Origin of the sequence: Halomonas rhizosphaerae, assembly GCF_030012485.1 — a bacterium.
GTDB classification, from domain to species: domain Bacteria; phylum Pseudomonadota; class Gammaproteobacteria; order Pseudomonadales; family Halomonadaceae; genus Halomonas; species Halomonas rhizosphaerae.
In genome coordinates this window covers 55,484-165,929 of record NZ_JASCQQ010000032.1, presented here as the reverse complement: position 1 = coordinate 165,929, position 110,446 = coordinate 55,484, and the positions used below count along the sequence as shown (strand labels likewise).

The 110,446-nt window shown below is 68.0% G+C and carries 106 protein-coding genes, 7 tRNA genes and 1 riboswitch (2 of these 114 cut by a window edge); of the genes, 62 read left to right on the top strand and 51 right to left on the bottom strand.

What is annotated here, in order from left to right; genetic code table 11:
• Both QLQ86_RS15445 and QLQ86_RS15440 read left to right on the top strand, forming a co-directional pair.
• Positions 1-529: the end of a thymidine phosphorylase family protein gene (locus QLQ86_RS15445; RefSeq protein WP_282733656.1), read on the top strand. It extends 1,055 nt beyond the left edge of the window; the window shows 529 of its 1,584 coding nt (coding positions 1,056-1,584); its start codon lies beyond the left edge, outside the window; it ends in the stop codon at positions 527-529.
• A 13-nt stretch (positions 530-542) separates the two neighbouring features.
• Complete coding sequence (locus tag QLQ86_RS15440; protein WP_282817544.1) at positions 543-1,436, top strand: ribose-phosphate diphosphokinase; 894 nt, start codon at positions 543-545, stop codon at positions 1,434-1,436.
• 67 nt (positions 1,437-1,503) lie between these two features.
• On the opposite strand, the gene QLQ86_RS15435 is transcribed toward QLQ86_RS15440, so the two are convergent.
• The 6 genes from QLQ86_RS15435 to QLQ86_RS15410 all read right to left on the bottom strand — a co-directional run bounded on the left by QLQ86_RS15435 (position 1,504) and on the right by QLQ86_RS15410 (position 7,942).
• Entirely contained in the window at positions 1,504-2,754 is a 1,251-nt protein-coding gene (locus QLQ86_RS15435) for a M20/M25/M40 family metallo-hydrolase (RefSeq protein ID WP_282817543.1), read from the bottom strand.
• 47 nt (positions 2,755-2,801) lie between these two features.
• Complete coding sequence (locus QLQ86_RS15430; protein ID WP_282817542.1) at positions 2,802-3,764, bottom strand: zinc metalloprotease HtpX; 963 nt, start codon at positions 3,762-3,764, stop codon at positions 2,802-2,804.
• 94 nt (positions 3,765-3,858) lie between these two features.
• Positions 3,859-4,449 carry an NADPH-dependent FMN reductase gene (locus tag QLQ86_RS15425; protein WP_282817541.1) on the bottom strand — a complete coding sequence of 197 codons (591 nt, stop codon included), beginning with the start codon at positions 4,447-4,449 and terminating at the stop codon, positions 3,859-3,861.
• A 74-nt stretch (positions 4,450-4,523) separates the two neighbouring features.
• On the bottom strand, positions 4,524-5,594 hold the full coding sequence (locus QLQ86_RS15420) for an SO_0444 family Cu/Zn efflux transporter (protein WP_282817540.1): 1,071 nt from the start codon (positions 5,592-5,594) through the stop codon (positions 4,524-4,526).
• A gap of 93 nt (positions 5,595-5,687) precedes the next feature.
• Entirely contained in the window at positions 5,688-6,137 is a 450-nt protein-coding gene (locus QLQ86_RS15415) for a GNAT family N-acetyltransferase (RefSeq protein ID WP_282817539.1), read from the bottom strand.
• 59 nt (positions 6,138-6,196) lie between these two features.
• Complete coding sequence (locus tag QLQ86_RS15410; protein ID WP_282817538.1) at positions 6,197-7,942, bottom strand: M14 family metallopeptidase; 1,746 nt, start codon at positions 7,940-7,942, stop codon at positions 6,197-6,199.
• A gap of 139 nt (positions 7,943-8,081) precedes the next feature.
• Between QLQ86_RS15410 and QLQ86_RS15405 the strand changes: the two genes are divergently transcribed.
• The 5 genes from QLQ86_RS15405 to QLQ86_RS15385 all read left to right on the top strand — a co-directional run bounded on the left by QLQ86_RS15405 (position 8,082) and on the right by QLQ86_RS15385 (position 11,802).
• A complete protein-coding gene (locus QLQ86_RS15405) occupies positions 8,082-8,840 on the top strand; it encodes a VIT1/CCC1 transporter family protein (RefSeq protein WP_282817537.1) in 759 nt (252 codons plus the stop codon).
• A 156-nt stretch (positions 8,841-8,996) separates the two neighbouring features.
• Positions 8,997-9,434: a nucleoside deaminase gene (locus QLQ86_RS15400; RefSeq protein WP_282817536.1), complete on the top strand. Its 438-nt coding sequence runs from the start codon at positions 8,997-8,999 to the stop codon at positions 9,432-9,434.
• A gap of 183 nt (positions 9,435-9,617) precedes the next feature.
• Positions 9,618-10,130 (top strand): Hsp20/alpha crystallin family protein, encoded by a 513-nt coding sequence (locus QLQ86_RS15395; RefSeq protein WP_282817535.1) that lies wholly within the window; start codon positions 9,618-9,620, stop codon positions 10,128-10,130.
• A gap of 66 nt (positions 10,131-10,196) precedes the next feature.
• Positions 10,197-10,661, top strand: coding sequence for a host attachment protein (locus QLQ86_RS15390; RefSeq protein WP_282817534.1), 465 nt, complete (start codon positions 10,197-10,199; stop codon positions 10,659-10,661).
• Positions 10,662-10,689: 28 nt separating this feature from the next.
• Positions 10,690-11,802, top strand: coding sequence for a CapA family protein (locus tag QLQ86_RS15385; protein WP_282817533.1), 1,113 nt, complete (start codon positions 10,690-10,692; stop codon positions 11,800-11,802).
• 10 nt (positions 11,803-11,812) lie between these two features.
• Here the strand turns inward: QLQ86_RS15385 and QLQ86_RS15380 are convergent, their stop codons facing one another.
• The 3 genes from QLQ86_RS15380 to QLQ86_RS15370 all read right to left on the bottom strand — a co-directional run bounded on the left by QLQ86_RS15380 (position 11,813) and on the right by QLQ86_RS15370 (position 14,089).
• Positions 11,813-12,967 (bottom strand): histone deacetylase family protein, encoded by a 1,155-nt coding sequence (locus QLQ86_RS15380; RefSeq protein ID WP_282733669.1) that lies wholly within the window; start codon positions 12,965-12,967, stop codon positions 11,813-11,815.
• 104 nt (positions 12,968-13,071) lie between these two features.
• Positions 13,072-13,710, bottom strand: a complete 639-nt coding sequence (locus QLQ86_RS15375; RefSeq protein ID WP_282817532.1) for a DsbA family oxidoreductase — start codon at positions 13,708-13,710, stop codon at positions 13,072-13,074.
• 94 nt (positions 13,711-13,804) lie between these two features.
• On the bottom strand, positions 13,805-14,089 hold the full coding sequence (locus QLQ86_RS15370; RefSeq protein WP_282733671.1) for a ribbon-helix-helix domain-containing protein: 285 nt from the start codon (positions 14,087-14,089) through the stop codon (positions 13,805-13,807).
• Between the two features lie 240 nt (positions 14,090-14,329).
• Here QLQ86_RS15370 and QLQ86_RS15365 point away from each other — a divergent pair, with 240 nt between their 5' ends.
• From QLQ86_RS15365 to gloA, 3 genes are all read left to right on the top strand, one after another.
• A complete protein-coding gene (locus QLQ86_RS15365; RefSeq protein ID WP_282817531.1) occupies positions 14,330-14,899 on the top strand; it encodes a twin-arginine translocation signal domain-containing protein in 570 nt (189 codons plus the stop codon).
• Between the two features lie 54 nt (positions 14,900-14,953).
• On the top strand, positions 14,954-16,537 hold the full coding sequence (locus tag QLQ86_RS15360) for a GMC family oxidoreductase (RefSeq protein ID WP_282817530.1): 1,584 nt from the start codon (positions 14,954-14,956) through the stop codon (positions 16,535-16,537).
• Between the two features lie 75 nt (positions 16,538-16,612).
• Positions 16,613-17,146 carry a lactoylglutathione lyase gene (gloA, locus tag QLQ86_RS15355; protein ID WP_282817529.1) on the top strand — a complete coding sequence of 178 codons (534 nt, stop codon included), beginning with the start codon at positions 16,613-16,615 and terminating at the stop codon, positions 17,144-17,146.
• Positions 17,147-17,153: 7 nt separating this feature from the next.
• On the opposite strand, the gene QLQ86_RS15350 is transcribed toward gloA, so the two are convergent.
• Positions 17,154-18,095, bottom strand: a complete 942-nt coding sequence (locus tag QLQ86_RS15350) for a 2-dehydropantoate 2-reductase (RefSeq protein ID WP_282817528.1) — start codon at positions 18,093-18,095, stop codon at positions 17,154-17,156.
• 134 nt (positions 18,096-18,229) lie between these two features.
• Between QLQ86_RS15350 and QLQ86_RS15345 the strand changes: the two genes are divergently transcribed.
• On the top strand, positions 18,230-18,571 hold the full coding sequence (locus QLQ86_RS15345; protein WP_282817527.1) for a zinc ribbon domain-containing protein YjdM: 342 nt from the start codon (positions 18,230-18,232) through the stop codon (positions 18,569-18,571).
• Between the two features lie 32 nt (positions 18,572-18,603).
• Complete coding sequence (locus QLQ86_RS15340; RefSeq protein WP_282817526.1) at positions 18,604-19,650, top strand: hypothetical protein; 1,047 nt, start codon at positions 18,604-18,606, stop codon at positions 19,648-19,650.
• A gap of 50 nt (positions 19,651-19,700) precedes the next feature.
• Here the strand turns inward: QLQ86_RS15340 and QLQ86_RS15335 are convergent, their stop codons facing one another.
• From QLQ86_RS15335 to QLQ86_RS15305, 7 genes are all read right to left on the bottom strand, one after another.
• On the bottom strand, positions 19,701-20,678 hold the full coding sequence (locus QLQ86_RS15335) for a ribose-phosphate diphosphokinase (RefSeq protein ID WP_282817525.1): 978 nt from the start codon (positions 20,676-20,678) through the stop codon (positions 19,701-19,703).
• Between the two features lie 56 nt (positions 20,679-20,734).
• Positions 20,735-21,643, bottom strand: a complete 909-nt coding sequence (locus QLQ86_RS15330; RefSeq protein WP_282817524.1) for a complex I NDUFA9 subunit family protein — start codon at positions 21,641-21,643, stop codon at positions 20,735-20,737.
• Between the two features lie 22 nt (positions 21,644-21,665).
• Positions 21,666-22,508, bottom strand: a complete 843-nt coding sequence (locus QLQ86_RS15325) for a nitrilase-related carbon-nitrogen hydrolase (RefSeq protein ID WP_282817523.1) — start codon at positions 22,506-22,508, stop codon at positions 21,666-21,668.
• A gap of 90 nt (positions 22,509-22,598) precedes the next feature.
• Positions 22,599-23,480, bottom strand: coding sequence for a glycine betaine ABC transporter substrate-binding protein (locus QLQ86_RS15320; RefSeq protein ID WP_282817522.1), 882 nt, complete (start codon positions 23,478-23,480; stop codon positions 22,599-22,601).
• 49 nt (positions 23,481-23,529) lie between these two features.
• Positions 23,530-24,261, bottom strand: a complete 732-nt coding sequence (locus tag QLQ86_RS15315) for an ABC transporter permease (protein ID WP_282733682.1) — start codon at positions 24,259-24,261, stop codon at positions 23,530-23,532.
• Positions 24,262-24,265: 4 nt separating this feature from the next.
• Positions 24,266-25,426: an ABC transporter ATP-binding protein gene (locus QLQ86_RS15310; protein ID WP_282817521.1), complete on the bottom strand. Its 1,161-nt coding sequence runs from the start codon at positions 25,424-25,426 to the stop codon at positions 24,266-24,268.
• A 39-nt stretch (positions 25,427-25,465) separates the two neighbouring features.
• Positions 25,466-26,131: an ABC transporter permease gene (locus tag QLQ86_RS15305; protein WP_282817520.1), complete on the bottom strand. Its 666-nt coding sequence runs from the start codon at positions 26,129-26,131 to the stop codon at positions 25,466-25,468.
• A gap of 402 nt (positions 26,132-26,533) precedes the next feature.
• Here QLQ86_RS15305 and QLQ86_RS15300 point away from each other — a divergent pair, with 402 nt between their 5' ends.
• The 7 genes from QLQ86_RS15300 to QLQ86_RS15270 all read left to right on the top strand — a co-directional run bounded on the left by QLQ86_RS15300 (position 26,534) and on the right by QLQ86_RS15270 (position 33,451).
• Positions 26,534-26,995 (top strand): SUF system Fe-S cluster assembly regulator, encoded by a 462-nt coding sequence (locus tag QLQ86_RS15300; protein WP_152484299.1) that lies wholly within the window; start codon positions 26,534-26,536, stop codon positions 26,993-26,995.
• 71 nt (positions 26,996-27,066) lie between these two features.
• The gene (gene sufB, locus QLQ86_RS15295) at positions 27,067-28,509 is read left to right on the top strand and encodes a Fe-S cluster assembly protein SufB (protein WP_282733685.1); all 1,443 of its coding nucleotides are present in this window, start codon (positions 27,067-27,069) and stop codon (positions 28,507-28,509) included.
• Between the two features lie 192 nt (positions 28,510-28,701).
• Positions 28,702-29,454, top strand: coding sequence for a Fe-S cluster assembly ATPase SufC (gene sufC, locus QLQ86_RS15290; protein ID WP_106229035.1), 753 nt, complete (start codon positions 28,702-28,704; stop codon positions 29,452-29,454).
• Positions 29,451-30,812, top strand: coding sequence for a Fe-S cluster assembly protein SufD (gene sufD, locus QLQ86_RS15285; protein ID WP_282817519.1), 1,362 nt, complete (start codon positions 29,451-29,453; stop codon positions 30,810-30,812). The genes sufC and sufD overlap by 4 nt, the downstream gene beginning before the upstream one ends.
• A gap of 3 nt (positions 30,813-30,815) precedes the next feature.
• On the top strand, positions 30,816-32,057 hold the full coding sequence (locus QLQ86_RS15280) for an aminotransferase class V-fold PLP-dependent enzyme (protein ID WP_282817518.1): 1,242 nt from the start codon (positions 30,816-30,818) through the stop codon (positions 32,055-32,057).
• Between the two features lie 18 nt (positions 32,058-32,075).
• Positions 32,076-32,648 carry a putative Fe-S cluster assembly protein SufT gene (gene sufT, locus QLQ86_RS15275; protein WP_282733689.1) on the top strand — a complete coding sequence of 191 codons (573 nt, stop codon included), beginning with the start codon at positions 32,076-32,078 and terminating at the stop codon, positions 32,646-32,648.
• Between the two features lie 20 nt (positions 32,649-32,668).
• Entirely contained in the window at positions 32,669-33,451 is a 783-nt protein-coding gene (locus QLQ86_RS15270) for a SanA/YdcF family protein (RefSeq protein ID WP_282817517.1), read from the top strand.
• On the opposite strand, the gene QLQ86_RS15265 is transcribed toward QLQ86_RS15270, so the two are convergent.
• The 4 genes from QLQ86_RS15265 to QLQ86_RS15250 all read right to left on the bottom strand — a co-directional run bounded on the left by QLQ86_RS15265 (position 33,372) and on the right by QLQ86_RS15250 (position 36,354).
• Positions 33,372-33,818, bottom strand: coding sequence for a hypothetical protein (locus tag QLQ86_RS15265; protein WP_282733691.1), 447 nt, complete (start codon positions 33,816-33,818; stop codon positions 33,372-33,374). The two genes, QLQ86_RS15270 and QLQ86_RS15265, sit on opposite strands and share 80 nt — an antisense overlap.
• A 108-nt stretch (positions 33,819-33,926) precedes the next feature.
• A complete protein-coding gene (gene rimK, locus QLQ86_RS15260; RefSeq protein WP_282733692.1) occupies positions 33,927-34,835 on the bottom strand; it encodes a 30S ribosomal protein S6--L-glutamate ligase in 909 nt (302 codons plus the stop codon).
• Between the two features lie 31 nt (positions 34,836-34,866).
• A complete protein-coding gene (locus QLQ86_RS15255) occupies positions 34,867-35,304 on the bottom strand; it encodes an ATP-dependent zinc protease family protein (protein WP_282817516.1) in 438 nt (145 codons plus the stop codon).
• Positions 35,305-35,328: 24 nt separating this feature from the next.
• Positions 35,329-36,354 (bottom strand): DUF3549 family protein, encoded by a 1,026-nt coding sequence (locus QLQ86_RS15250; RefSeq protein WP_282817515.1) that lies wholly within the window; start codon positions 36,352-36,354, stop codon positions 35,329-35,331.
• A gap of 286 nt (positions 36,355-36,640) precedes the next feature.
• Between QLQ86_RS15250 and QLQ86_RS15245 the strand changes: the two genes are divergently transcribed.
• Together QLQ86_RS15245 and QLQ86_RS15240 are read left to right on the top strand one after the other, a co-directional pair.
• A complete protein-coding gene (locus tag QLQ86_RS15245; RefSeq protein WP_282733695.1) occupies positions 36,641-36,973 on the top strand; it encodes a YqcC family protein in 333 nt (110 codons plus the stop codon).
• A gap of 18 nt (positions 36,974-36,991) precedes the next feature.
• A complete protein-coding gene (locus QLQ86_RS15240) occupies positions 36,992-37,492 on the top strand; it encodes a gamma-glutamylcyclotransferase family protein (RefSeq protein ID WP_282817514.1) in 501 nt (166 codons plus the stop codon).
• A gap of 65 nt (positions 37,493-37,557) precedes the next feature.
• On the opposite strand, the gene QLQ86_RS15235 is transcribed toward QLQ86_RS15240, so the two are convergent.
• Entirely contained in the window at positions 37,558-38,217 is a 660-nt protein-coding gene (locus QLQ86_RS15235; RefSeq protein WP_282817513.1) for an OmpW/AlkL family protein, read from the bottom strand.
• A gap of 186 nt (positions 38,218-38,403) precedes the next feature.
• Positions 38,404-39,012 carry an OmpW/AlkL family protein gene (locus QLQ86_RS15230; RefSeq protein WP_282817512.1) on the bottom strand — a complete coding sequence of 203 codons (609 nt, stop codon included), beginning with the start codon at positions 39,010-39,012 and terminating at the stop codon, positions 38,404-38,406.
• Positions 39,013-39,309: 297 nt separating this feature from the next.
• Between QLQ86_RS15230 and QLQ86_RS15225 the strand changes: the two genes are divergently transcribed.
• Positions 39,310-39,603, top strand: a complete 294-nt coding sequence (locus QLQ86_RS15225) for a hypothetical protein (RefSeq protein ID WP_282817511.1) — start codon at positions 39,310-39,312, stop codon at positions 39,601-39,603.
• A gap of 191 nt (positions 39,604-39,794) precedes the next feature.
• Here the strand turns inward: QLQ86_RS15225 and putP are convergent, their stop codons facing one another.
• The 8 genes from putP to QLQ86_RS15185 all read right to left on the bottom strand — a co-directional run bounded on the left by putP (position 39,795) and on the right by QLQ86_RS15185 (position 47,588).
• Complete coding sequence (gene putP / locus QLQ86_RS15220) at positions 39,795-41,285, bottom strand: sodium/proline symporter PutP (RefSeq protein WP_282817510.1); 1,491 nt, start codon at positions 41,283-41,285, stop codon at positions 39,795-39,797.
• Positions 41,286-41,300: 15 nt separating this feature from the next.
• Entirely contained in the window at positions 41,301-41,423 is a 123-nt protein-coding gene (locus QLQ86_RS15215; protein ID WP_282817509.1) for a hypothetical protein, read from the bottom strand.
• A gap of 40 nt (positions 41,424-41,463) precedes the next feature.
• Complete coding sequence (gene putA / locus QLQ86_RS15210) at positions 41,464-44,655, bottom strand: bifunctional proline dehydrogenase/L-glutamate gamma-semialdehyde dehydrogenase PutA (protein ID WP_282817508.1); 3,192 nt, start codon at positions 44,653-44,655, stop codon at positions 41,464-41,466.
• Between the two features lie 187 nt (positions 44,656-44,842).
• Positions 44,843-45,643, bottom strand: a complete 801-nt coding sequence (locus tag QLQ86_RS15205) for an AraC family transcriptional regulator (RefSeq protein ID WP_282817507.1) — start codon at positions 45,641-45,643, stop codon at positions 44,843-44,845.
• Positions 45,644-45,713: 70 nt separating this feature from the next.
• Positions 45,714-46,079: a hypothetical protein gene (locus tag QLQ86_RS15200; RefSeq protein ID WP_282733704.1), complete on the bottom strand. Its 366-nt coding sequence runs from the start codon at positions 46,077-46,079 to the stop codon at positions 45,714-45,716.
• Between the two features lie 59 nt (positions 46,080-46,138).
• Positions 46,139-46,429, bottom strand: a complete 291-nt coding sequence (locus QLQ86_RS15195) for a 3-keto-5-aminohexanoate cleavage protein (protein WP_282817506.1) — start codon at positions 46,427-46,429, stop codon at positions 46,139-46,141.
• Between the two features lie 323 nt (positions 46,430-46,752).
• Positions 46,753-46,826, bottom strand: a tRNA-Gly gene (locus tag QLQ86_RS15190).
• A gap of 354 nt (positions 46,827-47,180) precedes the next feature.
• Entirely contained in the window at positions 47,181-47,588 is a 408-nt protein-coding gene (locus QLQ86_RS15185) for a CBS domain-containing protein (protein ID WP_282733706.1), read from the bottom strand.
• A 264-nt stretch (positions 47,589-47,852) separates the two neighbouring features.
• Here QLQ86_RS15185 and QLQ86_RS15180 point away from each other — a divergent pair, with 264 nt between their 5' ends.
• The 8 genes from QLQ86_RS15180 to QLQ86_RS15145 all read left to right on the top strand — a co-directional run bounded on the left by QLQ86_RS15180 (position 47,853) and on the right by QLQ86_RS15145 (position 54,500).
• Positions 47,853-48,368: a YqaE/Pmp3 family membrane protein gene (locus QLQ86_RS15180; RefSeq protein ID WP_282817505.1), complete on the top strand. Its 516-nt coding sequence runs from the start codon at positions 47,853-47,855 to the stop codon at positions 48,366-48,368.
• Between the two features lie 84 nt (positions 48,369-48,452).
• Positions 48,453-49,322 (top strand): DMT family transporter, encoded by an 870-nt coding sequence (locus QLQ86_RS15175; RefSeq protein ID WP_282817504.1) that lies wholly within the window; start codon positions 48,453-48,455, stop codon positions 49,320-49,322.
• A 63-nt stretch (positions 49,323-49,385) separates the two neighbouring features.
• Entirely contained in the window at positions 49,386-50,267 is an 882-nt protein-coding gene (locus QLQ86_RS15170) for an NAD(+) kinase (RefSeq protein ID WP_282817503.1), read from the top strand.
• A 21-nt stretch (positions 50,268-50,288) separates the two neighbouring features.
• Positions 50,289-51,287 (top strand): metallophosphoesterase, encoded by a 999-nt coding sequence (locus tag QLQ86_RS15165; protein WP_282733812.1) that lies wholly within the window; start codon positions 50,289-50,291, stop codon positions 51,285-51,287.
• Positions 51,288-51,465: 178 nt separating this feature from the next.
• Positions 51,466-52,317, top strand: a complete 852-nt coding sequence (locus QLQ86_RS15160; protein ID WP_282817502.1) for a rhomboid family intramembrane serine protease — start codon at positions 51,466-51,468, stop codon at positions 52,315-52,317.
• Between the two features lie 11 nt (positions 52,318-52,328).
• Positions 52,329-52,613 (top strand): YeaC family protein, encoded by a 285-nt coding sequence (locus tag QLQ86_RS15155; RefSeq protein WP_282817501.1) that lies wholly within the window; start codon positions 52,329-52,331, stop codon positions 52,611-52,613.
• Positions 52,597-53,448, top strand: a complete 852-nt coding sequence (locus QLQ86_RS15150) for a DUF2797 domain-containing protein (protein ID WP_282817500.1) — start codon at positions 52,597-52,599, stop codon at positions 53,446-53,448. Before QLQ86_RS15155 ends, QLQ86_RS15150 begins: the two co-directional genes overlap by 17 nt.
• Positions 53,449-53,501: 53 nt before the next feature.
• Positions 53,502-54,500: a zinc-dependent alcohol dehydrogenase family protein gene (locus tag QLQ86_RS15145; protein ID WP_282817499.1), complete on the top strand. Its 999-nt coding sequence runs from the start codon at positions 53,502-53,504 to the stop codon at positions 54,498-54,500.
• Between the two features lie 81 nt (positions 54,501-54,581).
• On the opposite strand, the gene QLQ86_RS15140 is transcribed toward QLQ86_RS15145, so the two are convergent.
• From QLQ86_RS15140 to QLQ86_RS15130, 3 genes are all read right to left on the bottom strand, one after another.
• Positions 54,582-54,962, bottom strand: a complete 381-nt coding sequence (locus QLQ86_RS15140) for a hypothetical protein (protein ID WP_282817498.1) — start codon at positions 54,960-54,962, stop codon at positions 54,582-54,584.
• A 9-nt stretch (positions 54,963-54,971) separates the two neighbouring features.
• Positions 54,972-56,303 (bottom strand): sulfite oxidase, encoded by a 1,332-nt coding sequence (locus QLQ86_RS15135; RefSeq protein WP_282817497.1) that lies wholly within the window; start codon positions 56,301-56,303, stop codon positions 54,972-54,974.
• Positions 56,304-56,458: 155 nt separating this feature from the next.
• Entirely contained in the window at positions 56,459-57,547 is a 1,089-nt protein-coding gene (locus QLQ86_RS15130; protein ID WP_282817496.1) for a PA0069 family radical SAM protein, read from the bottom strand.
• A gap of 131 nt (positions 57,548-57,678) precedes the next feature.
• A riboswitch (cobalamin riboswitch) is annotated at positions 57,679-57,898 on the top strand.
• Between the two features lie 131 nt (positions 57,899-58,029).
• On the opposite strand from QLQ86_RS15130, the gene QLQ86_RS15125 reads away from it, so the two are divergent.
• The 5 genes from QLQ86_RS15125 to QLQ86_RS15105 all read left to right on the top strand — a co-directional run bounded on the left by QLQ86_RS15125 (position 58,030) and on the right by QLQ86_RS15105 (position 64,350).
• Entirely contained in the window at positions 58,030-59,901 is a 1,872-nt protein-coding gene (locus tag QLQ86_RS15125) for a TonB-dependent receptor domain-containing protein (protein WP_282817495.1), read from the top strand.
• A 10-nt stretch (positions 59,902-59,911) separates the two neighbouring features.
• Positions 59,912-60,808, top strand: coding sequence for a cobalamin-binding protein (locus QLQ86_RS15120; protein WP_282817494.1), 897 nt, complete (start codon positions 59,912-59,914; stop codon positions 60,806-60,808).
• A gap of 46 nt (positions 60,809-60,854) precedes the next feature.
• On the top strand, positions 60,855-61,808 hold the full coding sequence (locus QLQ86_RS15115) for a FecCD family ABC transporter permease (protein ID WP_407650108.1): 954 nt from the start codon (positions 60,855-60,857) through the stop codon (positions 61,806-61,808).
• A complete protein-coding gene (locus QLQ86_RS15110) occupies positions 61,808-62,575 on the top strand; it encodes an ABC transporter ATP-binding protein (RefSeq protein ID WP_282817493.1) in 768 nt (255 codons plus the stop codon). The genes QLQ86_RS15115 and QLQ86_RS15110 overlap by 1 nt, the downstream gene beginning before the upstream one ends.
• 359 nt (positions 62,576-62,934) lie before the next feature.
• Positions 62,935-64,350 carry a xanthine/uracil/vitamin C permease gene (locus QLQ86_RS15105; RefSeq protein ID WP_282817492.1) on the top strand — a complete coding sequence of 472 codons (1,416 nt, stop codon included), beginning with the start codon at positions 62,935-62,937 and terminating at the stop codon, positions 64,348-64,350.
• A 69-nt stretch (positions 64,351-64,419) separates the two neighbouring features.
• Here QLQ86_RS15105 and QLQ86_RS15100 read toward each other — a convergent pair whose 3' ends face one another.
• On the bottom strand, positions 64,420-65,175 hold the full coding sequence (locus QLQ86_RS15100; RefSeq protein ID WP_282817491.1) for a glycerophosphodiester phosphodiesterase family protein: 756 nt from the start codon (positions 65,173-65,175) through the stop codon (positions 64,420-64,422).
• Between the two features lie 150 nt (positions 65,176-65,325).
• Between QLQ86_RS15100 and QLQ86_RS15095 the strand changes: the two genes are divergently transcribed.
• The 6 genes from QLQ86_RS15095 to QLQ86_RS15070 all read left to right on the top strand — a co-directional run bounded on the left by QLQ86_RS15095 (position 65,326) and on the right by QLQ86_RS15070 (position 71,049).
• The gene (locus tag QLQ86_RS15095; RefSeq protein WP_282817490.1) at positions 65,326-65,910 is read left to right on the top strand and encodes a hypothetical protein; all 585 of its coding nucleotides are present in this window, start codon (positions 65,326-65,328) and stop codon (positions 65,908-65,910) included.
• 81 nt (positions 65,911-65,991) lie between these two features.
• Positions 65,992-66,969 carry an NADPH:quinone reductase gene (locus tag QLQ86_RS15090; protein ID WP_282817489.1) on the top strand — a complete coding sequence of 326 codons (978 nt, stop codon included), beginning with the start codon at positions 65,992-65,994 and terminating at the stop codon, positions 66,967-66,969.
• 162 nt (positions 66,970-67,131) lie between these two features.
• Positions 67,132-68,118: a metal ABC transporter solute-binding protein, Zn/Mn family gene (locus QLQ86_RS15085; protein ID WP_282817488.1), complete on the top strand. Its 987-nt coding sequence runs from the start codon at positions 67,132-67,134 to the stop codon at positions 68,116-68,118.
• Complete coding sequence (locus QLQ86_RS15080) at positions 68,115-68,918, top strand: metal ABC transporter ATP-binding protein (protein ID WP_282733723.1); 804 nt, start codon at positions 68,115-68,117, stop codon at positions 68,916-68,918. Before QLQ86_RS15085 ends, QLQ86_RS15080 begins: the two co-directional genes overlap by 4 nt.
• 2 nt (positions 68,919-68,920) lie before the next feature.
• Positions 68,921-70,132 (top strand): metal ABC transporter permease, encoded by a 1,212-nt coding sequence (locus QLQ86_RS15075; protein WP_282817487.1) that lies wholly within the window; start codon positions 68,921-68,923, stop codon positions 70,130-70,132.
• Positions 70,129-71,049, top strand: coding sequence for a metal ABC transporter permease (locus QLQ86_RS15070; protein WP_282817486.1), 921 nt, complete (start codon positions 70,129-70,131; stop codon positions 71,047-71,049). The genes QLQ86_RS15075 and QLQ86_RS15070 overlap by 4 nt, the downstream gene beginning before the upstream one ends.
• On the opposite strand, the gene QLQ86_RS15065 is transcribed toward QLQ86_RS15070, so the two are convergent.
• Positions 71,046-71,963 carry a MurR/RpiR family transcriptional regulator gene (locus QLQ86_RS15065; RefSeq protein WP_282733726.1) on the bottom strand — a complete coding sequence of 306 codons (918 nt, stop codon included), beginning with the start codon at positions 71,961-71,963 and terminating at the stop codon, positions 71,046-71,048. The two genes, QLQ86_RS15070 and QLQ86_RS15065, sit on opposite strands and share 4 nt — an antisense overlap.
• 244 nt (positions 71,964-72,207) lie before the next feature.
• On the opposite strand from QLQ86_RS15065, the gene QLQ86_RS15060 reads away from it, so the two are divergent.
• From QLQ86_RS15060 to QLQ86_RS15045, 4 genes are all read left to right on the top strand, one after another.
• A complete protein-coding gene (locus QLQ86_RS15060) occupies positions 72,208-73,014 on the top strand; it encodes an enoyl-CoA hydratase/isomerase family protein (RefSeq protein ID WP_282733727.1) in 807 nt (268 codons plus the stop codon).
• 78 nt (positions 73,015-73,092) lie between these two features.
• Positions 73,093-75,285 (top strand): acetate--CoA ligase family protein, encoded by a 2,193-nt coding sequence (locus QLQ86_RS15055; protein WP_282817485.1) that lies wholly within the window; start codon positions 73,093-73,095, stop codon positions 75,283-75,285.
• The gene (locus QLQ86_RS15050) at positions 75,282-76,088 is read left to right on the top strand and encodes an enoyl-CoA hydratase-related protein (RefSeq protein ID WP_282817484.1); all 807 of its coding nucleotides are present in this window, start codon (positions 75,282-75,284) and stop codon (positions 76,086-76,088) included. Before QLQ86_RS15055 ends, QLQ86_RS15050 begins: the two co-directional genes overlap by 4 nt.
• A gap of 132 nt (positions 76,089-76,220) precedes the next feature.
• Positions 76,221-78,110 (top strand): SLC13 family permease, encoded by a 1,890-nt coding sequence (locus QLQ86_RS15045; protein WP_282733730.1) that lies wholly within the window; start codon positions 76,221-76,223, stop codon positions 78,108-78,110.
• 50 nt (positions 78,111-78,160) lie between these two features.
• Here QLQ86_RS15045 and QLQ86_RS15040 read toward each other — a convergent pair whose 3' ends face one another.
• The 4 genes from QLQ86_RS15040 to betI form a co-directional block, all read right to left on the bottom strand.
• On the bottom strand, positions 78,161-80,623 hold the full coding sequence (locus tag QLQ86_RS15040; RefSeq protein WP_282817483.1) for an acyl-CoA dehydrogenase: 2,463 nt from the start codon (positions 80,621-80,623) through the stop codon (positions 78,161-78,163).
• A 401-nt stretch (positions 80,624-81,024) separates the two neighbouring features.
• Positions 81,025-82,731 carry a choline dehydrogenase gene (gene betA / locus QLQ86_RS15035; protein ID WP_282817482.1) on the bottom strand — a complete coding sequence of 569 codons (1,707 nt, stop codon included), beginning with the start codon at positions 82,729-82,731 and terminating at the stop codon, positions 81,025-81,027.
• A 9-nt stretch (positions 82,732-82,740) separates the two neighbouring features.
• A complete protein-coding gene (betB, locus tag QLQ86_RS15030; protein ID WP_282817481.1) occupies positions 82,741-84,210 on the bottom strand; it encodes a betaine-aldehyde dehydrogenase in 1,470 nt (489 codons plus the stop codon).
• 12 nt (positions 84,211-84,222) lie between these two features.
• The gene (betI, locus tag QLQ86_RS15025; protein ID WP_282733734.1) at positions 84,223-84,828 is read right to left on the bottom strand and encodes a transcriptional regulator BetI; all 606 of its coding nucleotides are present in this window, start codon (positions 84,826-84,828) and stop codon (positions 84,223-84,225) included.
• A 183-nt stretch (positions 84,829-85,011) separates the two neighbouring features.
• On the opposite strand from betI, the gene QLQ86_RS15020 reads away from it, so the two are divergent.
• The 5 genes from QLQ86_RS15020 to QLQ86_RS15000 all read left to right on the top strand — a co-directional run bounded on the left by QLQ86_RS15020 (position 85,012) and on the right by QLQ86_RS15000 (position 86,619).
• The gene (locus QLQ86_RS15020; protein WP_282733735.1) at positions 85,012-85,977 is read left to right on the top strand and encodes a choline ABC transporter substrate-binding protein; all 966 of its coding nucleotides are present in this window, start codon (positions 85,012-85,014) and stop codon (positions 85,975-85,977) included.
• A gap of 85 nt (positions 85,978-86,062) precedes the next feature.
• Positions 86,063-86,139: transfer RNA gene (locus QLQ86_RS15015), tRNA-Met, on the top strand.
• Between the two features lie 144 nt (positions 86,140-86,283).
• Positions 86,284-86,359 (top strand) — tRNA-Asn (locus tag QLQ86_RS15010).
• A 61-nt stretch (positions 86,360-86,420) separates the two neighbouring features.
• Positions 86,421-86,496 (top strand) — tRNA-Asn (locus QLQ86_RS15005).
• A 47-nt stretch (positions 86,497-86,543) separates the two neighbouring features.
• Positions 86,544-86,619 (top strand) — tRNA-Asn (locus QLQ86_RS15000).
• Between the two features lie 282 nt (positions 86,620-86,901).
• On the opposite strand, the gene QLQ86_RS14995 is transcribed toward QLQ86_RS15000, so the two are convergent.
• A complete protein-coding gene (locus tag QLQ86_RS14995; RefSeq protein WP_282817480.1) occupies positions 86,902-88,953 on the bottom strand; it encodes a carboxy terminal-processing peptidase in 2,052 nt (683 codons plus the stop codon).
• Positions 88,954-89,096: 143 nt separating this feature from the next.
• Here QLQ86_RS14995 and QLQ86_RS14990 point away from each other — a divergent pair, with 143 nt between their 5' ends.
• A complete protein-coding gene (locus QLQ86_RS14990; RefSeq protein ID WP_282817479.1) occupies positions 89,097-90,395 on the top strand; it encodes a M18 family aminopeptidase in 1,299 nt (432 codons plus the stop codon).
• A 285-nt stretch (positions 90,396-90,680) separates the two neighbouring features.
• Here QLQ86_RS14990 and QLQ86_RS14985 read toward each other — a convergent pair.
• From QLQ86_RS14985 to QLQ86_RS14945, 9 genes are all read right to left on the bottom strand, one after another.
• Positions 90,681-90,757 (bottom strand) — tRNA-Met (locus QLQ86_RS14985).
• 55 nt (positions 90,758-90,812) lie between these two features.
• Complete coding sequence (gene ychF, locus QLQ86_RS14980) at positions 90,813-91,904, bottom strand: redox-regulated ATPase YchF (protein ID WP_282817478.1); 1,092 nt, start codon at positions 91,902-91,904, stop codon at positions 90,813-90,815.
• A gap of 194 nt (positions 91,905-92,098) precedes the next feature.
• A complete protein-coding gene (gene pth, locus QLQ86_RS14975; RefSeq protein WP_282817477.1) occupies positions 92,099-92,689 on the bottom strand; it encodes an aminoacyl-tRNA hydrolase in 591 nt (196 codons plus the stop codon).
• 159 nt (positions 92,690-92,848) lie between these two features.
• Positions 92,849-93,502, bottom strand: a complete 654-nt coding sequence (locus tag QLQ86_RS14970) for a 50S ribosomal protein L25/general stress protein Ctc (protein WP_282733740.1) — start codon at positions 93,500-93,502, stop codon at positions 92,849-92,851.
• A 126-nt stretch (positions 93,503-93,628) separates the two neighbouring features.
• Complete coding sequence (locus QLQ86_RS14965) at positions 93,629-94,570, bottom strand: ribose-phosphate pyrophosphokinase (protein WP_181243486.1); 942 nt, start codon at positions 94,568-94,570, stop codon at positions 93,629-93,631.
• Positions 94,571-94,634: 64 nt separating this feature from the next.
• Positions 94,635-94,709, bottom strand: a tRNA-Gln gene (locus tag QLQ86_RS14960).
• Positions 94,710-94,766: 57 nt separating this feature from the next.
• Complete coding sequence (ispE, locus tag QLQ86_RS14955; protein WP_282817476.1) at positions 94,767-95,636, bottom strand: 4-(cytidine 5'-diphospho)-2-C-methyl-D-erythritol kinase; 870 nt, start codon at positions 95,634-95,636, stop codon at positions 94,767-94,769.
• A gap of 1 nt (position 95,637) precedes the next feature.
• Positions 95,638-96,249 (bottom strand): lipoprotein insertase outer membrane protein LolB, encoded by a 612-nt coding sequence (gene lolB / locus QLQ86_RS14950; protein WP_282817475.1) that lies wholly within the window; start codon positions 96,247-96,249, stop codon positions 95,638-95,640.
• Between the two features lie 23 nt (positions 96,250-96,272).
• On the bottom strand, positions 96,273-98,039 hold the full coding sequence (locus tag QLQ86_RS14945; RefSeq protein WP_282733743.1) for a tetratricopeptide repeat protein: 1,767 nt from the start codon (positions 98,037-98,039) through the stop codon (positions 96,273-96,275).
• A 202-nt stretch (positions 98,040-98,241) separates the two neighbouring features.
• Here QLQ86_RS14945 and hemA point away from each other — a divergent pair, with 202 nt between their 5' ends.
• The 6 genes from hemA to QLQ86_RS14915 all read left to right on the top strand — a co-directional run bounded on the left by hemA (position 98,242) and on the right by QLQ86_RS14915 (position 103,822).
• The gene (gene hemA / locus QLQ86_RS14940) at positions 98,242-99,510 is read left to right on the top strand and encodes a glutamyl-tRNA reductase (RefSeq protein ID WP_282733744.1); all 1,269 of its coding nucleotides are present in this window, start codon (positions 98,242-98,244) and stop codon (positions 99,508-99,510) included.
• 9 nt (positions 99,511-99,519) lie between these two features.
• Positions 99,520-100,614, top strand: coding sequence for a peptide chain release factor 1 (prfA, locus tag QLQ86_RS14935; RefSeq protein WP_282817474.1), 1,095 nt, complete (start codon positions 99,520-99,522; stop codon positions 100,612-100,614).
• A complete protein-coding gene (prmC, locus tag QLQ86_RS14930) occupies positions 100,611-101,486 on the top strand; it encodes a peptide chain release factor N(5)-glutamine methyltransferase (RefSeq protein ID WP_282817473.1) in 876 nt (291 codons plus the stop codon). The genes prfA and prmC overlap by 4 nt, the downstream gene beginning before the upstream one ends.
• Positions 101,487-101,635: 149 nt before the next feature.
• The gene (locus tag QLQ86_RS14925) at positions 101,636-102,136 is read left to right on the top strand and encodes an Lrp/AsnC ligand binding domain-containing protein (protein WP_282817472.1); all 501 of its coding nucleotides are present in this window, start codon (positions 101,636-101,638) and stop codon (positions 102,134-102,136) included.
• An 8-nt stretch (positions 102,137-102,144) separates the two neighbouring features.
• Complete coding sequence (locus QLQ86_RS14920; RefSeq protein WP_282817550.1) at positions 102,145-102,906, top strand: HesA/MoeB/ThiF family protein; 762 nt, start codon at positions 102,145-102,147, stop codon at positions 102,904-102,906.
• A 25-nt stretch (positions 102,907-102,931) separates the two neighbouring features.
• Complete coding sequence (locus QLQ86_RS14915) at positions 102,932-103,822, top strand: LysR family transcriptional regulator (RefSeq protein ID WP_282817549.1); 891 nt, start codon at positions 102,932-102,934, stop codon at positions 103,820-103,822.
• A gap of 13 nt (positions 103,823-103,835) precedes the next feature.
• On the opposite strand, the gene QLQ86_RS14910 is transcribed toward QLQ86_RS14915, so the two are convergent.
• On the bottom strand, positions 103,836-105,194 hold the full coding sequence (locus tag QLQ86_RS14910; protein ID WP_282817471.1) for an aminotransferase class III-fold pyridoxal phosphate-dependent enzyme: 1,359 nt from the start codon (positions 105,192-105,194) through the stop codon (positions 103,836-103,838).
• Positions 105,195-105,613: 419 nt separating this feature from the next.
• Between QLQ86_RS14910 and QLQ86_RS14905 the strand changes: the two genes are divergently transcribed.
• The 5 genes in view from QLQ86_RS14905 to QLQ86_RS14885 are tightly spaced (at most 41 nt apart) and all read left to right on the top strand, a layout consistent with a single transcriptional unit that may run on beyond the window.
• Positions 105,614-106,906: an NAD(P)/FAD-dependent oxidoreductase gene (locus QLQ86_RS14905; RefSeq protein ID WP_282817470.1), complete on the top strand. Its 1,293-nt coding sequence runs from the start codon at positions 105,614-105,616 to the stop codon at positions 106,904-106,906.
• Between the two features lie 32 nt (positions 106,907-106,938).
• Positions 106,939-108,066, top strand: coding sequence for an ABC transporter ATP-binding protein (locus QLQ86_RS14900; protein WP_282817469.1), 1,128 nt, complete (start codon positions 106,939-106,941; stop codon positions 108,064-108,066).
• Between the two features lie 10 nt (positions 108,067-108,076).
• Positions 108,077-109,000, top strand: a complete 924-nt coding sequence (locus tag QLQ86_RS14895) for an ABC transporter permease (protein WP_282817468.1) — start codon at positions 108,077-108,079, stop codon at positions 108,998-109,000.
• Complete coding sequence (locus QLQ86_RS14890; RefSeq protein WP_282733753.1) at positions 108,997-109,794, top strand: ABC transporter permease; 798 nt, start codon at positions 108,997-108,999, stop codon at positions 109,792-109,794. Before QLQ86_RS14895 ends, QLQ86_RS14890 begins: the two co-directional genes overlap by 4 nt.
• Before the next feature lie 41 nt (positions 109,795-109,835).
• Positions 109,836-110,446: the 5' portion of an ABC transporter substrate-binding protein gene (locus tag QLQ86_RS14885; protein ID WP_282733754.1), read on the top strand. 454 nt of this gene lie beyond the right edge of the window; 611 of the gene's 1,065 nt are visible here — the first part of the coding sequence; its start codon is at positions 109,836-109,838; its stop codon lies beyond the right edge, outside the window.

Here is a 110,446-nt window from a genome sequence, read left to right as displayed (position 1 = left end):
GGTGCTGGAGGCCCGCGACGTGATGCGCGTGCTCACCAACCACCCCGAGGCGCCCATGGACCTGCGGCAGAAGGCGCTGCGCCTGGCCGGGCGGATGCTGGAGTTCGACCCGGACGTGCGCGGCGGCGCCGGCTTCGGCATCGCCCGGGACATCCTCGACGACGGCCGGGCAGCCGAGAAGATGCAGGCGATCATCGCGGCCCAGGGCGGCAGGCCCTTCGACCCGGACGCCCCCCCGCTGGCCCCCCACAGCTTCGAGGTGCTGGCCGCGGCGGACGGGGTGGTCACCGGCATCGACAACCTCAAGCTGGCGCGCATCGCTCGTCTGGCGGGTGCCCCCAAGGCGGCCGGTGCCGGGGTCGACCTGCTGATGCACATCGGCGACCCGGTGACCCGGGGCCAACCGCTCTATCGTGTCCATGCCGCCTATCGCAACGAGCTGAGCTTCGCCCACCAGTCCACCGAGCGGGATCCCGGCATCGCCATCGGCCGCGCCGAGGAGATCATCCGGCTCAACGTCGAGTTCTGAACAGGGAGGTCCGATGACTCGCGCACTGTTGCATTTCCAGGACGAGATGGCCCCCGCGCGGCGGCTCGCCCAGGCGGCGGGGCTGCCCGCCCACGCCGTCGAGTGCCACCGCTTTCCCGACGAGGAGCTCAAGCTGCGGCTTCCCTTCGCCGAGGCGGGCGCCTTTCCCGAGACCCTGGTGCTCTATCGCAGCCTCGACCGGCCCAACGACAAGCTCGTCGAACTGCTGCTGCTGGCGCGTCACGCCCGCCAGCACGGCGTGACACGCCTGGTGCTGGTGGCGCCCTATCTCGCCTACATGCGCCAGGACATCGCCTTCCACCCCGGCGAGATCGTCAGCCAGACCATCGTCGGCGGCTTCCTTGCCGAGCTGTTCGATGCCGTGATCACCGTGGACCCGCACCTGCACCGCATCGAGCGACTCGACCAGGCGATTCCCCTCGAGCACGCCGTCGCGCTCTCCGGCGCCCCGCGCCTGGCCGAGCTGGTCGCCGAGAAGCGCCACGACCCCCTGCTGCTGGGCCCGGACGAGGAGGCCCTGCAGTGGGTCCGGCAAGCCGCCGAGGTCTCCGGCTTCGATGTCGGCACCTGTCGCAAGACCCGCAACGGCGACCGTAACGTGCGGGTCGAGCTGCCGGACATCGAGGTTGCCGGCCGCCAGGTGGTGCTGATGGACGACGTGGCGAGTTCCGGTCACACCCTTGCCCGTGCCGCCGAGGCGCTGATCGATGCTGGCGCCGTCTCCGTGGACGTGGCGATCACCCATGCGCTGTTCGCCGGCGATGCCCTGGCGGTGATCCAGGCCGCCGGCGTGGGCGAGGTCTGGAGTACCGACTGCATCGCGCATCAGAGCAATGCCACCGCCATGGCCCCGGTGCTGGCCGAGGCGCTCGCCGCCCTCGGCTAGCGTTGCCCCTCAGCCGCAGGGCGGGCCCTGCCCGCCCTGCGGCATGCGTCTCACTCGCTGGGTACGGTCACGTGTCGGCAGGTTCTGGCTTGTCGGCGCCCTGGTGCACCAACGGCCCGGCCTGGTCCAGGCGCGGGTGGTTGTCGCGGAACTCGCGGTGCGGGTCCGACAGGGCGTCCAGGGCCTGCACGGTATGGGTGATGGCATGGATCGCTGCCAGCACGTCCCGGGTGTAGCCGGTCTCGGAGATGGTGTGCATGTTGCGAATCGGGAAGCCGATGGAGGTGGCCACGCAGTCCACGGCGGCGAGCACCCCGGCCATGCCGTCGGTGCCGGTGTCCGGTCCCACGATGTCCCGCTGCACGGGAATGCCCTGTTCCCGGGCGGTGGTCTCGATGATCCGGTTGAGCTGCTCGCTGGCGATGGCGCCCACCGACAGGGTGAACCCCTTGCCCATCTCCAGCGGTTGCATGCGCCGGTCGCCGATGCCGGGGGCGGCCGTATAGTCGTGGTTCACATCCACGGCGATGATGGCGTCGGGCCGCAGCTCACCGGCCAGCACCCGGCTGCCTAGACGGCCGATCTCCTCGTAGCTGGCGATGGCGAACAGCACGCGCACCTGCTCGGTGCCGCCTGCCTCGGCGATCAGCCTCGCCACCTCGGCGGTGACGAAGCAGCCCAGACCGTTGTCCAGGTAGGCGCCATAGAAGGTGTCCGGGCTGAAGCCGTGGCGGATAGCCCGGTCGAGGATGATCGAATCTCCGGGCCGAACGCCCAGGTTTTCCACCTGCTGCTTCTTGTTCTCGCCGTGGATCTGGAGGTCGAGATAGATCTGCTCCTTCTTGATGCCCTTCTCGCCCGAGCGCTGCGCCATGTCGGAGAAGTGGATGGCCCCCAGGGCCTCCACGGTGCCGCCCTCGATGCGCCGGTAGCTTCCGGGCGCCTCGGGGTCCTCGCTGAACAGCGTGACCTCGTGGCCGATCAGCACGCCGGGCAGGAAGGAGTCGGTATTGATCCAGATCTTGCCGTCCTCGCCGATGGAGCGGACCTGCATGCGTATCTTGTCGGCATGGCCGATGATCATCACCTTGAAGAGGTCGTCGCGGCCCGGGTGGGTATCCAGCACTACGCCCGCGTGTCCCATGAACTGCCGCAGCTGCCAGCCTGCGGGAGCGAAGCTCTCGAAGTGGGGCTTGAGGACGCCGTAGGTCATGGCGGCCTCGAGCCCTACCGGGCTGGGTGCGGACAGGATGCGCCGCATCAGGTCGAACTGCGGCGCGGGCATGGGGCTGTTCCAGGGCTTTCGCTTATCGCTCATGTCGTTCTTTCTCGCTCGTTCATGAAGTGGGGAATGGGGCGAGCGCCTCAGCGTCGGCGACGCATCCAGTAGCGCCGGCCCATGGGGCCCGGACGTTCGGTGATCACGGGAGGCACATGGGCGTGGTCCTCGTGGTGATCATGCAGGGGCGGTTGCGGCGGCTCGTCGACGGTCATCAATCGGCGGATGCGCTCCTCCGTCGGCGGGTGGGTGCGCAGCCAGTCGAGCCCCGCGGGCGGATGGCGGCCGAACAGCGTGGCCAGCCAGCGACCATGGTGGCGCTCCAGCACGGCCAGCGCCGAGGCCAGCCCCTCAGGGTCGCCTGTCAGGGATACGGCGTCCAGGTCGGCGGTGTACTCACGGTTGCGGGAGAGGGCCAGCTGGAGCAGGGTGCTCAGGCTGGGCGCGAAGGCCACCACCAGCAGCAGGCCCCAGGGAAGGCGGAGTTCGCCGGCCAGGATCAGGGGCACCATCAGCAGCAGGCTGAGCTGCAGCACCGTGGTCAGCCAGAGGGTCAGGCGGGTCATGGCCGCGGCCATGGACATCACCCGTGTGTCGCCATGGCGCAGGTGACTCACCTCGTGGGCCAGCACACCGGCCAGTTCGCGCAGCGTCAGGGTGCGCAGCAGGCCCTCGGTGACGGCGATGCCGCCGTCGTGCCGGGTGCCGACGGCGAAGGCGTTGAGGTCGGGCGAGGGCGCGTAGAACAGCTGCGGGGGTCGGGTGAGGCCGGCGCGCTTGTAGAGCGTATCGAGCAGTCGGTAGAGCGACGGTGCCTGGTGGCGATCGAGCAGGCCGGCCCCGGCATCGGCGAGGATGTAGCGGGCCGGCACCCAGCTACCGGCGAAGGCCCCGGCCACCACCATCCCCAGGCTCACCACGATCCCGAAACCGCCGGCCAGCAGGTAGCCGGGCACGGCCAGCACCAGGGCCAGGCCGCCCATGATCAGCAGGGTCTGCAGGCTGTTCTTTACCCGGCTGCGCCAGAGTCGTTGTCTCCCGATCGGCATGGCGTCCCTTTGCAGTCGTCAGGCGAGGATGGTCGTCACGGAGGGCGGCTTCCGTGACGCCTCGAAGGCGTGCCGAGGTGTGAAGGGTCGGGGGTCAACCGTGCAGCCGGTGCAGGCTGTCGACCAGTCGCCCGCAGATGGCATCCAGCTTTTCCCCCTGCGTCTCGTCACGCAGCCGGCCGGCCTCGTCGAAGGCCTCCGCGGCCCGCGCCACGGCCAGCTGGTCCGGCAGCACCGTCACGCCGATGTTGGCCAGCAGCTGACGGGCCAGCCCCAGGCTGCGGATGCCGCCCAGTCCGCCGGGCGAGGCGGAGACCACCGCCGCCAGCTTGCCCTGAAACAGCGTCAGGCCGCTCTCGCCCTCGTGGGGCCGGGTCAGCCAGTCCAGGGTGTTCTTGAGCAGCGGGGTGATGAAGCCATTGTACTCCGGCGAGGCGATCAGCAGGCCCTCGTGGTCGGCCAGGCCGCGACGCAGCACGCGGGCGCTCTCGGGCAGGCCCTGCTCGGTCTCCAGGTCGCCGTCATAGAGCGGCATGGGGTGGTCACGCAGGTCGATGAAGGTGGGTCGGCCGCCCAGATGCTTGATGCGCTCGGCGGCCAGGCGCGCCAGTGCCTTGTTGTACGAGCCGGCGCGGCTGCTGCCGGCAAAGACCAGAATACGGGGGTGAGGCTGGCGATCTGTCATGTGGGCTCCTTCGGGGTCCATCGTTCTCCCGGCAGTGACCTATCGATGCTGGCACAGCCTGCCGGGTCGCTGGGTCAGGCGTGGTGGGGCAGGTGGCCGGAGAGCGTCCGGCGAAGCGGCTTTACCGCCAGGCCGGTCAGCACCACGAGTCCCAGCCACTCGACCCAGGCCGGCAGCAGCTCGCCCACCGCCTCGATCTGGCGGGTGATGTCGAGCTGCCACCAGCTCGCCACCGCATCCACGCCCAGCCCCAGCAGCACCGCGCTTGCCAGGATGCCGGCGAGGTAGGCCACCAGGGCCCGGTTGCCCATCTCGCGGCGGAAGACCCCGAGGGTGGCCAGGCTAGTGACCGGCGCGGCGATCAGGAAGACCAGCACGGTGCCGGGCGAGACGCCGGCCAGCAGCAGCCCGGCGGCGATGGGCGTGGCGGCGGTGGCGCACATGTAGAGCGGAATGCCGATCACCGCCATGAGCAGCATGGCCCCCGGGCCGCTGCCGAGTTCGGCCAGCTGCTGCGGCGGTACCAGGGCGATCAGGCCCCCGGCGACCAGCAGGCCCACCAGCAGCCAGAGACTGATATCGTCGAGGATGTCGGTGAAGGCATAGCGCAGTCCGCCGGCCAGCCGACCGGCAAGCCCCTGCGAGGCGGTTTCGGCAGAGGCCTCCCGCGTATCGTCACAGCCGCTGCTGCAGCCGCCCCCGCAGCCTTGCGCGGTGCGGGTCTCGGCGCTGGGTGGCTCGCTCGCCGGAGCGGTACGGCCCACCAGCAGCCCGGTAACGATGGCGGTGAGCACGGCGCTGGTCGCCCGGGCCGCGGCCATGAAGGGACCGAGCAGGGCATAGGTGATGGCCATGGAATCCACGCCGATCCCCGGAGTGCCGATCAGGAAGGCGGTGGCCGGGCCGCGCGAGGCGCCGCCGCGATACATGGCCAGCGCCGTGGGAATCGCCCCGCACGAACAGAGCGGCAAGGGAGCACCGATCACGGCCGCACGGGCAATGCTGCCCAGACCATGGCCGCCGACCCAGCGCTGGAGCAGGGCCTCGGAGACCAGGGCCTTGATCAGCCCGGCCATCACCAGCCCCAGCAGCAGCCAGGGAGCGGCGGAGAGGGCGACGGCCAGGATGGCGTTCAGCAGGGGCATGGAGCACTCCTCGCAGACAATGTTCTATTCTGGGGCCGGCGGTCACCCGTCCGTCAAGCATGGCCGCTCCGGGCGAGCAGGATGCGCCCCTCGTCAGCCCCGGATCTCGGCAATGACCTCGCCGGTCTCCTCGCTCAGTCCCGTCTCCTGGAAGCCGAGGCTGGCGTAGAAGTCCCGGGCGACCTGATTGGTGGATACATAGCAGATCGCGATGCGCTCGAAGGGGCCCTGTGCCCTGATCTCGTCCAGCACGCACTGCATGGCCCGGTACCCGATGCCTCTGCCCTGATGGTGTCTGTCGACCATGAGCCGGAAGATGTTGTAGGCAGGCGGCCGGTCGTCCTGGTCGAAGGATTCGTACATGAGAAAGCCGACCACTTCCCCGCCGCAATAGATGGCACGAGGCCGATAGGTCGGATGCAAGCTCGATTCGGCAATGGAGTACAGGTTGTCAGCGACATAGTCACGCTGTGATGCCGCGACCTCCAGCGCAATGACGGCCTCGAAGTTCTCGCGGGTGACGTCCTTCAGTGCTATGTCCATCGCATGCTCCTCCCGTTGGGGGCATTACCCCGCCGCATGGGGTGAGGCGTCGCGGCCGCTCAGCCAGGGTCCGGTGCAGCGGGCTCCCCGGGGATCGGTATCGTCCGGTGCACCTCACCCAGCCGCGGGCTGCCGACCCGCACGGTCACCTCGCCTTCGCCCAGGATCACCCAGCATACACGGGCCTGGTGGCTGTTGCCTCGGGAGCGCTGGAACCAGGGCATCTGAGCGGCGTCGCCGAGGCCGCGGCCCCAGCCGTCCAGGTGCCCCAGCACCCGGCGGGCCCGGTCGGGTTCGAGCAGCTTGCAGCCCCGGGGGGAGGCCTCGGCCTCCACGCCGCCGTTCCAGGGGCGCTGGCGCGCGGCCTCCACGCCATGGCTCGGCAGGTAGCCGTGGTTGGCCACCGTCACGTCCAGCGCATGGACGCCCTCGGCCAGCGGCGTGCAGTGCACCGCCTCGATCACCAGCCGCGGCATCATCGAGGCGACCTGCAGCCAGTAGGCCGCCAGGCCGTCGCAGATCGCCGGCAGGATCTCCGGCGGCGGGTTCCAGATGCCGAGGCACGCATCCAGGCCGCCGACCTCCACCTCGCCCAGCTGGGGGTGCGTCAGCGGTCGCCAGTCGCCGAACAGCCGCTGGCCATTGCTGACCCGGTCCCATTGGGCCAGCCGCTCCATCTGCTCGCGGTCCAGGGCGGTGTAGTGGTCGATGAAGCGCTCGGGACGGGGCAGGCCGAGGCGCTGGAAGAGGTCCCAGAGCTCGCAGACCTGGGCCAGGCAGCCGCGCTGGTGGTAGGCGAACTCGATGAGGTCGCCATGCAGCGGAGTCTCGGGCTCGTAGCTGAACTCCTCGTAGCTGCTCACGGTGGGGTAGCCGGTGTGCGACTGGGCCCAGGCGGCAAGCTGGCGATAGAGCGCGAGGTCATGCGGGGCCATGCCGCTGTCCGGGGCATCGACCAGCGGGCGGATGAAGACGCCGCCGAAGGTGTGCAGGTTGAGCCAGGCGTAGAGGTTGGGGTGGGCGAGGGCGAAGTCGATCACGGCCCGGGTCTCGGGGGCGTCGCCGGGGTAGTGGCCGGCGCCGACCTGTTCCGGCTCGGGCCGCCAGCCCCAGGGGAAGTTGCGGTTGAAGTCCGGGGTGTCGGCCAGCCAGTCGGGTTCGGGGATCGTCTCGCCGTCCCAGTGCTCGATCATCCCCTCGGGGTAGAGCCGCCAGTAGGGCGGCGGGTCCGCCACGCGGCGCGGCAGCATCAGCCCCGGATGGTCGGGGGAGGCGACGAAATCGCCCGCCTCGTCGAGACAGCGCAGGAAGCGGCAGCGGCCGTCACCGTCCAGGTCCTCGGCGCGCCAGCGGGGCCGCTCGGGGCTGCCGGCGGTGCGCCGTGGGGCGGAGCGCACGAAACCGCCCTGGCGCAGCACCTGTTCGGCGCCGTCCGGCGAGAGGCGCGGGCAGATGTAGAACAGCACCTCGCGCAGCTGTCGGCACTGGTGCTCGGGCCACTCCCCGGGAAGTCGCTCGGGGGCCAGGTGCAGCGCCAGGACCGCTTCCGCCACGGCCAGGGCGACGCTGGAGCCGGCCAGCTCGGTACCGTGCATGTTGCCGTCCACCCAGACGGCGGGACGCCGGCGATCCGGCTCGGGGCCGAGGGCCAGCACCCAGAGGTCGCGTCCCTGAGGGCTGGTGCCGAGACTCTCCAGGCGGGCCAGCTGCGGGTGGTCCCGGGCCCAGGTCTCGAGCTGGCGGGTCAGTGCCTGGTGGTTCAGGTAGCGGTGGCGGAAGGGGCCGTTGAGCGTGTCGTGGGTCATGCCGATGCCTCGCCGTGCCGTGTTGCGCTGTCAGTATGGTGCATCCTTCGGGAAGGGGCGTCGCTGGCGCGTCTTACCCCTCTGGGGCCGGCTGTGCCAAGCTGGAGCCAGGATCAATCATGCATCGACGGGAGGCCCCATGAATGATCGGCGGCGCGAGGCGCTGGAGCACGAGCATCGCCCGGAGGTGATCGAGCGACGGCTGCGTGCCCCCTCCCGGCTCCAGCACCTTCCCGATGCCATCCTGGGCGGCATCGACGGCTGCGTGACCACCTTCGCGGTGGTCTCCGGGGCCTTCGGCGCGGGGTTCTCGTCCACGGTGGCGCTGGTGCTGGGGGTCGCCAACCTGCTCGCCGACGGCTTCAGCATGGCGGTCAGCAACTACGAGGCGATCCAGGCCCAGCGCGATCATGTCGAGGGGGTGCGTCGCACCGAGAACCACCATATCGACGAGGTACCGGAAGGCGAGCGCGAGGAGATTCGCCAGATATTCCAGCGCAAGGGGTTCACGGGCGAGACACTGGAGCGTGTGGTCGAGACCATCTGCAGTGACCGCGAGGTGTGGGTGGAGACCATGGTCTCCGAGGAGCACGGCCTGCAGACCGTGGGGCTGAGCCCGTGGCGCTCGGCGCTGGCCACCTTCATCGCCTTCCTGGTGGTGGGCGCCATGCCGCTGCTGCCCTATGCGATACCGGGGCTGGATACTACCCGGCAGTTCCTGGCGAGCCTGGCGGTGGCCGGATTGATGTTCTTCCTGATCGGCATGGGCAAGAGCCTTGTCTATCATCAGCCGGTACTGAAGGCGGGGCTGAGGACCCTGCTGATCGGCGGGGTCGCGGCCGGGCTGGCCTTCCTCACCGGTCACCTGGCGCAGGCGCTGTTCGGCGTGGGCCTGTAGGTCGCCTTAACGACAGGGTCGCGTCGGCGACGATCCAGCATCCGGGTCAAACGGGGGCTGCGCGGGGGTAAGCGGGATGTGGTTGGCCTCGTGGCTGGCATGCTCGGGCCAGGGCGGCGTAGGCTGGGTGGCACCGTAATGCCAGGGAGACAGCGAATGGACCGCTTCATGCAGGCCGCGCTCGAGGAAGCCCGCCATGGTCTCGAGGAGGGCGGCATCCCCATCGGCTCGGTGCTGGTGCACCGCGGGGTGGTCATCGGCCGCGGCCACAATCGTCGCGTGCAGCTGGGCAGTGCGGTGCTGCACGGCGAGATGGATGCCCTGGAGAACGCCGGGCGCCACCCGGCCGAGACCTACCGCGAAAGCGTCCTCTACACCACCCTCTCGCCCTGTCCGATGTGCAGCGGTGCCATCCTGCTCTATGGCATCCCGAACGTGGTGATCGGCGAGAATCGTACCTTCCTCGGCGAGGAGGCCCTGCTGAGGGAGCGTGGCGTCGAGGTGGAGGTGCTGCAGGATCCCGAGTGCATTGCGCTGATGGAGGGCTTCATTGCCGCCTCGCCCGAGCTGTGGCACGAGGACATCGGCGAGTAGCGCCCACGGCGTCAGACATGACGAGAACCATGCTGATCTGGGTCAAGTCGGCCGGCGAGGGCTGGACTACCTTGATGAGGAGGCGAGCCTCACGAGTCGCTGCAGCCGGCATGGGCTGGGCCGCGATGACTCGTGCTCCCCTGGGCCTCGCCATTCCTGAACTGCATTCGAGGAGTCATCGTCATGGCCAAGAAAGCTTCCAAGGACACCAAGGACGTCCCCGTCTCGAGCGGCAAGTCTGCACCGCAGACAGAGTCCCGGGCGATGAGCCCGTTCCGGGAGTTCGATCGCCTGCTCGATACCTTCTTCGATCGTGGCGGAATGCCGTCGCGCTGGGAGCATCCCCTCTGGCAGCGCTTCGCCGCCTTCGAGAAGGGCATGCCGAAGGTCGATGTCATCGACCGCGATGCCGAGGTGGTGGTCCGTGCCGAGGTTCCGGGCTTCGAGCGCGAGGAGCTCGACGTCTCGGTGACCGACGGCGCGGTGACCATCAAGGGCGACCACCGCGAGGAGAGCAAGGAGGAGGAGGGCGACTACTTCCACTCCGAGATCTCCCGGGGGTCCTTTACCCGGACGGTGGCCCTGCCCAGCGAGATCGATGCCGACAAGGCGGCCGCCAGCTTCAAGAACGGCGTCCTCGAACTGACGCTGCCCAAGCACAAGAAGGCCAATCGCCGCAAGGTCGAGGTCAAGTAACCATCCGGAATGACCGGCATGCCGGGTATCGCGGCGTGCCGGCTTCCCTGGCGTGAGGGAACGAAAATGGACACCACCTGGGTGGTAGTCGCCGACCAGGCACGGGCACGGCTCTTCTCGGCATCCGACCAGAGAGGGTCGCTGCAGGAGGTGGAAGACCTGGCCAATCCCGAGGGTCGCCTGCATGACCGCGACCTGAATGCCGACAGCCCGGGACGTGCCTTCGACTCCATGGGCGAGGGACGCCATGCCATGGGCAAGCACCATTCGCCCAAGGAACAGGAGGCGATCCGCTTCGCCCATGAGGTGGGGGAGCGCCTGGCCGCCGGCCTGCACGACGGCGCCTTCCGGCACCTGATCCTCAGCGCGACGCCGCGCTTCCTGGGGCTGCTGCGCGAGACGCTGCCCGAGGCTGTCGCGAAGTGCATCGTGCTCGAACTGCACAAGGACCTCACGGCACTGAGCCCCGAGGAGATCCGAGCACACCTGCCGGAGAGGCTGCCCCGGGCGCCCCTCGCCTCGGAGGGATAGGGGCGGGTAGTCGGAACGAGGGACGGCGATGGTCGGCGTGACCCTCTGGCTGACCGGGGATGTGATGACCGGACGCGGCATCGACCAGATCCTGCCGCATCCCGGAGATCCCCGAATATTCGAGTCCTGCATGGCCTCGGCCATCGGCTATGTCCGGCTGGCCGAGCGAGTGAACGGCCCGATTCCGCATCCCGTCGACTTCGCCTACGCCTGGGGCGACGCCCTGACGTGGCTCGAGCGCCAGGCTCCCGATCTGCGCCTGATCAATCTGGAAACGGCGGTCACCACCAGCGACGATGCCGAGCCCAAGGGGATCCAGTACCGCATGCATCCCGCCAACCTGCCCGTGCTGGCCGCGGCGGGAGTGGATGCCTGCGTACTGGCCAACAACCATGTGCTGGACTGGGGGCGGCGCGGGCTACGCGAGACCCTTGAGGTACTCGGCAAGGCGGGCTATGTCACGGCAGGTGCCGGCCTTGACCGGCATCAGGCAAGGGGCCCGGCACGCTTCGTGCTCCCCGGCGGGCGCCTGCGGCTGCTGGCCTTCGGGCTTCCCAGCAGCGGCGTGCCGCGAGACTGGGCGGCCGGTGACGCCCGCCCCGGGGTCAATGTACTGACCGACCTCTCGACCGCCACCGTGTCGACCATTGCCGCAGACGTCGCCCGGGGACGCGAACCCCGGGAACTGGCCCTGGTCTCGCTGCACTGGGGCGGCAACTGGGGCTATGCGATACCCGCTGAGCATCGAGAGTTCGCCCACCGGCTGATCGACGAGGCCGGTGTGGACCTGGTCTGGGGCCACTCCTCTCACCATCCGTTGGGCATCGAGGTGTATCGTGGCAGGCTGATCCTCTATGGCTGCGGCGACCTGATCAACGACTACGAGGGCATCGCCGGCCATGAGGCGTTCCGTGACGACCTGGCGCTGCTCTACTTCCCGACCCTCTGCCCGACGGACGGCCGCCTGGAACGGCTGGTCATGGTCCCCCTCCGGCGCCGCCATTTCCGTCTCGATCGAGCCCCTCGCGATGAGGCCGACTGGCTGTGCCGGAGGCTGAACCGCGAGGGGCGGGGCCTCGGCACCCGGGTACGGCACGATGGCCATGACCGACTGGTGCTCGAGTGGCAAGGCGAGCGATGAGCCGTTCAGCTCATGTCGTGCCCTCTTTCCCTTCCTGAGCGGTGTCGGGCGGCGCCCCCGACGCTTCCGGGTCGGTGACGAAGGCACTGCGATGGAAGGCCGCCGCGGCCTCCACTTCGGCAAGGCCGCGCAGGCCGGGTTCCGGTGGCTCATCGCCGGCCAGCACCTGAAGCACCGACCTGACGCCGCGCGCCAGCGATATCAGGTTATAGCCGCCTTCCAGCACGAAGACCAGCCTTCCCCCGCACTGCCGGCGGGCCAGGTTCTGCAGGATGCCGGTCATGGCGGCAAAACCGTCATAGGAGACATTCAGCGCCAGGTCATGGCTGTGGGGATCGAATCCTGTCGAGACCAGGATCAGGTCGGGGCGGAACCACTCGGCCGCCGGTATCAGGATCTCGCGGAAGGCCGTGAGATAGGCGGCGTCGCCGGCATCGGCAGGCAGGGGGACATTGACGATGGTGCCTTCCCCGAGGCCCACCCCGACCTCCTCGAGACTCCCCGTGCCGGGATAGAAGGGAGAGGCACGGTGGATATCGAAGAACAGCACATCCGGGTCGGCCCAGAAGATGTCCTGGGTACCGTTGCCGTGATGGGCATCCCAATCGACGATCATCACCCGCTGACAGCCCAGCGCCGCCTGGGCATGGGCGGCCGCCACGGCCACGTTGTTGAACAAGCAGAAGCCGCGGGCGCGTACCGGTTCGGCATGATGACCGGGGGGCCTTACCAGCGCGAAGCTGCTCTCGGCCCGCCCCTCTACCACCGCCTCGACGGCGGCGATCGCCGTGCCGGCGGCCACCTCGGCGGCATCGACGCTGCCGGGGGAAACGGCCGTGGTATCCACGTCCAGCCAGGCGCTCTTGCCGCGCAGCTGGTAGATGCTGTCCAGGTAGGAGTTGGTATGGACGTGCCCCAGCTGCTCGCGAGTTGCCGGCTTGCCGGCCTCGAAGGTCACCCCGGGGACCGGTTCGAGTTCCAGCAGGTGCCGGATGGCGGAGAGCCGGGCGGGGTGTTCGGGATACTTCCAGGGCACCCCCAGCCCCGACAGCAGTGAGCGGACTCGCTTGTCCATGCGCCCCGGCAGGAAGGGCACCTCGATATCCGGTTCATGGGCCAGCATCCGCTCGTCATAGAAGGCGATCACGCTATTCTGTTCGGCCACTGTAAAGGCTCCATGTTGTGCGCAACATAAGGGCGAGACGAATCATGCCTCTGGCTACAGCATATCAGGGGGCTGGCATCATGGGGGGAGGACGGCCCGTCACATCAGCGCATGGCGTCGAGCAGTCGCTCCACCGCCAGGAACAGCTGGCGGCGCGGCTGGGCGCCCTCGAGCACGCCGGCATGCTCGCCGTCCAGCGAGAAGCGAAGGCCCGGCACGCCGCCGATACCGAGTTGCCGGGCGGTCTGCTGGTCGGCCCGCACCTGCTGGCGGAAATCGCCCTGCGCCAGGGCCTCGCGCAGGGCCTGGCCGTCCAGGTCGAGCGTCTGCGCCACGTGGACGAGTGCCTCGGGGTCGGCCAGGTCGAGGCTCTCCTCGAAGAAGCCGCGAAACAGCGCCGTGCGCATGGCGCTGTCGGCCCCTGGCCGGACGGCGTCCTGCGTCCGGGCCCAGGCACTGGCCTCGTGGGCCAGCCGCGAACGGGGCTGCAGGCGGGGCAGGCGCAGGGTCATGCCGCGCTCCGCGGCCATGGGATAGACGGCACGTTCCCAGGCGTCGTGCAGGTAGTCGCCGTCGGGGTCGAGTGTCGGCTCGGGCTCGGGGCGCAGCTCGAAGGCTCGCCAGCGGATCGCTACGGCCCCGCCGAAGCGCTCGGCCAGGGCGTCGAGTTCCGGGGCTTCCAGGTAGCAGAAGGGACAGACGTAGTCGCTGAAGACATCGAGGGTAATGCGCGGCCGGGTCATCGGTTGCCTCCTGTGGCGATGCGACAGACCCGGGGAGGGTAACAGCGCGTCGCCCGGCAGGACATGGCGGGAGAAGAGGGCGGTCGGTGCGACGTCAGGCGCTGCGGCTAGCCGGTTCGGCGCGGATGTGCAGATGCACGGCGCAGGCGACCCGCAGCAGGGAGGCGAGGTTGGGCACCGCCCCCTTGGTGGCCATCACCTCCCCGTAGAGTTCGCTGATGAACTGTCCGGTAGAGAGTTGCTGGTCGTGGGCCAGGTGATCGAGGATCTCCCAGAACTCGTTCTCGAGCCGCACGCTGGTCACGCTGCCCTGCAGGCGAAGCGAGCGGGTGGTGCATTCGTAGCGTTGAGGATCGGTGGAGGCATAGACGTGGCACATGACATTCACTCCGCAGGGAACAGGGTGCCGGAGCGGTCCCGGCTCGTTCGACCTTGCCTTCTGCGGCCGCCCATGAGCATTAGACCATCGTCGATGTAGTAACCCGCTGTTACCCGTCCAGCCGTGCTTGCGCCTACTCTCCATGGAGGTGGCTGGTCCGCCGGTCCACCCCGACAACAAGAAGCAAGGCGCGGCTCACCTTCCCCGGGTGCTGCGCCCCCCACCCCGGAGAGGTCAGCGATGAGTTCACCCACGATTTCCCGCCGCGTCTTTCTCAAGGCGAGCGGAGGCGTTCTGGCCGGCACCCTGGCCTTCGCCAGTGGCCCCATAGCCCTGCTGGCGCCCTCGCGCAGCTGGGCAATGCCGCTCGACAACCTGGGTTCCCGCCAGGGCGAGGTCCTGCTTGCGGTCACCCGGCAGATCTTTCCCCACCCTGACCTCGAGGATGCCGTCTACGCCCACGTGGTGAAGAGCCTCGACCGCAAGGCCGTCGAGGGGGCGCTCCTCACGACACTCAACGACGGCATCGCCGAGTTGGACAAGTCCGCAGGCGGTGACTGGCTGGCGCTGGACGATGCCGCGCGGCTCGATCACCTCGCTCCCCTGGCCGGCACTCCCTTCTTCGAGGCCATCCGTGGCGATGCCGTGGTCTCGCTCTACGACAACCCCCTGGCCTTCGCCCACTTCGGCTACGAGGGCGCTGAGGGCGACGGCGGCTACCTGACCAAGGGCTTCAACGACCTCACCTGGCTGCCCGACCCGCCCCAGCCCGAGGGTGGCTACCTGCCCTTCGAGGAGCCCACGACCTGACGGGCCCGCCGAGCGACCGACGACCAGAACAACAACGCATGTGGAGACGCCAAGATGGCAATGACCGACAACCAGAAGACCTTTGCCCACGACGACGGCAGCGTCGTCGTGGTAATCGGGTCCGGCGCGGGGGGCGGCACCCTGGCCAACGAGCTGGCCCAGCAGGGCATCAACGTGGTGGTGCTGGAGGCCGGCGCCCTGCATACCACCGCCGACTTCCTGGCCGACGAGTGGGCCTCCTTCGCCCAACTCGCCTGGCTCGACACGCGCACCACCTCGGGCAGCTTCCGCCTGGCCAGGGACTTTCCCAACCTGCCGGCCTGGATCGTCAAGTCGGTGGGCGGCACCACCGTGCACTGGGCGGGGGCCAGCCTGCGCATCCAGCCCCATGAGTTCGCAGCGCTGACGAATTACGGGGAGATCGAGGGTGCCAACCTGCTCGACTGGCCGCTCACCTACGACGATCTGGCCCCCTTCTACGACCGCGCCGAGCGGCGCATGGGTGTCACCCGCACCAACGACAACAAGGGGCTACCCGGCAACAACAACTTCAAGGTGATGTACGCCGGTGCCAAGAACCTCGGCTATTCGTGCAATACCGGCCACATGGCCATCAACAGCGCGCCACGCGACGGGCGCGCCGCCTGCCAGCAGCGCGGCTTCTGCTTCCAGGGCTGCAAGACCGGCGCCAAGTGGTCGACCCTCTACACCGAGCTGCCCGAGGGCATTGCCACCGGCCATCTGGAGCTGCGCCCGGAGTCCCACGTGGCGCGGATCGAGCATGATGACAGCGGCAAGGTCACGGCGGTGGTCTACTTCGATGCCGACGGCAACGAGCAGCGCCAGCAGGCGCGGCTGGTGGCGGTGGCCGGCAACTCCCTGGAGACGCCGCGCCTGCTGCTCAACTCGGCCAGCACGATGTTCCCGGAGGGGCTCGCCAACGGCTCTGGCCAGGTGGGACGCAACTACATGCGTCACATGACCGGCTCGGTCTACGCCACCTTCGACGAGCCCGTGCACATGTACCGCGGCACCACCATGGCCGGCATCGTCTCCGACGAGGCGGGCCACGACCCCACGCGGGGCTTCGTCGGCGGCTACGAGATGGAGACCCTGGCATTGGGCCTGCCCTTCATGGCTGCCTTCCTCGACCCCGGTGCTTGGGGACCGCGCTTCACCGGCGCGCTCGACCAGTACGAGAACATGGCCGGCATGTGGCTGGTGGGCGAGGACCTGCCCCAGAAGAGCAATCGCGTGACCCTCAATCCCGACGTTACCGACCGCTACGGTCTGCCGGTGGCCAACGTCCACTACGATGACCACCCCAACGACATCGCCATGCGCGAGCACGGCTACCGTCAGGGGGCCGAGCTCTACCGCTCGGTGGGGGCCAGGGACATCTACGAGGTGCCGCCGTACCCCTCGACCCATAACCTCGGTACCTGCCGGATGAGCGAGCGCCCCGAGGACGGCGTCTGCAACGGCTACGGCCAGGCTCACGAGATCCCCAACCTGTTCATCTCGGACGGCAGCCAGTTCACCACCTCCGCGGCGGAGAATCCCACCCTGACCATCGTGTCGCTGGCCATCCGCCAGGCCGAGCACATCGGGCAGCTGATGCGGCAGGGTGAGGTCTGACACGCGCCCATGACGCGCCTGGCAGCGCCGGGCGCGTCTCTCTTTCATTCATGGCATCGATCAAGGAGTTGCGACATGAGCTTCGCAGGTGAGCAGTATCCCGGCGTCCAGGCGCCGACCCCCGAGTCCGACGGCTTTCGTCTCAACCACACCATGCTCAGGGTCAAGGACCCCGAGGCATCGCTGGCCTTCTATACCCGGGTGTTCGGCATGCGGGTGCTGCGACGACTCGACTTCGAGGCGATGCAGTTCTCGCTCTACTTCCTGGCGCGGCCGGAAGCCGGCGAGCGCGTTCCCGAGCAGACCGGCGAGCGTACCGTCTGGACCTTCAGCCAGCGCGGCGTGCTGGAACTGACTCACAACTGGGGGACCGAGAGCCAGGAGGGGCGGATCTATCACGACGGCAATGCCGAGCCTCAGGGCTTCGGCCACATCTGCTTCTCGGTGCCGGACCTGGAGGCGGCCGAGGCCTGGTTCGACGCCAACGAGGTCGAGTTCGTCAAGCGCTCGGACCAGGGCAAGATGAAGGATGTGGTCTTCGTCAAGGATATCGACGGCTACTGGATCGAGGTCGTCCAGGCCGACCGGCTCTCCGCCCTGGGCGACTGAGCCCGGCCTACCCGGGGGCGTCGTCGCCGCGTGCCGCCCGCTCCTGGGGCAGCAGGGCGGCATGGATCATTTCATTGATCGGGGTGGGGACGCCGGCCTCGCGACCCAGCCGCACCACGGCGCCGTTCTGGGCGTCCAGTTCGGAGGGACGGCCCGCCATGATGTCGCGCTGCATGGAGGCGGTGCTCTCGGCAGGCAGCGAGTCGATGAACCTCAGGGCCCGCGTCACCGCGTCCTCCGGCAGCGCCACCCCTCGGGCCCGGGCCACCGCCTCGATCTCGGCGAGCAGGCGCTCGGTCAGCGAGCGCGTCTCGGGGAGGGTGCGGGTCACCCCGATGGGCGCCCGGGTGATCGCCCCGATGCCGCTCATCGCGCAGATGAACAGGAACTTGCTCCATACCGCGGCCTGGATGTCATCGGGCATCTCGGCGCTGACGCCCGGGGCGCGGTCCAGCGCGTCCCGCAGGCGCCGGGCGCTGTCTCCCTGTTCGGGATGCCGGGTGCCCAGGCGCACGAATGGCGATACGCCCGCATGACGGATACGGCCCGGGCCCTCGCGCCAGGCGAGTATGCCGCACAGGCCGTCGAGTACCGGCGCCTCGCCGAGCACCTCGGCCAGGACGCCCGCCGCCTCGACGCCATTCTCCAGCGGCAGCACCAGTGTCCGCGGTCCGACCATCGGCCTGATCGCCTCGGCGGCCTCGCGGACTTGCCAGGCCTTCACTGCCACGATCACCGCATCCACGCCCCCCGCCTCAGCGGGGTCGTCGGTGGCCCTGATCGGTTCGACGGTCACGTCGCCCTCGATGCTCGACACCGCGAGGCCATGCTGGCGGATCGCCGCCAGGTGCTCGCCCCTGGCGATGAAGGTGACCTCCTCGCCGCCCTGTGCCAGGCGGGCGCCGAAGTAGCCCCCCACGCCGCCACTGCCCATGATCGCGACCTTCATCCTCTCTCCCCGTGCTGTCGGTGATGGCTCTCCCGAGCATACCGCCATGGGCGCGCCCCGGCGATGGGCGAACTGGAGCGGCGGGGCCGGTCGGTGTAGGCTTGCCGCCCTTGTTCACAGCACAGGACCCGATCATGAGCGATCTGCCCAACTGCCCCGAGTGCGGCTCCGCGTTCACCTACGATGATGGCATCCAGCTTGTCTGCCCGGAGTGCGGCCACGAGTGGTCGAGGGATGCTGGCGCGGAGCCGGCCGGGGACGAGGCGGTGGTCCGCGATGCCAACGGCAACCCCCTGGCCGACGGCGACACCGTCACGGTGATCAAGGACCTCAAGGTCAAGGGCGCCTCGGCGGTGGTGAAGGTCGGGACCAAGGTCAAGAACATCCGCCTGGTCGACGGCGACCACGACATCGACTGCAGGATCGATGGCATCGGGGCCATGAAGCTCAAGTCCGAGTTCGTCAAGAAGGTGTGATACCCTCTCGCCACGACGGGAGGAGCACCCCCATGGCCGAGGATTCATCCCCCAATGCTGCTGCGGCCGCAAACGACGTCTCACTCCGGGACAAGGTCGCGTTCCTGTCGAGTCCCCGGGCCTACCCCGGGTTCGAGGGTGAGGTCGATGTCAGGGAGACCCATATGGCCTGGGTCTTCCTGGCGGGGGCTCGCGTCTACAAGCTCAAGAAGCCCGTCGAGTACACGCATCGTGACTGTCACTTCCTGCGCGACCGCGAGGTGCTCTGTCACGAGGAGGTCCGGCTCAACCGTCGCCTGGCCCCGGAGGTCTACCTCGGGGTGGCAGCCTTGCGGTTCGATCCCGCGGGCAGGTTGGCGCTGGAGGGTGAGGGAACGGTGGTCGACTGGCTGGTCGTGATGAAGCGGCTGCCGGAACACCTCATGCTGGACATGGCGCTGTCCCGGGGCACCGTCACCGGGGCCGGGGTCTCCCGGGTCGCTCAACGGCTCGCTGCCTTCTACCGGGGACTCGCGCCGGTCGAGATGCCGGTAGATACCTACCTGGACCGCTTCCAGCGCGAACTCGACCGCAACCGCGAGGTCATCACGGATACCCGGTTCTCCCCGGCCAACGATGGGGTGGCGGCCATGCTCGACCGTCTCGACCGCCTGCTCGCGGAAGAGCCTGACCTGCTGGGGGATCGCCCGCGCCAGGGGCGGATCATCGAGGGGCACGGCGACCTGCGCCCCGAGCATGTCTGCCTCTCCGAGCCCCCCGTTGTCATCGATTGCCTCGAATTCAGCCGTCCCCTGCGGCTGGTGGACCCCTTCGACGAACTGTGTTTCCTCGGCCTCGAGTGCGAGCGACTCGGGGCCGCCTGGATGCTCGAGCGACTGGTCAGCGAGTGCGCCCGAACGCTCCAGGACCGGCCAGGCAGGCGATTGCTGGCCTTCTATACGGCGTATCGTGCCTGTCTCAGGGCGCGCCTGTCGCTCGCCCACCTGCTCGAGCCGGACCCGCGCACCCCGGAGAAGTGGGAGCCGCAGGCCAGGGAGTACCTGGCGCTGGGACAGCGGGCCTGTCGTGAACTTGATTAGCCAAGGGGCCCATGGATTCCCGGCCACTCGGGCGGGGAAGCGTGCTGCCGTTAGGCTGGGCCCTCGAGCAGTTCGGTGAGCGAGCCATCCTCATGAACGCGACGGATCGCCTCGGCAAAGAGCGGGGCGGCGCTGACCACCTCCAGGTGCTGGCTGGCCACCTCGGCATCGAGGCGAGTCGGCGGGACGGTGTCGGTAACGACAAGCTTCGTCAGCTGCGGGTCGCGGACCACCCGGTCGGCATCGCCGACGAACAGGCCGTGTGCCGCCAGGCCATATACCTCCGTTGCGCCCCGGTCCAGGCAGGCTCGGGCGGCGCGCAGCAGGGTGCCACCCGTGCTGATCAGGTCATCCACGACCAGCACGGTGGCGCCGTCGACCTCGCCGGTCAGCAGGGTGCCGCTGACCCTGCCCTCGCTGCGACGCTTCTCCATGTAAGCCGAGCCGATCTCGCGACCCAGCATGGGCTCGAGCATTTCCCTGAAACCCTGCGCTCGCTTCACGCCGCCCGGGTCCGGAGAGGCCACCACTACCGGTCCGTCGCCGCAGCGCTCCTGCATGTGATCGGCAAACAGGCGACGCGTATCCAGGGTATGGGTGGGGCAGCGGAAGGCGTTCTGGAACGCCGCGGGATTATGCACATCGAGCGCCATGACGGCGTCGATGCCCATGGCCTCCAGCAGCATGGCCAGATAGCGGGACGTGAGCGGGTCGCGGGGCTTGGTCCGCCGGTCCTTGCGTGCATAGGCCATGTAGGGGATCACGGCGGTAACCCGCCGGGCTCCCGCGTCGCGGACGGTGCCCAGGAAGAACAGCAGCCGGCAGAGCCGTTCGTTGACCCCCTGTTCCGGGTCGCCATTGAGGCTCTGCAGGACGTAGACATCCTCGCCACGCACGCTCTCCAGCGGTCGCGCCTTGTGCTCGCCGTCCTCGAAGTCGCGCTCCTCGTGTTCGGCAAGCGAGATGCCAAGCGACTGGGCCACCTTCTCGCCGAAGGGGCGGCTGGCATTGAGGGAGAAGAGTTTCATGCCCTGCAGCATAGACGCTGGGTCCCGCGCCTGACGAGCCCAAGGGCGATCGGGGATCAAGAGCCGGAAGGCACCAGGCAGCTCGGCAGGCTCTCGCGCAGCGAACGGGGCAGGATGCCCAGGTCCTGGAAGCCGCCGAGATCCTCGTCGGCGACGTTGTCCGACTGCATCAGGATCACCTGGTCGCGCGTCAGCGGCGGGCCGGGCAGCCAGGCGGCCAGGGCCGCCATCAGCCGCCAGGCGAGAAAGGGGAGTGGCACCAGCGGCCGCTCGCGCTGCAGGTGGGCGAGCAGTGTCTCGAGGATCTCGCGGTAGCTCAACACCTCGGGACCGCCGAGCTCGAAGAGGCGCCGCTCGGTGGCGGGGTGGCCGATGAGCCGGGCGATGGCCCGCGCCACATCCACCACATGCACCGGCTGGAGCCGGGTCGTGCCGCGACCGAACAGCGGAATCAGCGGTAGCCGGGTGAGGCCCTCCAGTCCGGTGAGAAAGGCATCCCCGGGGCCGAACAGCACGCTGGGCCGCACGATGATCGCCCGGGGCAAGGCCTCCAGCACCGCGTCCTCGCCCCGGGCGCGGGCCCGCACGTAGGCCGAGGCGGAATCGTGGCGGGCGCCGATGCCCGAGACCAGCACCAGCCGCTCGATACCGGCCGCCCGGGTCCGGCTGGCCAGTCGCCCGGCGCCCGTCACATGGATGGCCTCGAAGCTGACATCGCGGGTCTCGACATAGAGGCTGACGGCATTGACCACGGCGCTCGCGCCCGCGAGGGCCGCCTCGATGCTCGCCTCGTCGCACAGGTCGGCGGTGGCGAGCTCCACCGGGTCCCCGTCTTCCAGCCAGGCGGGCAGGGCCGGATGGCGGGCGGCGATACGCACCCCGCGGCCGGCCTCGACCAGTTCCCGCACGATGGCGTCACCGAGAAAGCCGGTGCCGCCGAAGACCGTGACCGGACCCTCGCGCATCATCCCCCTCCACCCTGGCCGCTCAACGGTAGCCGGCCATCAGCTCGCGCACCAGCGGCGTGTCGGCATCGCGGTGGGTGGGCAGCTCGAAGCGGGCCCGGGCGATGGCGGTGCGTGACAGCTCGGCGGTGATCAGCATCTCGCGCTCCTCGGCCTCGGCGAGTAGCTCGCCGCGCGGACCGAGGATACGCGAGCCACCCCAGAAGTGGCTCTGGCCCTCGGGACCGAAGCGGTTGGCCATGATCACCGGCGTGCCGTAGGTCATGGCGTAGAAGCGCACGTTCAGTGCCCAGTTCTGCTCGTTGGAGAAGTCATCGCTGACGATGCCCGAGGCCGAGTTGATCGGTGCGCAGAGTACCGTGGGACGGGGTAGCAGGGCGGCATGGACCAGTGCCGGGTTCCACAGGTCGGCGCAGATCAGTTGGGTGGTCGACCAGCCGGGGCGCACCGGGGTATGGGTGAGCTCGCTGCCGTGGGTGAACCACTTGCCCTCCTCGAGACCGCCGTAGGTGGGCAGGTTCAGCTTGCGGTGCACCGCGGCGATCTCGCCATCCTGAAGGATGGCCAGCGCGTTGTAGTACTCGCCGGGACTCGCTTCCTCGACGAAGCCCACCACCGTCTGCATCTCGCGGCAGGCCAGGGCCAGCTCGCGCAGGCGTGGATCCTCGAGCGGCATCGCCACCTGCATCACCCGGCTGCCCAGCCCGTAGCCGGTCAGCGAGAGTTCGGGGAAGACAAGCAGCTCGACGCCCTGGTCGCAGGCGTCCTGGATGGTGTCGAGATGCTGCGCCAGGTTGGCATCCACCTCGCCGAGGGTGGCGTTGATCTGCGCGGCGCCGACCCGGAGTCTGTCCTGATAGTGCATCTCATCCCCCTGAAAGAGGGAAGGCCGCCCGTGGGCGGCCCTCCTTGCCGTAGGCAATGGCCGGCATTATGCCAGCCATCTCCGGGTGCGTCACAGCAGCTCGTTCTCCTCGAGGAAGGACTGGGCCACGTCCTCGATGTTCTCGCGCTCGACGTCGACCCGGGCGTTGAGCTCGGCCATGGTCTCGTCGTCGAGCAGCGTCGACAGCGCATTCATCTGCTCGGCGAGGTCGGTATTCGCCTCCAGGGTCTCCTGGCGTACCACCGGGGTCAGGGCGTAGGCCGGGAAGTAGCCCTTGTCATCCTCGAGCACACGGAAGTCGAAGGCCGGGATCCGACCATCGGTCGCGAAGACCAGGCCCACCTCGACGTCGCCATCGCGCAGGGCCGGGTAGACCAGGCCGGAATCCATGCGCTTGACGTCGCCACGGCTGACGCGGAAGTCGTAGGCCTGCTGCAGCGGCCGCCAGCCGTCCTCGCGGGCATAGAACTCCGCGTTCAAGGCGAAGGTCAGCTCCTCGCCGTCATTGACCGCCTGGGCCAGGTCGGAGAGCGAGGCGATGCCGCGCTCCTCGGCGTCATCCTCGCGCATCGCCAGGGCGTAGGTGTTGTTGGCCTCGGAGGGCTCAAGCCACACCAGGCCCTTTTCGGCGTCGAGTTCCTTGACCCGCTCATAGGTCTCTTCGGGCCCGAGGCGTTCCGTGACGTCGTTGTAGTTGATCAGCGAGGTGCCGGTGTACTCCCAGTAGAGGTCGATCTGGCCATTCTCCTGGGCCTGGCGCAGCACGGCGGAGCCCATGCCGGAGCGATTCTCCACGTCGTAGCCGAGGCCCTCCAGGTACTGGGTGGTCATGTTGGAGATGATCTGCTGCTCGGTGAAGTTCTTCCCCCCGACGGTGATCTCGGCGGCGCCGGCGGTGGTCATGGCACTGGCCAGGGCCAGGCCGGAGAGGGTGGTGATCAGGCGTTTCATGGGTACTTCTCCTCGTGTGACTTGAAATGGTGTAGCACGTTGCGAACGATCAGGCCCGCGACGGGTTGACGCCTCGCGGCACCATCAGGAAGGCGACGGTGGCGACCAGCGCATCGACGACGATCGCCAGCAGGGCGGTGGGAATGGCACCGGCCAGCATCATCACCGGATCGTACAGGTCGATGCCGGTGAAGATCAGCTCGCCCAGCCCCCCGGCACCGATCAGGAAGGCCAGCGGCACGGTGCCCACGTTGATGGTCAGGGCGGTGCGCATGCCCGCGAAGATCACGTAGAGGGCGTTGGGCAGCTCCACCCGCAGCAGCCGCTGGGTTGACGACATGCCGATGCCGGCGGCGGCCTCCATCAGCGCCGGGTCGACGCCCTTGAGCCCGGCATAGGTGTTGCGGGTGATCGGCAGCAGGGTGGCGACGAACAGCCCGAAGACCGCCGGCACCGTGCCGATGCCCAGGAAGCTCATGGAGAGCGCCAGCACCGCCAGCGTCGGGATGGTGGTGCCGACGTTGAGCACCTGCATCAGCGACTCCGCCCAGCGGGTCATGCTCGGGCGCGACAGCACGATGCCCAGCGGGATGGCCACCAGGATCGCCAGGCCGCCGGAGATCACCGTCAGCCACAGGTGCTGGATGGCCAGGTACTGCACGTCGGGCAGGTACCACAGGAAGTCGTCGATGACCCCGCTCGACTGGCTCCATACCCCGGCGAAGAAGATCGCCACCAGCAGGAGTGCACGCAGGGCCCCTTTCAGGCTCTGGATCGGCATCGGCTCACTCCTTGACGGCGCTGTCGGGGTTCCGGGTGGCGGCCTCGCGGGCGCGGAAGCGTGACCCCAGGTGGTGCGTCATGGCGCGCTGGGTGATCTGGCCGCAGACGCGACCTTCGTCGTCCACGCAGGGCAGCCAGGTGGCGTCCTGGGAAAACATCAGCGAGGCGACCTTGCGCAGGTCGTCCTCCAGGGTCACCGTGGCCGGGACGTTCTCGAAATGGTCGCGACAGTAGCCCTTGGTGGTGCGCGCCTTGGACCTTGTGATCAGGCCCACCGGCTGGCGCTGGTCGTTCACCATCAGGATGGCGTTCTGGTAGCCGTAGTCGTCGATGCGGGCCAGCGCCGTCTCCAGGGTGTCGCCGGGACTCACGGTGGCGATCTCGTCGGAGACGACTTCCTCGACCTTGACCAGGTTGAGGCGCTTGAGCGCGCGGTCCTCGCCGAGGAAGGACTCGACGAAGGCGTTCTTCGGTGCGGCCAGCAGGTCGTCGGGCGAGGAGTGCTGGACCAGCTTGCCCTCGCGGAATATCGCCACCCGGTCGCCCATCTTGATCGCCTCGTCGATGTCGTGGCTGACGAACATGATGGTCTTCTTGAGTTCCTGCTGCATCTTGAGGAACTCGTCCTGGATCACCGCCCGGTTGATGGGGTCGATGGCACCGAAGGGTTCGTCCATCAGCATTACGGGCGGGTCGGCGGCGAGCGCTCGTGCCACGCCGATGCGCTGCTGCTGGCCACCCGACAACTCGCTTGGAAAGCGCTTGAGGAAGGCGTCGGGTTCCATGGAGATCATCGCCATCAGTTCCCGGGCACGCTCCCGGTAGCGCGCCTTGTCCCAGCCAAGCAGCTGGGGCACCACCGTGATGTTCTGCTCGATGGTCATGTTGGGGAAGAGCCCGATCTGCTGGATCACATAGCCGATGTTGCGGCGCAGGTCCTGAGTGTTCATGCCGGTGGTATCTTCGCCGTTGATCAACACCTTGCCGGAGGTCGGCTGAACGATGCGGTTGATCATCTTCAGGGTCGTGGTCTTGCCACAGCCCGAGGGGCCCAGCAGGATGCAGATCTCGCCGCTGGGCACGCTCATGCTGATGTGGTCGGCGGCGACCACGGCGCCCTTGGGCGTGTCGAAGACCTTGGTCAGGTTATCGAGTTGGATCATTCGGGTGTCCTTGTCGTCTCGGTCGTCAGGGGCTCGCCCTCAGGCGGTGGAGGCGTCGAGCTCCATGCCCCTGGGCGTCAGGCGCTTCTGAACGTAGAGCAGGGTGTAGTCGACGATGATCGCCAGCAGGCTCACCGCCACGGCACCGACGATCAGCTGGCGCGGATCGGACTGGGAGATGCCTCGGCTGATGAAGGTGCCGAGGCCCCCGGCGCCGATGTAGGCGGCAATCGCCATCACGCCGATGTTGAGAACGACAGCGGTCCGTACGCCGGCCATAATCACCGGCACCGCCAGGGGGATCTCCACCAGGCGCAGGCGCTGGTTGGGACTCATCCCGATACCCCGGGCCGCCTCGCGCAGCGCCGGGTCGACGTTGTTGATCGCGGTGTAGGTGTTACGAATGATCGGCAGCTGGGAATAGAGCAGCACGGCGATGACCGCTGGCACATAGCCGATGCCCTGGCCGATCAGGGAAAGCACCGGGATCATGATGCCGAACAGCGCGATCGACGGGATGGTGACGATGATCGAGGCGATGTAGAGCACGGTCTGGGCCAGGCGCTCGTTCTTGGTGATGGCAATGCCGATCGGGACCCCGGTGAGGGTGGCGATGCCGACCGCGACGCCCACCAGAGCGATATGCTCCATGGTGCGCGTGGCCAAGAGGTCGATGTTGTCCAGCGCGTACAGAATCAGTTCCAAGCATTCTCTCCTTGCGAGTCCCGTCCCTTGGCAAGCATAGCCGCCGGGCGACGACCCTGTGTTGATGGGGTGTGACGATGTCGCGGGCAGGGGCGAGGGGCGACGAATTGCCCCATGCGAGGCTCCACAGCATAGCAGAGCGTCCTATCTATTTGTTTTTCCGTGAATGAGGATGCGCAATGAGAAGAATTGGCAGTGTTGATGCCTTCCGGGTAGCCGAGCGCATGCGATAGCCCTTCTCCCTGCCTCTTCAAATGATATCGATTATCGTTCTTGTCGGTAACGTCCGTGAACGTGCCGCGATCCGTTCGATTGGGCGGCGGGGCTTCACATCAAAATGATACAGGACTAAAATGGTCCTCAATCGAACATGAGGGGGAGATATCCCCGGGGAGTCAGGCCTTGCTCAAGCTTTCGCGGCTGACCGACTACGCCGCCGTGGTGATGGCGCAGATTGCCCGTCACCCGGAACAGCCCCACGCCGCCGCGGAGCTTGCCGAGGCGGTCCAGCTGCCCCATCCCACGGTCAGCAAGACCCTGAAGATGCTGGTGCGCGCCGGCCTGCTGGAGTCGCGCCGTGGCGCCCAGGGGGGATACTCCCTGGCGCGCCCCGCGTCCCGGATCACCGCCAGCGACATCATTTCCGCCATCGAGGGGCCGGTGGCGATGACCGAGTGCAGCCAGGCCGGCGGCGACTGCGACCTGGCCGCCACCTGCGGGGTCGCGGACAACTGGCAGCGGGTCTCGCTGGCCATCCGTACGCTGCTCGACAGCGTGACCCTGGCCCACCTGGCCGACACCAGCCCGATCAAGCTGCCGGTGCAGCTGCCCATTCAGAGCGTGAGTCTGGCCGCCGAGGCCTGACGCACCCCGAGCACTCACTACCCGAGGCGAGCCTCGCTCGCCGACCCAACCGCCCGGGAGGGGGACACATCATGGCAACTCAGGAAATGGAACAGCTTGTCCGTCGCGAGTACAAGGAAGGCTTCGTGACCGACATCGAGAGCGACACGGTACCGCCCGGCCTGGACGAGAGCACCATTGCCTTCATCTCGAACAAGAAGGGCGAGCCGGAGTGGATGCTGGAGTGGCGCCTCAAGGCCTACCACCAATGGCTGAAGATGACGCCGCCCTCCTGGGCGCACCTGGACTATCCGCCCATCGACTACCAGGCGATCTCCTACTACAGCGCGCCCAAGCGTGACGAGGACCGTCCCCAGAGCCTCGACGAGGTGGACCCCAAGCTGCTCGAGACCTACGAGAAGCTGGGCATTCCCCTGCACGAGCGGGCGGCCCTGGCCGGCGTGGCGGTGGATGCCGTCTTCGACTCCGTCTCGGTGACCACCACCTTCAAGGAGAAGCTTCACGAGGCGGGCGTGATCTTCTGCTCCATCTCCGAGGCGATCCGCGACTACCCGGAACTGGTCAAGCAGTACCTGGGCAGCGTGGTCCCCCAGGGGGACAACTACTTCGCGGCGCTGAACTCGGCGGTGTTCACCGACGGCTCCTTCGTCTTCGTCCCGGAAGGCGTGACCTGCCCCATGGAGCTCTCCACCTACTTCCGCATCAACGCCGCCAACACCGGCCAGTTCGAGCGTACCCTGATCGTCTGCGAGAGCCGTGCGCAGGTCTCCTACCTGGAGGGCTGCACCGCGCCGCAGCGTGACGAGAACCAGCTGCATGCGGCGGTGGTGGAGCTGGTGGCGCTCGAGGATGCCTACATCAAGTACTCCACCGTGCAGAACTGGTACCCCGGCGACGAGGACGGCAAGGGTGGCATCTACAACTTCGTCACCAAGCGGGGCGACTGCCGGGGCGACCGCTCGCGCATCAGCTGGACCCAGGTGGAGACCGGCTCGGCGATCACCTGGAAATACCCCTCCTGCGTGCTGCGCGGCAAGGACAGCATCGGCGAATTCTACTCCGTGGCGGTGACCAACGGCCGCCAGCAGGCCGATACCGGCACCAAGATGATCCATATCGGCGAGGGCACGCGCTCGAGCATCATCTCCAAGGGCATCTCCGCCGGCCGCAGCAACCAGTCCTATCGCGGCCTGGTGAAGGTGGGACCGCGGGCCAGGGGCGCGCGCAACTTCACCCAGTGCGACTCCCTGCTGATCGGCGACCAGTGCGGCGCCCATACCTTTCCCTATCAGGAGATCGGCAACAGCACGGCCACCGTCGAACACGAGGCCACTACCTCCAAGATCGGCGAGGACCAGCTGTTCTACTGCCAGAGCCGCGGCATCTCCGAGGAGGACGCGGTCAGCATGATTGTCAACGGCTTCTGCAAGGACGTCTTCCAGGAACTGCCCATGGAGTTCGCCGTGGAGGCCGAGGCGCTGCTGAACGTTACCCTCGAAGGTGCTGTGGGTTAAGGCGCTACTGCGCTCGGTCACTCGGTGTGGGAGGCCCTCCCCGGCATGCTCATTGAGCAACAGTCAACTCCGCTGCACTCGTCGGGCCTCCGCCTTGATTGACCGTCGCTCATGACGCGCCTCTGGCGCAGTGGAATGCATCATTTTTTCGGGTCGCGGTGGCGGCTCGCCAAAATCGAAAAGGTAGTCAACATGCTCGAAGTCAAGGATCTGCACGTCACGGTCGAGGGTTCCGAGATCCTCAAGGGCCTCACCCTGACCATCAACGCCGGTGAAGTCCACGCCATCATGGGCCCCAACGGGGCCGGCAAGTCGACCCTCTCGGCGGTGATCGCCGGCAAGGACGGCTACGAGGTGACCAAGGGCTCGATCACCTTCGAGGGCCAGGACGTGCTTGAGATGGAGATCGAGGAGCGGGCCCGTGCCGGCCTGCTGCTGGGCTTCCAGTACCCGGTGGAGATCCCCGGGGTGAAGAACATCTACCTGCTCAAGGCGGCGCTGAACGCCCAGCGTGAGGCGCAGGGCCTGGGCGAGATCCCGGCACCGGAGTTCATGAAGCTGATCAAGGAGAAGGTCGCCTCGATGAAGATGGACACCAGCTTCCTGCAGCGTGCCGTCAACGAGGGCTTCTCCGGCGGTGAGAAGAAGCGCAACGAGATCCTGCAGATGCTGGTGCTGCAGCCCAGGCTCGCGATGCTCGACGAGATCGACTCGGGCCTGGACATCGACGCCATGAAGGTGGTCGCCGACGGCGTCAATTCCTTGCGTGCCGAGGACCGGGCCATCCTGCTGGTGACCCACTACCAGCGCCTGCTGGACTACATCGTACCGGATCGCGTGCATGTGCTGGTCGATGGGCGCATCGTCAAGAGCGGCGATGCCGAGCTTGCCCGTGAACTCGAGAGCCGTGGCTATGACTGGGTGCAGGAGGAGACCGCCGCATGAGTGATGCAGTGCAGAGCGACGTGCAACGCTTCCTCGACCGGCTGGACGAGCACCGCGCCGGTCGCGGTGCCGAGCCGACCTGGATCGCCGCCCGGCGCCAGGCGGGGGCCGCGCGCTTCGAGGCGCTGGGCTTTCCCCACCGGCGCATCGAGGAGTGGAAGTACACCGACGTGCGGGCCATCGCCCGCGGCGACTTCCGCCTGGCCACGGAGGCCGACTTCTCCCCGGCCACGGCGGCGCGACTGACCCTGCCCATGGAGGCCCACCGGCTGACCTTCGTCGACGGCGTCTTCGCCCCGGCCTTGTCGAGGCTCGACGACCTGCCCGCTGGCGTGCACCTGGTGCCGCTCTCTCGTGCACTCGAGGAGAACCACGAGGCGGTGGGCGGCCCGCTGGGTCGGCTCACCGGGGTCGAGTTCTCGCCTTTCGCGGCGCTCAATACCGCCTTCATGGACGAGGGCGCCGTGCTTCGCCTGGCGCCGGGCACCGTGGTGGAGAAGCCGATCATCCTGCAGTTCCTCTCCCGTGAGGGCGAGGCGCCGGTGATGAGCCACCCGCGCATCCTGCTCGAGATGGCCGGGCGCAGCCAGGCCACGGTCATCGAGCACCATGTGGGCGAGGAGCAGGCCGCCAACTTCACCAACCTGGTGGAGGAGATCATCCTCGACCGCGGCGCGATCCTCACCCACTTCAAGCTGCAGGAGGCGCCGCTTTCCGACCTGCACGTGGCCAGCATCCACATCGAGCAAGCCCGCGACAGCCGCTACACCTCGTTCAACCTGAACCTGGGCGGCGGCCTGGTGCGCAACGACCTGGTGGCCGAGCTCAACGGCGAGGGGGCCGAGGCCAACTTCAACGGCCTCTTCTACGGCCAGGGTCGCCAGCACGTGGACAACCACACCCTGGTCAACCACAACGCGCCCCACACCTTCTCCCACGAGAACTACAAGGGCATCCTCGACGACCGCGCCCATGGCGTGTTCAACGGCAAGGTGATCGTCAAGCGCGACAGCCAGAAGATCGAGGCCGAGCAGAGCAATGCCAACCTGCTGCTCTCCGACCGCGCCGAGATCGACACCAAGCCTGAGCTCGAGATCTACGCCGATGACGTCAAGTGCGCCCACGGCGCCACTACCGGCCAGCTCGACGAGGAGGCGGTGTTCGCCCTGCGCACCCGCGGCATCGACGAGCAGACGGCCCGCGGCCTGCTGACCCTGGCGTTCGCCGGCGAGGTGCTGGAGCAGGTCGACCTCGACGCCATCTCCGAGCGGGTCGAACTGGCCGTGGCGGGCAAGCTGCCCGAGCGCTTCAACCTGGCCGGCCTGGTGGAAACCGCCGCCGCCCTGAACGAGGAGTGAGCCATGGCCGACTTCAGCGACCTGACGCTGGACGTGGTGAAGGTGCGACGCGACTTCCCGATCCTCGACCGGGAAGTCCACGGCAAGCCGCTGGTCTACCTGGACAACGCCGCCACCAGCCAGACCCCGCGCCAGGTGATCGCGATGTTCGACGACTACTACGGTCGCTACAACGCCAATATCCATCGCGGGCTGCATACTCTGGCCGACGAGGCCACGGCGGCCTTCGAGGGGACCCGGGAGACGGTGCGTGCCTTCCTGAACGCGGACGAGACTCGCGAGATCGTCTTCACCCGCGGCACCACCGAGGCGATCAACCTGGTGGCCAACAGCTGGGGGCGCGTCAATCTCGGCCCCGGTGACGAAGTGCTGATTTCCCGCCTCGAGCACCACTCCAACATCGTGCCCTGGCAGCTGCTGGCCGGCGAATTGGGATTCGCCATCAAGGTGATCCCGGTGGACGAGCGCGGCGTGCTGGACATGGCGGCGTATCGCGACCTTTTCACCGAGCGCACTCGGCTGGTGGCGGTGAACCACATCTCCAATGCCTTCGGCACCATCAACCCGGTTCGCGAGATGGCGCGGGTGGCCCACGAACACGGCGCCCGGATCCTCGTCGACGGCGCCCAGGCCGCCCCCCACCAGGCCATCGACGTGCGTGACATCGATGCCGACTTCTATGCCTTCTCCGGCCACAAGGTCTACGGGCCGACCGGCGTGGGCGTGCTCTACGGCAAGGCCGGGCTGCTCGAGGCGATGCCGCCCTGGCAGGGGGGCGGCGAGATGATCCGCACGGTCTCCTTCGAGACGCCCACTACCTTCGCCGACATCCCCCACAAGTTCGAGGCCGGTACGCCGGCCATCGCCGAGGTGATCGCCCTGGGGCGTGCCCTGCAGTGGGTCCAGGAGATCGGCCTCGAGCTGATCGGTGCCTGGGAGGCCAGGCTGCTCGAGCATGCCACCGAGGGCGTGCAGGGCATCGAGGGGCTGCGCGTTCTGGGGACTGCACCGGACAAGGCGGGCGTATTGTCGTTCGTGGTCGACGGGGCGCACTCCCAGGACATCGGGCTGCTGATCGACCAGCTCGGCGTGGCGATCCGGACCGGCCATCACTGCGCCCAGCCGCTGCTGGCACAGTTCGGGCTGGACGCCACCTGCCGAGCATCCTTCGCCGCCTACAACACGCCCGAGGAGATCGACGTCTTCGTCGAGGGGCTCGAGCGCGTCGTTGGCATGCTGCGCTGAGGCCTATCAAGGAGCGACATGAGCGATATCGAGCAGATTGCCACCCTCCACAAGGGCCAGGAGCTGCCCCTGCAGCGTGACGTGGAGGCGATCTCCATTCCCTTCGGCAAGACCGTGACCCTGCCGGAGGACAGCGTCGTGAACGTGATGCAGGCCAAGGGCAGCACGGTCAGCGTGGGCTTCGAGGGGCGTCTCTACCTGATCGAGGGGGCCAACCTGGATGCCCTGGGCCTCGAGGCGCTGCCTCGGCCGACCCTGCCCGAGGATGCCTCGGAGGAGGAGATCGAGCAGTTCGTGTGGGACCAGCTGCGCACCTGCTTCGACCCCGAGATCCCGGTCAACATCGTCGACCTCGGGCTGGTCTATGGCTGTCGCATCGAGCGGCTGATCACCGGCGAGCGCATCGTCACCATCCGCATGACCCTGACCGCGCCAGGCTGCGGCATGGGCGACGTGATCGCCGCCGATGCCCGCAACAAGATCCTCGGTGCCCCGCAGATCAGCAAGGTCCATACCGAGATCGTCTTCGATCCCCCCTGGAGTCGTGAGATGATGAGCGACGAGGCCAAGCTGGAACTCGGGATGTTCTAGCGCCTGCTCCGGGGAGCGCGATGCACCGGCCATTCTGGAAGGTCTTCAAGGCGGTATTGATGTCGCTGGGAGCGCTTGCGCTCCTGGCGACATTGCTGTTCGCGCTGGCCAACTTCTATGTGCTGGGCCGTACCCAGGGGAAGATCGAGGACGAGTTGTCGCAGTGCGGCAGCGAGCCCGTGGGCATCGTCTTCGGGACCTCCCACTGGACACGCAGCGGGACGCGCAATCCGCACTTCGAGGGGCGCATGGGCGCCGCCGCCCACCTGATCCATCTCGGGCGGGTCGACCACCTGCTGATCTCCGGCGACAACAGCACCCGCTACTACAACGAGCCGGTGACCATGTGGCGAGACCTGCGGGGGCGAGACGTGCGCGACGAGGACATGACCCTGGACTATGCCGGCTTCAGCACCTTCGACACCCTGGCCAGGGCGCGTGATGTCTTCGGCGTGGAGCGGGCGCTGCTGGTCACCCAGGCGTGGCACCTGCCGCGGGCGCTGTTCATCGGCGAGGCTCTGGGGCTCGAGGTGAGGGGCTGCGCGGCGCCCGAACGCGCCGTGACCGGGCTCTGGCGGCTCAAGCTTCGCGAATGGGTGGCGCGAGTGGCCACCTTGGGGGATCTCTACCTGTGGGAGCGCGAACCGCACTTCCTGGGGCCGCTCGAACCCTTGCAGATCATGCCCCGGGAACGTGACCGTCTGCTGCTCCCGCCGGGGGTGATCAACGCTTCTGACGCTGCTTCTGAAGACGATACAGCTCGCGGATCAGCGCCCGACAGCCCTTCCAGCACTCCTCGATGACCGGCTCCATCGGCTCGGGCAGGGGGTGGGTGAACAGCGTCGAGAGCGCCTGCATCAGCACCCGCTCCTGTTCCAGCAACTCGCCGATCACCACCTGGCTCTCATTGCCGACGAAGCTCTTCAGCCGGCTCCACAGCCACATGTAGTCGTCGCGCTCGACATCGGCATCGCGGGGCAGCAGGTTGAGATGCTTGCGTGACAGCTCCTGGAGCTCGTGCATCGACTTCGCCCGCGCCTCGTAGTGGGGCTTCAGGCTGTCGCGCAGCGAGGGACGCAGGCGCTCCAGATTGTCCTGAAAGTAGTCGATGCTGTCGGCCATCGCCTCGAGGGCACTGTCCATCGCCACCTGGCGATTGTCGAGAAACATGAGCGGTCACCTCCTCCGGTGACGCAGATTGTGGGGCTGTCGCCTCCCATTTGCCACCCCCGGGGATCAATAAATTGCCGGTTCCCCGTTAGCCTTTGGGCTGAAAATTCAGCCCTTGGGGCGGGGTGGGACCTTGTGTCGCGGGGCGGCATTCTTCTCCAGGTGCTCGATGATCAGCCCGGCAATGTCCTTGCCGGTGGCCGTCTCGATACCCTGCAACCCTGGCGAGGAGTTGACCTCCATGATCACCGGGCCGTGGTTCGAGCGCAGCAGGTCGACGCCGGCTACCCGCAGCCCCATGGCCTTGGCGGCACGGATCGCCGTGGAGCGCTCCTCCGGGGTGATGCGTATCACGCTGGCACTGCCGCCGCGATGCAGGTTGGAACGGAACTCGCCCTCGGCGGCCTGGCGCTTCATCGAGGCCACGACCTTGTCGCCGATCACCAGGCAGCGGATATCGGCGCCCTTCGCCTCCTTGATGTACTCCTGCACCATGATGTTGGCCTTCATGCCCATGAAGGCCTGGATCACGCTCTCGGCGGCCTGGTTGGTCTCGGCCAGCACCACGCCGATGCCCTGGGTGCCCTCCAGCAGCTTGATGACCAGCGGGGCGCCCCTGACCATGGTGATCAGGTCGGGAATGTCGTCCGGGGAGTGGGCGAAGCCGGTGATCGGCAGCCCGAGCCCCTTGCGCGACAGCAGCTGCAGCGAGCGCAGCTTGTCGCGGGAGCGGGTGATCGAGACGTTGTCGTTGATCACATAGGTGCCCATCATCTCGAACTGGCGCAGTACCGCACAGCCGTAGAAGGTGATCGAGGAGCCGATGCGCGGGATCACCGCGTCGAAGGGCTCGAGCTCCTTGCCCTTGTAGTGGATCGAGGGGTGGTGCGAGGCGATGCTCATGTAGCAGCGCAGGGTATCGACCACTCGTGCGGTGTGGCCGCGCAGTTCGGCCGCCTCGATCAGGCGCCGCGTGGAGTAGAGGTTGCGATTGCGGGACAGCAGCGCGATATGCATTCGGGGCTCCAGGGTCGATGGCCGGGAAGGGTCAGGGTTCGCCATGCAGGAAAGCCACGCCGGGCGCCACCAGCAGGCGGCGCAGGGCCCGGCGGCCCAGCAGCATGGGGTGGCGCATGTCGCGGCGGTCGGTCAGGCTCAGCTCCACGGGGAACTCCAGGCTGCCCAGTTGCATCGTCGTGCGGATCACGTAGCGCCATTCGGCCTGGCCGTTGGAACTGGTCACCCGCCGGCGGTCATGCAGGTGCATGCGGTGGACGTGGGCCGGCGTGCCGGGGCCGCCGCTGCGGGTCGTGAAGCCGACCCAGAGATGGCCGTCCTCCTCGTAGGACTCGATGTCCTCGGCATGCAGCGCCGAGGTCCTGGCGCCGGTATCGGCCTTGGCGCAGAGCGTCAGGTGCAATTCCGGCAGGGTGACCATCTCGCGGCGGCCGATCACCGCCTTGGGCGTGTAGGGCAGTTCTTTCATCATCTCGCTCCCAGGTCTCTGCACTCAGCGTGACAGGCCGGCCAGGCGGCGGCCGATGGCGGAGTCCGGCCCGGCCTCGCGCAGCGTCATCAGCAGCGGCAGGCGCAGTCGCGGGATCAGCGCCAGGTCACGGGCCACCGCCATGAAGTCGGCCCCGGGGGTCTCGGCCAGGCGGGCGAGGAAGCGGGGCAGGCGCTCGGCATCCTCCAGGTGGTGCCAGCCGCGCCCGGCGATCGCCGCCAGCAGATCGGGGCCGCAGGCGTCGGGATCATCAAGCAGCACGTCGAACCAGGCGCCGGCCAGCTCGCGCGAGGCGCCGCCCATGGCGCGCACGCAGGCGCAGAAGGCCTCGATGTCCCCGTCGCGGCCCGCCGCCTCGCCGCGACGGCGCAGGGCGAGGGCCAGGTCGTCGGCAATCGACACATGCTCCAGACAGTAGCACAGCGAGGTCAGCACCTCGCCGGGCAGGGTGTCGAGGCGAGCCGCCAGCGTCCGGCTCGAGGCCGCATCCAGGCGTACCGCGAAATCAGCCAGGCCCTGCAGGCCCAGGGCTCGCCAGTCGATCGCCTGCTGCCCGGTCAGGTAGGCCTCGACCGGCTCGAAGTGCTGGCTGGCGGGGAGGCCCGCGTCCAGGCTGGCACGCGCATGCAGCACGGCCTGGAAGGGCAGCGCGGGGCTGAAAGCCAGGGGGTTGTCCTTCATCAGGTTGTCGATCCCGGCACTCTCCGTGCGCCCCAGGCCCTGCACGCTGTGGCCGAGGGTCTCCAGCAGGCGCTGCACGAAGGCGTCCCGCGGGGCCGGGTCGAGATGGCCCTGCTCGTCCAGCGGCAGGGCCAGGAACCAGATCAGCGGGTCCTCCAGGTCGCCCAGGCGAAAGACCATGGCCAGGCGTGCCGTTCCCTGCCAGGGAGCCGGCCAGGCCAGGTCGCCGGCCTCGAAGGCGGCCAGGGTGTCGAGCGAGCAGGGCTCGACCCGGCGGCCCAGGTGGTAGAGCCTCACCTCGGCACCGCTGCGCAGGAAGAAGTCGTGAAGGCTGTGGATCGGTTGCATGCTCTCTCCGGGTCAGGAACCGTGCACTCTACCGCGGTGTCGGGGTGCTGTCAGCCGCCCGTGAGGGTCCTCGTCGCGATCCGTCGTTGGTCAGTTGTTGACCAGTCTGCGCCATGGCCCATGGGAAGCGGCCAGGCGAGATCTTTCCAGTGTTTATCCACAGGCCCGTTCAGGATATCTGTGCACTGTGCACAAGATGGCTGGTCGGGCAGTGGAGGCCTCGCGGGGTGGCCAGCGGCGGGGCCGAACGGGGATAATGGTTCCACATGCACCGACGAGACTGCCCATGACCGTTCACGACGAACTCGGCACCGCCCTGCGCGAGCTCGAGGCCACCATGAAGGCCGCCAGCCTGTGGCGCATGGAGCGACCCGAGCCGGACGCCTTCCGCAGCGTTCAGCCGTTCTGCATCGACACCATGACGCTGCCCCAGTGGCTGCGCTTCGTGTTCATCGTGCGCCTGGAAGCCCTGGTCGAGTCGCGCTCGCCGATGCCGGCGACCTGCGACGTCGCCCCCGCGGTGGACGCCTGGCTGCAGCAGGAGGGCGCGCGGGCCAGCGACCGGCTGCTGATGTGCAAGGTGGTCGAGGAGATCGACCGCCTGGTCACCGAGAACTGATGCCGCCGGAAGCCTGATATGCCCTACTACTTTGCCTATGGCAGCAACATGAACCCCGCCCGGGTCGCGGCCCGCATCGGCCCTACCCGCCGGGTGCTGGCCGGCGTGCTGCAGGACCATGCGTTGCGCTTCGACAAGGCGTCCCGGGTGGCGGGCATCGCCCACGCCAACGTGGTGCCCCGGCCGGGCGAGCGCGTGGAGGGGGCGCTGTTCGAGCTCGAACACGCCGGGCAGATCCGGTGCATGGACCCCTTCGAGGGCTATCCCCGGGAGTACGACCGTCACCGCTTGCCGGTCGTGACTCGCGACGGGGCCATCGACGCCTGGGTCTATATCGCCGCGCCGGGCACCACCGCCGAGGCGCTGCGCCCGGCGCGGGAGTATCTCGAGCACCTGCTGGCCGGAGAGCCCTTCCTCAGTGCCGCCTACCATGCGCGCCTCTCGGCGGTGGAGGCGGTCGCCGGGCTCGACGAAACGACCCTGGCGGCGCTGGGGCTCTCGCGCCACTCGTCCCGCTAGCTGACTGTCGGCGCCGAACGCAACGAGGCCCGCCGAATGGCGGGCCTCGTCGTGTCGGGCGGCGATCAGAAGCGGAAGCTGAGGCCCGCCATCACCACCACCGGGTCGATCTCGACCGTGCCGATGTCGTCACCGTTGAGGCTGGCATCGGTGTCGATATCCAGGTACCAGGCGGCGGCGTTGAGCGCCCAGTTATCGTCGATCAGCAGGTCGACGCCCAGCTGACCGGCGGCGCCCCAGGAGTCGTCCAGCTCGAGACTGGCGCCAGGTACTCCGGGTACATTGATCTCCTCATCCGAGAAGCGGGTGTAGTTGACGCCGATGCCGGCATAGGGCTGGACACGGGCGTCGGTGCCGCCCAGCGGGTAGTACTGCAGGGTCAGGGTCGGCGGCAGATGGTCAGTGGAGCCGTTCGCTATCTCTGCGCCACCGGCACTCAGGGTGAAGTCATGGTCGAAGGGCTCCGCGGCCAGCAGCTCCACGCCCAGCTTGTCGGTAAAGCGATAGCCCAGAGTAAAGGCAAAGGCGCTATCGTCCTCGACGTCTACGTCAAACTTGCCGAGTGCGGTATCTACTTCGCCGTTGTCGCTCTTGGGCTCAACCTTGGCCACGCCCACGCGGGTGAAGAAGTCGCCGGCGCCGTAGGCGAAGGCCTGGGTGCTGGCGATGAAGGCGGCCGACGCGATGCCGGCGGCGAGCAGGGTGGGAAGGGCGGTCTTGCGCATGGATCGACTCCTGGTTGACGAGGGTGCGGCCTCTTGCCGCAACGGAACCTGTGAGCAGTCTATCGCGGGCGCGCCGGGGCATTATTGATCCAGCGCAAGGGTTGGTCGTCAGTGGCATGAAGGGGCTGACAGCAGGACGCCGTGCTCATGGCCCGGGGTCCTGCGGTGTGGCGTCGGTATCGTCGCTCAGAAGTGGTAGGTCACGCCGCCCCCGACGGTCACCGGGTCGACCTCGGCCTCGCCGATCTGCGTGCCCCCCGACTCGATGTCGGCGCTGACGTCGGCATAGTTGGCGAAGCCGTTGAGCCTCAGGTTGCGGGTCACGGCGAGGTCGACGCCGAGCTGGCCGACGGCGCCATAGGAGCTCTCGACATCGACGCCGCCGGGCTCACCGGAGAAGCGGGTATAGTTGACGCCCACGCCGGCATAGGGCTGGACGGGGGAGTCGAGGCCCCCCAGCGGGTAGTAGTTGGCCATCAGGTTGACGGGCATGCGATCGACGCTGCCTGCCGAGGCGCCGTCCAGGGTCAGGCCATGCTCGAATTCCTCGCTGCCGTTGAGCTCGACGCCGAGCCTGTCGGTGAACAGGTAGCCGAGCCCATAGGTGAAGCCGCGCTCGCCCTCGATGGTCAGCTCGCTGCCGCCGAGATTGCCGTTGTCTGAGCCCTCGGGTTCCGTCTTGGCGATGCCGCCGCGGACGAAGATGTCGCCGGCGCCATAGGCCAGCGCCGCCTGGCTGGCGAAGGTGCAACCGGCGGCGAGGGCGATGGCCGGGATCAGTCGTGTCGTGCGCATGGGATGAATCCTCCCTTTCCTGGTGTCCCGTGCCTGACGCCCCGAAAGGAGCGCAGCGCCGGATGATCTATCTAGGTTCCGATTATAAAAACGGTGTTTATACAAGTCTTGTAAAAAATTGTCATGACCTCGATAGCCTATAAGGCCCGATGTCATCGGCATTCTCCTGTCGCCGTTGGGCGACAGGGCGTCTCCGTCGTGCAATGTCCGTACAAGAAAATACTGCCATCTGGCGCCGGGGCTCGCATCCTAGCCGTGGATCGTCTTGACTGTGGGCAGGCGACAAGGAGAGCCGAGATGGAGACCAACACACGTCGACGCCTGCCCGGCGTGACCCTGGGGGCGATGCTGCTGGCGGCGGCACTGGCGCTGTGGCTGCTGTGGCAGCCCGCCCTGATCAGCACGCTGCCCATGGCCTTGCGCCTGCCACTGATCGGGCTGGGGGTCTGGGCGCTGGGCGCGGCCTTCATGGCACCGATGGGGCTGGAGGCGCAACAGTTCTGGCTGAGGCGGATGACCACGCCCCCCTGGAGCCTGGTGGCGCTCGGCGCCTTCGCCCTGGTGCTGCTGGTGCGGGCGGTCATGGCCTGATCCGCTGCAGCGGGCAGTGCGCCGCTTTTGGGAAGACGTGCCACCCGGAAACAAGGAAAGCCGCCCGAGGGCGGCTTTCCTGCGTGTGCGCCAGCCAGTCACGGACCGCGATGCCTGACACCCCCGATAACAGCAAGGGCTCCCGGAGGAGCCCTTTAGCTTGAGTGCGTTAGACGCGTTCTCGCGCTCTGTTAGCGACTGATCTGCTGGTACTCACCGGCGTCGGCAGTCACGCTGCTCACCACCAGGATGGCGATGAAGGCAGCGATGAAGCCAGGAATGATCTCGTACACGCCGGGACCTCCCATGAACGAGCCGTTCCAGCCCAGCGAGATCCAGAGCATGACGGTGACGGCACCCACCACCATGCCCGCGAGGGCGCCAGCGCCGTTGGTGCGCGACCACATCAGCGACAGGATGATCAGCGGGCCGAACGCCGCACCGAAGCCGGCCCAGGCGTTACTGACCAGCCCCAGAACCTGAGAGGTCGGATCGGACGCAATGACGGCGGCAACCAGACCCACCACAACGACGCTGCCCCGGCCAACGGCGACGACCTCCTTCTCCGTCGCCTCCTTGCGCAGGAACAGGCGGTAGAAGTCCTCGGTCAATGAGGAGGACGACACCAGAAGCTGGCTGGATATGGTACTCATGATCGCAGCAAGCAGTGCCGCATAGAGGAAGCCGGTGATCAGCGGATGGAATAGCAGATCCGCCAGGATGATGAAGATCGTTTCCGGGTCCTGGACATCCATGCCATTGCGGACCGCATAGGCCCGGCCGAACACACCCAGAGAGATCGCGCCGACCAGGGAGATGAGCATCCAGCTCATGCCGATGTTACGGGCAATGGGAACATCCTTCTGAGACCGGATGGCCATGAAGCGCACGATGATGTGCGGCTGCCCGAAGTACCCCAGCCCCCAGGTCACGGCAGACAGCCAGCCGACAATGGTCAGTCCCTCCGTCCACGACAGAAGCGAAGGATCGACCTCATTCAGGGTCTGGGAGGCCTGGGAGAAACCGCCGCCACCCTCGCCAAAGAGCACCACTGCCGGCATGATCACCAGGGCCAGCATCATGATGCAGCCCTGCACGAAGTCCGTCATGCTCACGGCCAGGAAGCCGCCAACCACCGTGTACACAAGCACCACGCCCAGGGTGATGACGACGCCCGACGCGTAGTCGCTCATGCCACCAATGTTGAGAACGCCGGCAAACGCGCTTTCGAACAGCTTGCCGCCTGCCACCAGGCCTGAGGCCGTGTACACCGCGAAGAAGATCACGATGACGATAGCGGATACCGTTCTCAGCGGAATGGCCTGAGTCGGGAACCGGTTTCCCAGGAATTCCGGAATGGTGATCGCATCATTATAGTGAAGCGTCTGCTCGCGAAGGCGAGGTGCGACCAGCGTCCAGTTGAAGAACGCACCCACGAGCAGGCCGATACCGATCCAGGCAGACCCCAGCCCCGATACGAACATCGCCCCGGGGAGGCCCAGCAGCAACCAGCCACTCATGTCCGAAGCGCCAGCCGACAGGGCCGCCACTTGTGGACTGAGCTGTCGGCCACCCAGCATGTAATCCTCAGAGGTGGACGTGGACTTGCGCATGGCATAAAAGCCGATGGCGATCATGAGCGCAAAGTAAGCGAAGAGACTGATCCAAACGCCAGTAGCCATAGAAACTTCTCCCGTTTATTGGGCCGGATGTAGCTCCGACATCTTGTTGGTAGGCATGCCGGCCAGAACACTGGTGGCGAGCACCACGATCGGGCCGGGCGCTAGCGTGAGGCCGTTGGTGGCATTGTTTTCCATCATGAGGGGGTTCCTTCAGTTTCTTGTTGATGATGAGTGAGGTTCACTCGTCTCCCAGCGCAAGCAGTGACGCATTGCCACCCAGGGCGGCGGTGTTAACGGTCACTGTCTTCTCGGTGGCGAATCGCAGCAGGTAGTGCGGCCCGCCGGCCTTGGGTCCGGTGCCGGAGAGCCCCTGGCCGCCGAATGGCTGAACGCCGACCACGGCACCGATGATATTGCGGTTGACGTAGACATTGCCAACACGCACCTTCCGGGCGATCTCCTCGGCGAAGGATTCGTTGCGGCTGTGCACGCCGAAGGTCAGGCCATAGCCTCGCCCGTTGATGGCGTCGACCACCCGGTCGATCTCGCTGGCCTTGTAGCGCACGATGTGCAGTACAGGGCCGAACTGCTCGCGCTCCAGCGCCTCGATGCCGTCGATCTCGAAGGCCACCGGCGCGACGAAGGTGCCGTCGGCGGTCTGTGCCGGATCGAGCCGTGTCTCGGCCACCAGGCGACCCTCGCCCTTGAGCCTGTCGATATGGGCGGTGAGTCCCTGGCGGGCGTCCTCGTCGATCACCGGGCCCACGTCGGTCCCCAGATCGCGGGGATCGCCGACCTGCAGCTCGTCCATGGCGCCCTTGAGGATCTCGATGACCCGGTCGGCCACGTCCTCCTGGAGGTAGAGCACCCGCAAGGCCGAGCAGCGCTGGCCGGCACTCTGGAAGGCCGAACGCACCGCGTCCACCACCACCTGCTCGGGCAGGGCGGTGGAATCGACGATCATGGCGTTCATGCCGCCGGTCTCGGCGACCAGCGTGGGCAGCGGGGCATTGTCGCGCGCGGCCAGGGCGCGGTTGATGATCTGGGCGGTGTCGGTGCCACCGGTGAACACGACCCCGGTGATGCGCGGGTCGCTGGTCAGCACGCTGCCCACAGTGGGGCCGTCGCCGGGCAGCAGCTGCACCACGTCGCGGGGCATGCCGGCCTCGTAGAGCAGCTCGATCACCCGATGGGCGATCAGCGAGGTCTGCTCGGCGGGCTTGGCGAGCACGGTGTTGCCGGCCACGGCGGCGGCGACCAGCTGGCCGCAGAAGATCGCTACCGGGAAGTTCCAGGGGCTGATGGCGGCAAACACCCCCTTGCCGCCCATCATCAGGTCGTTGGATTCGCCGGTCGGCCCGGGCAGGCGGGTCGGCGCGGCGAAGAGCTCCTCGGCCTTCATGGCGTAGTAGCGGCAGAAGTCCACCGCCTCGCGCACCTCGTCGATGCCGTCGGTGAGCAGCTTGCCGCCCTCCCGGGAGCAGAGCGTCATCAGCTCGGCCATGTGCGCTTCCATCAGGTCGCCGAGGCGGCGCACGATGGCGGCGCGTTCTGCCACCGGCGTCGCCTCCCAGCGCGGGAAGGCCGCCCAGGCGGCGTCGAGGGCCTTGCCGGCCTGCTCCCGGGTGGTCCACTGGACGGTTCCGACCTGGCGGCGGCGGTCGTAGGGACAGGTGACCTCATGGGTATTGGTCGGGTCGCCCTTCACCTCGAAGGCCAGCAGGGGGCCGGCCTGCCAGGTCTTGTCCATGGTCTTCGCCATGGCGTCCATCAGCGGCTGGTACTGGCTGCGGATGTTGAGGTCGAAGCCACGGGAGTTGCGACGCGCGGGGCCATAGATGTCGGCCGGGAGCGGGATCTGCGGGTTCGCGAAGCTGCCGTACTGGCGCAGGGTGTCCACCGGGTGGACGCAGAGCGACTCCACCGGCACCTTGGGATCCACCAGCTGGTGCACGAAGGAGGAGTTGGCGCCGTTCTCCAGCAGGCGTCGCACCAGGTAGGGCAACAGGTCCTTGTGAGCCCCCACCGGCGCATAGATGCGGCAGTAGGTGCCTTGGGGGGCGCGCTTGAGGGCGGCATCATAGAGCGCCTCGCCCATGCCATGCAGGCGCTGGAACTCGAAGGCCCGGGTGGCCTCGTTGGCCTGCTCGAGGATGGTGCTGATGGTATGGGCGTTGTGGGTGGCGAACTGCGGGAAGATGCGCCCGCGGGTCGCGTCGGAGAGCAGGAAGCGGGCGCAGACCAGGTAGGCGACGTCGGTGGAGGCCTTGCGGGTGAAGACCGGGTAGCCATCGACGCCGAGCTGCTGGGACTCCTTGATCTCGGTGTCCCAGTAGGCGCCCTTGACCAGGCGCAGCGGGATCTCGTCGCCCTGGGACTCGGCCAGGCGGTTGATGTAGTGCAGCACCGGCAGGGCGCGCTTGGAGTAGGCCTGGACTACCAGGCCGAAGTGGCCCCAGCCCTTGCAGGTCTCGCTCTCGTAGACGGCGCGGAACACCTCCAGGGAGATCTCCAGGCGGTCGACCTCCTCGGCATCGATGGTCACCGCGACGCCACGCTCGCGGGCCAGGGCGGCGAGTTCGCGCACGCTGCTGACCAGCTCGCGCAGCACCTGCTCGCGGCGGCCAAACTCGTAGCGCGGGTGCAGGGCCGAGAGCTTGATGGAGATCGAGGGCGAAGGGGTCTTCGACGACAGCCCCTTGCTGGTCTTGCCGACCTGCTCGATAGCGCGGGCATAGTCGTCGAAATAGCGCCGGGCATCGGCCCGGGTGCGGGCGGCCTCGCCGAGCATGTCGTAGGAGTAGGTGTAACCCTTGTCGAACAGCGGCTTCGAGCGCTTCAGCGCCTCGTCGATGTCACGGCCGAGCACGAACTGCTTGCCCATGATCTTCATGGCCTCGAGCATGGCGCGGCGGATCACCGGTTCGCCCATGCGGTTGACCATCTTGTTGATGAAGTTCGATGGCCTGCCCTCGCGGGGCTTGTCCATGGTCACCACGCGCCCCGTCATCAGCAGGCCCCAGGTGGAGGCGTTGACCATCCAGGACTCGCTCTTGCCGACGTGGGCCTTCCAGTCGGCCGGGCCCAGCTTGTCCTCGATCAGGGCGTCGGCGGTGGCCTTGTCGGGAATGCGCAACATGGCCTCGGCCAGGCACATCAGCATCAGCCCCTCGTGGGTGTCCAGGCTGTACTGCTGAAGCAGCTCGTCGATGGTGTCGACGGCGGTGTCCATCTCGCGGACCTCGCGCACCAGTTCGGCGGTCTTGCCGGCGATGCGCCGGAAGTCCTCGCTGTTGGCATCGAGGACCTTGACCAGTTCGCCGACGAAGGCATTTTCGTCGACCACGTAGTGGTCACTGATGCGCGCGAAGAGGGTGTCGAGTTCCTGTCGCCAGGTGGTGGCGTCGAGCATGGTGTGGGCGTTGAGCATTCAGGTCCCCCGGTTGTAACCCGTCGTCAGAGGGCAGGACCCGGCCGCTGCGGCGATGCGTCGCAGGCGGGCGCGGGGCATCCGTTGAGGGTAGGGCGGCACACGGTGTCCTGCTTGTCGAATTCCTGGCCCGATTTCACGATTCCACGGTTTTTGGCCGCAGAAGGGTTGAATTTTCGACCTTGGTCTAACGGCATGGGGCGGACGAGGCGAGCCGTTGGCCCCCGGCGCGGCGCAGCTGGCTGGGGGGGTGGCCGAAGGCCTGGCGGCAGGCCCGCGACAGGGCACTCTGGCTGGTGAAGCCGGTCAGGGCGGCGATCTCTGAGAGCGGTAGGTGGCTCTGCTGCAGCATCTGCCTGGCACAGTCCAGTCGGCGGCGCATGACGTACTGCCAGGGGGAGAGCCCCGTGCGCTGGCGGAAACGTTCGCTGAAGTGCGCCTCGCTCAAGCAGGCCTCGGCGGCCAGGTCAGCCACGCGCAGTCGGCTGCCCAGGTGGCGGTCGATGAAGCGGTCGAGGGCGGTCAGGTCGAGGGGGCGGCCCGGTGCCGGCGGCTCGGTGGCCAGCCGGGCATGCAGGGAACCCAGCAGGGTGCCGGCCAGGCGCTCGTGATGGATGGGATCGATGGACGCCTGGCGCGAGAGCAGGCTGAGCTCATGGAGCAGGAAGTCCAGGTAGTGGCGCAGCGAGGTGTCGAGCGCGAAGAAGCGCGGGGCATCGAATAGCCGAACCAGTTCGTGGTGATGTCCGGTGACCGCGAAGGCATCGCTGGGCAGGTCGAGGATCAGCTGGCGGTTGTCACCGGTCCCGGCATAGTAATGCATGTGGTTGGCCGGCACGATGCATCCCGAGAAGGCCGAGATGGAGCCTCCCAACCCCTCGATCTCGAATTCCGCCTCGCCGCGCAGGCCGATCACGATCTGGTGGAAATCGTGGGCATGGTGATGGATCGCGGTATCGAGCGGGATCTGGCGGATGGCACTGGTCATGGACGGCCTCCGGCTGGGCATGTCAGGGACATGACACCACAGTCTACCGGATGGTTCTTCAACGCTGGGCTCAGTCCTGGCGGCGCTGCAGCGAGGTATGCGCCGCCAGGTGGTCGCGCAGGGCCGCGAGCTCCTCCTGGCCGGTGGCGTCGAGCAGCGGCTTCCCGCGCGTCACGCGGCCATGGCGCCCGTGCTCGTCCATCAAGCGCTGGGCGCGGCGTCGGATCCCGTCCAGGTAGTCGTCATGGCGGATTGGATAGCCGATGATGGCGTTCCATTCGGTCTCGCCGACGCGACTCTCCAGTGCCTTGTCGAACAGTTCCAGCAGGTGCTCGGGCTCGGTGCGGTAGCGCGGGGTGCCGGAGAGCATCAGCAGGGCAATCATGCCGCCGAAGATGACCAGGCAGACGACGAGGACCAGCAGGAACAGGGCCATGATTCGCGACTCCGGATGGCCGGGCCCGGTCGCTGCCGGGCCCGGGGGTGCGCGGGATGTCAGGACATCGGAATGTCGAGGATCTGGCGGGCCTGCTGCCAGGTGGCGACAGGTCGGCCGTGCTGCTCGCACATCTCGGCGACGTGCTGGACAAGGGCCGCATTGGAGGGGGCCAGGGTGTCCTTGTCAAGACGCACGTTGTCTTCCAGCCCCGTACGGGTATGGCCACCGGCGGCGATCGACCATTCGTTGAGGGTCTTCTGGTGAGCGCCGATGCCGGCACCGCACCACGGGGAGCCAGGCGCCAGGCTGCCGGTGATCGCCACGCAGATGATGCAGGGGTTGCTCATGGGATCTGTCCTCAATAGCGTTGACCAGAGGGCGGGCCGCTCGATGGCCCGACGGCAGGCTGCTGCCTGGTCTCGTTATCCGTTACCGTCACCCGCCGCTCGCGGGGGCGGGCGAGTATCAGGGCGCAGGTCTCGAGCCTACCACGCTCGTGTTCGAGGCATCCGGCGCCAAGTCCGATGGGGTCGGCAGGCATGCCTTGCGTGATGGCGTCCGGTCGGTAGGGGCCCCGTGACGCTGACGACAGCAAATCCAATGAGTTATGGCCACCCTTGAGGCATGCGCGAAGGTGAAGGGATAAGGTCGGTACGGGAAGGGGAGGGCCTGGAGCGGGTGAAGGGAATCGAACCCTCGTCTTAAGCTTGGGAAGCTTCTGCTCTACCATTGAGCTACACCCGCGAGGCGATTTCGATAGTAAAACCAATCGGTTAGCCTTTGCAAGCCGTCCCCGGACTTTTTTGCTCCCTTCTCGCTAAGTCCCTGTTTTTCTCTGTCTTACCGCAAGTATTAGACACTCACCCGCCCGGAGAGCGTCCCGGCAGCGATATTTTTTTTCTGCCTGACGAACTTTTCTCCGTGACGCTGTCTGAATGGGCGTAGGCAGCAACGCGATAGCAGTCGCTAACACTGTTGCCTCGGCTTGCACTTTCGATCTTGCCGCCCCATGCCTCATGGGGCGGCTTTTCTTTGTCGGGACACTGTACACGACGACACCCGGCGCCAGGCCGGGTGTCGAGAGGCGGGCAGGAAGGGTCAGGCGTGGCGCATGCGCAGCAGTGCGCTGAGCACGTCGCGGCGGGTGACGATGCCCACCAGTCGGTTCTGTTCGACCACCGGGTAGACCTTGGGCTTGGCGCCGAGCATCTCCTGGGCCAGGTCGGTGATGCTCTTGTTGGGCGGCACCGAGAGCACTTCGTTGCGCATCAGTTCCCGAACCAGCGGTGGCTCATCGTTGAGGTAGGAGCTTTCCAGCACCTTGCCCATCACATCCTGCTCGGAGATGAAGCCGATCAGGTGGTCCCGCTCGTCGACCACGGGTACCCCGGGCAGGCGATGCAGCGCCAGGCCTTCGGCCAGGGTGGAGACCGAGGTCTTGCCGGTGACCCGGTAGCAGTCGCGGGACATGATCTCGCGCACGGTGGTGGGGGCCTTGTTGGGCATGGCGTGTCTCCTTGTGCCGGACAGTAATGGCCTGGGCTGCAGCCAGCGTTCTCGATGCCAGGCACGGGCCGCAGCCGTGTCTCGTTTCCAGCATAGCCGAATCGCGGGACTCTCCGGTACGCGCACCGCCAACGTTTCTCCACGCTGGCCGGGGCCTTCGGCCAGCGGTCAGGAACCCGGCCTCGGTTCCCGGCTCCAATGTGACACACTCTGGAACACGGGCCGGCCGCGGCGCCGGCGTGTCACCATCAAGGGAGTTACCTCATGGATGCTCGGGAGTACATGGCCAAAAAGGGGCTGGACGGTGAGCGAGACCAGGAGCGCCCCAACACCCTGGAAGAGAAGGCCTGGTCGCGGGCCCGGGAAGCCGGGGAACACCGTCCCCGCGCGGGGACCCCTTTCGACTGGGAAGAGTGGGAGCGCTACCACGAGACGCTGGCCGAAGGGGCCGACGCTCTCGACCAGAAGATCGACCACGAGGCCCATCGCCGGGCACTCGAGCACGAGTCCAACGAGGCCGTTCAGCACTTCACCCCGGCGGCGGGTGACCGGGTCAGGGTCGACCGGACATCGGAATCGCCCGCCCGTGACGAGGGGCAGGCACCGGCCGCCGAGCCGCGCCTTGCCCTGCATGCCCTGGCGGTACTGCTGCCGCCGCTGGCGGTCGGTCTCTCGCGGGGGGGTGGGGGGCGTGTCGTGGCCAGCCTGGCGCTGACCCTGCTGGGCTGGCTGCCCGGCGTCGTGCATGCGCTCTGGTGGCTGCGCCACTCTCCGCGCTGACGGGGCGGATCACGCTGCTGTGCTTTGCTCGGCGCGCCTGACGGGTATAATCCGCGTCAACCCACTTTCCTGCAGGAGTTGACCTTGGGCCTTCTCGTCGGTGTCACCGTCCTCTGGGCGTTCTCGTTCTCGCTGATCGGCGTCTACCTGGCCGGCCAGGTGGACAGCTACTTCGCGGTCCTGATGCGGATCGGCCTGGCGGCGCTGGTCTTCCTGCCGTTCCTGCGCCCCTCGCTGCTGCGCGGCCGCCAGCGGCTCGCCCTGATGGGGCTGGGGGCGGTGCAGCTGGGTGTGATGTATATCTTCTTCTACCAGTCCTTCCTGCTGCTCTCGGTGCCGGAGGTGCTGCTGTTCACCATCTTCACGCCGATCTATATCGCCCTGCTCGACGATGCCCTCTTCGGGCGCTTCACGCCTTTCTATCTGGTGACCGCGTCGCTGGCCGTGCTGGGCGCGGCCGTGATCCGCTACCAGGGCCTCGACAGCGGCTTCTGGACGGGCTTCCTGGTGGTCCAGGGGGCCAACCTCTGCTTTGCCCTGGGGCAGGTAGGCTATCGGCGCCTGTCCGCAGGCCTGCCCGCCTCGCTGCCCCGGCACAGCGTGTTCGGATGGTTCTACCTCGGCGCCCTGGCGGTGGCCGTGCCCGCCTTCGCGTTGCTTGGCAATGCCGCCGGCCTGCCCACTACCGGGGTCCAGTGGGGCGTGCTGCTGTGGCTGGGACTGGTGGCCTCGGGCCTCGGCTACTTCCTGTGGAATCTGGGCGCCACCCGGGTCGATGCCGGTGCCCTGGCGATCATGAACAATGCCCTGATTCCCGCGGGCCTCCTGGTCAACCTGGTGATCTGGAGCCGCGATGCCGACCTCGTGCGGCTGGGACTGGGCGGTGCCATCATCGTCGGCTCGCTGGCGCTCAACGAGTGGTGGCTGAGGCGCCGCGGCTTCAAGGCAGCCTGACCGCGTTTGCCCGCCTCGTGGCCAGTCGCCATAATGAGCGGCCGCGAAGCGAGAGGCCTGTGCATGCCAACCTTCAAGAACATCGGCCTGATCGGCCGCCTGGGCAGTGCCAAGGTGGTCGACACCCTCAAGCGACTGATGCGCTTCCTCGACGCCGGTGGCTACCATGTCATCATCGAGGACAGGACCGCCACGGTCCTGCTTGATCATGGCCATCCCGAGGCCAGTCGACGCCTGTTGGGCGAGCTCTGCGACCTGGTGATCGTGGTCGGTGGCGATGGCAGCCTGCTCGGCGCCGCCCGGACCCTCTGCCACAGCGGCACCCTGGTGCTGGGGGTCAACCGCGGTCGCCTGGGCTTTCTCACCGACATCTCGCCCGATGAGATCGAGGCGCGCGTCGGCGAAGTCCTCGAGGGCCGCTATGAGCTCGAGGAGCGCTTCCTGCTGGATGCCGAGCTCTATCGGGGCGACATTCAGGTCGGCAACGGCGATGCCCTGAACGAGGTCGTGCTGCATCCCGGCAAGGCGGTGCGCATGATCGAGTTCGAGCTGTTCATCGACGACCAGTTCGTCTATAGCCAGCGCAGCGACGGACTGATCATCGCCACGCCCACCGGCTCCACGGCCTATGCGCTCTCGGGCGGCGGACCGATCATGCACCCCAAGCTCGATGTCATCACCCTGGTGCCGATGTTCCCGCATACCCTCTCGAGCCGCCCCATCGTCATCGACGCCGCCAGCGAGATCCGCATCCATATCGGCGAGACCAACCAGACCTACCCGCATATCAGCTGCGATGGCCAGACCCGCGCGGTGGCCAAGCCCGACGATGTGCTGGTGATCCGTCGCAAGCCGCGGCGGGTGCAGCTGGTGCATCCGCTGGGCCACAACTTCTACGATGTCCTGCGCAGCAAGCTGGGCTGGAGCAATCGCCTGGGGGACTGAGGTGAGGAGAGCGACGTGAGCATGCAAGGCGGCCTCGAAGGCTACGACCTGATCGGTGATGTCCACGGCTGCGGTGCGACCCTGGGCTCCCTGCTCGAGCGTCTCGGCTACCACCAGCGTGGCGGCGTCTATCGCCATCCGCGCCGCAAGGTGATCTTCCTCGGCGATCTGATCGACCGGGGGCCGCGCATCCGCCTGGCGGTCAGCATCGCCCGACGGATGGTGGAGGAGGGCGAGGCCCACATCGTCATGGGCAACCACGAGTATAATGCCCTGGCCTACTGCCATCGCGCCCCCGGCAGCCTGGGGCGCGAGTGGCTGCGCGAGCATACGCCGCGCCATAATCGCATCATCCAGGAAACCCTGCAGCAGTACCGCGACCATCCCCAGGAGTGGGAGGAGGCGCTGGCCTGGTTCCTGGACATCCCGCTGTGCCTGGAGCTCGACGGCCTGCGGGTGGTGCATGCCTGCTGGGACCAGCCGCTCGTGGAGGCGCTGCGCCGCGAGCATCCCGACGGACGCATCGACGAGGATTTCCTGGCCGCCTCGGTGGTGCCCGGGACCCTGGAGTTTCGTATCCTCGACCGCCTGACGCGGGGCATCCATGTGCCCCTGCCGGAGGGCGTGGAGATCCAGTCGGGCGACGGCTTCACCCGGCGCAGCTTCCGTGCCCACTTCTGGGCCCGGCAGCCGCAGACCTGGGGGGACGTCATCTTCCAGCCGGACAACCTGCCCGATGATCTGGAGCGTCGCGAGCTCACCGATGAGGAGCGCTCGCGCCTCAGCTACTATGGGCCCGAGCAGCCACCGCTGTTCATCGGCCACTACTGGTGCGAGGGTATCCCGGCCCTGCCCGCCGCCAACATTGCCTGCCTGGACTACAGTGCGGTCAAGTTCGGTCGCCTTGTGGCCTACCGCTGGAGCGGTGAGCCGACGCTCGATGCCAACCACTTCGTATGGATCCGCGTGCCTCGTGAGGAGCAGGTCCGGCCGCAGCCCTGGGAGATCGATTTCGATTGATACAATTCGTTACGAGAAAGTCGTGTCATCGGGCTGAACTCTCGCCCACCCACGCCATCAGAATAGGTGTTCCCTTGAATGATCCCTTGCTCTTGTCCGGCGGCCCCCTCCGCCGGACTTTTTCTTTGCGTGGCCTGCACGCGCCGTCACGCCGGGCTCGTCAACCGTTGGAGAGGCCATGTATCGGGTAATCCTGCTGCCCCACGATGTCGACACCCGTGAGCTGCGGCGCGCCCTTTGGGCGCATCGCATCGGGCATCGATTTACCGAGGAGAGCGAGGGACAGGTGCTTTGGCTGGTCGACCCCGAGCAGCACGACGCGATGCTCAGACTGATCGAGCGCTGGCGGCAGGGTGAACCGCTGATGCCCGAGCGAACGCCGGCCGCAAGGCGTTCACCCGACGAGCTGCTCGGCCCCTTTCGTCAGGTGCCGGTGACGTCCTTCGCGCTGGCGCTGTGCCTGGTGGTCTTCGCCGCCATGGGGGTGCTCGGCGACCGCGTGGTCGCGGCGCTGACCATTGTGCCGGTGGTCGTGACCAATGGCGGCCTGGCCTTCGGCCACCTCGGCGAGGCGCTCGCCTCGGGCCAGGTGTGGAGGCTGTTGTCTCCGGCCTTCCTGCACTTCGGCTGGATGCACCTGATCTTCAACATGCTGTGGCTCTGGTACTTCGGTCGCCAGGTGGAGGCGCTGCAGGGCAGCACGCGGATGCTGACGCTGCTGCTCGTTGCCGGCATCGGCGCCAACCTGGCCCAGTACGCCACCGGGACCGTGCTGTTCGGCGGCATGTCCGGCGTCGACTTCGCGCTGTTGGCCTATGTCTGGCTGATGTCGCGGCGTGCGCCGCGCAGCGGCTTCTTCGTACCCCAGATGCTGGTGGTCTTCATGCTCGGCTGGCTGGTCTTCGCGATGACCGACATGGCGGCCACGGTGGGGTTCGGCAACGTGGCCAACGAGGCGCACCTGGGCGGGCTGGTCGTGGGCCTGGTGCTGGGCTGGTATCATTCCGGCCGTGCCCGCCGTCAATCCTGAGAGAACCCGTCATGAGCGAGATGTCCTTCGATCGCATGATCCAGCAGATGACCCCGTCCATCTACGAGAGCCTCAAGCGGGCCGTGTCACTGCGCAAGTGGCCGGATGGCCGGATGCTGACGGCCGAGCAGACCGAGCTGTGCCTCGAGGCGGTGATGCGCTATGAGGTGGAGAACCAGGTGCCCGAGGAGCAGCGGGTCGGCTACCTGCAGCGTCGCACCTGCGGCAGCGCCAGCGGCGGGACCGACGTGCCCCCCGAACGGGCCGGCCTGGCCCGGGATGCCAGCCGTGACTGAGTCGATCGAGGCCGCCAAGGCGCTGCAGGGCTGCCTGAGCAAGATGGCCGTCGAGCCGGGCTCCCCGGCCCGCTACGTGCTGCGGGCCGGCGAGGCCCGTCTCGACCTCAACGCCTGCCTCGGCAAGCCCTTGCGGCTGGAGTGGACCGGCGCCATCGCCTGCACCCATTGCGGCAGGGCCACCAGGAAGAGCTTCGCCCAGGGCTACTGCTACCCGTGCTTCAAGCGCCTCGCCCAGTGCGACACCTGCATCATGAAGCCGGAGCTCTGCCACTTCTTCGAAGGCACCTGCCGCGAGCCCGACTGGGCCGAGCGCCACTGCTTCCAGCCCCATGTGGTCTACCTGGCCAACGCCTCCGGCCTCAAGGTAGGCATCACTCGCGCCAGCCAGATGCCGACGCGCTGGCTCGACCAGGGCGCCGTGCAGGCCCTGCCGATCCTGGAGGTGGATACCCGTCAGCAGTCGGGGTTCGTGGAGGTGCTGTTCAAGGAGGAGGTCTCGGATCGCACCAACTGGCGCGCCATGCTCAAGGGCGACACCCTGGCCCTTGACCTGGCGGCCGATCGGGACCGCCTGCTGGCGCGGCTGGAGGCTGGCCTGGCCAACCTGCGCGAACGCTTCGGGGCGGACGCCATCCGCCTCCTCGACGAGGCGCCGCTGAGCTTCGACTATCCGGTGCTGGAGTTCCCCGCCAAGGTGGTCTCCCACAACCTGGACAAGCAGCCCGTGGTGGCCGGCACCCTGCTGGGCATCAAGGGCCAGTACCTGATCCTCGACAGTGGCGTGATCAACCTGCGCAAGTTCACCGGGTACGAGGTCAAGGTCTCTGCCTGATCGTTGGGCTATCCTGCGGGCAGTGAAAGTGTACAGCAGCAGGAGGAGCGTCGATGAGCGAGTCCATGCGTGCCATGCGCCTGCATGCCCCGGGCAGGCCACTCGAGCTGGAGCGGGTCGCCCGCCCCGCGCCCGGTCCCGGTGAGGTCGAGGTGCGCGTGCTGGCCTGCGGGGTCTGTCGGACCGACCTTCATGTCCTCGATGGCGAGCTTACCGAGCCAAGTCTGCCGCTGGTCCTAGGCCACGAGATCGTCGGCGAAGTGGCGGCGCTGGGGGAGGGCGTCCAGGGGCCGGCCCCGGGCACGCGGGTCGGCGTGCCTTGGCTGGGCTGGACCTGCGGCGAGTGCGAGCCCTGCCGGGCCGGTCGCGAGAACCTCTGCGAACGGGCCGAGTTCACCGGCTACACCCGCGATGGCGGCTATGCGGAGTACTGCGTGGCGGATGCTCGCTACTGCTTTCCCCTGGATGTCGAGGATGCCCAGGCCGCTGCCCCGCTGCTGTGTGCCGGCCTGATCGGCTATCGCACCTGGCGGCTGGCCGGTGGCGAGACGAACCGGCGGCTCGGCATCTACGGCTTCGGTGCCGCGGCGCACATCCTGGCCCAGCTCGCCGTCGCCCGGGGGCAGGCGGTCTATGCCTTCACCCGCCCCGGAGACACCCAGGCCCAGGCCTTCGCCCGTCGCCTCGGTGCCGTCTGGGCCGGCGGCAGCGACGAGGCCCCGCCCGAGCGCCTGGACGCCGCGCTGCTGTTCGCCCCGGTGGGTGAGCTCGTTCCCACGGCACTGGCCGCGGTGCGCCCCGGCGGGGCGGTGGTTTCCGGGGGCATCCACATGTCCGACATCCCCTCCTTTCCCTACCGCCTGCTCTGGGAGGAGCGCCGCCTGAGCTCGGTGGCCAACCTCACCCGTCGCGATGGCGAGGAGTTCCTGGCGCTCGCTCCCCAGGTGCCGATTCGCACCGAGACCCGGGCCTATCCGCTGGAGCAGGCCAACCAGGCGCTGGACGACCTGCGCGAGGGGCGTCTTTCCGGTGCCGCGGTGCTGATTCCCTGAGCCATTCCCTTGGCCGCTCCCTGAACCCGAACGAGGACAGGCCCCTCGAGAGGGGCCTGTCGTGGGTCGCAACGTCGGAGATCAGCCGGGATCGGCGACCGTGGGGTAGGGGTTGTCCGGCATCAGCGTGCGCGGCAGCGCCGGGCGTCGCGTATCCTCCTTGGGTCCGTAATACTTGGCGAGATAGTCGAGGATGGTCTCCTCGGTCTCGGCCTGGAACTCCCAGAGCCCCTGGGTATCCTGCATCCAGCGGATGAGGTTTTCCCAGTGGTTGCGGGAGCCGCTGTTCTGGGTTACCAGGTTGGCCGAATGGCAGGCGGTGCAGTTGTTGCGCACCGTCTCCCAGCCTTCGGCCTGGACCAGGCCGGTGTCCGGGTCCGTTTCCTGTGCCCATGCCCCCAGCGGGAGGCACAACAGGGCCACCCCAAGCGTCGGCATGGCGAGTGTGTGCAAAGGCGTCATGGCTACCTCCTAGGCCACCTGGACCGCAATGCGGTGGCAGGCATTATTCAGGTAACCCTTGGGGTTCCAGCCCGGGACGACCATGGGTTGAGCGCGGCCTTCCTCGTCGGTGGCCTTGGCCCACACCTCGTAGTAGCCGGGCTCGGGGAACTCCACGGAGGTGGTCCAGCGCTGCCAGGCCAGACGGTTGGGCGGTTCCTTCAGCTCTGCCTTCTGCCAGGTGGCGCCGAAGTCGATGGAGACGTGCACCTCCTTCACGGCCAGGTCGCCGGCCCAGGCATGGCCGCGAACCTCCATGGCCTCGCCGAGGGCATGATCGATACCGGACTTCGGGAAGGTGACCAGCGACTTCACCGGCATCGACTCGATGGTCTCGAAGTCCTCCTTGGGCACGTTGCTGCCCGGAGCCACCGGGTGCTTGGGCACGCTGTAGGAGGGGGCGCCCATCTTGGCGCCGTCGTGCTTCTCGTTGCGGATGACGATGCGCTTGAGCCACTTGCCGGAGACCGACCCCGGCCAACCGCCGCAGACGACGCGCAGTGGGTAGCCGTTGAGGTAGGGGATGTCCTCGTCATTCATGGCCCAGGCGAGCATCGATTCGTCCTCCAGCGCCTTCTCCATGGGCACGCCGCGCGAGATGGCCTCCTTGTTCGGGTCGCCGCTGGCGTGACGGTCGGCGCCGTAGTAGCCGATGTAGAAGGCATCGTCCTTGATCCCGCAGGCCTCGAGCACATCGCGCAGGCGTACCCCGGTGAAGGTCGGGCAGGCCACCGCGCCGGTGGTCCACTGGTTGCCGCTGGCCGAGGGCACGTATTCGCTTCGTCCGTTGCCGCCGCATTCCACCTGCAACTGCAGGGTGTGGTGCTCGAACTTCTCCTTGAGGTCGGCGATGGTGAAGGTCTGCGGGTTCTCGCAGGATTCGCCGGCGATCTCCAGTTCCCAGGTATCGGCGTCGATGCTCTCCACCTCGGGGGGAATGCCGTTGTTGCGCACGAACATGTGCTTCGCCGGGGTGATGTCGTCATCCAGCAGGTGGGCCGGGGTCTCGGCATTGATGGGCCTGTCGTTGAGGACGGTCAGGCCCTCCTTGCCCTCGAGGGTGAAGGGCTCGTCGCTCTGGGCCAGGGCCGCCGGGATGAGCCCACCCGGCATGCGGTCGGCGAAGGGAATGGAGCCGCCCACGGCGGCGGCCATGGCGAGCAGGCTGGAGCGTTTCAGGAAGCCGCGGCGGCTGACGGGGTCGACCTCTCGGTCCCAGAGCTTGCGATCCGCGGCCTCGGGATCCTCGGCATAGAGCTCATGGATGCCGCGCGTCTTGGCATCGGGGGGTAGTCTTGTCATGACTGGACTCCTGATAGGCTCTGGCGTGCGTGGGGCGAGACGTCCTGCAAGCGCGCCGGGCCGGTGTTGTGATTGTCTTGTGGGAGTGCTCCATCATTCCATGTCTTACGATATTCCAGCATAGCAGCGAATCGCCCGTTGCAAGCTCGCCTTCGCTACTCGAAGAGGTCCCTCTGGGCGCGCGGCGGCCGGAAGGCCGAGGTATCCAGCCTCTGGCTCGCTACGGACGCCGGGTCATTGAGGCTGACGCGGCGGCAAGCCTTGTGGAAGCGCTGTTCCAGCAGCTCCGCGAAGACCCCCTCGCCCCGCATGCGCTTGCCGAAGCGCGGGTCGTAGTCCTCGCCGCCGCGGCACTGGCGGATGAGGCTCATCACCTTGCCGGCCCGCTCGGGGTAGTGCTCCTTTAACCACGCCTTGAACAGCGGGGCGACTTCCCGGGGCAGGCGAAGCAGCATCCAGCCGGCGGTGGTGGCACCGGCGTCCGCGGCGGCCGCGACCAGTCGTTCCAACTCATGGTCGGTCAGCCCCGGAATCACCGGGGCCACCAGGGTACCCACCGGAATGCCGGCCTCGGCCAGGGTGCGGATCACTCTCAGCCGCGCGGACGGGGAGGCGGCCCGCGGTTCCAGGCTACGCTTCAGCGCGGCATCGAGGCTGGTGAGGCTGACCATCACCCGCACCAGGCGCTGCCTGGCCAGGTCCTGCAGCAGGTCGAGGTCGCGCAGGATCAGCCCGCCCTTGGTCACCAGGGTCACCGGATGGCGGCACTCGAGAAGTAGTTCCAGGATGCCGCGAGTGGTGGCGTAGCGGGCCTCCAGGGGCTGGTAGGCATCGGTGTTGCCGGCGAGGTTGATGGGCCGGCACTCGTAGCCGGTCCGGCACAGCTCGTCCCGCAGGCGCTCCACCAGCCCGGTCCGGGCGACCAGCTTCGTCTCGAAGTCGAGCCCCGGGGAGAGGTCCCAGTAGGCGTGGCTGGGGCGCGCATAGCAGTAGATGCAGCCATGCTCGCAGCCCCGATAGGGATTGATCGAGCGGTCGAAGGGCAGGTCGGGGGAGCTGTTCCAGGAGAGCGCACTGTGCGTGCGTTCCTCGCGCACCTCGGTGACCAGGCTCTCCGGTGCCTCCTCCAGCCACCAGCCGTCGTCGACCGGCTCGCTGGTGGTCGGGGCGAAGCGGTTGTGGGGGTCAAAGGTGGCGCCGCGGCCCTTGCGCGCCACGCCATCGCGGTTCGGCTGATGGACCATCGGGGATGCCTTTTTACTGTATGGATAAACAGTATAGGGGCGCGACGGTGGCCTGTCAGCCCATCGGCAAATCGGCTGCGCCAGGTCAATCATCCGGACGGTGCGCGTTGACGCTTCATCGGGGGGTTGCTAGCTTACGCGCACTCTCAGGTGCTGGTGGATGCGTCTGCCAGTGAAACGGGAAGTCGGTGATCCCATTCCGACGCTGCCCCCGCAACGGTGATCGAGGAAAGAACGGCCATCACGCCACTGTGCTGCGGCACGGGAAGGCGGTCGTTCGAGACGTCGGGCCTGCTTCATGCCCGGCACTCACTCGTCAGCCCGGAGACCGGCCCGAGAGTTCATGCCGAGTTGCGGTGGGCAAGCTCGAGGCAGGGCCGGCGCCGCTTTCCCGTTCGTCCGTCTTCCTCGATCCCTTGTCGCCTCGGCACTCAACACGCCATCACACCGTGCGGGTGAGCACGGTGAGCAAGGGACACACCATGAAAACCATAAATCACCCCGTCCGTGGCCTGGCCGCCGTTGGCCTCGCCGCGCTTCCGCTGGCCGTCCACGCCCAGGCGAACAGCGACGACCAGGCGTCCCCCACCGTCGAACTCAATCCGATGGTCGTGACCGCCGTCCTGGCGCCCCGAACCGCCGACCAGAGTCTCTCCTCCGTCACCGTGATCGACGAGGCCGCCCTGCGCCGCCAGGATCCCAAGAGCATCACCGATGTGCTGCGGGGCCAGCCGGGGGTAGATGTCAGCACCAGCGGTAGTTTCGGCAAGCAGAGTAGCGTGTTCATCCGGGGGACCAACAGCAACCAGAACGTGCTGCTGATCGACGGCATCCGTCTTCGCTCGGCGACCACGGGGGCGGCGTCCTGGGAGTTCCTGGATCCGCGCATGTTCGAGCGCGCCGAGATCGTGCGAGGGCCGCGCGGCAGCCTCTACGGCGCCGATGCGGTGGGCGGCGTGGTCCAACTCTTCACCCCGGAAGGGGAGGAGGGCGCTCCCCAGCCGCGCCTCTCCGTGGGTGGCGGTTCCTTCGAGACTCAGCGCTACTCGGCCAGTCTCTCCGGCGCCGAGGGCGGCACCCGCTATCACTTCGCCGCCAGCCGTTTCGATACCGAGGGCCAGCCGGTGCGTCGCGGTGGGGACGACAAGGGGTATGACAATACTACTGGCCTGGTGCGGCTTTCCCATACCTTCGACGGTGGGGCCGAGGTTGGCATGCTGGCGCTGCGCGGCCGTGGCAGCACGGAGTTCGACGCGTCCGGGCCGGCTGAGGACGATTTCGTGCAGCAGGTGGCGGCGGTGTATGCGGAGACACCCGTGACGGACACTTGGACGAGCCGGGTCACACTGAGCGAGGCGCGTGACGAGCGCGACACGGTAGCGCCGACCTACAGCTCCCTCTTCAAGACCCGGACCCGTACTGCCCAGTGGAAGAACACCCTGGCCCTTGGGCCGCATGAAGTGGTGGTCGGCGCCGAGTACAGCGAAGATGATCTCGGCGACAGCCAGACATCGGGGCTCGCCTTTGACGAGGAGAGCCGCGACAACCGGGCGGTGTTTGCCCAGGGGCTGCTGGATTTCCAGCCGCTGACTACCCAGCTCAGCCTGCGCCATGACGACAATCAGGCGTTCGGCGAGGAACTGACCGGCAGCCTGGCGCTGGGCTATACCCTGGATGAGCACCACGTTGTCCGGGCAAGCTATGGAACGGCGTTTCGTGCCCCGACCTTCAACGAGCTCTATTTCCCCTTCGTCGGCTCGAGCAACCCGGACCTGGATGCCGAAACCTCCGAGACGTTTGAACTGGGCATTCGCGGCCAACATGACGCCTGGTTCTGGGATCTGGTTGCCTATCAGACGGAGGTGGATGACCTGATCGCCCTGGATGCCAGCTTCCGGCCCGTCAACATCAATGAGGCCAGGATTCGTGGCGCCGAGCTGTCGGCTGGCGCTGAAGTGAATGAGTGGACGTTGGGAGCGGCGCTCACCTATACCGACCCCGAGGACCGCAGCACCGGGAACCGGCTGGCGCGTCGCGCCACCCAGAGCCTGCGCCTCGATATCGATCGCGAGCTGGGGGAGTGGTCGCTGGGCGCTTCCTGGATCGCCCAGAACCATCGCTACAACGACGGCGACAACCAGCAGCGACTGCCGGGCTATGGCATCGTCAACCTGCGGGCCGGCTGGCAACTTGCGCCGATGTGGTCGCTGCGCGCCACCGTGGAGAATCTGACGGACAAGGAGTATGCCACCGCCCAGGGCGCTGACCTCGACCTTTCCACCTTCGAGAGCATCCCCTTCGACTACATCAACGCCGGCCGAGCGGCGTTTGTCAGCGTCCACTTTGGCCCGTAGGGAGCCGCCGGTGACTCACCGCCTGCCCGGCTTGGCCGGGCTCCTGTTCTCGCTGCTGGCCGGCCTCGTCGGGCCGGCCGCCGCCGATCAGGTCTGCGCCATCGACGATGCCGACCGCGAGGTCTGCCTGGCGGCCCCGGCCGAGAGAATCGTCGCGCTATCGCCCGGGGCCACGGAGCTGCTCTTCGCGGCCGGGGCAGGGGAGCGAGTGGTGGCAGTGGTGGATCACAGCGACTACCCGCCCGAGGCCAAGGAGCTGCCCTCGGTGGGCAGCCATGACCGCCTGGACCTGGAACGCCTGGTCGCCCTTCAACCCGACCTGGTGATCGGCTGGGTCACCGGCAATCCCGTCGAGCAGGTGGAGCGCCTCGAACGGCTGGGGGTGCCGGTGTTCCGGATCGAACCACGGACATTCGAGGGGATCGCCTCGGCCCTCGAACGACTGTCGCGGCTGGCCGGCAGCGAGGCACAGGGACGCCTGGCCGCCGAGCGCTTTCGCCAGGGGCTCGACGATCTGTCGGCGCGCCATGAAGCCGCGCCTCGGGTACCGGTGTTCTACCAGGTGTGGGACTCGCCGCTGATGACCGTCAATGACGAGCACCTGATCGGCAAGGTGGTCACGCTGTGCGGAGGCGTGAACGTCTTCGGCGGCCTGTCGCGACTGGTGCCGCGCATCGACGAGGAGGCCCTGCTGGCGGCCGACCCCGAGGTGATACTGGCCGGTGGGCGGGGGGAGGAGAACCGCAGCTGGTTGGACGCCTGGAAGCGCTTCCCCGAGCTGACGGCGGTGGCCCGCGACAACCTCTTCTTCGTGCCTCCGTCGCTGCTCCAGCGGCCCACGCCACGCCTGCTGGAGGGCAGCCGACTTCTCTGTGAGAGGCTGGAGGTGGCCCGTGGGCGGCGCTAGCTCACGCGCCGCGGCCCACGGGCACCTGACCTCGGGTCATCTGGCGTTGACCCTGGGCGTGCTGGCCGCGGTCTCCCTGGCCGCCCTGGTGCTCGCCGTTGCCCTGGGCAGTGCCGACGTCTCCCTGACGGACAGCCTTGCCGTGCTGGTGGGCGGTGGCGACGCCCTGTCACGGACCCTGATCCTGGAGCTGCGCCTGCCGCGTGCCCTGGCTGCCTTCGCCACCGGCGGCCTGCTGGCGGTGGCCGGTGCGCTGATGCAGGTGCTGCTGCGCAACCCGCTGGCGGACCCCTATGTGCTGGGGCTTTCCGGCGGCGCGGCGGTGGGTGCCCTGCTGGCGATGCTGGCGGGGCTGGGCAGCGCCCTGGTCTCGGGGTCGGCCTTTGCCGGCGCCCTGACGGCGACCCTGCTGGTGTTCGGCCTGGCGCACGGGACCGGCAGCTGGACCCCCTCGCGATTGCTGCTCACCGGGGTGGTCGTCGCCTCCGGCTGGGGGGCGGTGATCACCCTGATCCTGTCGCTCACCCCGTCCCGGCAGTTGCCGGGCATGCTCTACTGGCTGATGGGCGACCTGGCCCATGCGCGGGCGCCCGGCGTCGCGCTGGGCCTGCTGGGCCTGGTCTGTCTGCTGGTGGTGCCGCTCGGGCGAAGCCTCAACGTGCTGGCACGGGGCGGGCTGCAGGCGGCGGCCCTGGGCGTGGCGGTCCGACGGCTGGAGTGGCTGGTCTACCTGCTGGCGAGCCTGGTCACCGCCGTCGCCGTGACCACGGCCGGAAGCATCGGTTTCGTGGGGCTGGTGGTGCCGCACCTGCTGCGCCTGGCACTGGGCAACGACCAGCGGCTGATCCTTCCCGCCTGTGCCCTGGCCGGCGGTACCCTGCTGGTGCTGGCCGATACCCTGGCGCGGACGGTGATCGCCCCCGAGCAGCTGCCGGTTGGCGTGATCACCGCCCTGCTCGGCGTGCCGACCTTTCTCTACCTGCTGCATCGGAGCCGCTGATGAGTCGCCTGGAGACCCGTGGGCTGGTCATCGATGTGCCGGGCCGCAAGGGCGGGGACTCCCTGGACCTCGCGGTGCTGCCGGGCCAGGTCTGGGGCGTGCTGGGACCCAACGGCGCGGGCAAGACCACCCTGCTGCATACCCTGGCCGGACTGCGCTCGCCGCGCCTCGGCCGGGTGGAGGTGGATGGCGTGCCCTTGACGCGCCTGCGCCGTCGCCGACTGGCCCAGAGCCTGGGGCTGGTCTTCCAGGAGCATCACGACGGCTTCCCTGCCACGGTGGAGGAGACCGCCCTGATCGGCCGCCATCCCTGGCTTTCTCCGTGGCAGATGGAAACCGCCGAGGACCTGGCGCTGGCCCAGCGTGCCCTGGCGCGACTGGACCTGGCCGCGCTGGGCGGGCGCCAGGTGGCCACGCTCTCGGGCGGCGAACGCCAGCGGCTGGCGATTGCCACCCTGCTGGCCCAGGCTCCGGGTGTCTGGCTCGCGGACGAGCCCACCAATCATCTGGACCTGCACCACCAGGTGGCGGTGATGCGGCTGCTGGCCGAGCAGGCAGCCAGCGGTCGCGCCGTGATGATGTGTCTGCATGACCTCAACCTGGCCGCTCGCTGGTGCGATCACCTGCTGCTGCTCTATCCGGATGGTGAGGCCTGCTGGGGCCCGGCCGAGAGCATGCTGGTGCCCGAGGCCCTCGAACGACTCTATGGCCAGCGCCTGGCCAGTGCCGAGGTGGAGGGCTCCAGGGTGTTCGTCGCCGTTCCCTGAGCCTTGCACTTTGGTCGTGCCTCCCGACCGCGATGGCATCCTGGCCGTCCGTTCTCCAGGCGCCTAGACCCGGGATGCTGCGCTCTGCGCTATGGATGACGTTGACGTAAACGTCGCCGAATAGCCCGGCAATGTGTCGACAACATTCGAGAACCCGATCTGCTCCATGCCGTTATCTTGGCTGCTGGGCGGCGGGTTAAGTGATGATTGTCGACATCGCGTGTCGTTCCCGCTGCCCCACTGTTCGATAGAAGGTCGAATGTCCTCCCTTGCTGCACCCGCGTAAAACGGCCATGGCCAACAACAACAACCCTCGACGAGGACCGATTATGCCCAACCAGAACCGATGAGGAACCGACGTGCTGCTCAAACGCGAATACGGTGAAGAACATCCCTACTGGCCCCTCGGCCCCTTCAAGCTGCGCCTGCCGTTCATCCATTTCCGCTGGGAGATTCCCGAGACCGTCCAGGCGCTGGTGATGTTTGTCATCGCCATGGGCATGATCCCGCTGCTCGAGCAGTACCTGGGGGTGCCCTACGAGGTGGCGCTGGCCTTCGTGGTGGTCTGCGGCATCGGCTTCATCCTGCCACCGCTGCTCGGCGTGCCCTTCATCGCCGGCTGGATCACCCCGGCGATCCCGGTGGTACTGCTGTTCCTGAGCGACTTCACGCCCGGCCCCGAGGCGATCCGCGCCATGGTGGCCCTGCAGCTGATGGTGACGGCCATCTTCCTGTTCATGGCGGTGACCCGGCTGGGCTCGAAGCTGGTCAACAACATTCCCGACTCGATCAAGGCCGGCATCCTCCTGGGGGCGGGCATCGCCGCGATCAGCGGCGAGATCAGCGCCGGTGGACGCCTCTACAACACGCCGATCTCGCTGGGCATCGGTGGCCTGGTGACCCTCTACGTGCTCTTCTCGCTGTCGTTCCGCGACCTCGCCGAGAAGCATCGCTGGGCACGCAACATCGCCGCCTACGGCATGGTGCCGGGGATGTTGGTGACCATGGCCATCGGCTGGGGCGTGGGCGAGTACCCGCTGCCCGAGATCGAGTGGGGCATGGCCCTTCCCGACTTCGCCGGCATCTGGGGTTACCTGCCGTTCGCGGTCGGGCTGCCGGGCATGGAGCTGCTGCTGGCCGCGATCCCCACGGCGGTCATCGCCTATATCATCGCCTTCGGTGACATCATCGTCGGCCAGAGCCTGATCAAGCGGGTCGATCACCTGCGGCCCGACGAGAAGATCGAGGTCAACGTCGATCGCGTGCACCTGATCACCGGCCTGCGCAACCTGATGCACGCCTTCCTCGCCCCCTACCCGGGGCTGGCCGGCCCGCTCTTCACCGGTGCCATGGCGACCATCGCCGAGCGCTACCGCTATGGGCGCAAGGCCATGGACACCATCTACTCCGGGGCCTCGGTGTTCTGGATCGTCGGCTTCCTGGCGCTGTTCATGCTGCCGCTGATCACCCTGTTCCGGCCGGTGCTGCCCATTGCCCTGTCGATCACCCTGCTGATCACCGGCTACCTCTGCATTGCCGTGGCGGTGGAGCAGATCCGCAATGCGACGGCCATGGGCGTGGCCGGCATCATGGGGGTGGTGCTGGCGACCCACGGTGCCGCCTGGGGGCTGGGTGTCGGCCTGGTGCTCTATTTCATGGTCGAGCACCGGTCGCGCCGGGCGCGCGTCGCCGAACCCGAGGAGCCGATCGCCGTGGAGGACGACATGGCGGTGGAAACGGACGATGGCCTCGAGCCGGGGCCCGTCACGCGCTGATCGTGCACACGAGTCTTGCCACGCTGCGGGCCGCCTTTCGAGGCGGCCCGCCTCGTTGTGGGGAAGGGGTCAGGCGTCGGGCAGGTGGCCGACGAAGCGCGCCGGGTCGTCGCTGATCACCGCCTCGACGCCCCATTGCCAGCGCGGGGCGAAGGCGGCGGGATCGTTGGCCGTGTAGCAGAGCAGCCGGTAGCCGGCTTCGACGACCTCGCGAACGCGCGACTGCTTGAGGCGCCTCCAGTCGGCATGCACGCTGAAGGCCTGCACCGGCTCGCAATGCCGGCGCCAGTCCCGGCCGATCGCCTCGTAGAGCACGCCCAGCGCCAGCGTCTCGGGCCCGGCCAGGGCGCGCGCCTGGGCCAGGGCCGTGTCGTTGAAGGAGGAGACCACGCATCGCGCCGGCGGCAGCGCCTCCCTCACCGGGGGCAGGGCGGCCTCCACCAGGGCACGGGGGTCCCGGCCGCGATTCACCTTGAGCTCCAGGTTCACGCCCATCTCCAACTCGTCGAGCAGGGCCAGCATCTCCCCGAGGGTGGCCATGCGCTCGCCCAGGAAGGCGTCGCCGAACCAGCTGCCCGCGTCGAGCCGACGGGCCGCGGCCAGGTCGAGGTCGGACAGTCGGCCGCGCCCATCGGAGCAGCGCCGGATGTTGGCGTCGTGCCAGATCACCGGTGTCCCGTCGCCGAGCAGCTGCACGTCCAGCTCCACCCAGGTGAAGCCCGCGGCGTGGGCGGCGCGCACGGCGGAGAGGGTGTTCTCCGGGGCATGGGCGGAAAGACCGCGGTGGGCAATCAGGCGGGGCAGGGGGATATCGGGGTGAGGCATGAACAGTCGTCCTGGTCTGCGAGGCGCCGTCCATTGGCGGCGTGGAAGCGTCCTGTAGCGTATCGCCATCCGCCATGGCGTGGATATGGTAGGCTGCGCGATTTCGACCCTGGTGATGGTGCCGGACCCCGACGATGCGAGGACAGTGAGATGAGAGTCGTGCATATCAAGAATCCCCAGCAGCGCGAGGCCTGCCTGGCCCGGCTGTGCGCCGAGGCCTATGGCCAGGAGGCGGGCCTCAGGCCGCTGGCGACCTTCGCCGGTACCCTCGGGGTGCTGGTCAAGCAGGAGGCGGCCAGGGTGCTGGCCCTGGTGGATAATCATTCACGCCCGGTGGCGTTGGCCCTGCTCGTGCTCGACGAACTCGGCAGCAGCATGACCGTGATGCTGCTGGCCGAGCTTGACCAGGACCCGCAACAGGCGGGCGTGGCGCGGCCGGCCGAGCGCCTGGTCGCCGAGCTGGCGCTCAAGGCCCCCCTTCGGGTCGATGCCCGGGATGCCGAGCAGGAGGCTCGGTTTCGCGAGGCAGGGATCACGCGCTGGCTGGACGGCAAGGCCGGGGTGCGGATCGGGCTGGGCCCCAAGCATCCCGCCACTTCCCTTGAGGACCTGCCCAGGGCGCTGACCTTCGACGAGGCGGCGGTGATCCAGTCCTTCAAGCGCGACCGCCAGCAGTTCGATGACTACAAGGCGCGCTTCATCCGCGGCCTGGAAACCTTTCCCGCCACGCTCTGATAACGGCCCGACTTGACCCGCGGGGGCCACGGCGCTTGACTGGTGGGCCTATCCCGCAGGCAGCACAAGGAAAGCACTCTCATGGCCAAGCGCGTCCAGTTCGCTCGTACCGGCGGGCCCGAGGTCCTCGAACTCGTCGACGTTACCCCGACCGAGCCGACGCCCGGCGAGGTCCGGGTGAGGAACCAGGCCGTCGGCCTCAACTTCATCGACATCTACTTTCGCACCGGCCTCTATCCGGCCCCGTCGCTGCCCTCCGGCCTGGGCACCGAGGGGGCCGGCGTGGTCGATGCGGTGGGCGAGGGCGTCACCCACCTCAAGGCGGGGGACCGGGTCGCCTATGCCCAGGGCCCGCTGGGCGCCTATGCCGAGCAGCATGTGCTGCCGGCGGAGAAGGTGGTGGCGCTGCCCGCCGCCATCGACGTCGAGACCGCCGCCGCCAGCATGCTCAAGGGCCTGACCGTGCAGTACCTGCTGCGCCAGACCCGCGAGCTCAAGGGCGGCGAGACGATCCTCTGGCACGCTGCTGCCGGCGGCGTGGGCTCCATCGCCTGCCAGTGGGCGAAGGCGCTGGGCGTGAAGCTGATCGGTACCGTCAGTTCGCCCGAGAAGGCGGCGCTGGCCGAGCGCAACGGCGCCTGGGCCACCATCGACTACACGCAGGAGGATGTCGTCGAGCGGGTGCGTGAGTTGACCAATGGTGCGATGTGCGACGTGGCCTACGACTCGGTGGGCAAGGACACCTGGGAGACCTCGCTGGACTGCCTGAAGCCGCGCTCGCTGATGGTCAGCTTCGGCAACGCCTCCGGTGCCGTGGAGGGGGTCAACATCGGCATCCTCAACCAGAAGGGGTCGCTGTTCGTCACCCGTCCGAGCCTCAACGGTTATGCCGACACCCGCGCGCGGCTGGAGTGGATGGCCGGCGAACTCTTCGAGATGCTGGAGAGCGGGAAGGTGAAGGTCGACATCGCCCAGCGCTACCCGCTGGCCGAGGCGGGCAAGGCCCAGGAGGCCCTCCAGGGGCGCAAGACCACCGGGTCCACCATCCTGTTGCCGTGAGTCGGATACACGGCTCCCATGCCCGGCGGCCGGGAAACCGCGCAGGGGCATGGGGAGTCGGCCATCATCCGGTGAGTCAGCATCTACCGTCATAGCATTTCATGAACTGACCGCCAGCACGTATTCTGGTCGACAACACCATCCATTCCCCGAGGGTCACCGATGACAGCTTCCCCCCGAGGTGCGCTTCCCCTGAGACTCTTGCTTCTCACGCTGCTCGGCGTGTTGTCCGGCCCCGTGCTGGCCGATGAGGATGAGGCGCCACTGCAACTGGTGGCCACGACCGCGATGGTCGCCGATGCCCTGCGAGAGGTGGGCGGAGAGCGGGTCGAGGTGCAGGGCTTGATGGGGCCCGGGGTGGACCCGCACCTCTATCGCCAGACCCGCAGCGACGTTACCGCCATGACCCGGGCGGATGCGGTGTTCTGGAACGGTCTCAACCTGGAGGCCCAGCTGCGCAACTTCCTGTCACGGCTGGCGGCACGCAAGCCGGTCTTCGCCGTGGGCGAGGCGGTGCCGGCCGAGCAGCGTCTCGCCGATGAGGCGTATCCGGACCAGCCAGACCCTCACGTCTGGATGGACCCCGGCCGCTGGCGGTGGGTGGTGGAGGGCATCCGTGATGCCCTGGTCGAGCTGGCCCCCGAGCATGCTCGGGAGTTCGAGGCACGTACCGATGCCTATCTCGCCGAGCTCGAGGCGCTGGATCGCTACGCTGACGGGGTGCTCGACAGCGTGCCCGCATCGGCGCGGGTCCTGGTGACGGCACATGACGCCTTCGGCTACTTCGGTGACGCCTATGAATACGAGGTCCTGGGGATCCAGGGCTTCTCCACCGAGAGCGAGGCCGGCCTGGCGCGCATCGAGTCGCTGGTCGACGTGCTGGTGGACCGCCGCATCGGCGCCATCTTCATCGAATCGTCGGTGTCGGACCGCAATGTCCAGGCACTGGTCGAGGGCGCGGCCGCCGAGGGCTGGACGGTAGAAATCGGCGGTGAGCTGTTCTCCGATGCCATGGGGCCGGCCGCTACCTACGAGGGCACCTGGCTCGGGATGCTCGATCACAACGTCACCCTGATCACCCGTGCGCTGGGGGGCGAGGCCCCCGCCGGGGGCAGACAGGGTCGACTGAGCCAGGAGGGGAGTGAATGAACGAGGCCCAGCACCTCTCCGATGAGGTGGTCGCGAGCCCGCTGGCAATCCATGGCCTGACCGTCAGCTATGACCATCGGCCGGTGGTTCACTCGGTGGACTTCATCACGCCGCCGGGCTGCATGACCGCCATCGTGGGACCCAACGGGGCCGGCAAGTCGACCCTGCTCAAGGCGGCTCTGGGCATCACCCGGCGCCTGACCGGTGATATCAGGGTGTTCGGCGAGCCCTATGACGGCCGTTCGCGCCGTGTGGCCTATGTCCCGCAGCGCAGCAGCGTCGACTGGGATTTTCCCGCTACGGTAATCGACGTGGTGACCATGGGGCTCTTCCGTGACCTGCACTGGTGGCAGTTTATCCGTCGGCACCATCGCGACAGGGCCATGGAGAGTCTGGGCCGTGTCGGTATGGAGGCCTTCGCCCAGCGCCAGATCGGCGAACTCTCGGGTGGCCAGCAGCAACGCGTCTTCCTGGCCCGCGCCCTGACCCAGGAGGCGGATCTGACCATCCTCGACGAGCCTTTCGCCGGGGTCGATGCAGCCACCGAGAAGGCCATCGTGGAGGTGCTCAAGACGCTGCGTCGCCAGGGCAGGACCCTGCTCTGTGTCCATCACGATCTCGCCACGGTGCGCGACTATTTCGATCACCTGTTGCTGCTCAATGTCCGCCGCATCGCCGCCGGGCCCGTGGCGACCACCTTCACCGCGCAGAACCTGCAGGAGACCTACGGTGGACGGCTCGGCGATGTCCAGTTGTTGCGCCTGCTGGACGAGGCGCCCCGGGAATCCCGGGAGTGCTGAGCATGGAAGCCTGGTGGCGTGCCCTGATCTTCGATGCCGGCTACAACACCAGCCTGGTGACCCTCGGTGCGATGCTACTCGGGGGAGGGGCCGGCATGATCGGCAGCTTCGTGTTGCTGCGCAAGCGCTCCCTGGTCAGCGATGCGATCAGCCATGCGACCCTTCCCGGCCTGGCCCTGGCCTTCATCCTGATGGCGCTGGTTTTCGGGGACGGGCGCTGGATGCCGGGGCTGCTGGTCGGTGCCGGACTGAGCGCCGCCGTCGGGCTCTGGGCGGTGCAGGCCATCAGCCACCGCACGCGACTGGGCGAGGATGCCGCCATAGGCGCCGTGCTCTCCACCTTCTTCGGCCTGGGCGTCGTATTGCTCACCGTCATCCAGTCGATGGCGGTGTCCGGACAGGCGGGGCTGACCGGCTACCTGGTCGGCTCCACCGCCGGGATGCTGGCGGCCGAGGCCCAACTGATCGCGCTCTGTTCCCTGCTGCTGGCGGCCGGCATCTTCGTGATGCGACGGGACTTCCTGATGGTCTGCTTCGATCCCGTCTTCGCCTCCACCAACGGGGTCCGGGTCCAGCGAGTCGATATGCTGCTGATGCTGTTGTTGCTCGCGGTGGTGGTGATCGGACTGCGGATCACCGGCCTGATCCTGATCGTCGCGCTGACCATCATCCCGCCGGTGACCGGCCGCTTCTGGACCGATCGGCCGCTTCGCGTGGTGGCGCTGGCAGCGCTGCTCGGCGCCCTGGCCGGCTACCTCGGCGTTACCCTGTCCAGCGTGCGCGAGGGGCTGCCCACCGGCCCCCTGGTAGTGCTGGCCTGCTTCGTGCTCTTCCTGGTGTCCTTCCTGCTCTCGCCGCGGCGCGGCATCCTGGCCACCCTGATGGCCCACCAGCGCTTCAAGCGGCGGGTCCATCTGCGCCAGGGGCTGCTTGCCATGGCCCGTGATGAGGCGATCTTTGACGACCTGACCATGAGGGTGCTTCGCCGCCAGGGCTTCATTCGCCGCGATGGGGTCGCGACACCGTCCGGTTGGGCCGCGGGTCGGGATGCCGAACACGAGGAGCGGCTCTGGGCGCTCTACCGGCAGTACTATCCGGAGGAGTCCGCACAGCTCGATCACCGCGGTCTGTTGCCGATCGAGCGGGTGCTCTCGCCGGATACCATCATGGTGCTCGAGAACCGGCTGATGATGGGTCGGGGGGCGCACCCATGAGCGATTTCCTGATGTTCAGCCTGGTGCCGATGACGGTCGCCATCGTCATCTGCATGTCCTGCGCCCTGCTGGGCAACTTCCTGGTGCTGCGTCGCCAGAGCCTGATCGGTGACGCCATCAGCCACGTCGCCCTGCCGGGAATCGTGGCAAGCTTCCTGCTCACCGGGACCCTGGCCTCCTCGGCGATGATGCTGGGCGCCGGGGTCTCGGCCTTGTTCACCGTGGCGATGATCGAGCTGATCCGGCGGCTGGGGCGGGTGGAGAACAGCGCGGCGATGGGCGTGGTCTTCACGAGCCTGTTCGCCCTCGGCGTACTGATGCTGGAGTGGAACGAGGTGGGGACGGTCCACCTGGACGTGGAGCACGCCCTCTACGGTAATCTGGAGAGCCTGATCTGGTTCGAGGGCACGAGTCTCGCCGCGCTGGTGGATCCGCGGGCCCTGTCCGACCTGCCGCCGCAACTGGGCCGGGTGGCCTGGATGGGGGCCCTGGTGGTTGCCTTCGTGGTGGCCTTCCGCCGCAGCCTGGTGCTGGCCAGTTTCGATGCGGACTTCGCCGCCAGCGTCGGTGCCCGCCCGACCCTGGTCGGCCTGCTGCTGGTCGTGATGGTGGCCGTGGCCGCCATTGCCGCCTTCGAGGCGGTCGGGGCGATCATCGTCATCGCCATGTTCATCTGTCCCGCCGCCGCGGCCCGGTTGATGACCGACCGCCTCGCCTCCCAGGTCGCCTTGAGCCAGCTGATCGCCGTGGCGTCGGCGGTGCTGGGCTATGTGCTGGCGGGCTATGGCCCGGGCTGGATGGGGTTAGGGGTCTCGCTGAGCGCGGCCGGCATGATCGCCACGCTGTCCGGGGGGTTCCTGTTGCTGGCCTGTCTCTTCGGCCCCCATCGCCATCGCAGGGAAGCGCTCAGCACCTAGTCGATATCGACATAGGCCCCCATCTCGCGCATCCGCGACTCGAAGCGTGCCACGTTGTCGACCAGGTCGTCGGGGCCGAAGGCCACGCACTCGGCCAGCAGCACCTCGATCAGGGTGATCGCCGAAAGGATCGAGGGGAAGAAGTGCGGCGTGGCGTTGGCCACCGGGAAGGTGATGCTGGCCCCGGGGACCAGCGGCGAGCGCAGGGTGTCGGTGACCACGATGGCATTCACGCCGTTGGCACGGGTGATCTCCAGGGCTCGCATGGTCTCGGCACAGTAGGGCTCGAAGCCGAAGGCGATCACCACGTCGCCCTCGCCGAAGGGGGCCAGCTCGGTGAGCAGGCCGCCCTCCTGCCCGCGGATGAGATGGATGTCGGGCATGGCGATGCGTCCCACATAGGCGAAGTGGTAGGCGCAGGCGAAGGTATCGCGAAAGCCCACCACCGCCACCTTGCCGGCGCCCAGCAGCAGCCGCGCCGCCTCGCGGACCTTCTTCTGGTTGTCGGCAGTGAACAGCCGACCGATGTTGTCGAAGGCCGCGTCTCCCACGTCCAGGAACACCTGGTCATCGGTCTGGCTGGCCAGGCTGCGCAGCTGGCTGGCCCGCCCCGAGAGCTCCACCGGGCCGGCCTGTACCGCCGACTGGAACACCTCGCGGAACTGCTCATAGCTCTCGAACTCGAGTCGCTTGGCCAGCCGCATCAGCGTCGAGGGGGTGACCTCGGCGGCGGCGGCTGACTTGCGGATCGACTGGAAGGCGATTTCGACCGGGTGTTCCAGCACGTAGCCGGCCGCCAGCTTGAGCTGCGGGCTCAGCTCCGGATAGGCCTCGGCCAGCTGCTGGTTGACGGCATCCAGTCCCGCCGGGGCCTCCGGCGGCGCATCCGGGCTCGGGGTCTGCGGTTCCAGCACGCGGTTCTCCTCAGCTGATCATGTTGATGGCATCCGCCCATCGTGGCAGAGCGCATTGTAACGCATGCGGGTCGTCATGAATGACACAACTGTGTCTCATGGGAAAAATAATGGCACAGCTGTATTGACGCCCATCGGGACCCTCGTCTAGGATGCCCGCAAAACAGACGTGCCTCATTGGTATAGTGAATGATACGTTTGTTTCATTCATCGTCAGCCTCTACCAGGAACGACCGAACCCGACATGAGCCACTCCGCCAAGCATCCCGCCTACGAGACCCTGATCACCCAGCGCCACGGCCAGGTGATGGAGATCCGCTTCAACCGGCCCCATCGCCTCAATGCGGTGGTCGAGACGCTGTATACCGAGCTGCTCGATGCCCTCGCCGTCGCCTCCGCCGAGGTCGATATCCGTGCCGTGATCCTCACCGGTGAGGGTCGCGCCTTCTGCGTCGGCGCCGACATGAAGGAGCATGGCAGTGCCAAGCGTTCCCTGTTCCAGCGCCGCCAGTACCTGCAGCTGGGCAACGACGTCTGCGAGGCGATCCTGCGCCTCAGGAAGCCCGTGATCGCCGCCGTCAACGGCTATGCCCTGGGGGCCGGCGCCGAGATGGCGGTCTCCTGCGACTTCATCCTGATGGCCGAGGATGCCCAGATCGGCTTCCCAGAGACCAGCATCGGCACCTGCGTGGGCGGCGGCGTCTCCAAGCTCCTGCCCGAGCTGGTGGGTCTGGCCCAGGCGCGTCGGCTGCTCTTCACCGGCCGGCGCATCGATGGCGAGGAAGCCGCCCGCATCGGCCTGGCGACCTCCAGCTGGACCGCCGATTCCCTGCTCGACGAGGCCCGGGCCCTGGCGGGCGAGCTGGCGAAGCAGGCCCCGGTCTCCATCGCCATGCTCAAGCGCCTGGTCAACCAGGGCAGCGACACGAACCTGGAGAGCCAGCTGCAGCAGGAACTCGATGCGGTCTTCACCTGCTCCACCACCGAGGACTGGCAGGAGGGCGTCGACGCCTTCGCCGAGAAGCGCACGCCCCGGTTCCAGGGCAGGTAATCCCGATCTCCCGTGCCCGGCCAGTGACCGGGCTCGTCGTCACCGTTCAGCGACCCTCGTGGTCAAGGTCAGCAACACATGAATCCCATCGAAGGACACCTCCCAACCCGCAGCCCGCTTCACGATATCCTGGCGCCGACCGGCATCGCGGTGATCGGCGCTTCCGCCGATCCCACCAAGCGGGGCTACAAGGCGATGGTCGGCCTGATCAAGGACGGCTATCGCGGCGACATCTATCCCGTGAACCCCAAGGCCGACATGATCCTCGGGGTCAAGGCCTGGCCCTCGGTCACGGCGATCCCCGGCAATCCCCAGCTGGCGCTGATCTGCACGCCGGCGGCCACGGTGCCGGGGCTGATCGCCGAGTGTGGCCGTCGCGGCATCAAGGGGGCGGTGATACTCGCCAGCGGCTTCGCCGAGATCGGCGGTGAGGGGGCTGCGCTCGAGCGCGAGATGATGGCCAAGGCCGAGGCGCACGGGGTGCGCATCATCGGCCCCAACACCTCGGGCGTGTTCAACCTGCACCACCACATCAACCTGCTGGCGCTGGACAACGTCAAGCCGGGCGATGTGGGCATCATCTCTCAGTCCGGCAACATGCTGCTGTCGCTGGCCCTGGAGGCCCAGCACAACGGCCAGGTGGGCTTCTCCACCTACGTGGGCCCCGGTAACCAGAGCGACATCGGCTTCAACGACTATCTGCGCTATCTGGGCGAGGACGAGCACACCCGGGTGGCCACCCTCTACGTGGAGGGTTTCCGGGACGGGCGCAAGTTCCTCGAGGTCGCCCGCGAGGTGACCGCCATGAAGCCGGTGGTGGTCTACAAGTCCGGCTCCACCGAGCAGGGCCAGAAGGCCGCCAGCTCCCACACCGGGGCCCTGGCCGGCAGCTACGCCATGACCGTGGACCTGCTCAGGCAGTCCGGGGTCAGCGTGGTGCAGTACTCCGACGAGATCCTGCCGGTGGCCGAGGGCCTGGGACTCCTGCAGAAGTCCCGCGGCAAGCGGGTGGCGGTGATCTCCGACGGCGGCGGCCAGGCCACCATCGCCTCCGACCGCCTGGCCGAGGCGGGCCTGGAGCTCGCCGAGCTCTCCGAGGCCACCCGGGCGAAACTCCGCGAGGTGCTCTTCCCCCAGGCGTCCACCGTCAACCCGGTGGACGTGGCCGGCTCCACCGATGCCAACCCCTCGCTGCTCGCTACCTGCATGGAGATCGTCGCCGCCGATGACAACGTCGACAGCGTCTTCCTGGTCGGCATGTTCGGGGGCTACAGCATCCGCTTCGCCGAGTCGCTACTGGGCGACGAGATGCGCGGCGCCGAGGCGATGGTGGACCTCTCCAACGCCACCGAGAAGCCGCTGGTCATCTACAGCCTCTATACGCCGATCAAGCCGCCGGCGCTGCGTCGCCTGCATGAGGCGGGCCTGCCGGTCTACGCCTCCATCGAGCAGTCGGTGCGGGTGCTCGCGGCGCTGGGCGAGCGCGGCCAGTACCTGGCGCAGATCCATGCCCACGCCCGCGAGACGCCGGTGGATGCCCGTCCCGAGCTCACCGCCATGTTCCGGCAGGCCCGGGCCGAGGGGCGTGACCTCTTCGAGTACGAGGCCAAGCAGCTGCTGCGCGACCACGGCGTCGAGGTCCCGGAGGAGCGGGTCGTCAGGAACGAGGCCGAGCTTGCCGCGGCAGCGGCAGCGCTCGGCGAGACGCCGCTGGCCATGAAGGTGGTCTCGAAGGACATCCTGCACAAGTCCGACGCCGGGGGCGTGAGGCTCAACGTGGTGGGCGAAGCCGCCATGCATGATGCCCGCAATGCGATCCTCGACGCCTGCAGGGCCTACGACGCCAAGGCCGAGATCGAGGGCGTGCTGGTGGCGCCCATGGCGAAGAAGGGCGTGGAGGTGATCGTCGGGGTGATCCGCGACCCGATCTTCGGTCCGGTGCTGATGTTCGGCCTCGGCGGCATCTTCGTCGAGATCCTCGAGGATGTGGCCTTCCGCGCCATCCCGCTTTCGCGCCACGACGCCCGCTCCATGGTCGAGCAGATCAAGGCGAAGCGGATCCTCGAGGGGGTGCGCGGTGAGTCCGCCGTGGACAAGGAGGCGCTGGTCGAGTTGCTGCTCAAGGTGTCGAGCATCGTCGCCGCCTACCCGGACCTCAAGGAACTCGACCTCAACCCGGTCATCGTCAACGCCGATGGCTATGCGGTGGTGGATGCCCGGGTTATCGTCGACCGAGACAGCGATACAACCGACAAGGAAGCCCACACATGAGCACGACCCTGCCGTCACTGACCGATGCCCGCCTGACGCTTGAGGGCCGGGTGGCCACCCTGACCCTGGACCGCCATGACGTGCGTAATGCCCTGACCGGCACCGCCCTGGTGGATGACATCGTGGCCGTGGCCGACTGGGTCAACGCCTGCGACGAGGTCTCCGTGCTGGTCATCACCGGCGAGGGCTCGGCCTTCTCCGCGGGGGGCAACGTCAAGGACATGGCCGAGCGCGGTGGCGACTTCGCCGGCCACGTGGCCGAGGTCGCCAGCCGCTATCGCCGGGGCATCCAGCGTATCCCGCTGGCCCTGCAGGGCGTGGAGGTGCCGATCATCGCCGCGGTCAACGGCCCGGCGATCGGGGCCGGCTTCGACCTGGCCAACATGGCCGACGTGCGTATCGCCTCCCGCAAGGCGAAGTTCGGCGAGACCTTTCTCAATCTGGGGATCATCCCCGGGGATGGCGGCGCCTGGTTCATGCAGCGCCTGATCGGCTACCAGCGTGCCTTCGAGCTGACACTCTCCGGCCGGGTGATCGATGCCGAGGAAGCGAAGGCGTATGGCATCGTGCTGGAGGTCACCGAGCCCGAGACGCTGCTCGAGCGGGTCGGGGAGATGGCCGGGCAGATGGCGGCCCAGCCGCCCAAGGCGACGCGCCTGACCAAGCGGCTGATGAAGATGGGCATCCGCATGGAGCTGCCCGACTTCCTCGACCTCTGTGCGACCTTCCAGGGCATGTGCCATAACGAGCCCGAGCACCTCGAGGCCGTCAATGCCATGCTGGAGAAGATGGCCAGGAAGTAGGCGACGCCAGCCGTCAGTCCCCGAATACCCCGGCCTGTGCCGGGGTATTCGGTTCCGGGAACGATGAAAGGGCTGGCTTTTCTCTCCTGCGGCTGGTGTGCTTGAGTCTCCACGAATACACACGGAGGTGTCATGGCCGACAGCACGCTGGTCTTCGTCGTCCTCGGGGTGACCCTCGCCGCCTTCGTCTGGGGGCGCTTCCGCTACGACCTGGTGGCGCTCTCGGCGCTGCTGGGCTCGGTCATGCTGGGGCTGGTGCCGGGTAAGGAGGCCTTTCTGGGATTCGGTCACCCGGCGGTGATCACCGTGGCCGCTGTCTTGGTGCTCAGTCGCGGTTTCGAGCGCTCCGGGGTGGTGGACGTGATCGCCGAACAGGTGCTCAAGGCCGGCGAGCGGCTCTTCCTGCAGTTGCTGGTGCTGACCGGCACCGTGGTGGTACTTTCGGGCATCATGAACAACGTGGGTGCCCTGGCGCTGCTGTTACCGGTGGCCATGCGTCTGGCTCGCGAACATGACGCCTCGCCGTCACTGCTGCTGATGCCGCTGGCCTTCGGCTCACTGCTGGGCGGGCTGACCACCCTGATCGGCACCCCGCCCAATATCATCATCGCCAGCTACCGCGGCTCGGTGACGGGGGAGAGCTTCGGCATGTTCTCCTTCTTTCCCGTAGGCGCCGTCGTCGCCGTGACGGGACTGGCCTTCATCGTGCTGTTGGGCTGGCGCCTGACCCCCAAGCGTGCCGGCAAGGCCACCACCGAGGAGATGTTCGACACCGCCAACTACCTGGTCGAAGTCCGGGTGGGGGAGGAAGCCAAGGCAGTAGGATGGTCCCTCCAGGAACTGCAGCAGGCCCTGGAAGAGACCATCCCGGTGCTGGCCGTGGTCCGCGACGAGAAGCGTCGTGCCGGTCATGCCTTTCACGGCAGCCTGCGCGAGGGGGACATCCTTCTGGTGGAGGCCGGCCCCGACGAGATGAAGCTGCTCGAGGACAAGGCGGGCCTTACCCTGGGGGCCGAACCCGAGGAAAGCGAAGAAGAGGACGACGCGGCACAGGGCGCGCGCGAGCCTGACGTGGCCACGGCGCAGAAGGACCTGGCGGAGGCCGATGGGGCAAGCGGAGAAGAGGAAGAGAAGCAGGACAAGGAGAAGAAAGGGGTCGATACCGAGGGCCTGCAGCTGGTCGAGGTGGTCGTGCGCAACGACTCCATGATGGTCAACCGCACCGTCACCCAATTGCGCCTGCACAACCAGTTCGGCCTGCACCTGGTGGCGGTGGCCCGTGACGGTGGCCGCCTCAAGCAGCGCTTGCGTGACATCCGCTTCCGGGCCGGTGATGTCCTGCTGCTGCAGGGTGGCGAGAGTGAGCTCTCCGAGAGCCTGGCGACCCTGGGCTGCCTGCCGCTGGCCAGCCGCAACCTCACCCTCGGCCAGCCTCGGATGCTGCTGGTCTCCATTGCCATCTTCGCCGCGGCCATCCTGGCCATGGTGCTGGACCTGCTGCCGGCCGCGGTGGCGCTCTCCACGGCGGCCCTGGTCTCGCTGCTGGTGGGGGTGCTGCCGCTGCGCGACGGCTACCAGGCCCTCGATGGTCCCGTTCTCGTCCTGCTCGGCGCCATGATACCGGTGGGCGAGGCGCTGGAGACCAGCGGCGGCGCGGCACTGATCGCCGAGGGACTGCTGGCCCTGGGCAGCGACTGGCCGGTGGTGGTCACCCTGGTGACGCTCTTCGTGATCTCCATGGTGCTCTCCAACGTGATCAACAACGCCGCCGCAGCCCTGCTCATGGCGCCCATTGCGGCCAGTCTCGCCAGTGGCTTCGGTGTCTCGCCGGACCCTTTCCTGATGGTGGTGGCGGTCAGCGCCTCCTGTGCCTTCCTCACGCCCATCGGCCACCAGTCCAACACCCTGGTGATGGGGCCGGGTGGCTACCATTTCAGCGACTACTGGAAGCTGGGCCTGCCGCTGTCCCTGCTGGTACTGGCGGTGGCCATGCCGATGATCCTGATGGTCTGGCCCCTCTAGCAGAACGCCCCGGCACATGGCCGGGGCGGGAGGGTGGCGTGGTGACCGGGTCAGGCCATGGCTGATGGCTCCTCGGTGTGCCACAGCACCCGCGACTTGTCGGTGACGAAGGCATCGTAGGCAAAGTCGTCCACGCTGAGCAGCTCCAGCACCTCGGCCTCGCGCTCGCGCATGAAGGCGGCGTCTTCCTCGGAGATCAGCCCCTTCTCGAGCGCGGCCTCCACCTTCTGCTCGGGGTGCAGGGCGTCGGCCGGCAGCTCGCCCTTGGCATGGGCCTTCTGGACTTGACGGTAGAGGGCCTCGGCGCGCTCCTGGGTGGCAAGCAGCGCATTGTAGTGGGCGAGCGGATTGTCCCGGCTGCCGTCGTTCTCCTGCCAGGTGGTCTCCAGCAGGTAGCGGCGCAGCGCGGTGTCGCGGGAGACGGCCTGGGCGATCTCGCGGGTCAGGTCATCCTGTGGGCGCTTCCAGCGGCGGCCGGCGGGCATCACGACGATGCGCAGCAGCCGGCCCAGGACTCGGCTCGGCAGGTTGTCGAAGAGCTCGTCCAGGGCCTGCTCGGCGCGCCCCAGCAGGAAGCGGCAGCCATAGTGCAGCAGGGCGGCCTCGCCCTCGACCTTGTCGCCCTCGTGCCACTGCTTGAGTGTCATCGAGGCGAGGTACAGGTTGGAGAGCACGTCGCCCAGGCGCGCCGAGAGCATCTCCCGCTGCTTGAGGGTCGAGCCGAGGCTCGCCATGGCGGCATCGGCACAGAGCCCGAAACCGGCGGAGAGGCGGGCGATGTCCCGTGCATAGGGCGCGGCGACCTCGTCGAAGGGGACGTCCGCCCGGCCGAGTCCCAGGCCCTGCGTTAGGGCGCGGGCGGCGTTGCCGAAGATCAGCCCGGCGTGGCCGAAGAAGGCGCGGTCGAAGGCCCGCAGGTCGTCGGCATCCTTGGCGGCCAGCTCCTCGAGCACATAGGGATGGCAGCGGATCGCTCCCTGGCCGAAGATCATCAGGTTGCGTGTCATGATGTTGGCACCTTCCACGGTGATCGCCACCGGGTTGGCGCTGTAGCCGATGCCGAGGTAATTGCGCGGCCCCAGGGTCACCGCCTTGCCGCCGTGGATGTCCATGGCGTCGCCGAGGATCTGGCGCTGGAACTCGGTGAGCTGGCTCTTGAGGATCGCCGAGGGTACCGCCGGCTTCTCGCCGTGGTCGATGGTGTTGGCCGTCTGGTAGACCGCGGCCCGGGATATATAGGCCAGCGCGGCCATGCGCGCCAGGGGCTCCTGGATCCCCTCCATCTCGGCCACCGGCACGTTGAACTGGCGACGGATTCGGGCGAAGCCACCGCTCCAGCCCAGGGCGTAACGGGCGGTCCCGGTGGCGCCGGAGGGCAGGGTGATGCAGCGCCCGATGGAGAGGCACTCCACCAGCATCCGCCAGCCCTGGCCGATCATCTCGGGCCCGCCGATGATGGTATCGAGCGGCACGAAGACGTCCCTACCCCGGATCGGCCCATTGAGGAAGGGGCTGCCGATGGGGTGGTGGCGACGACCGATCTCCATGCCCGCGGTGTCGCGCGGGATCAGCGCCAGGGTGATGCCGCGATCGGTCTCCTCGCCCAGCAGGTGGTCGGGGTCGAAGAGCCGGAAGGCCAGGCCCACCACGCTGGCGATGGGCGCCAGGGTGATCCAGCGCTTTTCGAAGTTCAGGCGCAGACCTAGCACCTCCTCGCCGTCGATCTCCTGCCGGCAGACCACGCCGGTGTCGGGGAGGGCCGTGGCGTCACTGCCGGCGCGGGGGCCGGTGAGGCCGAAGCAGGGGATCTCGCGCCCGTCGGCCAGCCGCGGCAGGTAGTGGTCCTTCTGGGCCTCGGTGCCGTACTTGAGCAGCAGCTCGCCCGGGCCCAGCGAGTTGGGTACCCCCACCGTGACCATCAGCGTCTCGCTGACCGAGAGCTTCTGCAGGACCAGCGACTGGGCCTTGGCGGAGAAACCCAGGCCGCCATACGCCTGGGGGATGATCATGCCGAAGAAGCCTTCCCGCTTGAGGTAGTCCCAGAGCTCCTGGGGCAGGTCGGCACGTTCCCGGGCGATCTCCCAGGCGTTGCACATGCCGGCGGCCACGCTGCACTGCTGGTCGAGGAAGGCCTGCTCCTGTTCCGTGAGCCCCTCATCGCGGTACCCGAGCAGCCTCTCCCAGTCGGGTCGACCGGTGAAGAGTTCGCCGTCCCAGGCCACGGTGCCGGCCTCCAGCGCCGTGCGCTCGGTCTCCGAGACCCTGGGCGACACCTTCTTGAACAGGGCGAAGAGGCGCGGGGTCAGCCACTTGCTGCGCAGGGCGGGAAGGCCGGCCGCGGCCACGGCGAGGGCGCCGAGCAGCAGGATGACGCCGAGCACCGCGGAGGCGGCGAGCAGGCTTGCCAGGCCGGTCACGGCGAGCACGGCCAGGGCGGGCAGGGCGCCCGCCTCGCGGCGCATCACCACCAGCAGGCCGACGATGGCCGCGAGCAGCAGGATCAGGGTGAGCATGGGAGACTCCGGTTGTTGTCGATGGCAAGAATTCGAACAGATGTTTGAATTCTTGCAGACTAGACCACATCGCTGCAACCGGCCAGTGCCCACGAAACAGCTCGGCCTTGGCACTTGTGGCCAACATGCTCGAGGCTTTTCCGGCGGCAGGCTTGATCGGGGCGCTGTGAACCCCTCCCTGGGCGCTACCGATGCCCTGCTTCGCTCTCGCGTCCCGCTCCGCTTGCAGGTCCGGTGCTGGCCATCCATGGCCAGTCCGTTCGGAGCAGTGCTCCTCACCCCTGGCATAGGACCCCCTCCAAGCCTGCCCCCGGCGCCTCTCGCTAATCGGTAAAGCCATCATGTCAAAACGCCCCGCGCTGCAGGGCAGGGCGGGGCGCAGTGGTGCCGAGGCACTGGCGTTATCCGTCGAGGCGGCGCTGGGGCTTGCCGCGGGCCGGGGCGTCGCCCGCCACGTAGTAGGGGGCGTCGCTTCTCGGCAGCGGCTCGCGGCCGCGGATGCGGTCGGCGATCTTCTCGGCGAGCATGATGGTCGGCGCGTTGAGGTTGCCGGTGGGGATCACCGGGAACAGCGAGGCGTCCACCACCCTGAGCCCCTCCACGCCGTGCACCCGGCCCTGGCCGTCCACCACCGCATCGTCGCCCTCGCCCATCCGACAGCTGCCGCAGGGGTGGTAGGCGGTCTCGGCATGGGCCTTGACGAAGGCATCCAGCTCGGCGTCGGACTGCACGTCCGGCCCCGGCGAGATCTCCCGGCCGCGGTAGGGGTCGAAGGCGGGCTGGGCGATGATCTCGCGGGTCAGGCGGATGGCATCGCGGAACTCCTGCCAGTCCTTCTCCCTGGCCATGTAGTTGAAGAGGATGCTCGGTGCCGCCTCGGGGGCCCGGGAGGTGAGGCGGATGCGGCCGCGGCTCTCGGAGCGCATGGAGCCCACGTGGGCCTGGAAGCCGTGGGCCTGCACCGCGCTCTTGCCGTTGTAGCTGATGGCGATGGGCAGGAAGTGGTACTGCAGGTTGGGCCACGCCTCCTGGTCATTGCTGCGGATGAAACCCGCCGCCTCGAACTGGTTGCTGGCGCCCACGCCCTTGCCCAGGAAGAGCCACTCGGCGCCAATCTTCGGCTGGTTCCACCACTTCAGCGCCGGGTAGAGCGAGATCGGCTGGGTGCACTCATACTGGATGTACATCTCCAGATGGTCCTGGAGGTGGGCGCCGACGTTGTCGTTGACCTGTACCGGTGCGATGCCGAACTCGTCCAGTACCTCCTTGGGGCCCACGCCCGAACGCTGCAGGATCTGCGGCGAGGCGATGGCCCCGCCGCACAGCAGCACCTCGCGGCGGGCACGGGCCTGGCGTTCCCCGCCCTTGCGATTGCCCTTGAGAAAGTAGCGCACGCCCACGGCCCGCTTGTCCTCGAACTCGATGACGTCGGTGAGGGCGTGGGTCTCGATGGTCAGGTTCGCCCGCCCCCTGGCCTGGTCGAGGTAGCCACGGGCCGTGGAGGCGCGCCGGCCGTTCGGGGTGACGAAGCGGTCCATGGGGCCGAAGCCTTCCTGCTGGTAGCCGTTGACGTCCTCGGTCTCCGGGTAGCCGGCCTGCTTGCCCGCCTCGATGAAGGTCCGGTAGAGCGGGTTGTTGCCCTCTTTCGGGGTCGTGACACTCACCGGCCCGTCGCCGCCATGGTAGGCGTCGGGGCCGATGTCGCGGCTTTCGGACTTCCGGAAGTAGGGCAGGCAGTCGGCGTAGGCCCAGTCCGCCAGGCCCGGCGCCTCGGCCCAGTGGTCGTAGTCCAGGGCGTTGCCGCGGATGTAGCACATGCCGTTGATCAGCGAGGAGCCCCCCAGCCCCTTGCCGCGGCCGCACTCCATGCGTCGGCCATCCATGTGTGGCTCGGGGTCGGTCTCGAAGGCCCAGTTGTAGCGCTTGCCCTGCAGCGGATAGGCCAGCGCCGCCGGCATCTGGGTGCGAAAGTCGAAGCGGTGGTCGGGGCCACCGGCCTCGAGCAGCAGCACGCTGACGCCTTCGTCCTCGGTCAGGCGAGCGGCCAGCACGTTGCCGGCCGACCCGGCGCCGACGATGATGTAGTCGAATTCATGGTTCCGGGACATGGGATCTCCTTAAAACACCGACGCGAAGGGGCCCATCTCGATCTGCACCGACTTGGTCTGGGTGTAGTGGGCCAGGGTCTCGAGGCCGTTCTCGCGGCCCACGCCGGACTGCTTGTAGCCGCCCACCGGCATCTCGGCGGGGGACTCGCCCCAGGTGTTGATCCAGCAGATGCCCGCCTCCAGGCGGTGGATCACCCGGTGGGCGCGGTTGAGGCGCTCGGTGAAGACCCCGGCGGCCAGCCCGTAGTGGGTGTCATTGGCGCGGCGGATCACCTCCTCCTCGTCAGAGAAGGCCAGGATCGCCATGACCGGGCCGAAGATCTCCTCGCGCACGATGCGCATCTCGTCCGTGCAGTCGGTGAATACCGTGGGGGCCGCCCAGGCGCCGTTCGCCCGCTCGCCGTCGTTCCAGGCTTCGCCGCCGGCCAGCACCCTGGCCCCTTCCTGCTTGCCCAGCGCGATGTAGGAGAGCACCTTGGCCTGGTGCTCGAAGCTCACCAGGGGGCCGAAGTTGACGCTCGGGTCCAGCGGGTCACCGGCCCTGATGCGCGCCACGCGCTCGGCAATCCTCGCCTCGAAGGCCTCCTTGACGGCGCCCTCGACGAAGACCCGGGTGCCGTTGGTGCAGATCTGTCCGCTGGAGTAGAAGTTGGCCATCATGGCAGCGTCGGCGGCGCGGTCGAGGTCGGCGTCGGCGAAGACGATCAGCGGCGACTTGCCGCCCAGTTCCATGGTCACGTCCTTGAGGGTGGAGCCCCCGGCGGCGGCCATCACCTTCTTGCCGGTCCCCACCTCCCCGGTGAAGGAGACCTTGTCGATGCCAGGGTGTCCGGTCATCAGGGCACCGACGCTGCCGTCACCGTGGATCACGTTGAAGACCCCGTCGGGCAGCCCGGCCTCGGTGAAGATCTCGGCGAGCCGCATGGTGGTCAGCGGAGTGACCTCGCTGGGCTTGAAGACCACGGCGTTGCCGGCGGCCAGCGCCGGGGCACTCTTCCAGCAGGCGATCTGGATGGGATAGTTCCAGGCGCCGATGGCGCCGATCACCCCCAGCGGCTCGCGACGCGTGTAGACGAAGGACTCCTCGCGCAGCGGAATCTGGCTGCCCTCGATGGCCGACGCCAGGCCGGCGTAGTACTCGAGGACGTCGGCGCCGGTGACGATGTCCACCGCAGCCGTCTCGCTGATCGGCTTGCCGGTGTTGCGGGTCTCGAGCTCGGCGAGCTCGTCATTGCGCTCCCTCAAGAGCGCCACCGCGCGGTTGAGGATGCGGCCGCGCTCCATGCCGGTCATCGCCGCCCAGGCCCGCTGACCCTTGCGGGCCGCGGCCACGGCGGCGTCCACGTCGGCCTCGGCGGCCTGTTGCACCTCGGCAAGCCGCGAGCCGTCGAAGGGATTGATCACCGAGAAGGTCTCGCCGGAGGTGGCGGCCGTGCGACGGCCGTCGATGTAGAGGGTCTGGGTCTCGAGGAATGGCATGGTGACCTCCAGTCAGGAAGGGGAAAGGGTGTCTCGGGTACCGAGCAGGCGATCGAGGTAGTCCCGGGCCAGGCGACGCGCCTCGTCGCTGTCCAGGCCCTCGAGGGTCAGGGCACCGCGCAGCCACAGGCCGTCGATCAGGGCGGCCAGCGAGCGGGCACAGGCGCGGGCCTCGTCACGGGGCATCAGGCGGCGGAACTGGTGGCAGAGGTTGGCGTAGAGGCGGCGGTCATTGACCTGCTGCAGGCGCGCCAGCTCCGGCTTGTGCATGCTGCTGGCCCAGAAGGCCAGCCAGGTCTTGGCCACCGGCCCGGTCACCTGGCTGCGATCGAAGTTGCCGTCGATGATGGCGCCGATGTGGTCCCTGGGGCTCGTGGTGGTGAGCTCGCGGCGCCGCGCCGCCACCGCCTCGCCCAGATCGCTGAGGATCTGGCGCATGGTGGCCTCCAGCAGGCCGTCCTTGCCGCCGAAGTAGTGGCTGATGATCCCGGCGGAGACGCCCGCGTGGCGGGCAATGCGCATCACCGTGGCATCGGCCAGGCCGACCTCGTCGATCGCCGCCATGGTGGCCTTGATCAGCTGCTGGCGGCGGATGGGTTCCATTCCAACCTTGGGCACCGTTGCTGGCTCCTTTCCCGGGGAATTGATCTTGCAACCACCACATGAAGCATGGTTACCATGTGCACAGCTTGCCATTTCTTTATTGAACGTTCAATCAATAAAGTGCCTGGCAAAGGATCCCGCTGGCTCGTGGTGCTGCCACCGCGGCTATACTTCATGTCCAACAAGAGGAATGCCTCCATGCTCACCCGCAACCTGAACCGTCGCCTGACCCTGGGGCTCGGTGTCGCCGCCATCGGCGTCTCCGCCTCGCCGCTGCAGGCCGCCGAGCCCGAGAGCTGCGAGACCGTGCGCTTCGCCGAGGTCGGTTGGACCGACATCACCGCGACCACCGCACTCACCACCGAAGTGTTGGAAGCCATGGGCTACCAGACTCGCATCGACACCGTTTCCGTCCCCATCGCCTACCAGGGCATGAAGAACGACGACTTCGACGTCTTCCTGGGCAACTGGATGCCCTCCATGGCGTCGATCAGCGACCCTTACGTCGAGGATGGCGATGTCGAGCGCCTGGGGGCCAACCTGGAGGGCGCCAAGTACACCCTCGCGGTACCGCAGTACGTCCACGACGCCGGCGTCACCTCGGTGGCCGATCTCGCCGAGCATGCCGAGCAGTTCGACAGCCGGATTCACGGCATCGAGGCCGGCAACGACGGCAACCAGTTGATCCAGCAGATGATCGACGATGACGCCTTCGGTCTGGGCGACTGGCAGCTGATCGATTCCAGCGAGGCCGGCATGCTTGCCGAGCTGAGTGCCCGGGCGCCGGAGGAGGAGTGGATGGTGTTCCTCGGCTGGGAGCCGCACCCGATGAACACCAACTTCGACATGGCGTACCTGGAAGGTGCCGATGACTACTTTGGCCCCGACCTCGGCGGCGCCACCGTCTACACCAACACCCGCGGCGGCTACGTCGAGGAGTGCGCCAACGTCGGTGCGCTGCTGGAGAACCTCGAGTTCACCCTCGAGATGGAGAACCAGCTGATGGGCGAGATCATGGACGATGGCGAGGACCCCCGTGATGCCGCCCGCGCCTACCTGCAGGCCAACCCCGAGGTCCTGGAAGTCTGGCTGGAGGGCGTCGAGACCCGCGAGGGCGAGCCGGCGCTGCCGGCGGTCAAGCGCGCCCTCGACATCGAGGCGTGAAGGGCCACGCGGGCTTGCCATGCAGCGGGCCCGCGTGCATAATCCCTCCCCGTTACCCGGCTGTGGTCGGGCAAGCCGTTGATAAGGCTACGTAGCTCAGCTGGTTAGAGCACATCACTCATAATGATGGGGTCCCCTGTTCGAATCAGGGCGTAGCCACCAGGACACACGAAAACGCCCGCCAGGCCTCGCGCCGGCGGGCGTTTTCCGTCGGATCCCGGTGCGCCTCGCGAGGGGAGGGGAATGCCAATCCCCGCTTGACCTTACGGGCCCGATCCGTATACTACGCCCCGTGCTTGAGGTCATTCCCCGATAGCTCAGTTGGTAGAGCAAATGACTGTTAATCATTGGGTCGCAGGTTCGAGTCCTGCTCGGGGAGCCAGCTTCGCTCAAGCGGCGAAGGATCTCGTTACCATGACAGGCACAGTGCGGCATGCGGTTATTCCCCGATAGCTCAGTTGGTAGAGCAAATGACTGTTAATCATTGGGTCGCAGGTTCGAGTCCTGCTCGGGGAGCCAACCGCTCCTAGCTGCCTGCCGCATCCCCTCGCATTATCCTGCATCGTTCCCCGATAGCTCAGTTGGTAGAGCAAGTGACTGTTAATCACTGGGTCACAGGTTCGAGTCCTGTTCGGGGAGCCAGTCCTGTCTGGCCATCCTCCTCTCCTGCGTCTCCCTCGCGCCGATGCCTCACCGGCTTCTCGCCGGAAAACTGCTGCCATTCCAGGGTCTTGTCGTCACCCGTCGGCTGGCCTCCTGCGGCCTTCAGGGGCGCTCTTCGTGTGAGCCTCTTCGCGGGAAGGTCGCACGCCATGGCTGTCCCGGTCTCCGGATGGCGAGCCGCAAATACAGGGACGCCGGGCCCTGGGGGCCGGCGACCTTGTTTGCCGATTCCGTAGCGAAGCCGCTGTCCATTCGCTGTGTTCAGGTGCCTTTGGCGTAGTGCCAGGTGCCATCAAGCTGGGTGTAGTCGAGCAGGATCTGGGCCGCCTCCAGGATCTGGGCACGATCGACCGGCTCCTCTTCGCTGTCCTCCTCGTCACGGGCATCGACCCACTCCTCCAGCGGGTCCAGGCCCAGGGCGCGTCGGCGCTCGTTCTCCAGGGCGAGCTGTTCGGCCTCCTGGGCCTCCACCTCGCGCTGGCGCTGCTCGCGATTGAGGCTGACGCTGGTGTGCTGTTCGCGAAGACGACTGGCCAGCGCGGACTGCTGCTCGAGGTAGTGGAAGTTCGGGTGCTGTTCGGCGCGCTCGCGATGGCGGCTGCGCAGCGTCTCCAGGTACTGGCGGGGCTCGCCGTAGGTGCGATACTGCACTTCGCGCACCGTGTCCCATTCCAGGGCGTTGTCGAGGCTGCTCTCGCCGATCAGTTCCGGGTCGATCAGGCTCGGGAAGCGGATGTCCGGCTCCACGCCGCGATGCTGAGTGCTTTCCCCGGAGATGCGGTAGAACTTGGCGCGGGTCAGCTTGATCTCGCCATGGCTGAGCTCGTTGAGGGTCTGGACCGTGCCCTTGCCGAAGGTGTCGGTGCCCACCACCAGGCCCCGGCCATAGTCCTGGATGGCCCCGGCGAAGATCTCGGAGGCCGAGGCCGAGAGGCGGTTGACCAGCACGGCCAGGGGGCCGTCGTAGAGGGTGCCGCTTTCGGTGTCGCCGTAGAGGCTGATGCGGCCGCGCGCATCGCGGACCTGGACGGTGGGGCCGCGGTCGATGAACAGGCCGATCAGTGAGTTGGCTTCCTGCAGGGCGCCGCCGCCGTTGTTGCGCAGGTCGAGCACGATGCCCTCGACGCCCTCGTCCTGGAGCCGTTCCACTTCCTTGGCCACGTCGCGGGTGGTGCTGCGGTAGTCTTCCTCGCCGGCCTGCCAGGCATCGAAGTCCACGTAGAAGGTGGGGATCTTGATCACCCCGAGGCGGTGGGTGCCGTCGTCCCGCGCGATCTCGACGACCTCGCCCTGGGCGGCCTGGTCCTCCAGGTCCACGGTGTCGCGGGTGATCTCGATGACCTTGGAGCGCGTCATGTCGACGGCCTGGGCGGGTACCACGTCGAGTCGCACCACCGAGCCCTTGGGGCCGCGAATCATGTCGACCACGTCGTCGAGGCGCATGCCCACCACGTTGACGATCTCCTCGCCCTCCTGGCCCACGCCGACGATGCGGTCGGCCGGCTGCAGGGCCCCGGCCCGCTCGGCGGGGCCACCCGGTACCAGGCTCGATACCTTGACGTACTCGCCGTCGGCCTGGAGCAGGGCACCGATACCCTCCAGCGAGAGGCGCATCTGGATGTCGAAAGACTCGCCCTGGCGCGGCGAGAGGTACTCGCTGTGGGGGTCGATGCTGCCGGTCACCGCGGCCATGAGGAGGCCGAAGACGTCCTCCTCGTTGGTCTGGCGCAGGCGCGACAGCTGCCCCTCGTAGCGCTGGCGCAGGTTGGCTTCCACCTGCTCGGCGTCCTGGTCGCTGATGGCCAGGGTCAGGGCGGCGTTCTTGAGCCGCTTCATCCACAGCTCGTCCAGGGTCGCCTCGCGACCGGCCCAGGGGGCGTCCTCACGCTCGAGCTCCAGGCGCTGCTCGCTGTCGAAGGCGAAGTCGACGCCCTCGTCGAGGCGGTCGAGCAGCCATTCGAAGCGCGCCTCGGCGCGCTCGTGGTAGCGCTGATAGAGGGCGAAGGGGCGCGTCAGGTCGCCGTCGAGCAGCGCCTCGTCCATGCCGGTTTCCAGGTCGTTGAAGGCGGCCACGTCGCGGTCGAGCAGGTAGGCGCGTTGGCCATCGAGGATGTCCAGGAAGCGCGAGTAGGCGCGCCGTGACCAGTCGTCGTCGAGGCTGATATCCGCATAGTGGCCGTAGCGCAGCGACTCGGCCACTTCCGCGGCCACCTGGCGCTGGGCGTCGTTCGGCTCGACGGCGGCCAGTAACGGCGTGGTGGCCAGCAGCAGGGCCAGGGCCGCTGAACGCCCAAGGGTGACAAACAGGCTCATCGATGAAGCACTCCCCGATTCGTGTACACTTACTATCTATCCAGACTCCGACCCGGCTGACGAGTTGCATGGACCGAACGGTTATTGTACCAGCTTGGTCGTGCCGCCAAGACCCCCGAAATGCCCCGTGATAGAGGAATTCCATGTCCCAGGATGCCCGACTCGAGCGCCTGCTCGACTTCCTGCGTCGATCCCCCACGCCCTGGCATGCCACGGCCAACATGGCCAGGCGCCTCGAGGAGGCCGGCTACCGGCGTCTCGAGGAGACCGAGGCCTGGCGCCTGTCGCCCGGTGAGCGTGTCTACGTCTCCCGCAATGACTCCTCGCTCGTCGCCCTGCAGCTGCCCCGTGAGCGGCTCACGGCATTGCGGCTGGTCGGTGCCCATACCGATAGCCCCGGCCTGCGCCTCAAGCCCAACCCCGCCCAGAGTGCGGCGGGTTGGCTCCAACTCGGCGTCGAGGTCTATGGCGGGGCCCTGCTGGCGCCCTGGTTCGATCGCGACCTGGGGCTGGCCGGGCGGGTGCACCTGCGCCACGCCGATGGCCGCATCGAGGGCGTGCTGCTCGATGTCGCAAAGCCGGTGGCGATCATCCCGAGCCTGGCCATCCACCTGGACCGCGAGGCCAACAATGGCCGTGCCATCAATGCCCAGACCGAGATGGCCCCGGTCTTCCTGCAGGGCGGGGGGCGGCCCGACCTCGAGCGCCTGCTCGCGGGTTGGGTCGCCGAGCAGCACGGGCTCGAGGACGTCGAGCTCCTCGACTTCGAGCTCGCCTTCCGCGACATGCAGCCGCCGTCCCGGGTCGGGGTCGACGGCGAAATGATCGCCAGTGCCCGGCTCGACAACCTGCTCTCCTGCTTCATCGGCCTGGAGGCCCTGCTGGAGAGCGACGGTCGCCAGGGGGCGGTGCTGGTGGCCAACGACCACGAGGAGGTGGGCAGTGCCAGCGCCTGCGGCGCCCAGGGTCCCTTCCTCGGTGACGTGCTGCGGCGGGTGAATGCCCAACTCGGCGAGGCGGGGGAGGAGGGCTTCATTCGCCTGATCCAGGCCTCGCGGCTGATCTCCTGCGACAATGCCCATGCCCTGCACCCCAACTTCCCGGACAAGCACGATGCCGCCCACGGGCCGGTGCTCAACGGCGGACCGGTGATCAAGGTCAATGCCAGCCAGCGCTATGCCACCAACAGCGCCACGGCGGCGCTGTTCCGTGACCTCTGCCGCGCGGCCGAGGTACCGGTGCAGAGCTTCGTGACCCGGGCCGACATGGGCTGCGGCAGCACCATCGGCCCGATCACCGCCACCGAGCTCGGCGTGCCGACCCTGGACGTGGGCGTGCCCCAGTGGGCCATGCACTCGATCCGCGAGACCGCCGGCGCCCGGGACGTGGAGCATCTTACGCGGGTGCTGACCGCCTTCTTCGATCGCCCCGAACTGGCCTAGAGCGACGTACGAGAGGCGCCGGGAGCAGAGCGTAGAGGAGGTCCTATGCCAGGGGTGAGGAGGATTCCTCCGAACGGGCTGGCCATGGATGGCCAGCACTGGACCTGCAAGCGGAGCAGGATGCGAGAGCGAAGCAGGGCATCGGTAGCGTACAGGGAGGTATTTACAGCGCCTCCTCGATGGTCCGGCACCCCGGGGCCTGCTCCCGGGTAAGCTTGGAGTACGGATGGGCAGGAGTTGTAATATGAAAAAACCCGGCGCCAGGGGCACCGGGTTTTCGGTATCTGGTGGCTACGCCCTGATTTGAACAGGGGACCCCATCATTATGAGTGATGTGCTCTAACCAGCTGAGCTACGTAGCCAACAACGGGGGCGAAGTTTAAGGACTTTGCCTCGTCGGGTCAAGGATTTCGTGCCTCAGACATTGAAGCGGAAGTGGATCACGTCGCCGTCCTGGACGATGTACTCCTTGCCCTCCAGGCGCCACTTGCCGGCGTCCTTGGCGCCCTGCTCGCCGCCCAGCGAGACGAAGTCCTCGTAGGCGATGACCTCGGCGCGGATGAAGCCCTTCTGGAAGTCGGTGTGGATCACCCCGGCGGCCTCGGGGGCGGTGGCGCCCACCTTCACCGTCCAGGCGCGCACCTCCTTGACCCCGGCGGTGAAGTAGGTCTGCAGCCCGAGCAGGGCATAGCCGGCGCGGATCACCCGGTCGAGCCCCGGCTCCTCCATGCCCATCTCGTCGAGGAACATGGCGCGCTCCTCGTCCTCCAGCTCGGCGATCTCGGCCTCCAGCTGGTTGCACACCGGCACCACCACGGCGCCTTCCTCGGCGGCGATCTCGTTGACCACCTCGAGGTAGGGGTTGGCCTCGAAGCCATCCTCGTTGACGTTGGCGATGTACATGGTGGGCTTGAGGGTCAGGAAGCCGAAGCTCTTGAGCTGGTACTTCTCGTCGTCGGTGAGGCCGGCGCTTCTCAGCGGCAGGCCTTCGGCCAGGTGGGGCTGGATGCGCTCGAGGATCGCCTTGGTGGCGATGGCCTCCTTGTCGCCACCCTTGGCCACGCGCACCAGGCGCTGGATGGCGCGCTCGACGGTGTCGAGGTCGGCCAGCGCCAGCTCCATGTTGATGATCTCGATATCGGCCCGCGGGTCGACCTGGTTGGCGACGTGGATCACGTTGTCGTTGTCGAAGCAGCGCACCACATGGGCGATGGCCTGGGTCTCGCGGATATTGGCCAGGAACTTGTTACCCAGCCCCTCGCCCTTGGAGGCGCCGGCCACCAGGCCGGCGATGTCGACGAACTCCATGGTGGTGGGGATCACCTTCTGCGGCTTGACGATCTCGGCGAGCCGGTCGAGGCGCGGGTCGGGCATCGGCACGATGCCCACGTTGGGCTCGATGGTGCAAAAGGGGAAGTTCTCGGCGTCGATGCCGGACTTGGTCAGCGCATTGAACAGCGTGGACTTGCCGACGTTGGGCAGGCCGACGATACCGCAGTTGAAACCCATGAGATCTTCCTGGAAGCGAGTTCGCGATTGGAAAGTGGCGTGTATTCTACGGAAGCGCGGAGCGCCAAGCTACAAGCACCGAGCGGCCAAGCCGCGAAGATACGGGCCCTCGACGATGCAGGTCGGATTCGGCCTCGGGCAGTGTCGTTCCGGGCATGGCTGCCCGTCGTCGGTCCCCTTGTAGCTCGGTGCTTTCAGCTCGGCGCTGTAAAACTGTGCAGCCGGTTCATGGCCTTCGCCCAGTCACCGGCCAAGGCCTGGGGCAGGGTGGCCAGGCACTCGTCGATGGCGGCGTCGATGGCGGCGCGCTCGGCCTTGCCGGGCCGGCTCAGCACGTAGTTCGTCACCTGGCGGCTGTCGCCGGGGTGGCCGATGCCGATGCGCAGGCGGTGGAAGGCCCGGTCGTTGCCCAGGGCGCGGATGATGTCGCGCAGGCCGTTGTGCCCGCCGTGGCCGCCGCCGGTCTTGTAGCGCGCCGTACCCGGCGGCATGTCGAGCTCATCGTGGGCCACCAGCAGCTCGCCCGGTGCCAGCTTGAAGAACTGGCAGAGGGCCGCCACGGCGCCGCCGCTGCGGTTCATGAAGGTGGTGGGCTCGAGCAGGTGCACGTCCTGGCCGTCCAGGTGGACCCTGGCGTGCAGGCCCAGGAACTTCCTGTCCGGACGCAGCTCGCCGCCCGCCGCCCGCGCCACGGCCTGCACCAGCCAGGCACCGGCATTGTGGCGGGTGGCCGCGTAGTCGGCGCCGGGATTGCCCAGTCCAATGATCGCCTTGACCTGGCTCATGTCGTGTCTCCAAAAAATCATCGGGAATGATTTTTGACGTCGCGTTAGCGGCGGCCCGTAGGATGGCCGCCAGGGAGGGACGGCCACAAAAAAATCAAGCGCCGAGGCGCTTGATCGATGAAGGGAGGGCCATGCAGAGCATGGCCCGGGCAAGCGCGCTTACTCGGCGCTACCTTCGCCTTCTTCGCCCTCGGCGGCTTCACCGCCTTCCTCGTCCTCTTCCGTATCACGGACCTTGGGCTTGGTGATGCTCAGCACGGCGTTGTCATGATCCTCGCCATGGGTGAGCGCGACCAGGGTCACGCCGGCCGGCACGGTCAGGTCGGAGAGGTGCAGGGTGGTACCCAGCTCGACCTCAGTGATGTCGACCTCCAGGAAGTCGGGCAGGTCCTTGGGCAGGCAGCTGACCTCCACCTCGTTGGAGAGCACGTGGAGTTCACCGCCGTCGTCCTTGATGCCCTTGCACTTGTCCTCGCCCACGACGTGCAGCGGCACGCGCAGGGTGATCTCGTGGGTAGCATCGACCCGCAGGAAGTCGGCGTGGGTGATCAGCGGCTTGTAGGGGTGACGCTGCAGATCACGGACCACCACCTGCTGAGCCTGGCCATCCACGTGCAGGTTGATCACGGAGGAGAAGAAGGCCTCGTCTTCCAGCGCCTTGTAGAAGCTGGTCTTGTCGACGGCGATGGGCTGTGGCGCCTGCTCACCACCATAGATGATGGCCGGCACCTGTTCGTTCGCACGACGCAGGCGGCGGCTCGCACCTTTCCCCAGGTCGCTGCGAACGCTGGCATTGAGTGTGTAATCGGACATGGAATTGCCTCTTTCTGGAAGTAAGGAAAGCGCCGTGGCCCGCGACCAGACCGCGGCGTTTCCGGGAGCCCCGCAGGGCATGTGTCCCGCGCCCTGTCCCGCCGGGCGAGTCCCGGTGGACCCGCGTCAGTGGAACATGGCGCTGACGGATTCCTCGTTGCTGACCCGGCGGATCGCCTCGGCGATCAGCCCGGCGACGCTGAGCTGGCGGATCTTGCCGCTGCGCCGGGCGGTCTCGGAGAGGGGGATGGTGTCGGTCACCACCACCTCGTCGAGCACCGAGCCGGTGATGTTGTCCACCGCCGGCCCCGACAGGATCGGGTGGGTGGCGTAGGCCACCACGCGCCGGGCGCCCCGGGCCTTGAGGGCCTCGCCGGCCTTGCACAGGGTGCCGGCGGTGTCGATCATGTCGTCCACCACCACGCAGGTGCGGTTCTCGATCTCGCCGATGATGTGCATCACCTGGGCCTGGTTGGCCGAGGGGCGCCGCTTGTCGATGATCGCCAGGTCGGCGTTGAGCTGCTTGGCGATGGCGCGGGCGCGCACCACGCCGCCGACGTCCGGCGATACCACCACCAGGTCGTCGTAGTTCTGGCGCTCGATGTCGTCGAGCAGGATCGGCGAGCCGTAGACGTTGTCCACCGGCACGTCGAAGAAGCCCTGGATCTGGTCGGCGTGCAGGTCCATGGTCATGACCCGGTCGACGCCGGCCTTGACCATCATGTCGGCGACGATCTTGGCCGAGATCGGCACGCGCGCGGAGCGCACGCGGCGGTCCTGACGGGCATAGCCGAAGTAGGGCACCACGGCGGTGATCCGGGTGGCGGAGGCCCGGCGCAGGGCGTCCACCATCAGGATCAGCTCCATCAGGTTGTCATTGGTCGGTGCACAGGTGGACTGCAGGATGAACACATCCTTGCCGCGCACGTTCTCGTTGATCTCGACCGCGACCTCGCCGTCGCTGAACTGGCCGACCGTGGCATTGCCCAGGTAGGTGTCCAGACTCTCGGCGACCTTTCGGGCGAGTTCGGGATTGGCATTCCCGGCGAAAACCATCAATTTTGACACGCGCAGCCACCTTTGCTGTGTTGGGTCTTCAGGGATTCGGGTCGAGGGTCGTTCCGGGGCGGAATGGCTGGGGCAGGAGGATTCGAACCTCCGCATGGCGATACCAAAAACCGCTGCCTTACCGCTTGGCTATGCCCCAGCAGCCTGATCCGCTCCGGGACGTCCCGGGTGCCTTGGCGCCCGTGGGCGGGGCGGGTCATCGACCCAGCGCAGCATGGAGAGGTGAGCGATTCAGGCCGCGGGCCTTGAAGGCCTGCCAGCCGCCGGGAACCTCGGCCAGGAGCCGGTCGGCCTGGGCCTCGCTGTCGAGCCGGGCAAAGACACAGGCGCCGGTGCCGGTCAGCATGGTCGGCGCTCGGGACGCCAGCCAGTCGAGTGCATGCGCCACCTCGGGATACAGTGCCCGGACGGTGGGCTCGCAGTCGTTGCGCCAGCTCGCCGCTCCCCCCTGCAGTGCGCGCGCCATGGTAATCGGGGGGGTGTGGCGTGTCAATTGCGGTGCCTTGAACACCGCCGGCGTAGAGACCGTCACGCCGGGGTGAAGCACCACGAACCAGGGGGTATCGAGCTCGACCGGGGTGAGGCGTTCGCCGACTCCCTCGGCCCAGGCGGCGTCCCCGTGCACGAACACCGGGACGTCGGCCCCCAGGGCGAGGCCGAGGCCCGCCAGGCGTTCGACGTCGAGGCCGAGTCCCCAGAGGGCATCGAGGCCGAGCAGGCTGGTGGCGGCATCCGAGCTACCGCCACCGAGCCCCCCGCCCAGGGGCAGGCGCTTCTCGAGGAGGATATCCGCCCCCAGGCGGCAGCCGCTCTCGGCCTGCAGCAGGCGGGCGGCCCGCACGATCAGGTTGTCCTCGGCCGCCACCCCGGGCAGGCGGGGAGCGAGGCGGATCTCGCCGTCCTCGCGGCCGCGCAGGGTGAGGGTGTCGCCGATGTCGAGGAACTGGAACAGCGTCTGCAACTCGTGGTAGCCATCCGGCCGGCGGCCGGTGATGTGCAGCAGGCGGTTGAGCTTGGCCGGCGCCGGCAGCACCATCGTGTCGGGAAGGGGGGGGGACAGCGGCATGTCAGTCGTCGAGGGCCGGGCGCCAGTCGGTGACCGCCAGGGTGACTCGCAGGTCGTCATAGGCCATCACCAGGCGCCTGGGCAGCCAGAGGTCGGCGACGCGCTCCCAGTCGCGGTACTCGATCTCCCAGCCATCCTGCTCGAGGCGAAGGGGAAAGCCCAGTTCGTCCTCTTCCAGTCGATGGGGCGTGTCGTCCGCCGGCAGGCCGCGGATCCAGTCGGAGAGCGCGCTGACCGGCAGCGACCAGCCCAGCTGCTCTTCCATCAGCGCCTCCGGGGTCTCGGCCTCGAAGCGGCCCTCGGCGGTGGTCAGCGAGAAGCGCCCTTCGCGTCCCTCCAGGGTGCTGCGCCCGCTGCCGAAGGGCCCGCTGATCAGCAGCCGGTAGTAATGCGGGTGCTGGCTCCAGTCCAGGTTGGCGCTGGTGGAGTCCTCGGGGGTGCGCAGGCCGGCCTTGCCGACCAGTACCCAGGTGTCGAGTTCGGCCAGGCGTTCGGCCTGATCCTCCCACTGGCCCGCGGCGCGCTCGCCCTCGGGGGCGGGCGCCCGGCCGGCGCAGCCGGCCAGCAGGGCCAGGGCGAGCAGGGGGATCAACAGTCGCGGCAGTGTCGTCATGGCGAGTTCCGTTCGTCAGGGGGTCAGTCGTCACGCCCGGGCGCGTCGAGCTCGGGGTGGCGTTGCAGCAGCTCGTCGATCAGCGGGCGCTCCTCGAAGCGTTGCCGGGCTTCCTCGAGCAGGTCGCGTGCACGCTCTTCCTCGCCCAGCGCCCAGAGCACCTCGATGAGGTGGGCGGCGATCTCCTGGTCGGGCATGGCCGACCAGGCGCGCTCGAGCCAGGGCAGGGCCCCTTCGGGGTCGCCCTGGCGATAGCGGACCCAGCCCTGGCTGTCGAGGATGGCCGGGTTGCCAGGCTCCAGCGCGTGGGCCCGCTCGATCAGTTCGCGTGCCTCCCCCAGCCGGCCCTCGAGGTCGGCATCGGCGAGGGTGTAGCCCAGGGCGTTGAGGGCATTGGCGTTGTCCGGATCGGCCTCGATGATATGGCGAAGGTCCGCCTCCATGGCGGCGAGGTCGCCATCGGCGAAGGCGCGCATGGCACGCTGGTAGCGCAGCCGTTCGTCATCGGGGTGCTGCGAGAGTTCGCTGTCGAGCAGGGCATCCGCCTGCTCGACGAGGCCGGCCTCGTCGAGCAGTTCGACCTCCAAGGAGACCAGCTCACTGCGGTAGTCCTCATGGCGCAGCCGCTCGAGGCGCAGGAAGGCACGCGCGTCGAGCAGCCGGTCATCCTCGATCAGCATCCTGGCCGCACTCAGGCGGGCGGTCAGGAACTGCTCGCCCTCGGGCACCTGGCGGTAATAAAGAAGGGCGTTGTCCACCTCGCCCTCCTCCTCGGCGATGGCGCCCAGCAGCAGGAAGGCCAGCGGCGGGGCCTCGTCGTCACCGACCAGGGGCAGCAACAGGCGGCGCGCCGGGGGCAGGTGCTCCTCTTCCAGGAACAGCCGTGCCAGGCCGAGGCGCAGCTCGGGGTCGTCGCCGTGGTCGTCGAGCAGGGCGTCGGTGGTGGCCTCTGCGGCCTCGATGCCGCCCAGCTGGATCTCGGCGCGGGCCAGCAGCAGCATCAGGCGCGGGTCGCCCGGCGCCACCTCCAGGCCGCGTCGCGCCGCCGCTCGTGCCGCCGAAGGAGTGTCGGCCTCCAGCGCCAGGCGGGCGCGGATCTGCCATAGCTCGGGCAGCTCGGGCGCGACCCGCGTCAGCCGCGACAGGCGCTGCTCGGCCGCCGCACGCTCACCGGCGGCGGCCTCCAGCAGGGCGGTGGCCAGCTCGCTGTCGTGGTCTGCCTCGCCAGCCCCTGCCAGGTGCTCGCGCATCCTGGCCAGCAACGGCGCCGGGTCGGCACCGGCCTCGAGGGCACTCTCCACGAAGCCGGTCAGCTCCTCCTGTGCGCCGCGCGAGATGGCGGCCAGGCGCTGTTCCAGGGCGGCATCCCAGTCGCCGCGTTGGATGGCGAGGCTGGCGAGCAGGCGTGCCGGGGCGTCGCTCTCCGGCGCCAGGGCCTGCCAGCGCCGTGCGGCCTCATCGAGGAGCTGGGGGTCCTCGCTGAAGCGGGCGGCCAGGGTGGCGCGCTCGGCGAGGGGGGCGGAGCCATAGCGCTCGGCGACGTCCAGAAAACCGCGGGTGGCGCGTGGATAGTCGCCGCGCTGTCCGGCCAGTTCGGCCACCAGCAGGCCGGAGAGGCTCTCGGCATCCAGCCCGCGGGTGATCGACGGCGCACCCGCCAGCGGGTCCTCGGCGGGTTCGGCGGCCGAAGAGGCCCCCGGCAGGCCCTGGCAGCCGGCGAGCAGGATCGCCAGCGCCATTGGCGCCAGGGGGGAGCGACGAGTGATTCGGGAGAGCGTTCCGCGGGGCATGCGCGTCTCGTGCCAAAGGACGAGTCGCCAGCATAACGGCTCGGCTCCCCCGGGCAAAGCATGATCCCGGTCACGGCATGTCATGGCGCCCCGGGCGGGCGGCCTGTGGTAGAATACTGCGCTTCGAGGATGGGCGGTCCGCGTCAGCGGACACCACCATTGCGCCCCTGCCGGAACCACGACTCGCGAAGACGCCGAACGCATGACGCTTCTTGCCCTGGGAATCAACCACCGGACCGCCACCATCGAGGTGCGCGAGCAGGTCGCCTTCTCGCCGACTCAGCTGGAGGCGGCGCTGGCCGAGCTGCGTGCCCTGCCGGAGGTGCGCGAGGCAGCAGTTCTCTCCACCTGCAACCGCACCGAGCTCTACTGCGTGACCGAGGCCGTCGGCGAGCGCGAGATCCTCGACTGGCTGGGCCGTTTCCATGGACTGAGGGTGGAGGACCTCACGCGCTGTGCCTACCACTTCCACGAGAACGACGCGGCCCGGCACCTGATGCGGGTGGCGGTGGGGCTGGACTCCATGGTGCTGGGCGAGCCGCAGATACTGGGCCAGCTCAAGGAGGCCTACCAGGCGGCCCGCCGGGCCCGTGGCCTGGGCGGTGAGCTGGAGTGCCTGTTCCAGAACACCTTCGCCGTGGCCAAGCAGGTACGCACCGAGACGGGCATCGGTCGCAACCCGGTGTCGGTGGCCTACGCGGCGGTGAGCCTGGCCAGCCGCATCTTCGGCGACTTCACCCGCTCGCGGGCACTGCTGATCGGCGCCGGCGAGACCATCGAGCTGGTGGCGCGCCACCTCCACGAGGCCGGCGTGCGTCGGCTCACCGTGGCCAACCGCACCCGCGAGCGGGCTGAGGCCCTGTCCGGGCCGCTGGGCGGCGAGGCGATCACCCTCGATGCCATCCCCGAGGCCCTGGTCGAGGCCGACATCGTGATCTCCTCCACCGCCGCGCCCCTGCCGATCCTCGGCAAGGGCATGGTCGAACGGGCGCTGAAGAAGCGCCGCCACCGTCCCGTCTTCATGGTCGACATCGCCGTGCCCCGGGACATCGAGCCCGAGGTGGGCGAGCTCAGCGATGTCTTCCTCTACACCGTCGATGACCTCCAGGAGGTCATCGAGGAGAACCGCCGGCATCGCCAGGTGGCCGCCGACCAGGCCGAGTCGCTAATCGAGCACGGCGTGGGCAACTGGCAGCACGAGCGGCGGATCCGCAGCGGCGGCGAGCTGATCCGCGACGTGCGCGCCCGCGGCGAGGCCATGCGCGAGCTCTCCGAGCAGCAGGCCCTGGCGCGCCTGGCCCGCGGCGAGGACCCGGAACTGGTGATCCGCCGCCTGGCCCACCAGCTGACCAACCGGCTGATGCACCGTCCCACCGTGGCGATGCGCGAGGCGGCCTCCCGGGAGCGTCGCGACCTGCTGGAGGCCGCCACCGCCCTGCTGCTGGACGAATCCACCGACCACTCCCGATAGGATGCGCCGATGAAAGCCACCCTGCGCCAGCGCCTCGACGCTTTCGTCGAGCGCTTCGAGGAGCTTTCCGCCCTGCTGGCGGAGCCCGAGGTGATCAGCGACCAGACCCGCTTCCGCGACTACTCGCGGGAATATGCCGAGCTCGACTCCCTGGTGGAGGCCTGGCGCGAGTATCGCGCCGTGGAGGCCGACATCGCCTCCGCCGAGCAGCTCCTCGGCGATGCCGATGCCGAGATGCGCGAGCTGGCCGAGCTCGAGCGGGACGAGGGGCGCGACAGGCTGGAGGCACTCGAGGTCCGGCTCAAGCAGCTGCTGGTGCCCAGGGATCCCGACGATCGGCGCAACGTCTTCCTCGAGATCCGCGCTGGCACCGGCGGCGACGAGGCGGCGCTGTTCGCCGGTGACCTCTTTCGCATGTACTCGCGCTATGCCGAGCAGCACGGCTGGAAGGTGGAGGTGGTCAGTGCCAGCCATGGCGAGCAGGGCGGCTACAAGGAGATCATCTCCCGGGTCAGGGGCGAGGGGGTCTATGCCCGGCTCAAGTTCGAGTCCGGCGCCCACCGGGTGCAGCGCGTGCCGGCCACCGAGTCCCAGGGGCGCATCCACACCTCCGCCTGCACGGTGGCGGTGATGCCCGAGGCCGACGAGGTGGGCGACATCGATATCGACCCGAACGACCTGCGGGTGGACACCTTCCGCTCCAGCGGTGCCGGCGGCCAGCACGTCAACACCACCGACTCCGCGATCCGCATTACCCACCTGCCCAGCGGCGTGGTGGTGGAGTGCCAAGAGGAGCGCAGCCAGCACAAGAACCGCGCCAAGGCGATGTCGCTGCTCGCCGCCCGGCTCAAGCAGAGCGCCGTGGCCAGCCAGCGGCAGCAGCAGGCCGATGCCCGGCGCAGCCTGGTGGGCTCGGGCGATCGCAGCGAGCGCATCCGCACCTACAACTTCCCCCAGGGTCGGGTCACCGACCACCGCATCAACCTGACGCTCTACAAGCTCTCCGAGGTGGTCAGCGGCGAGCACCTCGACGACGTGATCGAGCCGCTGATCCACGAGTACCAGGCCGAGCAGCTGGCGGCCCTCCAGCAGGACGCCGGATGACCCTCGACGCCCTGCTCGCCCGAGCCGCCCGGCGCCTTGTTGACGCCGGTTCGCCGAGCGCGCGGCTCGATGCCGAGGTGCTGCTCTGCCACGCGCTGGGCGTCGATCGCACCTGGCTCTACACCTGGGGTGACGGCGAGGCGCCGCTTTTCGAGCGGGCCCGCTTCGAGGCGCTGCTGGCGGCGCGCGCCGCCGGCCAGCCGGTGGCCTACCTGACCGGCGAGCGCGAGTTCTGGGGGCTGCGACTTGCCACCTCGCCGCACACCCTGATTCCCCGCCCCGATACCGAGCGGCTGGTCGAGGCGGCCCTGGCGCATGGCGCGCCGCCGCGGGGCCGCCTGCTGGATCTCGGCACCGGCACTGGCGCCATCGCCCTGGCCTTCGCCAGCGAGCGGCCCGGCTGGTCGGTGGTCGGCATCGACCAGAGCCCGGAGGCGGTGGCCCTGGCCCGGCAAAATGCCGAGCGCCTTGACATCGACAACGTCGACTTCCGCGCGGGCGACTGGTTCACGGCGCTGGGCCACGAAGGCGGTGGCGCGCGCTTCGCGCTCATCGTCTCGAACCCGCCCTACATCGCCGCGGACGACCCGCACCTGCGCCAGGGTGACCTGCGCTTCGAGCCGCACAGCGCCCTGGTGGCCGCCGAAGAGGGGCTGGCCGACCTGCGCCACCTGGTGCGCGAGGCCCGTGGCCACCTGGTGCCCGGGGGCTGGCTGCTGCTCGAGCATGGCCATGGCCAGGGGAAGGCGGTGCGCGACGCCCTCGCCGCCGCCGGCTATGGGCAGGTTGCGACGCTTCGCGACCTCGGCGGCAACGACAGGGTCAGCCTGGGACGCCACGTTGAGGGCGGGACTGGAGGGGGGCGGTCGTGATGTGGTACATCTTGGTCAGAAAAAAACGCCACGTCTCGTCGCCTTTGCATTCGTGAAACCCACCGGGGTGCCATTGGTGGGGTGATTTTCAGGTGATCGTGCTGTCGCGACGACGTGAACTGCCCATTCCTATTGGCACGCCCACGACCATGAAAGCCAAGACCCGCTCGCTCGACCGCATCGACCTCAAGATCCTGCGCTGCCTGCAGGAGAACGCCCGCATCTCCTATGTCGACCTGGCCTCCCGGGTCGGGCTCTCCACCACCCCCTGCCTGGAGCGCGTCAAGCGCCTGGAGCGCGCCGGCATCATCCGCGGCTACAAGGCGCTGCTCGACCCCCGGGCACTCAAGGCCAATCTGCTGGTGTTCGTCGAGATCAGCCTGGAGACCCAGTCGCCGGCGGTGTTCGACGAGTTCCGTCGCGCCGTGGCCAAGCTGCCGCAGATCCAGGAGTGCCACCTGGTCTCGGGGCAGTTCGACTACATCCTCAAGTGCCGGATTCCCGAGATGTCCGCCTATCGCCAGCTGCTCGGCGACGTGGTGCTGACTCTGCCCGGGGTGAAGGAGTCCAAGAGCTATGTGGTGATGGAGGAGGTCAAGGAGGACTTCAGCCTCCACGTGCCCGATATCGAGGAGTTCGACGAGAAGTGAGCCCCGCGATGGATGACCAGGCCCTGCTGCGCTACAGCCGCCAGATCATGCTCGACCAGGTCGATATCGACGGCCAGGAGCGGCTGCTGGCCGGCCACGCCCTGGTGGTCGGCGCCGGTGGGCTGGGCTCACCGGTGGCCCTCTACCTGGCGGCCGCGGGCCTGGGCCGGCTGACCCTGGCCGATGCCGACGAGGTCGAGCTCTCCAACCTGCAGCGCCAGATCGCCCACGCCACCGCGGACCTCGGCCGCAACAAGGCCGAGTCGGCCCGGGAGGCGGCGCTCGCCCTCAACCCCGGCTGCACGATTCAAGCGATCACCGAGCATCTCGACGGCGCGGCGCTGGCGCGGGCGGTCGGCGAGGCGGACGTGGTGCTCGACTGCACCGACCGCTTCTCCAGCCGCTACGCCATCAACGCCGCCTGCCGCACGGCGCGGGTGCCGCTGGTCTCCGGGGCGGCCATCCGCTTCTCCGGCCAGCTTGCCGTCTTCGATGCCCGTGACCCCGACTCCCCCTGCTATGCCTGCCTCTATCCGCCTGGGGGAGGGGAGAGTGAGGAGGGCGACGAGGCGCTCAGCTGCGCCGAGAGCGGCGTGGTGGCGCCCCTGGTGGGGCTGATCGGCAGCTTCCAGGCCCTGGAGGCGATCAAGCTGGTCAGCGGTGCCGGCACGCCCCATCGCGGGCTTTCCACCTTCGATGGCCTCGGCGGCCAGTGGCGCCACTTCCGGGTGCCCCGCGACCCTGCCTGTCCGGTCTGCGGGCCGTCCTGAGGAGGGGCCCGTGAGCGACCACCCGGTGGCCCCCCTGGGCCAGGTCAGCGACTTCGACATCCGCCTGATCCGTGTCTTCAAGGCGGTGGTGGAGTGCGGCGGCTTCTCCGCCGCCGAGGGGGTGCTCGGCGTCGGCCGTTCGGCCATCAGCCTGCACATGAACGACCTGGAGCGTCGCCTGGGGCTGCGGCTCTGCCAGCGAGGCCGCGGCGGCTTCTCGCTCACCGAGGAGGGGCGCCAGGTCTACGAGGCGGGGCTCACCCTGCTGGCCTCCCTGGAGACCTTTCGCACCGAGGTGAACGGACTGCACGAGAGCCTGCGTGGCGAGCTCAACATCGGCATCACCGACAACCTGGTCAGCATGCCCGAGATGCACATCACCCACGCCCTGGCCGAGCTCAAGGCGCGGGGCCCGGAGGTGCGCATCAACATCGCCATGGAGGCGCCCGACAGCATCGCCCGGGGCGTGGTGGACGGCCGGCTTCACGTGGGGGTCGTGCCCGAGGTCAACCTGCCGTCGAGCCTGGCGAGCGAAGCGCTCTACGATGAGCGCTCCCTGCTCTACTGTGCCGACAGCCATCCGCTCTTCGCCGAGGCGGTGACGGACCCGCAGCGCCTGGCGGCCCACGAGGCAGTGGTGCCCGGCTACCCGCTGCCGGAAGCCGCCCGGGCGGCCCATGCGCGGCTGCACGGGGCCGCCACGGCATCGGATCGCGAGGGCGCGGCCTTCTTGATCCTCACCGGCTGCTATATCGGCTACCTGCCCGACCACCTGGCGGCGCCCTGGGTGGCGGCCGGCCGGCTGAGGGCCCTCTGCCCCGATAGCTGCCACTACCGCATCCCCCTGGTGGCGATCACCCAGCGCGACCGGCGTCCCCATCGCGTACTGGAGGCCTTCCTGGCCGCACTCGGCTAGGCGCCGATGCGCGTCACGCCAGCCGGTCCAGGGCCGTGGCCACGGCATCGAACAGCCGCTCGAGCTCCGTCTCCGTGCTGGCGAAGGGCGGGCCGAACTGCAGGGTGTCGCCGCCATAGCGCACGTAGAACCCCGCCTCCCAGAGCGCCAGGTGGGCGTCCCGGGGGCGGACGGTCGGATCACCGTCGCGGGGCGCGAGCTGCAGGGCCCCGGCCAGTCCGTGGTTGCGGATATCCACCAGGTGCGGGCGGCCCCTGAGGGCGTGGAGCTTCTCCTCGAACGCCGGGGCGATGGCCCGCACCTGCGCTGGGAAGTCCTCGCGCTCGAAGAGGTCCAGCGTCGCCAGTGCTGCGGCGCACGCCACGGGATGGGCGCTGTAGGTATAGCCGTGGGGGAACTCGATGGCGTGCGTCGGCCCGCCACCCGCCATGAAGGTGTCGAAGATCTCCCGGGAGGCGATCACGGCCCCCATGGGCACCGCGCCATTGGTGAGCTGCTTGGCCACGTTCATGATGTCTGGGGTGACCCCGAAGGCCTCGGCCCCGGTGCGCGCACCGGCGCGGCCGAAGGCGGTGATCACCTCGTCGAAGATCAGCAGGATATCGTGGGCGGAGCAGATCTCGCGCAGCCGTTCGAGGTAGCCCCTCGGCGGCACGATGACCCCGGCCGAACCGGACATGGGCTCGACGATCACCGCGGCGATGCTGGAGGCATCGTGCAGGGCGATCTGGTCGAGCAGGGCGTCGGCGAGCTCCGCCCCGCTGTCGGCCTGGCCGCGGGTGAAGGCGAGGGCCGGCTGGAGGGTGTGGGGCAGGTGGGTGACGTCCAGCAGCTGGCCGTAGTGCTTGCGGTTGCCGCCGATCCCGCCGAGGCTGGTGCCGCCCACGTTGACGCCGTGGTAGCCCTTGGCGCGGCCGATCAGCCGGGTCTTCTCCGGACGCCCCTGGAGGCGCCAGTAGGCACGCGCCATCTTCACCGCGGTGTCGGCGGACTCTGAGCCGGAGTCGGTGAAGAAGACGTGGTCTAGCCCCGGCGGGGTCAGCGCCGCCACCCGTTCGGCCAGCTCGAAGGCCAGCGGGTGGGCGACCTGGAAGCCCGGGGCGTAGTCCAGCCGGCCCAACTGGGCCGCCACCGCCTGCTGGATCTCGGCGCGGTTGTGGCCGGCGCCGCAGGTCCAGAGGCCGGAGAGGGAGTCGAACAGTCGCCGGCCGCGGTCGTCGATGAAGTAGCGTCCCTCGGCGGCGGTGATCACTCGCGGATGGGCATGGAAGTCGCGGTTGGCGCTGAACGGCATCCAGTAGTGGTGGTTGAGCGGGCTGGATCCCTTGTCGTTCTCTACGGCATGGGGGGCAGGAGCGGTAGACGCCGTCATGGGGGTCTCCTCGGTCGGGGCGTGGTCCTCACTGGAGGATGGGGGTAGCGTCGAGCCGATAAAAGGCTCTCCTGCTGACCCTTGCGTGAGTGAACCCTGACGTGAAGGCAGGGCCCTTTCGTGGTGTCGCCCGGGTGAGTGATGGTGATTACTTGACGAGATCTGCCCGGATTTCCGGGTGCTCGTCTATCCCTCTCCCGTCCGTGGTCTTCGTTTTTTCCTTTTTTAAACAGGTTTATACGACGGAGTTGGGGTGTGTCCTTCCGATATCCTGTGGAGCCAGGGGAGCTTCAAGGTATTAAATACTTGACAGGTGTTGCGGTGCTGGTGTCAAACTGAGGTGGCCTGTCCGGGCGCTTTCACCGGGCGGGTGATCCAACAACAACCAGCGCACCGCGCATCACAGACAGGTGTCCCGCATGACGACCCCGCCACCGCTGGCGCCGCCCGCCTCCTGGTATCGCGATTCCATCGCCGTCGAGCTCGGTGACTGTCCCCCGCTCGAGGGCGAGGTGCGGGCCAATGTCTGCGTGGTCGGCGGCGGGATCACCGGCTGCTCGGCGGCACTGCACCTGGCCGAGCGGGGATACTCGGTGGTGCTGCTGGAGGCCGGGGAGATCGGGCACGGCGCCTCCGGGCGCAGCGGGGGCCAGATCCTTCCAGGGCTGGGCACCGACATCACCACCGTGGAGAAGGCCCTGGGCCGGGAGCGGGCCCGGGATATCTGGGAGATGAGCCGCGAGGCGGTGCGGCTGACCGCCGAGTTGGTCGAGCGACACGCGATCCCCTCCGAGCTGGCCTGGGGCTACCTGCATGCCGCGGTCAAGCAGCGCCACGTGCGCGAGCTAGAGGCGTTCCGCGAGCGCATGGCGCGCGACTACGGCTACCCGGCGCTCACCATGCTCCAGGGGGAGGCTCTGCGCGAGCACGTGGTGACCGATGCCTACCCGGCGGCCCTGCATGATGCCGAGGGCGGCCACCTGCACCCCCTCAACTATACGCTGGGCCTGGCCCGGGCGGCCCGCCACGCCGGAGTGGCGATTCACGAGCGAAGTGCCGCCGTGGAGGTCCGCCACGGCCAGCCGGCCAGCGTGATCACCGCCAGCGGCCGAGTCACCGCCGACTTCGTGGTGCTGGGCACCAACGCCTACCAGGCAGGCCTGATGCCCGAACTCTCCGGTCGCATCATGCGCGCCGCCAACTACATGATCGCCACCGAGCCGCTCTCGGCCGAGCGGGCGGCCCGGGTACTGCCCCGCAATGATGCCCTGTCCGATGCCAACTTCGTGCTCGACTACTATCGGCTCTCCGCCGACCGGCGCCTGATCTATGGCGGCGAGGTCAGCTACGATGGCCGTGAACCGCGGGGCCTCGAGGCGCGCATGGATGCCAAGATCGCGCGGATCTTTCCGGTGCTCAAGGGCGTGCGCATCGACTACCGCTGGGGCGGGGACGTGGCCATCACCCTCGATCGAGCGCCGGACTTCGGCCGGCTGGGCAGCAACGTCTACTACGCCCAGGGCTACTCCGGGCATGGCATGGCCCTGTCGGGGCTGGCCGGCAAGCTGCTGGCCGAGGCCATCGCCGGCCAGAGCGAACGCTTCGACGTCTTTGCCGCCATGCCCCATCGTCACTTCCCGGGCGGGCGAGCGTTGCGCAAGCCGCTGCTGGTGCTGGCCACCAACTTCTACAAACTGCGGGACCGGCTATGAACCGGGCCATCGAGAACCGAGAGGGCACCCCCATGAGCGACACCATCACGGCGGAAGCCATCGAGTCACCGGGCACGCGACCGGCCGGGGAGGCGACGCAGGGCGAGGCGGCCCGCGAGGCCTCCTCCATCGAGATGCGGGGCCTGCACAAGCGCTTCGGCCGCGACACCGTGGCGCTGGACGGCGTCGACCTCACCATCGAGGCCGGCGAATTCTTTACCCTGCTCGGCCCCTCGGGCTGCGGCAAGACCACCCTGCTGCGCATCCTCGCCGGCCTCGAGGAGGCCGACGACGGCCGCCTGGCGATCGGCGGCAAGGACATCACCGAGGTGCCGCCCCACAAGCGCAGCGTCAATACCGTCTTCCAGTCCTATGCGCTCTTCCCCCACCTCTCGGTGCGCGAGAACCTGGCCTTCGGGCTCAAGATGCGCGGCATGCCCCCGGAGGAGCGCGAGGCCCGGGTGGCGAAGATCGCCGAGTTCATCAAGCTAGGCGATCTGGTGGACCGCCGCGTCGACCAGCTCTCCGGTGGCCAGCGCCAGCGAATCGCCCTGGCCCGCGCCCTGGTCAACGAGCCCGACGTGCTGCTGCTCGACGAGCCGCTCTCGGCACTGGACGCCGGCCTGCGCAGCCAGCTGCAGGTGGAGCTCTTGCGGGTCCAGAAGCGCCTGGGCATGACCTTCGTGTTCGTCACCCATGATCAGCAGGAGGCCATGGTGATGTCCGACCGCATCGCCGTGCTCAACGGCGGGGTGATCCAGCAGGTGGGCCCGCCCCGAGAGGTCTACGAGCGCCCGGCCAACGCCTTCGTCGCCCGCTTCATGGGCCACGACAATCTCTATCCGGTCACCGCCCGCCAGGGGGCGCGTCTGACCACGCCGATCGGCGAGCTCACCGCCGAGAACCCGGGGGAGGGCGGGCTGCTGCTGATCCGTCCCGAGACCCTGGACCTGCTGCCCGGTGAGGTGGCGGGCGACAACCACCTGCCGGCCGTGGTGAGCGAGCGGCTCTACCGCGGCAGCCATGCCGAGTATCGCCTCGAGATCGGGACCAGCACCCTGCAGGCGACCCTCAACAACCGCGGCCGGCACCTGCCCGAGGTGGGGGACCGGGTCACGGTAGCGGTGGCCCCCGAAGACCTGGTCACCCTGAGCGAGTGAGGAGACGCACATGGCCTACACCGGCGTAATGCCCTCCGCCCGCAGCCGCGGTATGGTGCGCGAGGCACGGCACCTGCTGTTCACCGTGGCCCCCGGGGCGACCTGGATCGTGATCTTCCTGGTGCTGCCCAGCGCCTACCTGATGAGCGTGGCCTTCATGACCAACGGCTCCTATGGCCTGCCGGAGTTGCCGCTGTCGCTGGAGTCGTTCCGGCGCCTGGCCGGTTTCGGCTTCCTGGGCTGGAGCCCCGGTAACCTCTACACCCTGTTGCGCTCCCTGTGGCAGACGCTGGTCTCCACCGGGCTGGTGGTGATTGTCGCCTACCCCATCGCCTACTACATCAGCACCTGCCGCGCCAAATGGCGGCCGATCATGCTGCTGCTGGTGGTGGTGCCGAGCTGGACCAACCAGGTGATCCGCACCTTCGGCTGGATGAACCTGCTGGCGCCGGGCACCCCGCTCTCCGAGCTCGCCGAGGCGCTGGGCCTGATCAGCGCCAACATGGGGCTCTACCCCTCGAACTTCGCGGTCACCCTGGGCCTGGTCTACAACTTCCTGCCGTTCATGGTGCTGCCGCTCTACGCCGCCTTCGAGAAGCTCGACACCGCCCAGGTGGAGGCCGCCCAGGACCTCTTCGCCTCGCCGGTGCGCGCCTTCTGGCACGCCGTCTTCCCCCAGACCCTGCCAGGGCTCTTGGCCGGCATCGTGCTGGTGGCGATCCCCGCCTTCGGCATGTACGTGATCCCCGAACTGCTCGGCGGCGGCAAGGGCATGATGCTCGGCAACCTGGTGGCCAACCAGTTCGCCGGCGGGGCCAACTGGCCGCTGGGGGCGGCCGGCGCGATCCTGATGCTGATCGCCACCTTCATCGGGCTGTACGCCATGCGTCGCATCGGCAGGCGCCTGGGTGGCGGCGAGGAGGTGGTGATATGAGAAAGCGCACGCTCAAGCGCGGCCTGACCGGCTTCTGGTGGTTCACCCTGGCCTTCCTCTACCTGCCGCTCGCCGTGGTGGTGCTGTTCTCCTTCAATGCCTCCAACAGTGCGGCCACCTTCACCGGCATCTCGCTGCGCTGGTATGGCCGCCTGATGGGCAACGAGGAGATCCTCTCGGCCTTCGCCAACAGCATGATCCTGGCCATCACCTCCTCGGTGATCGCGCTGGGGATCGGCTGCCTGATCGGCTACGGCATGTATCGCCATCGGCACCGCAAGCTGGGCTGGCTGATCGTGCTGATCTACCTGCCCATCGTGCTGCCGGACATCGTCTTCGGCATCTCGGAGATGGCCTTCTTCGTGCAGATCCATCGCCTCACCGGGCTGCTGCAGCCGGGCCTGGTGACCATGATCATCGCCCACGTCACCTTCCAGATCCCCTTCGTGGCGCTGATCGTCTACTCGCGCTTCGTGGGCCTGGACCCGACGCTCTTCGAGGCCGCCAAGGACCTCTATGCCTCGCCGACCAAGCGGGTCGTGCACTTCATGCTCCCGACCATCAAACCCGCGTTGATCTCGGCCTTCTTCCTCTCTTTTACGCTGTCGGTGGATGACTTCGTGATCAGCTTCTTCACCGCGGGACCGGAGAGCGCGACCCTGCCCATCTACATCTGGGGGGCGATCAAGAAGGGGGTATCGCCAGAGATCAACGCCATCGCCACACTGATGATCGGTGCGGTGGCCATCGCCGCCATCATCAGCCTGGTGTTCAGCCGTCGCCGGCAGGCATGAGCCGGCCAACCCTTCCCTAGGGGAAACGAGGAGAGTCCGAGATGACAATCAACAAGACCGCACTTGCCCTGTCCGTCGGCGCCGCGCTGCTGGCCGGCAGCGTCCAGGCCCAGGAGAACAAGCTCTATCTGTTCAACTGGACCGAGTACATGGACCCCGAGATCATCGAGGCCTTCGAGGAGAAGTACGACGTCGACGTCGTGCAGAACTACTTCAACTCGCTGCCCGAGATGTTCGCCAAGCTCAATGCCGGCGGGGTCTCGCAGTACGACATCATCGTGCCGTCCAATTACTATGTGCCGCGGCTGATCCAGACCGGCCTGGTGCAGAAGCTCGACAAGTCGAAGCTCGACAACCTCGACAACGTCATGGAGCAGTTCCAGGACCCGGCCTACGACCCGGGGGCCGAGTACAGCGCGCCCTATCAGTGGGGCACCACCGGCATCGTCTACAACACCGAGACCTTTCCGGATGCGCCCAAGAGCTGGTCGCTGCTGTTCGACCCCGAGGTCAATCCCGACCATCCCTTCGCCCTGATGGGCGACGGCCAGGTCAGCATGGGCGGCGCCTGCGCCTTCCTGGGCCACGGCTATGACTGCACCGACATGAACGCCTGGAAGGAGGCCGCCCGGCTGCTGATCGACACCAAGGG

What these genes read in the sequence shown, in the direction of transcription:
- QLQ86_RS15045 (WP_282733730.1), top strand. Translation starts at nt 76,221, where the DNA reads ATGGCCGACAGCACGCTGGTCTTCGTCGTCCTCGGGGTGACCCTCGCC.
- QLQ86_RS14990 (WP_282817479.1), top strand. Translation starts at nt 89,097, where the DNA reads ATGTCCCAGGATGCCCGACTCGAGCGCCTGCTCGACTTCCTGCGTCGA.
- QLQ86_RS15265 (WP_282733691.1), bottom strand. Translation starts at nt 33,818, where the DNA reads ATGTTTCTCGACAATCGCCAGGTGGCGATGGACAGTGCCCTCGAGGCG.
- QLQ86_RS15255 (WP_282817516.1), bottom strand. Translation starts at nt 35,304, where the DNA reads ATGAAAGAACTGCCCTACACGCCCAAGGCGGTGATCGGCCGCCGCGAG.
- prfA (WP_282817474.1), top strand. Translation starts at nt 99,520, where the DNA reads ATGAAAGCCACCCTGCGCCAGCGCCTCGACGCTTTCGTCGAGCGCTTC.
- QLQ86_RS15160 (WP_282817502.1), top strand. Translation starts at nt 51,466, where the DNA reads ATGTATCGGGTAATCCTGCTGCCCCACGATGTCGACACCCGTGAGCTG.
- betA (WP_282817482.1), bottom strand. Translation starts at nt 82,731, where the DNA reads ATGTCCCGGAACCATGAATTCGACTACATCATCGTCGGCGCCGGGTCG.
- QLQ86_RS15345 (WP_282817527.1), top strand. Translation starts at nt 18,230, where the DNA reads ATGAGCGATCTGCCCAACTGCCCCGAGTGCGGCTCCGCGTTCACCTAC.
- QLQ86_RS15320 (WP_282817522.1), bottom strand. Translation starts at nt 23,480, where the DNA reads ATGAAACGCCTGATCACCACCCTCTCCGGCCTGGCCCTGGCCAGTGCC.
- gloA (WP_282817529.1), top strand. Translation starts at nt 16,613, where the DNA reads ATGAGCTTCGCAGGTGAGCAGTATCCCGGCGTCCAGGCGCCGACCCCC.
- QLQ86_RS15240 (WP_282817514.1), top strand. Translation starts at nt 36,992, where the DNA reads ATGCCCTACTACTTTGCCTATGGCAGCAACATGAACCCCGCCCGGGTC.
- QLQ86_RS15215 (WP_282817509.1), bottom strand. Translation starts at nt 41,423, where the DNA reads ATGATGGAAAACAATGCCACCAACGGCCTCACGCTAGCGCCCGGCCCG.
- QLQ86_RS15085 (WP_282817488.1), top strand. Translation starts at nt 67,132, where the DNA reads ATGACAGCTTCCCCCCGAGGTGCGCTTCCCCTGAGACTCTTGCTTCTC.
- QLQ86_RS15110 (WP_282817493.1), top strand. Translation starts at nt 61,808, where the DNA reads ATGAGTCGCCTGGAGACCCGTGGGCTGGTCATCGATGTGCCGGGCCGC.
- QLQ86_RS15135 (WP_282817497.1), bottom strand. Translation starts at nt 56,303, where the DNA reads ATGACAAGACTACCCCCCGATGCCAAGACGCGCGGCATCCATGAGCTC.
- QLQ86_RS15410 (WP_282817538.1), bottom strand. Translation starts at nt 7,942, where the DNA reads ATGACCCACGACACGCTCAACGGCCCCTTCCGCCACCGCTACCTGAAC.
- QLQ86_RS15250 (WP_282817515.1), bottom strand. Translation starts at nt 36,354, where the DNA reads ATGCAACCGATCCACAGCCTTCACGACTTCTTCCTGCGCAGCGGTGCC.
- putP (WP_282817510.1), bottom strand. Translation starts at nt 41,285, where the DNA reads ATGGCTACTGGCGTTTGGATCAGTCTCTTCGCTTACTTTGCGCTCATG.
- QLQ86_RS15165 (WP_282733812.1), top strand. Translation starts at nt 50,289, where the DNA reads ATGCAAGGCGGCCTCGAAGGCTACGACCTGATCGGTGATGTCCACGGC.
- QLQ86_RS15185 (WP_282733706.1), bottom strand. Translation starts at nt 47,588, where the DNA reads ATGCCCAACAAGGCCCCCACCACCGTGCGCGAGATCATGTCCCGCGAC.
- QLQ86_RS15280 (WP_282817518.1), top strand. Translation starts at nt 30,816, where the DNA reads ATGGCCGACTTCAGCGACCTGACGCTGGACGTGGTGAAGGTGCGACGC.
- QLQ86_RS15370 (WP_282733671.1), bottom strand. Translation starts at nt 14,089, where the DNA reads ATGTGCCACGTCTATGCCTCCACCGATCCTCAACGCTACGAATGCACC.
- QLQ86_RS15100 (WP_282817491.1), bottom strand. Translation starts at nt 65,175, where the DNA reads ATGCCTCACCCCGATATCCCCCTGCCCCGCCTGATTGCCCACCGCGGT.
- sufT (WP_282733689.1), top strand. Translation starts at nt 32,076, where the DNA reads ATGAGCGATATCGAGCAGATTGCCACCCTCCACAAGGGCCAGGAGCTG.
- QLQ86_RS15130 (WP_282817496.1), bottom strand. Translation starts at nt 57,547, where the DNA reads ATGGTCCATCAGCCGAACCGCGATGGCGTGGCGCGCAAGGGCCGCGGC.
- QLQ86_RS14905 (WP_282817470.1), top strand. Translation starts at nt 105,614, where the DNA reads ATGACGACCCCGCCACCGCTGGCGCCGCCCGCCTCCTGGTATCGCGAT.
- QLQ86_RS15125 (WP_282817495.1), top strand. Translation starts at nt 58,030, where the DNA reads ATGAAAACCATAAATCACCCCGTCCGTGGCCTGGCCGCCGTTGGCCTC.
- QLQ86_RS15205 (WP_282817507.1), bottom strand. Translation starts at nt 45,643, where the DNA reads ATGACCAGTGCCATCCGCCAGATCCCGCTCGATACCGCGATCCATCAC.
- QLQ86_RS15395 (WP_282817535.1), top strand. Translation starts at nt 9,618, where the DNA reads ATGGCCAAGAAAGCTTCCAAGGACACCAAGGACGTCCCCGTCTCGAGC.
- QLQ86_RS15055 (WP_282817485.1), top strand. Translation starts at nt 73,093, where the DNA reads ATGAATCCCATCGAAGGACACCTCCCAACCCGCAGCCCGCTTCACGAT.
- QLQ86_RS15235 (WP_282817513.1), bottom strand. Translation starts at nt 38,217, where the DNA reads ATGCGCAAGACCGCCCTTCCCACCCTGCTCGCCGCCGGCATCGCGTCG.
- QLQ86_RS14925 (WP_282817472.1), top strand. Translation starts at nt 101,636, where the DNA reads ATGAAAGCCAAGACCCGCTCGCTCGACCGCATCGACCTCAAGATCCTG.
- QLQ86_RS15145 (WP_282817499.1), top strand. Translation starts at nt 53,502, where the DNA reads ATGAGCGAGTCCATGCGTGCCATGCGCCTGCATGCCCCGGGCAGGCCA.
- QLQ86_RS15390 (WP_282817534.1), top strand. Translation starts at nt 10,197, where the DNA reads ATGGACACCACCTGGGTGGTAGTCGCCGACCAGGCACGGGCACGGCTC.
- QLQ86_RS15435 (WP_282817543.1), bottom strand. Translation starts at nt 2,754, where the DNA reads ATGAGCGATAAGCGAAAGCCCTGGAACAGCCCCATGCCCGCGCCGCAG.
- QLQ86_RS15140 (WP_282817498.1), bottom strand. Translation starts at nt 54,962, where the DNA reads ATGACGCCTTTGCACACACTCGCCATGCCGACGCTTGGGGTGGCCCTG.
- QLQ86_RS15350 (WP_282817528.1), bottom strand. Translation starts at nt 18,095, where the DNA reads ATGAAGGTCGCGATCATGGGCAGTGGCGGCGTGGGGGGCTACTTCGGC.
- QLQ86_RS15425 (WP_282817541.1), bottom strand. Translation starts at nt 4,449, where the DNA reads ATGACAGATCGCCAGCCTCACCCCCGTATTCTGGTCTTTGCCGGCAGC.
- lolB (WP_282817475.1), bottom strand. Translation starts at nt 96,249, where the DNA reads ATGACGACACTGCCGCGACTGTTGATCCCCCTGCTCGCCCTGGCCCTG.
- QLQ86_RS15075 (WP_282817487.1), top strand. Translation starts at nt 68,921, where the DNA reads ATGGAAGCCTGGTGGCGTGCCCTGATCTTCGATGCCGGCTACAACACC.
- QLQ86_RS15420 (WP_282817540.1), bottom strand. Translation starts at nt 5,594, where the DNA reads ATGCCCCTGCTGAACGCCATCCTGGCCGTCGCCCTCTCCGCCGCTCCC.
- QLQ86_RS15040 (WP_282817483.1), bottom strand. Translation starts at nt 80,623, where the DNA reads ATGCTCACCCTGATCCTGCTGCTCGCGGCCATCGTCGGCCTGCTGGTG.
- QLQ86_RS15090 (WP_282817489.1), top strand. Translation starts at nt 65,992, where the DNA reads ATGGCCAAGCGCGTCCAGTTCGCTCGTACCGGCGGGCCCGAGGTCCTC.
- QLQ86_RS15225 (WP_282817511.1), top strand. Translation starts at nt 39,310, where the DNA reads ATGGAGACCAACACACGTCGACGCCTGCCCGGCGTGACCCTGGGGGCG.
- QLQ86_RS15245 (WP_282733695.1), top strand. Translation starts at nt 36,641, where the DNA reads ATGACCGTTCACGACGAACTCGGCACCGCCCTGCGCGAGCTCGAGGCC.
- QLQ86_RS15340 (WP_282817526.1), top strand. Translation starts at nt 18,604, where the DNA reads ATGGCCGAGGATTCATCCCCCAATGCTGCTGCGGCCGCAAACGACGTC.
- QLQ86_RS15050 (WP_282817484.1), top strand. Translation starts at nt 75,282, where the DNA reads ATGAGCACGACCCTGCCGTCACTGACCGATGCCCGCCTGACGCTTGAG.
- QLQ86_RS15020 (WP_282733735.1), top strand. Translation starts at nt 85,012, where the DNA reads ATGCTCACCCGCAACCTGAACCGTCGCCTGACCCTGGGGCTCGGTGTC.
- sufD (WP_282817519.1), top strand. Translation starts at nt 29,451, where the DNA reads ATGAGTGATGCAGTGCAGAGCGACGTGCAACGCTTCCTCGACCGGCTG.
- sufB (WP_282733685.1), top strand. Translation starts at nt 27,067, where the DNA reads ATGGCAACTCAGGAAATGGAACAGCTTGTCCGTCGCGAGTACAAGGAA.
- QLQ86_RS14910 (WP_282817471.1), bottom strand. Translation starts at nt 105,194, where the DNA reads ATGACGGCGTCTACCGCTCCTGCCCCCCATGCCGTAGAGAACGACAAG.
- QLQ86_RS15415 (WP_282817539.1), bottom strand. Translation starts at nt 6,137, where the DNA reads ATGGACATAGCACTGAAGGACGTCACCCGCGAGAACTTCGAGGCCGTC.
- QLQ86_RS15230 (WP_282817512.1), bottom strand. Translation starts at nt 39,012, where the DNA reads ATGCGCACGACACGACTGATCCCGGCCATCGCCCTCGCCGCCGGTTGC.
- putA (WP_282817508.1), bottom strand. Translation starts at nt 44,655, where the DNA reads ATGCTCAACGCCCACACCATGCTCGACGCCACCACCTGGCGACAGGAA.
- QLQ86_RS14945 (WP_282733743.1), bottom strand. Translation starts at nt 98,039, where the DNA reads ATGCCCCGCGGAACGCTCTCCCGAATCACTCGTCGCTCCCCCCTGGCG.
- pth (WP_282817477.1), bottom strand. Translation starts at nt 92,689, where the DNA reads ATGAGCCAGGTCAAGGCGATCATTGGACTGGGCAATCCCGGCGCCGAC.
- ispE (WP_282817476.1), bottom strand. Translation starts at nt 95,636, where the DNA reads ATGCCGCTGTCCCCCCCCCTTCCCGACACGATGGTGCTGCCGGCGCCG.
- QLQ86_RS15195 (WP_282817506.1), bottom strand. Translation starts at nt 46,429, where the DNA reads ATGAGCAACCCCTGCATCATCTGCGTGGCGATCACCGGCAGCCTGGCG.
- QLQ86_RS15440 (WP_282817544.1), top strand. Translation starts at nt 543, where the DNA reads ATGACTCGCGCACTGTTGCATTTCCAGGACGAGATGGCCCCCGCGCGG.
- QLQ86_RS15315 (WP_282733682.1), bottom strand. Translation starts at nt 24,261, where the DNA reads ATGCCGATCCAGAGCCTGAAAGGGGCCCTGCGTGCACTCCTGCTGGTG.
- QLQ86_RS14890 (WP_282733753.1), top strand. Translation starts at nt 108,997, where the DNA reads ATGAGAAAGCGCACGCTCAAGCGCGGCCTGACCGGCTTCTGGTGGTTC.
- sufC (WP_106229035.1), top strand. Translation starts at nt 28,702, where the DNA reads ATGCTCGAAGTCAAGGATCTGCACGTCACGGTCGAGGGTTCCGAGATC.
- QLQ86_RS14900 (WP_282817469.1), top strand. Translation starts at nt 106,939, where the DNA reads ATGAGCGACACCATCACGGCGGAAGCCATCGAGTCACCGGGCACGCGA.
- QLQ86_RS15095 (WP_282817490.1), top strand. Translation starts at nt 65,326, where the DNA reads ATGAGAGTCGTGCATATCAAGAATCCCCAGCAGCGCGAGGCCTGCCTG.
- QLQ86_RS15060 (WP_282733727.1), top strand. Translation starts at nt 72,208, where the DNA reads ATGAGCCACTCCGCCAAGCATCCCGCCTACGAGACCCTGATCACCCAG.
- QLQ86_RS15430 (WP_282817542.1), bottom strand. Translation starts at nt 3,764, where the DNA reads ATGCCGATCGGGAGACAACGACTCTGGCGCAGCCGGGTAAAGAACAGC.
- QLQ86_RS15155 (WP_282817501.1), top strand. Translation starts at nt 52,329, where the DNA reads ATGAGCGAGATGTCCTTCGATCGCATGATCCAGCAGATGACCCCGTCC.
- QLQ86_RS15270 (WP_282817517.1), top strand. Translation starts at nt 32,669, where the DNA reads ATGCACCGGCCATTCTGGAAGGTCTTCAAGGCGGTATTGATGTCGCTG.
- QLQ86_RS15405 (WP_282817537.1), top strand. Translation starts at nt 8,082, where the DNA reads ATGAATGATCGGCGGCGCGAGGCGCTGGAGCACGAGCATCGCCCGGAG.
- prmC (WP_282817473.1), top strand. Translation starts at nt 100,611, where the DNA reads ATGACCCTCGACGCCCTGCTCGCCCGAGCCGCCCGGCGCCTTGTTGAC.
- rimK (WP_282733692.1), bottom strand. Translation starts at nt 34,835, where the DNA reads ATGCATATCGCGCTGCTGTCCCGCAATCGCAACCTCTACTCCACGCGG.
- QLQ86_RS15330 (WP_282817524.1), bottom strand. Translation starts at nt 21,643, where the DNA reads ATGCGCGAGGGTCCGGTCACGGTCTTCGGCGGCACCGGCTTTCTCGGT.
- QLQ86_RS14995 (WP_282817480.1), bottom strand. Translation starts at nt 88,953, where the DNA reads ATGAGCCTGTTTGTCACCCTTGGGCGTTCAGCGGCCCTGGCCCTGCTG.
- QLQ86_RS14970 (WP_282733740.1), bottom strand. Translation starts at nt 93,502, where the DNA reads ATGTCCGATTACACACTCAATGCCAGCGTTCGCAGCGACCTGGGGAAA.
- QLQ86_RS15365 (WP_282817531.1), top strand. Translation starts at nt 14,330, where the DNA reads ATGAGTTCACCCACGATTTCCCGCCGCGTCTTTCTCAAGGCGAGCGGA.
- QLQ86_RS15200 (WP_282733704.1), bottom strand. Translation starts at nt 46,079, where the DNA reads ATGGCCCTGTTCCTGCTGGTCCTCGTCGTCTGCCTGGTCATCTTCGGC.
- QLQ86_RS15325 (WP_282817523.1), bottom strand. Translation starts at nt 22,508, where the DNA reads ATGCACTATCAGGACAGACTCCGGGTCGGCGCCGCGCAGATCAACGCC.
- ychF (WP_282817478.1), bottom strand. Translation starts at nt 91,904, where the DNA reads ATGGGTTTCAACTGCGGTATCGTCGGCCTGCCCAACGTCGGCAAGTCC.
- QLQ86_RS15170 (WP_282817503.1), top strand. Translation starts at nt 49,386, where the DNA reads ATGCCAACCTTCAAGAACATCGGCCTGATCGGCCGCCTGGGCAGTGCC.
- QLQ86_RS15070 (WP_282817486.1), top strand. Translation starts at nt 70,129, where the DNA reads ATGAGCGATTTCCTGATGTTCAGCCTGGTGCCGATGACGGTCGCCATC.
- betB (WP_282817481.1), bottom strand. Translation starts at nt 84,210, where the DNA reads ATGCCATTCCTCGAGACCCAGACCCTCTACATCGACGGCCGTCGCACG.
- QLQ86_RS15360 (WP_282817530.1), top strand. Translation starts at nt 14,954, where the DNA reads ATGGCAATGACCGACAACCAGAAGACCTTTGCCCACGACGACGGCAGC.
- QLQ86_RS14920 (WP_282817550.1), top strand. Translation starts at nt 102,145, where the DNA reads ATGGATGACCAGGCCCTGCTGCGCTACAGCCGCCAGATCATGCTCGAC.
- QLQ86_RS15150 (WP_282817500.1), top strand. Translation starts at nt 52,597, where the DNA reads ATGCCAGCCGTGACTGAGTCGATCGAGGCCGCCAAGGCGCTGCAGGGC.
- QLQ86_RS15400 (WP_282817536.1), top strand. Translation starts at nt 8,997, where the DNA reads ATGGACCGCTTCATGCAGGCCGCGCTCGAGGAAGCCCGCCATGGTCTC.
- QLQ86_RS15310 (WP_282817521.1), bottom strand. Translation starts at nt 25,426, where the DNA reads ATGATCCAACTCGATAACCTGACCAAGGTCTTCGACACGCCCAAGGGC.
- QLQ86_RS15180 (WP_282817505.1), top strand. Translation starts at nt 47,853, where the DNA reads ATGGATGCTCGGGAGTACATGGCCAAAAAGGGGCTGGACGGTGAGCGA.
- QLQ86_RS15335 (WP_282817525.1), bottom strand. Translation starts at nt 20,678, where the DNA reads ATGAAACTCTTCTCCCTCAATGCCAGCCGCCCCTTCGGCGAGAAGGTG.
- QLQ86_RS15385 (WP_282817533.1), top strand. Translation starts at nt 10,690, where the DNA reads ATGGTCGGCGTGACCCTCTGGCTGACCGGGGATGTGATGACCGGACGC.
- QLQ86_RS14895 (WP_282817468.1), top strand. Translation starts at nt 108,077, where the DNA reads ATGGCCTACACCGGCGTAATGCCCTCCGCCCGCAGCCGCGGTATGGTG.
- hemA (WP_282733744.1), top strand. Translation starts at nt 98,242, where the DNA reads ATGACGCTTCTTGCCCTGGGAATCAACCACCGGACCGCCACCATCGAG.
- QLQ86_RS15375 (WP_282817532.1), bottom strand. Translation starts at nt 13,710, where the DNA reads ATGACCCGGCCGCGCATTACCCTCGATGTCTTCAGCGACTACGTCTGT.
- QLQ86_RS15080 (WP_282733723.1), top strand. Translation starts at nt 68,115, where the DNA reads ATGAACGAGGCCCAGCACCTCTCCGATGAGGTGGTCGCGAGCCCGCTG.